Genomic DNA, 113,383 nt, shown 5'->3' on the forward strand with positions numbered 1-113,383 from the left:
AGTTCCTTGGTGCGGCGGTCGAAGAGGGCGGACTCCGCGCCGCGCATCCGGTCGACGCGGGCGGACAGGGCCGCGTCCAGCTTCTTGGTGCTGACGTCGAGGTCGTCACCGGAGAGCTTCGGCTGGTCGGTGAGGTCCGCGAGGTACTTCTCGGCGGAGTTCACCTCGGGTCCGGTGACCGTCGAGTCGTACGAGTCGACGGCGGAGGCGGGCGCGGTGTCACGGAAGCCCGCGAGGGCGGCGTCGGAGCGCAGCCGGGCCTGCTGGGCGGCGGCGCTGAGGGCGGCGCGCTGCCTGCGGTCGTCGGCGGAGCCCCCGTCGGTGGTGGTGGATCGGCCGGTGTCCGGGTCGATGCCCGTCTCGGTGCCGCCCGGTACGTCGAGGGCGGCGAGGAGCAGTCCACGGGCCGCCGCGGACTGCTGGACGGCGGTGTCGAGTTCGGCGAGGGCGTGGGCGCCGGTACCGGCCCGTGCGGGCATCCGGTCGGCGAGGTCCTCGGTCAGCCGGTGCAGTTCGGCGATCGCGCCGGAGTAGGCCTGGTGCACCTGGAGCGCCGTACTTCCGCCGGTGAGCGCGGACCTGCGCACGGTCGCGATGCCGTCGAGGTCCTCGCGCAGCCAGCCGGGCGTCTCCTCGTCCGCGCGCAGGTCCTGGACCTGCCGGTCGACGCGGGCGCCGCGCTGCTCGGAGGGCGCCTTGGACTTGGGGCGGCCGGCCGCGACGTAGGCGGTGACCTCGTCGCGCTCGTCGGCGAGGGCATGGGCGAGGGAGAGCGCGTTCTGGGTGCGCCCGGCCAGGGTGACCAGGTCCTGCGAGTCGCTGAGCTGGGAAGAGGAGGCGAGGACGGAGGGGGCTCCGGCGGCCGCGACGGCTGCGGCGACCACGGCCACCGCGACGATCAGCCGGTTGCGCACGTGGGCCGGGCGGCCGGTGCCGACGGGGGCGCCCTCGGCGCCGCGCGCGGAGGCCGTCTGCCTGGCTGTGTCCCGAGGCCGCTTCTTCTGCACCGATGCTCGCATTCCTGAACTCGTGTACCCATGGGCCCGGGTGGCACCCCGTCATTTCGATGCCGAGCGGTGCGTGCACCCGCCCCCGCGCCCGGTTCCGGACTTGCGCGGAGGTACCCCCATTGGTCCCCGACCCTCCCAGCGCTGGTGGGCACTGGCCGCGCATCACCTGCCCGGCCACCCGAAGGAGTGAACATCGGAGGGGAGTTGGCGAGCAAGTCTTCCCGGGGCGTGCGGCGGCGGTGCGCGGCCGGCCGGTTGGACGCGGGCGGAAGGCTTTGGCAGTATTCGCCGCCACGTCTTCCCGGACCGCGCCATTCCGTCCCAAACCCGGCGCCTGACCTGCGGCGCCGTGTGATTTCCGGTACGCCCGGCAGCCTTCGGGGAGGCTTGTGAAGGCCTCGTGCAGACTGGCCGGATGCGTACTGAAGTCGTTTCGGAGCCCGGTGTCACGGACCGCCCCAACGAGGACTTCGCCGGAGTCGGAGTACCGGCCTCCGGGCAGGGGGGTTGTGCGATCGTGCTGGACGGGGTGACTCCGCCCGAGGGCGCGACGGGTTGTCTGCATTCGGTCCCCTGGTTCACCGCGCGGCTCGGCGGAGCCCTGACCGAACTGACCGTTTCCAACCTAGATCTGACGCTCCCCGACATTCTTTCGACGGCAATCGCCCGCACAGCAGCGGCACATGCGTCGACCTGTGACCTTTCTCACCCGCGCACTCCACAGGCAACCATCGTTGTCGCCCGCTGGTCGGCGGAGTCGGTGGAACACCTGGTGCTGTCCGACTCCGCCCTGCTGCTGGAGTCCCCCGAGGGCGCGGTCACCGCCGTGCTCGACGACCGGATCTCCCGTCTCCCGCGCGCCTCGCTGGTGAGCGACGCCGTCGCCGACGCGACCGTCCGCAACAGGGAGGGCGGCTTCTTCACGGCCGCCGCCGACCCCTCGGTCGCCGCCCGCGCGGTCACCGGCACCGTCCCACGCCACCGGGTCCGCGCCCTCGCGGCCCTCACCGACGGCGCCGCCCGCTGGGTGGAGAAGTTCCACCAGGGTGACTGGGCGGACTGCTTCACCCTGATGCGCGAGGAGGGCGCGCGGGCCCTGGTCGACCGCGTACGGGCACTGGAGGCGGCGGACCGGGAGGAGCGGGCGTTCCTGCGGCGGAGCAAGACCCACGACGACGCGACGGTGGTGTACGCGGAGCTCTGAGGGGTTGAGGGCGGGACGGCCTCCCCTATCGCTCCATGACCCCGTTCAGTTCGTGCAGCAGCCGGGCCAGTTCCGAGACCTCGTCGCGGTCCCAGTGGGCGAGCTGACGGACGTACCTGGCCCGGCGGGCCTCCCGGACACGACCCACGCGGCGGCGGCCCTCGTCCGTGAGGGCGACCAGCCAGGCGCGGCCGTCGGCGGGGTCCGGCTCGCGGCCGACCAGGCCCAGCTCCTCCAGGGCACGCAGCTGACGGGACATGGTGGCCTTGCCGACGCCGATGTAGGCGGCCAGTTCGGTGGCGCGCTGGCGGCCGTACTCGTCGAGGCGGACCAGCAGGCCGTAGGCGGCGGTCTCCAGGTCGGGGTGGACCTCACGGGCCATCTCGCCCTGGCTGGCGCGGGCGCGCCGCAGCAGCACCGTCAGCTCCCTCTCCAGGGCAAGGAACTCCTGGTCCGCTCCAGTCGGTGTCAACTGGCCGCCGACATGCTGTCCGTCGCCGCTTCCGTCCTCGTGCACGTAGGCACACCCCTGATCGCTTTCACTGTCCTGCATGGTTTCCGCCGGGCGCTGTTGTCGTGGCGGCTCCGTAAGTATTTCGCAGGCGCGGACCGGCGACGGCCGGGAGGACCCCCTTCCAGCCTCCTTGGACACGAGCGGGGCGACACGAGCGGGGGTCATGACCGGAAAGACCCGGGTCTCCCTCACGGGGCCCGGGTCCTCCCTTCATCCGGTCGCGTCCGTCACGCCGCGACCGGAACCTGCGACTCCGCGCCGTTCGCGGCCGGCGCGAGGGCCAGTTCCAGGACCTGGCGGACGTCCGTGACCGTGTGGACCTCGAGCTTGTCCAGCACCTCGGCGGGGACGTCGTCCAGGTCGGCCTCGTTGCGCTTGGGGATGACCACCGTGGTGATGCCCGCCCGGTGCGCGGCGAGGAGCTTCTGTTTCACGCCGCCGATCGGCAGGACCCGGCCGGTCAGCGAGACCTCGCCGGTCATGGCGACGTCCGTGCGGACCAGCCGGCCCGACAGCAGCGACGCCAGGGCGGTCGTCATGGTGACGCCCGCGCTCGGGCCGTCCTTGGGCACGGCGCCCGCCGGGAAGTGGATGTGCACACCCCGGTCCTTGAGACCGGCCACGGGCAGCTCCAGTTCGGCGCCGTGACTGCGCAGGAAACTCAGCGCGATCTGCGCCGACTCCTTCATCACGTCACCGAGCTGACCGGTCAGGGTCAGGCCCGCCGCGCCCGTCTCGGGGTCGGCGAGGGACGCCTCCACGTACAGCACGTCGCCGCCGGCGCCGGTCACCGCGAGGCCCGTGGCCACGCCCGGCACCGACGTGCGGCGCTCCGCCGGGTCCTGGGCGGACTCCGGTACATGGTGCGGGCGGCCGATCAGGGCCCGCAGATCGCCGTCCGTGACGGTGAACGGCAGCTCCCGCTCACCCAGCTCGTGCTGGGCGGCGACCTTGCTCAGCAGCCGGGCGACGGACCGCTCCAGGTTGCGCACGCCCGCCTCGCGCGTGTACTCGCCGGCCAGCTTGCGCAGCGCGCTCTCGTCGAGGGTCACCTCGTCGGCGGCGAGACCGGCCCGCTCCAGCTGGCGCGGGAGCAGGTGGTCACGGGCGATGACGACCTTCTCGTCCTCCGTGTAGCCGTCGAGGCGGACCAGCTCCATACGGTCGAGCAGGGCCTCCGGGATGGCCTCCAGGACGTTGGCGGTGGCGAGGAAGACGACGTCCGACAGATCCAGCTCCACCTCCAGGTAGTGGTCCCGGAAGGTGTGGTTCTGGGCCGGGTCCAGGACCTCCAGGAGGGCGGCGGCCGGGTCGCCCCGGAAGTCGGAGCCCACCTTGTCGATCTCGTCCAGCAGGACCACCGGGTTCATGGAGCCGGCCTCCTTGACCGCGCGCACGATACGGCCGGGCAGCGCGCCGACGTAGGTACGGCGGTGACCGCGGATCTCGGCCTCGTCCCGCACGCCGCCGAGGGCGACCCGGACGAACTTGCGGCCCATGGCGTGGGCGACGCTCTCACCGAGGCTCGTCTTTCCGACGCCCGGCGGCCCGACGAGGGCCAGTACGGCGCCGCCGCGCCGCCCACCGACCACACCGAGGCCGCGCTCACCGCGCCGCTTGCGCACCGCCAGGTACTCGGTGATCCGTTCCTTCACGTCGTCCAGCCCGGCGTGCTCGGCGTCCAGGACGGCCTTCGCGCCCTGGATGTCGTAGGCGTCCTCGGTCCGCTCGTTCCAGGGCAGTTCGAGGACGGTGTCCAGCCAGGTGCGGATCCATGAGCCCTCGGGCGACTGGTCGCTGGACCGCTCCAGCTTGTCGACCTCCTTGAGGGCGGCCTCACGGACCTTCTCGGGCAGGTCGGCGGCCTCGACGCGGGCGCGGTAGTCGTCGGACTCCTCGCCGTCCTTCTCTCCGTTGAGCTCGCGCAGCTCCTTGCGCACCGCCTCCAGCTGACGACGCAGCAGGAACTCGCGCTGCTGCTTGTCGACGCCCTCCTGGACGTCCTTGGCGATGGTCTCGGCGACGTCCTGCTCGGCGAGGTGGTCGCGCAGGTGCTGGGTGGCGAGCTTGAGGCGGGAGACCGGGTCGGTGGTCTCCAGGAGCTCAACCTTCTGCTCGGTGGTCAGGAACGGCGAGTAGCCGGAGTTGTCGGCGAGCGCGGAGACGTCGTCGATGGCCTGGACCCGGTCGACGACCTGCCAGGCGCCACGCTTGCGCAGCCAGGCGGTGGCCAGCGCCTTGTATTCCTTCACCAGTTCGCCGACGTGGCCCGGCAGCGGTTCGGGCACCGTCTCGTCGATGCGGGTGCCCTCGACCCACAGCGCCGCGCCCGGCCCGTTGGTCCCGGCACCGATCCGCACCCGGCCCCGGCCGCGGATCAGCGCGCCGGGATCACCGTCCGCCAGCCGGCCGACCTGCTCGACCGTGCCGAGCACACCGGTGCCCGGGTACGTCCCGTCGATGCGCGGCACCAGAAGCACCCTCGGCTTCCCCGGCTCCGACCGGGCGGCGGCCTGCGCGGCCTCCACCGCGGCGCGCACATCCGCGTCGTTCAGATCCAGCGGTACCACCATCCCGGGCAGCACGACCTCGTCGTCGAGCGGCAGCACAGGCAGAGTGAGCGGTGTGGGCGCCGTGGACTCAGCAGCCATGATCTCCCCTTCGGCAGTCAAGTTGAGCTATGCCGACTCAATGCACGTGAGCGTCCCGTTGTTCCCCAGGGGCTGTTCGCCCTGAGCGATCACGGGATCAGGCGACACCACGCGCCGGGGACACCGGGCCCGTCGGGTCCGGTCCACTCGCCCGACTTATCTGACTTGTCCGGCTCAACCAGCTCGACCGGCCACCCTCCGGGCCGCCCCGCTGCCAGCGCCTGACCAGCGGCCAGGTCGCGACGCCGACGGCCAGGGCGATCAGGTGGCCCCAGTTGGTCACCGGGTCCGCGAGGCCGACCAGATCCCATGCGAGCGTCCCGCCGAGCAGGGCCAGCAGGGGCCGGCGCAGCCACGGGGCGAGCAGCCCGGCGAGGGCGCCGGTGCTGGTGGCGACGCCGAAGCTGACGCCGTAGTCCAGGCGGTGCAGGGAGCTGTCGGGCAGATGTCCCGCCAGGACCGCGAGCCCCACGGGCACTTCGGTGGCGAGGGTGGCGAGCACATGCCCGAGCAGGAAGACAGCGGCGGTCCGCGCGCCGCCTATCCGCCGCTCCAGCGCGGCGAGGACGACCAGGAAGCAGAGCGCGAACGGCGACGCCAGCCCGCCCGCGATCCACAGCGCGCTCGCCACGAGGGCCAGCACCGGGGTCCGCGCGAGGTGGGCCACATCGGTACTGGAGGCCTGATGAAGGGTGTGCACAAGGCCGGGATCGGCGTCACGGGCGACCAGCGAGGTGACCGCGAGCAGTGCGCCGTAGCCGAAGGTGAACGGCGTACCCGTGGGCGTGGGCACCAGCCGCCAGAGGCGGCGGCCGCGCGGCCGGGAAGGCGGGCGGCGCACTTCGTCCGGCCCGTCGGCATCGACAGGGGGTGGCACCACGAGGGCGGCGCCCACGGACGCGGGCGAGGCGGCCGCGGGCACCCGCTGGCGCGGCACCCCGTCCAGCAGGGCCACGGACTCCGGTGCGGCGGACTCCGGTGCCGATGAGCAGGATGGACCGGAAGGAGGTGGGTCCACCGGCGTGGGCGCGGTCGGTTTCACCGTGAGGCGCTCCTTCCGTTTCCGCCCTACCCTTCGCGCCCCGTGATCCGCTGTCTATGACCGACGCCACGCAACGCTCGTTTCAAAGGATTTTCTGAGGGGTCACATGAGTCGCGCCCGACCCACGCACGACTTGCGCACGCGCCGCACGCGAGTCCCACTCGGATCGCACTCGGGCCCCACACGGTTCACACTCGCGTTTCACCCGATCCCGGCCCCTCAAACGGGTGATGCGACGGGCCCCGTCCGCCCTCCGCCACCCATTAATTCGCGTGTCCGTAACACCGCGTTCGGGCACCATGTGTGAATGACCGCCAGCAGCGAAGCGCCCGTCGTCCTGGACCGCCGCGAGGGCCCGTACGGCGAGGTGGCGCTGCGCAGACAGGGCGAGTTGCTCCAGATCATCGCCAACGGCTGCTTCCTGATGGACACCTCCGACGGCCGCTCGGAACGGCTCCTGGTCGACGCCGCATACGGCGCCCTGGACGGCCGGCCCGAGCCGGACGTGCTGATCGGCGGCCTCGGGGTCGGCTTCTCGCTGGCGCACGCGGCAGCCGACTCCCGCTGGGGGCGGATCACCGTCGTGGAGCGCGAACCCGCGGTGATCGACTGGCACCGCGAAGGGCCCCTGTCCGCATTGTCCGCTTCGGCCCTCGCCGACCCCCGCACGGAGATCGTCCGGGCGGATCTTGTGTCCTACCTGCGTGAGACATCCACCACGTACGACGCACTGTGCCTGGACATTGACAACGGGCCCGGCTGGACCGTCGACGAGGACAACGGCACCCTCTACTCGCCGACCGGACTGGCAAGCTGCGCGCGGACGTTGAGACCCGGAGGGGTACTGGCGGTATGGTCGGCGAAACCCTCTCCGGAATTCGAGGGATCCTTGCGGAATGCCGGATTCCGTCGGATCCGTACCGAAGAGATCCCCGTTGCCCGGGGCGTTCCCGACGCAGTGCACCTCGCTGTAAGGCCTGGATAGCGACGGCCCCTCCGGTCCCCGTAATGTGCTGCCCTGACGCGGGTCATTCAAGCGTCAATCGCAAACCATGCGCAGACCGAGGGACCACCCCACTGGTTCCGGAAAGCACACTCAGGGGCGGGCGATGGAGCAGACACACACCTCGCACAACGGCACGGCGGCGGCTGCTGGAGCGCAGCGCCGGGTGCTGGTGATCGAGGACGACACGACGATCGTCGACGCCATCGCGGCCCGGCTCCGCGCCGAGGGGTTCCTCGTGCAAACCGCGTCCGACGGTCCGTCCGCGGTCGACACCGCCGAGGCCTGGCAGCCCGATCTGCTGATCCTCGACATCATGCTGCCCGGCTTCGACGGCCTGGAGGTCTGCCGCCGTGTGCAGGCCCAGCGCCCGGTGCCGGTGCTGATGCTCACCGCGCGCGACGACGAGACCGACATGCTGGTCGGGCTCGGCGTCGGCGCCGACGACTACATGACCAAGCCGTTCTCGATGCGCGAGCTGGCCGCCCGCGTCCATGTGCTGCTTCGGCGGGTGGAGCGGGCCGCGCTGGCCGCCACGACCCCGCGCTCGGGCATCCTGCGGCTCGGCGAGCTGGAGATCGACCACGCGCAGCGCCGGGTGCGGGTGCGCGGCGAGGACGTGCACCTCACGCCCACCGAGTTCGACCTGCTGGTGTGCCTCGCGAACACCCCGCGCGCGGTCCTCTCCCGGGAGCAGCTGCTCGCCGAGGTGTGGGACTGGGCGGACGCCTCCGGCACCCGGACCGTCGACAGCCACATCAAGGCGCTGCGCCGGAAGATCGGCGCGGAGCGGATCCGCACGGTGCACGGTGTCGGCTACGCGCTGGAGACGCCGGCGCCATGAGCGAGGGGCGGGATGCCGCACGGAGGAACCCCGGGGAGGAGCCCTGGGGTGGCGTACGCCCGTTCTCGATCAAGACCAAGCTGACCGCTCTGGTCGTCATCTCGGTGCTGATCACCACCGGGCTGTCGATGATCGCGGTGCACACCAAGACGGAGCTTCGCTTCATCACGGTCTTCTCGATGATCGCCACACTCCTGATAACGCAGTTCGTGGCTCATTCACTCACCGCGCCGCTGGACGAGATGAACGCGGTGGCCCGGTCCATCTCGTACGGCGACTACACCCGCCGGGTGAGCGAGAACCGCCGGGACGAGCTCGGCGACCTGGCCCAGACGATCAACGTCATGGCCGACGAGCTGGAGGCCCAGGACAGCCAGCGCAAAGAGCTGGTGGCGAATGTCTCGCACGAGCTGCGCACGCCCATCGCGGGCCTGCGGGCCGTCCTGGAGAACGTCGTGGACGGCATCGCCGAGCCGGACACCGAGACGATGCGTACGGCGCTCAAGCAGACGGAGCGGCTCGGGCGGCTGGTGGAGACCCTGCTCGACCTCTCGCGCCTGGACAACGGGGTCGTACCGCTGCGCAAGCGGCGTTTCGAGGTGTGGCCGTACCTCTCCGGGGTGCTCAAGGAGGCCAACATGGTCGCCTCCGCGCGCGCGGGCATGACCTCGGGCTCCGGGAACCACACCCGCACGGACGTGCATCTGCACCTCGACGTTTCCCCGCCGGAGCTGACCGCGCACGCGGACCCGGAGCGGATCCACCAGGTCGTGGCCAACCTGATCGACAACGCGGTCAAGCACAGTCCGCCGCACGGCCGGGTCACGGTGAAGGCGCGGCGCGGGAACCGGCCCGAGTCGCTGGACCTGGAAGTGCTGGACGAGGGTCCGGGCATCCCGCGGTCCGAGTGGCACAGGGTCTTCGAGCGGTTCAACCGGGGATCCGTCAGCCGTCCGCACGGTCCGGGCAGTGACGGCGGTACGGGGCTGGGCCTGGCGATCGCCCGCTGGGCGGTGGATCTGCACGGCGGGCGGATCGGTGTGGCCGAATCCGAGCGGGGTTGCCGGATTCTTATCACTCTTCCGGGAGAGCGACCCGCGTCAAGTTGACGTAAAGTCGAACCCGCGAGGACAAGATCCACTCGGATTCGCGCCGGTGGACACGTGTGAGCAGGGACGGCCCGCGCCTGCGGCGCCCACGGGCCGCGAGACACGCGTACCCACTTCCTGCGACCGACATGCGAACCTCGCTTGTTTCCCGCCATATCAAGGCCCGAAACACGGTTTCCGATGTGACTTACGCGACGATGAACGGGCCCGACCTGACCTTCCCCCCCGGGGAGGCGTAGCCTTTATTCCCGCTGTCCATCACCTTGTGAAGCGGAAGAGGGCGGTTGCCGCCGTGTCGCCACAGTCCCCCAGTAACTCGAGCATCTCGACCGACCAAGCCGGGAAGAACCCCGCGGCCGCGTTCGGTCCCAACGAGTGGCTCGTCGACGAGATCTATCAGCAGTACCTCCAGGACCCGAATTCGGTAGACCGAGCCTGGTGGGACTTCTTCGCCGACTACAAGCCGGGCGCGCCTGCCGCCCCGGCTGCGTCGGGTGCTGCGGCCGCGGGGGCCGCAGGCACCAGCGCGACGCCCGCCCCGGCCCAGCCCGCGGCACCGGCTCCGGCCGCGCCCGCCGCCCCGGCTCCCGCGGCCCCGAAGCCCGCCGCTGCCGCCCCCGCCGCGCCCAGGCCCGCGGCCGCTCCGGCGCAGCCCGCGGCCCCGGCCGCGAAGGCGGCGCCCGCCACCGAGGCGCCCGAGGGTCCCGAGTACGTGACGCTGCGCGGTCCGTCCGCCGCGGTCGCCAAGAACATGAACGCCTCCCTGGAGCTGCCGACCGCCACCTCGGTCCGCGCGGTCCCGGTGAAGCTGCTGTTCGACAACCGCATCGTCATCAACAACCACCTGAAGCGCGCCCGGGGCGGGAAGATCTCCTTCACGCACCTGATCGGCTTCGCGATGGTGCAGGCCATCAAGGCCATGCCGTCGATGAACTGGGCGTTCGGCGAGAAGGACGGCAAGCCGACCCTCGTCAAGCCGCCGCACGTCAACCTCGGCCTGGCCATCGACCTGGTCAAGCCGAACGGTGACCGCCAGCTCGTCGTGGCCGCCATCAAGAAGGCCGAGACGCTGAACTTCTTCGAGTTCTGGCAGGCCTACGAGGACATCGTCCGCCGCGCCCGCGACGGCAAGCTGACGATGGACGACTTCTCCGGTGTCACGGTCTCCCTGACCAACCCCGGCGGTCTCGGCACCGTCCACTCCGTGCCGCGCCTGATGCCCGGCCAGTCCGTGATCATGGGCGTCGGCTCCATGGACTACCCGGCGGAGTTCCAGGGCACCAGCCAGGACACCCTGAACAAGCTCGGCATCGCGAAGGTCATGACGCTGACGTCGACCTACGACCACCGGGTGATCCAGGGCGCCGCCTCCGGCGAGTTCCTGCGCCAGGTCTCCAACCTGCTGCTCGGCGAGAACGGCTTCTACGACGCCGTCTTCGAGTCGCTGCGCATCCCCTACGAGCCGGTCCGCTGGCTCAAGGACATCGACGCCTCGCACGACGACGACGTCACCAAGGCCGCGCGGGTCTTCGAGCTGATCCACTCCTACCGGGTCCGCGGCCACGTCATGGCCGACACCGACCCGCTGGAGTACCGTCAGCGCAAGCACCCCGACCTGGACATCACCGAGCACGGGCTCACCCTGTGGGACCTGGAGCGCGAGTTCGCGGTCGGCGGCTTCTCGGGCAAGTCCCTGATGAAGCTGCGCGACATCCTCGGCGTCCTGCGCGACTCGTACTGCCGCACCACCGGTGTCGAGTTCATGCACATCCAGGACCCGAAGCAGCGCAAGTGGATCCAGGACCGCATCGAGCGCCCGCACACCAAGCCGGAGCGCGAGGAGCAGCTGCGCATCCTGCGTCGGCTGAACGCGGCGGAGGCCTTCGAGACCTTCCTGCAGACCAAGTACGTCGGCCAGAAGCGCTTCTCGCTGGAGGGCGGCGAGTCCGTCATCCCGCTGCTCGACGCGGTCATCGACAGCGCCGCCGAGTCCCGCCTGGACGAGGTCGTCATCGGTATGGCCCACCGCGGCCGTCTGAACGTGCTCGCCAACATCGTCGGCAAGTCGTACGCGCAGATCTTCCGCGAGTTCGAGGGCAACCTCGACCCGAAGTCGATGCACGGCTCCGGCGACGTGAAGTACCACCTGGGCGCCGAGGGCACCTTCACCGGCCTGGACGGCGAGCAGATCAAGGTCAGCCTGGTCGCGAACCCCTCCCACCTGGAGGCCGTCGACCCGGTCCTGGAGGGTGTCTCCCGCGCCAAGCAGGACATCATCAACAAGGGCGGCACGGACTTCACCGTCCTGCCGGTGGCCCTGCACGGCGACGCGGCCTTCGCGGGCCAGGGCGTGGTGGCCGAGACCCTGAACATGTCGCAGCTGCGCGGCTACCGCACCGGCGGCACGGTCCACATCGTCATCAACAACCAGGTCGGCTTCACCGCGGCCCCCGAGTCCTCGCGTTCCTCCATGTACGCGACGGACGTGGCCCGCATGATCGAGGCCCCGATCTTCCACGTGAACGGCGACGACCCCGAGGCCGTCGTGCGCGTCGCGCGTCTGGCCTTCGAGTTCCGCCAGGCGTTCAACAAGGACGTGGTGATCGACCTCATCTGCTACCGCCGCCGCGGTCACAACGAGTCCGACAACCCGGCCTTCACCCAGCCGCTGATGTACGACCTGATCGACAAGAAGCGCTCGGTGCGCAAGCTCTACACCGAGTCCCTGATCGGTCGCGGCGACATCACCCTGGAAGAGGCCGAGCAGGCTCTGCAGGACTACCAGGGCCAGCTGGAGAAGGTCTTCACCGAGGTCCGCGAAGCCACCTCGCAGCCGGCCGCCGTGGACGTCGAGGAGCCGCAGGACGGCTTCCCGGTCGCGGTGCCGACCGCGATCTCCTCGGAGGTCGTGAAGCGGATCGCCGAGTCCCAGGTCAACATCCCCGACCACGTCACCATCCACCCGCGTCTGCTGCCGCAGCTGCAGCGCCGGGCGGCCATGGTCGAGGACGGCACCATCGACTGGGGCATGGGCGAGACCCTGGCCATCGGCTCCCTGCTGCTGGAGGGCACCCCGGTCCGCCTGGCGGGCCAGGACTCCCAGCGCGGCACCTTCGGCCAGCGGCACGCGGTGATCATCGACCGCGAGACCGGCGAGGACTTCACCCCGCTGCTCTACCTGTCCGAGGACCAGGCCCGGCTGAACGTCTACAACTCCCTGCTGTCCGAGTACGCGGCGATGGGCTTCGAGTACGGCTACTCGCTGGCCCGCCCCGACGCGCTCGTGATGTGGGAGGCCCAGTTCGGCGACTTCGTCAACGGCGCGCAGACCGTCGTGGACGAGTTCATCTCGTCGGCCGAGCAGAAGTGGGCTCAGACCAGCGGCGTCACGCTGCTCCTGCCGCACGGCTACGAGGGCCAGGGCCCGGACCACTCGTCCGCCCGTCCTGAGCGCTTCCTCCAGATGTGCGCGCAGAACAACATGACGGTCGCGATGCCCACGCTCCCGTCGAACTACTTCCACCTCCTGCGGTGGCAGGTGCACAACCCGCACCACAAGCCGCTGGTCGTCTTCACCCCGAAGTCGATGCTGCGCCTGAAGGCGGCGGCCTCGAAGGCGGAGGAGTTCACGAGCGGGCAGTTCCGCCCGGTCATCGGCGACGCGTCGGTCGACCCGGCCGCGGTCAAGAAGGTCGTGTTCTGCGCGGGCAAGGTCTACTACGACCTGGACGCCGAGCGTCAGAAGCGCGGCGACACGGAGACGGCGATCATCCGCCTCGAGCGTCTGTACCCGCTGCCGGGTGCGGAGATCCAGGCGGAGGTCAACAAGTACCCGAACGCCGAGAAGTACCTGTGGGTCCAGGAGGAGCCGGCGAACCAGGGTGCCTGGCCGTTCATCGCGCTCAACCTGATCGACCACCTGGACCTGGCCGTCGGTGCGGACGTCCCGCACGGCGAGCGTCTGCGCCGTATCTCGCGGCCGCACGGCTCGTCCCCGGCGGTGGGTTCCGCGAAGCGGCACCAGGCCGAGCAGGAGCAGCTGGTCCATGAGGTGTTCGAGGCGTAGTCCTCGGCCGCACGGCGAAGGGCCCGTCCCCGGAGATTTCCGGGGACGGGCCCTTCCCGTCTGCCCGGGCCCTGCGCGCGGGCCCGTTGCCGGGGCGGATCAGACCTGGGGCTCGAAGTCCCAGAACGGCCGGTTGCGGGAGCGGGCCGAGATGGTGTGGACGTGCTGCTTGCCGAGCGTCGCCTCCAGGTCGGACAGCGCCTCCTGCTCCACCTTCTCCGCCCGCTGCACCTCCCGCAGTCCGCGCAGGTCCGCCGCGTGCGCCACCCTGGCCGACAGGGTCAGCGGGTGGGTGCGCCCGAGGAACTCGGTGGCCCGGGTGATGGTGTCCTGGCTGAGCCCGGCCGCGCCCTCGGTGTCACCCACCAGGTTGCGCAGCGCCGAGGCGTTGACGGCGCAGCCCAGCGCGTAGGGGTGGCTCTCCCCCACCGCCGCGGTCATGTCCGCCAGCGCCTGCTCGGCCAGCACATGGGCGTGGTCCCGCTCGCCGACGCTGCGCAGGATCAGGGCGTGGTTGGCGCGTGCTCCGGCGGTGAAGGGATGTCCCTCGGTGAGCGACTGCTCGTAACGGGCCATGATGGACTCGCTGGCCTCGCGGGCCTGGTCGATGTCCCCGTACTCACGGGCGAAGCAGCTCTGGCTGACGGCGGCGGCCAGGGTCTCCGGGTGCCGGTCGCCGACCCTGCGCTCATAGCGCTCCAGCACGCGGGTCAGCAGCGTCCCGGCGCCGGCCCGGTCGCCGCCGCGCAACCGGCACAGCGCCAGGTTGTGCTCGGCGCGCAGGGTCTGCGGATTGTCGGCGCCCATCACCAGCCGGCACTCGCGCACGTTCTTCGCCTGCACGGACTCGGCCTCGGCGTAGCGGCCGAGCAGCCGCAGTCCGATGGCGTAGGAGGCCTCCGAGAGCAGGGCCCAGGGGTGCCGTGCCTTCAGCAGCCGGCGGCGCTGTTCCAGCGTCGTCTTGTCGATGTCGAGGGCCTGCTGGTAGTGACCGAGGTGCCGGTGGGCGAAGCCCAGGTTGCTCAGCGCGTTCAGGGTCCGGGAGTCCTCGTCGCCGAGCAGGTCGCGGTAGACCGGGCACAGCCACTGGTAGAGCTCCAGGGCCTCCGCGTACCGGCCCAGCCCCCACAGGTCGGCGCCCAGGCTGTTGACGGCGCGCAGATGGTCCAGGTCCCGTTCGCCGCGCTCCTCGCGCAGCCGGTCGGCGGCCGCCCGCTCGATGGCCTCGGTGCGTTCGTAGTCACCGGAGGAGCGCAGCAGGTTGGCGTACTGGTAGATCAGGTCGTACACCCTGGGGTGGGAGTCACCGAGCGTGGACCGCCAGGCCTCCAGGGCACGTTCGCCGAGCTTGACGCCCGTGGTGTACTCGCCCGCGAAGTACATGTAGCGCAGGCAGTTGAGGACGAGGTTCTGCACCGCGCGGTCGGTGCTGTACAGGACGTCCGCGTACTTGAGGTGCGGCACGATCTCCGCGTATCTGTCCCACAGGCGGGTGTCCGTGGCGCGGCCCGGGTCGGCCGCGGCGAGGGCGCGCCGTACGACGTCGACGAACTCCTGCCGGTCCGCCTGCGGCATGTCGCCGCGCACGATCTGGTGCACCATCCGGTGCAGGTACAGCGACTCGCCGGAGGAGCCGCCGGGTTCGCCGCCGGTGTCGTGGGACTCCAGGCGTACCACGGAGTACTGGCGGAGCTGGTTGATCGCCCTGTTCCACAGGAGCGGGTCCTCCAGCAGCCCGGTGAGCTGTTCGGGCAGGTCGTCCAGCGGCATCTCCCGCAGCAGGCGTACGGGGATGAATCCGGGGGCGAAGAAGGTGCACAGCCGGAGCAGGTCCACGGACTCGGGCACGGTCTCGCGGAGCTTGTTCAGCAGTATCGACCACGCGGTCTGGAAGGCGACCGGGAAGTCGGCGGACACCTTGACCACGTCCTGGTCGATGCCGCCCTCCAGCAGGGCGATGTAGTCGTCGACCGAGAGGTCGGAGTCGTTGAGCCAGCCGGCCGTCTGGTCCAGCAGCAGCGGCAGGTCCTCCAGGGCGTCGGCGAGCTGGTCGGCGTCCGCCTCGTCCAGCCGTGGCGCGCGGCGCCTGATGAAGGCCACCGACTCCTCACGGGTGTAGACCGGGACCTGGAGCAGGCGGCTGTTGTGCTCGCTCCACTGCGGGTTGCGGGAGGTGATCAGCACATGTCCGGGGCCGGTGGGGACGAGGTCCCAGATCTGGTCGGGTTCGTCGGCGCCGTCGAGGATCAGCAGCCAGCGGGAGAACGGCTCGCCGCGGCGCAGCGCGTCGCGCACCGCGCGCAGCCGCTCGCCGTACTCGGTGCCCGTCGCGAGGCCCAGTTTCGGGGCGAGTTCGGCGAGCAGCCGGCGGTAGGTCACCCGCTTCTCGGCGTTGATCCACCACACGACGTCGTAGTCGGCGCTGAACCGGTACACGTACTCGGCGGCCAGCTGGGTCTTGCCGACGCCCGACATGCCGTGGAAGGTGAGCACGCCCGCGCCGGGCTCGCTGCCGCTCAGCAGATGGTAGGCGTCGTTCAGCAGGGGCTCGCGGCCGGTGAAGCGGGTGTTGCGGCGCGGTACGCCGCCCCACACCTCGGGCATGGCCGACGGGAAGCGCGGCACGGCGCGGGTGTCGGTGCCGACGGACAGCTCGAAGGGCAGGTCGAGCCGCTCGCACAGGCGCCGCTCGGCCTCGTCCGGGCCGGTGTTGACGAGGTCGACGGGCGCGAGGACGGCGGTCGCGGTAGGTACCGGGGCGGTGGTCACCGAGACGCCCGCGAAGCGGGACGGGTCCGGCGCCACGACCTCGCGCAACGCCGCGTTCCACTCGTCGAAGCTGCGCGGGCCGAGTTTGAAGTACCACTCGCTCACGAGGATGAGGACACGGCCCTCGGCCAGGCTCAGGTCGCGCAGCAGGTCGGCCAGCCGGACCTCGGGGGGCGCGTCCCAGCGCAGGTAGACCACGCGCAGACCACGCCGCTCCAGACGGTCGCCGATCCAGGCCGCCCAGGCCCGGTTGAACCCGGCGAAGCTGATCGTGACGGTCTGCTTCGTGGCCCTCCCCCCGGTCGACCCGACCGGCCTACGAGTTCCAGACATGCAGCGGCCTCCCGCAAGCGATTTTAGAAGCTGGACACGGCACCGGGAAGGCGCGTGACAGCGCCCGCTCCGACATCTGTGGATCGCATCCTTTCCCTCCCGTCCAACGATCTCCACCTTCCAACGCAATGTTCCGCGCATGGATCTGATGTTCATTCACACGAGCGGCGCACCTGTGCGGGATGGCGTTGTGTCCACAGCCTGCGGGCGGCCCGTACGTACTCGCGGGCCCGGACCGTGTGTTCCCTGGGGACGGGGTGGTCGTGCATACGGTCGTAGGTGTCGGCCATGACCTCGACGAACCGCCGCCCCGGCGCCGTGAGGTCGTCCGATCCGGCGAGTGCGGGCAGCGCGGCGCCGACCTGCTCGTGGTAGCGCGCGAACAGCGCCCAGTCCCGGTCGCGGCGGACCGGGTCGCCCGCGCCGAGCGCGCGGTGCCCGAAGTGGTCCGCGAGCGCGAGATGCGCGTAGGCGCCCTGGAGGAGTGCGTCGTACGGCCGTGGCTCGGGCCGCCAGGGTGCGAAGTACCGGGGGCGGGAGTCGGAGTGGTGCAGTGTCAGCATCTGGCCGAGCACGGAGAGCTTGGCGTGCTGGAGTTCGTGCACCAGGGTGGTCGCGAAGGCCGTGGCGTCCGGCGGGGTGCTGCTGAGTACGGCCCCGAACGCGTCCTGCCGGGTGGAGCTGCAGGCGCCATGGGCGCGGCCGTCGGCCGAGTCGCCCGGTGGCACGGCGAGCGGCACCAGGCAGCGCAGCAGGGCGGCCGCCTCGGCCGGCCGCTCCCGGCCGCCCTCGCGCAGCGCCGCGGCGGTGCCCGACCACGCCTGGAGCCAGCGCTTGCGTTCGGCGTCGTCGAGGGTGACGGGGCCGCTCAGGCCGTAGTAGTGCGGTCCGCCGCGCACGCTGCGGTAGGGGTCGAGGTCGTCCAGCGGGACCGGGGGCGTGCCGGGCAGCAGGCCGGGCAGCGCGTGGGCGGGGGTCCAGGCGCGGGAGCCGGACCAGGCGCCGACGCCGTCCTGGAGGCGGACGACGACATCGGCGGCGCCCGGCAGGCGCAGGGTGAGACGGCCGTGCCGGTGGACGGCCGCCACCCGGGCCGGGCCCCGGACGCCGGTGCGCAGCGCGCCGAGGGACGGCAGGACGAGCGTGCCGTCGTGCGCGGTGAGCCGTACGGCGAAGGGGAGACCGGCGCGGGCGGCGATCGCCGCGGCCACGGCGCCGAAGTGGTCGAAGTGGGCGGCGAGTTCCGGCTGCCACGCGGAGCCGTCGGCGGATTCCAGGGCGCGCAGGCAGCGCTGGGCCCAGGGTCCGAGGAGGGGCTGGAGCAGTCCGGTGCGGACGGCGGAGCCCGCCGCGGCACCGGTCCCGGCCGCCGTGTCCGCCGTGTCCTCGGCGGATTCCAGCATCGCCCAGTCCTCGCGCAGCCGCCGCCGTACGGAGGGAGGGCATACGGGGGACCGGTCCGCCTGGTCGAGGAGGGTGCGCAGGACGAGGAGGCGACGGGTGTCCTGGTCGCGGACGAGGAGGGCGAGGGTCTCGGAGCTGCCCGCGGTGCGGGCGAGTTCGGTGAGCGCGTGCTCGGGCAGCGGCGGGAGTATCACGGTGTGCCTCCTTCCGCCGGGGCGGCCAGCGGGACTGTCGCGTCCTCGGTGAGCCGTCGCGCCACGTGCCGGATGAAGCGCTGGAGGTCGGCGCAGTACACGGAGGGGTTGGCGAAGCCGTGCCCGGCCCGGTAGCGGTGGGCGTACTGGCCGCCGCCGCACACCCGGAGCAGCGGGCAGGCGCGGCAGCCGTCCGCGAGCGCGTCCGCACCCGCCTGCCGGGCCGTCACCGCCGGGTGGCGCAGCACCTCGTCGAAGGGGTGGCGGAAGACGTCGAGGCCGGTCTCGGCCGCGCCCTCGTAGCAGGACTTGAGGGAGTCGACCTGCTCGATGGTTCCGTCGGTCTCCACCACGACGGACTCGAACGGCGCGAGGCCGAGTGCCTCGGTGGCGGCGGGGATCCCGAGCAGCAGGGCGATGCACGCCTCGAACAGGCGGATCCGGGTCTCCCGCCGTCCCGCGTACCACCAGCGGTCGAAGACGGCGCACAGCCACCGCCCGTGGCGCTCCCCGGCCAGGTGCGGCGGTGGAGCCGACCAGTTGCCGTGCGGCAGCAGCAGGTCCAGGGCCGGCGGGTGCAGGGCGAGCAGCGAGTCGTAGGCCTCGACCGGGTCGGCCGTCGGGTCCACGACGGTGAGGATGCCCGCGTACGACGCGGAGAAGCGTTCCGCCAGCAGCCGCGCCCCGCGGGACGCTGCGGCCCAGGACGGGCGTCCGGCGTGGTCGACACGCCGGGCGTTGTAACCGGGCAGGCCGCCGTCGAGGCTGATGCCGACACGGATTCCGGCGGCGGCGAGGACGTCCAGGCGTCCTGCGGTGAGGAGGGTCGCGTTGGTCTGGATCACCGGGTGTACGGCGGTGCCGGGCGGGACTCGGTCGCGGACCTGGGTGGTGAAGCGGGCCAGCGTCCCGGCTCCGGCCAGCAGCGGTTCGCCGCCGTGCAGGACCAGGGAGAGTTCCGTCAGTCCGTGCGCCTCGGCGTGCTCGGCGATACGGCTCGCGGTGCGGTCGAGTACGGCGGTGGGGGCGGCCGCGGGTCGGTTCCGCCAGGTCCGGTCGGGTCCCTCGTACAGGTAGCAGTAGCGGCAGGCGAGGTTGCAGCGGCCGTGTGCCTTGACGATGAACTGCCGGAAGGGGACGGGGGCCGCGGGTGTCAGGGGGGTTACGGGAGCAACGTCGTACGACACTCCGCCACCCCCCATGCCCACGGCCGTCGATGGCCGCATTCCCGGGCGGGACACCGGCAAACTCGCGGCCGTCGCTTCTGGCCGAAGGGGCGGCCTGCGGGGCCTGAACTCGCCTGTCCGTAAACGGTGTTCGACCGGATCGCACCTCCTTCCCCGGCCCTTGGCAGCGCCCGTCAGCCCTTGTCGGCACCGGTCAGAACGAACTGGAGAACCCCCAGAGCATCTCGCCGGGCCGGGCGGCCAGCTCGCGCAGATCCGCCAGCACCTCCCGCAGCACCGGATGCCGGGCCGTCCGCAACTCGGCCAGGCTCATGGTCAGTACGTCCGGCAACGGCTCGTCCCGCCCCGGCTCGGCGTCCGACACGCTCATCGACTCCCCCTCCTGTGTCCCGTCCGGTCGCGTCCCGGCCGGCATCGTCACTCCAGCTCGGCCAGCCTCCGTGCCGTGTCCTCGGCCGTCGGCTCACGGGTGGCGACGGCGCCCGGTGGCATCCGCTGCCACTGGGTCCGCGCCGCCTGGTAGGCCTCGCGGGCGGCACGCGGTCGCGTGGCCGCCTGATAGGTCATACCCCGCCAGTGGTGTGCCTGAGCACGCAGTTCCACTGCCGCCGTCCGGCGCCGCTCGGTCTCGGCCGCTTCCTCGGCGTCGCCGGCGGCCTCGGCCGCGTCCCGGAACGCGTCCGCCGCCGCGTCCAGCCGAGTGGGCCTGCCGAGGCCGCGGTGCGCCTCGAACCGGGCCCGGCCCAGCGCCAGCAGGCAGCGTGCGGCGGTCAGTGGGTCGGCCGCGTCGGCCGCCGCGAGCCCGAACAGGTGCTCCGCCTCGCGCAGGTCGACCGGGTCGCCCCGGGTGCCGTAGCGGACCATCAGGGCCCGGCCGAGGGTGAGCAGCCGGTGGGCGAGGCGGCGGTCGCCGGACGGTGTCTCGGTACGGCACTCGCGCAGCACGCGGATCGCCTGCGACAGCGGGCCGAGGTCCCGGACGCCGGTCTCCGGGGTGGCCAGCGTGAGCAGCGCCGCGCCCCACTCGGCGAGCGCCTCGGCGTGCGCGGGCAGGTCCCGTGGGGTGCTCTGCGCGGCCTGCTCGAAGCGTTCGGCGGCCGTGCGGAGCTCGTCCGGGTCACCGAACTCGCGGTGCCGTGCCACTCCGACGCGTCCCGCGCGCAGCAGCAGCGCGGCCCGCCGGGGCCGTTCGCGGGCGAGCGCGAGTGCCTCGTCCACCCGGTCCCGCGCCTCGTCCAGGGGGCCGCCCGCGATGAGGAGCGCGTCGACCAGGTCGATCCGGACGCGCACCTCGTCGTGCGGCGCCGGTTCGGTGCCGCTCGCGGTCTCCAGGGCGTCCCGCAGCGAGCGGGCGGCCTGCTCGGCGTGTGCGCGGGCCTGTTCGCGGTCGGTGGTGGCCTCCGCGAGCCGGAGCAGGATCCGGCCGTGGGCGAGCGGCAGTCCGGGCGGCCGCAGCCGGCGGTCGGGCCAGGAGTCGGCGAACGCCTCCAGCATGCCGACGGCACCCTGGAGCAGCGCGCTGTCGCCACCCAGGCGCCACTGTGCCTCCAGCGCGCCGACGCGCTCCAGGGTGAGTTCGAGCGCTTCCTCCTTCGCCAGGTCGGGGGCCGCGCAGGCCACCGCGTACTCGCGGTCCGCGCGGCGCAGCCGGTCGAGCGCGCCGTGCTGGTCGCCGTGCCGTCTGCGGTCGACGGCGGCGGCGTGCAGCACACGCGCGAGGACGGCCCGTTCGCGCAGGGCGTGCGGGTGCGCCACGGCCCGTTCGGCGGCGCGTTCGGCCTCGCTCAACAGGTCGGCGCCGCCCTGCACCTCCCACAGCCGCAGCGTGGCGCGCGCGTACTCCGCCCACAGGTGCGGGTCGGGTGCGGCCTGCCCTTCGTGCGCGGTGGCGCCGCGCAGCAGCTGTACGGCGTCGATGAGGTCCTGCACCATGCCCTCGCCGTCGAACCGCGCGGTCAGGGAACGGGCCCGGGCGACGGCGCCGCGTATCGAGGCGGCCTGGTCCGGGACGGTGGCGTCGGGTTCGGTGGCCTCTGAGCCGGGTGGCCCGCTCTCTCCGTAGGCCGCAAACTCCCCGGGCAGTGGCATGAACCTCTCCAGGACGCGCGCGGCGACCTCCGCGAACGGCTGCGGCACGAGCCTCAGGTCGCCGTCCGCCGCGGTGTCACCGGGGCCGTCGCGGGAACCGGTGAAGCCTCCGACGGGGGCGCCCCGGCCGGTCGTGCCCACGTCCAGTTGGGCCATGGCGAGGGCCGGGAAGTTGGGGCCGCCCTTTCCGTAGCGCTGCTCGATGTACTCCGAGCAGTGCTTGAGCACCAGCAGTGCCTCGTCCCGGCCGAGAACCGACAGCAGGGCCTCGTGCACGTCGGGCCGCATCTCGTACCACTGGGCGCCGTCGTCATGCTGTTCGGGCGCCCGGGTCACCAGCCCGCTGAGCAGCACCTCGGCCAGCTCGGAGGGGCCGGAGTGGGGCAGCATGGTGCGCTGGACGAGCTGCATCACCGGCAGGCACAGCGGAGCGGCCGCCAGGTAGACGGCGAGCCGGGCGGCCGCCGGGGAGGCGGTGGCGCGGAACCGGCCCAGGCGCTGCACCCAGGAGAGCGGGCTCGCGGGGCGCGCGGGCGGGGCGGGCGGCTGGTCGGCGCGCACCCAGCCGACCGCGCCCGCGACCGGCGCGGCGCCGGAGAGCAGCCGCGCCCAGGCGCCGAGGGCGACCGGTTCGGGGGGCAGCACGGGGACCGGAAGTGCGCCCCGGCGCGGGTGCGGGGGTGCGCCGGGCGAGGTACGCACCCGCAGTACGGCGCCGCCCGGGGCGTCGCCGCGGGAGAGCTCTCCGTAGGTCACCGGCAGCCGGGTGCGGTTCCACAGGCGCTGCGGCAGCGGCTGGAGTACGGCGGCCGGTGCGTGCCGGGCGAGCTGGTGCAGCAGCCGTTGGGCGCGGCCGGTGCGCCACAGCGGGCCCGCGCAGTCGCTGACCAGGAGCGTGATGCGACGGCCGGTGGGGTCGCTGAGCCGGTCCGCCCTGTGCAGCGGGGCGGAGTGCGCGTCCGGACCGTGGCTGACCGCGGGCTCGCCGTCCGGTCCTTCGTGCAGATGGCTGACCTGGACGTCCCCGAAGGCGCCCAGTTGGGCGAAGACCTGTTCCAGTTCGGCGAACACGCGGTCCCAGACGCGCATCGACGGCGAGGCGTCCAGCACCAGTTGCAGCCGGGTGTCGCCGCGGGTGACGGCCCGGTGCACGGGCATCACCAACCCACCCGCCCGGGCGCTGAGTTCGGCTGTCGCGATCTCGTCCAGTTCCTTGCGCAGCGGTGGTGCGGCCCCGCGATATCGCTGCAACGGCCTTAAGGCGCGCTGGAGTTCGATCAGCGAAGGCAGGGCCGAGGCCGCCGGAACCCCGATCGGGAGCGCCGTGGCACGGCCCGCCGCAGCACGGGTGCGTCCGGCTCCACCCCGGGCCGGCGGGTAGAGCGGCACGTTTCCGTCGGGGCGGGCGCCGTACGACGGCGGTTCGGGCGGCCGGAGCCGCGACTCGTCCCGCTCGGCCGTGGCCGGGGTCCCGGCGGGCGGCTGCTGTCCGGGGCGGCGGGACCGTCCCGCCCGGCCGTCGGGTGCGGCCGCGTCGGGGTCCGGCGGCTGGGCGGGACGGGTCCAGCGGGCCAGCCAGAGGGCGTCGCTGAGCCCCTCGGCGTCCGGATCGAGCCCGGCCGACCGCAGCCGTGCGACGAGTTCGGTGAGCAGGTCACCGGAGGGGCCGGGCATCTGGGCGCGGTGGTCGGGGTCGGGGGGACCGTGGCGTGCCGCGGCGTCGGGCATCAGCGCCTCACCTCGGGCGGTCGAGCCGCTGAATGAGCTGGTCGGCGAGTCGGTCGCGGCTCGGCGGGGCGGCCGCGTCGGTGAGGTAGATCGCGTTCAGCAGCTGGTCGGCGGCGAGCAGTTCACCACGGGAGCGCTCCAGGAAGCGGGTGATCAGGTCGTCGCCCACGCGGGCCGCCTCGTCGCCCAGATGGGCGCGGACGAAGGTGGCGAGCCGGTTGTGGTCGGGGCGGTCCAGCTCCAGATGGATGCAGCGGCGCATCAGGGGGGCGGGGAAGTCCCGCTCCCCGTTGCTGGTGAGCACCACGAACGGGAAGGCGTGGCAGCGCACCCGGCCGTCGCGGACCCGGGCCTTGGTGCCGTCTGCGGTGAGCACCTCGGCCTCCCCGTCCGGCAGCCGGTCGGCGAGCCGCTGCAGTTCGGGTATCTCGAACTCGCCCTCCTCCAGCACGTTCAGCAGGTCGTTGGGCAGGTCGATGTCGCTCTTGTCGAGTTCGTCGATGAGCAGCACGCGCGGGGTGTCGGAGGGCAGCAGGGCGGTGCCGAGCGGACCGAGGCGGATGTAGCTGCCGATGGCCTCGACGGAACCGGGGCTGCCCGCCGCGGAGCCGTAGCCGCCCTGCGCGGCGATCTGCACGTCCTGGAGCCGGGCGATCGCGTCGTAGTGGTACAGCCCGTCCTGGAGCGTGGAACGGCTGACGACGGACCAGCGCAGGACCTCGCCCAGGCCCAGCTCGTAGGCGACCGAGTGGGCCAGCGTGCTCTTGCCCGCGCCGGGGCTGCCGGTGACGAGCAGCGGGCGGCGCAGATAGAGCGCCGCATTGATCATCTCCAGCTCCTCGGCGCCGGGGCGGTGGAGTTCCGCCAGATGCCGGTGCGCGCCAAGCCTGCGGTCGCGGGAGCCGTCGTCGTCCGCCGTGCCCCGTCCGGCGAAGTCCCGCCAGGGCGGCGGCGGGGGCAGCCGGCTCATTCCGTCGTGGGGTTCCCCGGCGCCTCGGTAGATGAGCCACTCACTGGATTCGGTCATGATCCGGTCCTCGTCGTCCCTCGTCCACCACGGCAGCCGTCGTCATGCGTCACAGCGGGTCGAACGTCCATCACGTTATCGACCCGTGGGAAAGCTGGTAAGAGGCCGAGGGGCGCAGGGAGCACGTGGCATCAGGGGGCCTCCAGGAGATCTCCGGTTCCGGGCAACGGCTCATGCGGGTCGTCGTACAGGAGTGCTATTCCGTCGGCCCAGAAGGCATCCGGGAACCCCGCCCGCAGTCTGACCCGCAGCCGGTGCACCACGTCGGGCAGCAGCGCGGCGCCCTCCCCGTCGTCGACCACCTGCTTGGCGCCCCGGTGGAACTCCCCGCAGACGGCCTCGGGCCGGCCCCGCCAACGGCGCCACAGGACCACTCCGAAACCCGCGCGCACGATCCGGCCGAGCGCGGCCGTGTCGTCCTCGTAGCGCAGGTCGCCGTAGCGGCACAGCACCGGAACCGCGCGGGGTGGCAGTCGGCGCAGCTCCCCGACCGTCGGGACCGGTTCGCGCACGCCGTCGTCGCAGTCGAGCACCTCGGCCTGCGCCTCGCGCACATGCAGCCGCCGCCAGCGGTCCTGGCGCTCCGGGTCGTCCCACTCCTCGGGGTGCGCATTCGGGGGGTGAGTGCTCGGGGCGTGAGTGCTTGAGGTGTCCGTGCCGGTGTACGACGCCGGCTCGGCGTCGCCGGGCAGTTGGTCGCGGTCGGAGCAGCGCACGACGACGGGCCGTTCCGCGCCCAGCGGGGCGCCGTCCGGTCGCAGCCGCCAGTCGTCCACGGCCAGCCCAAGCAACTGGTGCGGCAGGGCGGCGTGCAGGACCACGGGCCGCCCCGGTTCGTCGCCGCGGCGAAAGGCCTCGGCGAGAGGCTCGGCGGCCTGTGCGGCGAGCCCGGCCAGTGGGGTGCGCTCGGCCTCGTGCAGCCGGGTCACGTCGCCATCGGGTGAGGTCAGGCAGACCGACCAGTCGCAGTGGTCCGGCTCCCAGCCCCGCGGCAGCACTTCCAGCAGCACGGCGAGACCGGGCAGGGCTGGCGCCGTGGACACGACCGGGGTGAGTGGGCGGGCCGGGGTGACCGGCGAGGCATGCGGCCGGGGGCGCAGGCCCAGCCACTTGGCGCGCCGCCGGGCGAGAGCGTGGCGATATCCGCTGTCGAGACCGGTCGACGCCTGCTTCACCCACTCCCACAGGGCCTGCTCCGCTTCGAGCACGCTGGGCGTCGCGGGACGTTCGGCCTCCAGGACCAGCATCGCGTAGTCGAGTACGAGCTTCAGCGCCCCGTCCTGCCGGGCGTTCTCGTAGAGCAGACCGAGGCCGTCGCGCCAGCCGCGCGGAGCCGGTACCAGCGTGGGCGGCTGGAAGTTCGGGAGAGAGTCGAGGAGGTCCAGCAGGCCACGGGTGGTGGCGGGCGGCGGAAGGTCGGAGAGCCTGCCGAGCAACTCACCACGCTCGTCGGGGCCGAGCGTCCGGCCGGGGCGTGCGCCCAGTTCCGCCTGTGCGTCGGCCCAGGTGGGGCGCCTGGACTCGGAGGGCTGCTGGCGGTCGCGGTGGTAGCGGTCATGGGCGTGGAAGACCGCTTGGTAGAGGTCGTCGTGCTCGGTCGTCACGGCGTTCGGCGGCACCCGTAACGTGCGCAGACGCTCGATGCCGGTGGAGGTGCCGCCCGTCCCGTGGTCCGCGCGCGACTTCAGTATGCCGATGACCTCACCGCGCACCGGGTCGATCACCGGGCCGCCGGAGACTCCGGGCGGCAGGTCGTTGTGGCCCAGCCGCAGCTGCGCGCCCGCCGACCAGCCGCCGATCGTGCCCTGCACGGACAGGAACCCGTCCAGGACCTGCAACTGACCCCCCGTCACGGTCCAGCCCGCGTAGAACACCCTGCCCTCGCCGTAGTGCGCGGCCGGCCGCTCGGAGACGTACACACAGTCGTGGCCGACGGGCTCGCGGAGCCGGACGAGGGCCAGGTCCGGGGCGGGCCAGCTGCCGGTCACGAGGTGTTCCACCCGCTCGGGGAGGGTGGCCGCCACCTGTCCGGTGACAGCGGCCGGCCCCTGCCCCGGGCCGGTCTCGTAGACGACGGACACCTCGCTCCCCTCCCCTCCGACCACCACATGTGCGCACGTCAGCACCCAGTTCGGAGCGATGAAGAAGCCGCTGCCGAGGAAGGTGCCGGGTTCGTCCGGGACATACCCGACACCTGTGCGATGAATGCGTACGGTTGCCGCGATGACGAGTTCACGCAGAGCATGCTGGGCAGCACGCGAACTCTCCGCTGCGCCCCCGTCGTACCGCTCCGTCATGCGCCCTCCCCACCCACGGCCCCCCGACCGCCCCCATGCCTCGAAACACCGGCGGATGCGCCCGCGCGGGGTGCGCGGCGGACGCCTGCGCCGAGGATGTGGGCGGCTCCGCCGGGGGTGGCTCCGGAGGCGGGGGCCGCGCCACCGCTCCCCGGAGCCGAGCCACCCGGGCCGGGACCGGGGCCCGGACCCGAGACGGAGCCGCCGCCCGGACCCGAACCCGAGCCGCCCGAGGCCGAGCCGTCCGAACCCGGACCGTGGCCCGGGTTCGCCGGGTCCGGCGGCCCGCCGCCGTTCCACGTCAGGGTCACCGTGATGCCCGCCTTGGCCTCGCCGTCGGCGAGCAGCCCCACGATCTTCCCGGCCTTCGCGCTCAGCTCGATCCCGAACTCGACGCTCACCTCGTCCGGCCGCACCGCGCGCAGCGGCCCGGCCAGCGACCGCGCGACCCCCGTGACGAGCGAGTGCAGGCTCTCGACGGTCGCCTCCACCCGCTCGGTGAATCCGGTGTCCGTGTACGAAAGCTCCCCCGACGGCACTGCGAGCTCCTCGGCTCCGGATATCCGGGCCCACACCGGCGTGCCGTCGGGCAGCAGTATCCGCGCCACCCGTGTCGATTCCTGCCCCATGCCGCTCCCCCGATCCCCGCGGCACCGCCGGCCCGTGGGCGCGGTGCTCCCCTGCGCCTATCCTTTTCCTGTCCCTGCCGTGGCGTCCCGGACGGGAAGACGTCGCCTCTGCTTCCCGCAAGGAGAGGGTTCTTCCCGCGCGGGAGCGGCCCAACCCCTGTATCCATCACGGAGCACGATCCATGTACTTCACCGACCGAGGCATCGAGGAACTGGAGAAGCGGCGCGGCGAGGAGGAGATCACCTTCGAGTGGCTCGCCGAGCAGTTCCGCACGTTCGTCGACCTGAACCCCGACTTCGAGGTCCCGGTGGAGCGGCTGGCGACGTGGCTGGCCCGCCTGGACGACGAGGACGACGACGAGTAGCACCGCCGCCCCCGGGCCCACGGCACCGCCTCAGTCGCGGGGCCGCACCAGTTCGTAGGCCACCCCGAGCGTCCCGTAGGCCAGCAGCAGCGCCCCCGCGGCGACCCACCCGCCGCTGCGCCGCCGCAGGCCCCACACCGTCACCGGCAGTCCCGCCGCCAGCTGGGCCAGGGCCAGCGCGCGGGCGCGGGGATCACCCGGCCGGGGCAGCCACGGCGCGAGACGCCCCGTGTCCACGGCGTCGATCTCTGCACGCACCGCCTCCCGCCACCCCGCGAGGATTCCCACCCCCTCGACCTGGCGCACGTCGTTCTGGAGGCGGGCGATCTCGCGGAGCCGGTCGGCGTGTTCGCCGGGGCCGAGCCCGGCGGGCAGCGACACCCCCGCGCGCGCGAGTACGGCGAGCAGCTCGCGCAGCCGGTCGGGCCCGTCGGCCGCCGGGTCGGTCGCGGTGAGCCGGTCCAGGGACTGCGTGTCGAGTACGGGATCCAGCCCGAGGCGCACGACGAAGGCGCGCATCGCCTCGCCCTCCCCCGCCGGGGTGCCGTCGGCCAGCCAGACATAGGCCACGGGACGGCGGAAACCGGAGGCGAGGGTGTATCCGGCGCGGTCGGCGTCCCACCACAGCGCGAGCACGGGCCAGGACGAGCCGACGGCCAGTGCCGTGGCCCAGCCGGTCGCGACACGGTCGACCGGCTCGCCGCCGCGCAGCCAGGGCTTTCCCTCGGGCACGAGCACGCTCCACTCGCCGCCCGCACCGGTGAGCAGCATGCGCTCGCGCAACAGGTCGGCGACGGGGGCGACGGCGTCGGGGTCGGCCCGGCAGAGCAGCAGCGCGCCGGGGGCGGGAGCACCCCGTGAACCGGCCCGAAACCCATCCGTCGACATGGTCAACACGCTAGGCACTTCGCCCACTCTCCGCCCGATATAGGGCATCAACCGGGGCGTCGGCCGGGGTTTCGGTGATCACACGAACGAGCGCCTTGACTTCCATCGTCCACGATATATCGTGTTTCTCGGATGACGCGATATGGCGCGTCGCTTCGCATCGTCGCATCGCCGCATCAAGGAGGTCAGCACCATGTCCGAGTGGTCCGTCGTGGAGCCCACGAAGCTCGCCTTCGACACCCCCGTGACCGAGCTGAACGTGCGCATCGTCAACGGAACGGTCAACGTCGTGGCCACGGACGAGGGTTCCGCCCGTCTGGAGGTCTCGGACATAGAGGGCCCGCCCCTGGTGGTCACCCAACAGGGCGGCACACTGACGGTGGCGTACGAGGACCTGCCCTGGAAGGGCTTCCTCAAGTGGCTCGACCGCAAGGGCTGGCGGCGCAGCGCGGTCGTCTCCCTCGCGGTCCCCGCGAAGACCCGTGTCGAGGTCGGAGTCGTCGGCGCCGGCGCCGTCGTGTCGGGGATCAGCGGCCACGCGGAGGTCAAGGGCGTCACCGGCGACACCACCCTGGTCGCCCTCTCCGGCCCGGTGCGCGCTTCGACGGTGTCCGGGAACCTGGAGGCCCAGGCAGTCACCGGCGACCTGCGCTTCAACTCCGTCTCCGGCGACCTGACCGTCGTCGAGGGCTCGGGTTCCTCCGTGCGCGCCGAATCGGTCAGCGGTTCCATGATCATCGATCTGGACCCGGACGGCCCGACCGACGTCAGACTGACCAGCGTCTCCGGTGAGATCGCCATCCGCCTGCCGCATCCCGCGGACACCGAGGTCGAGGCGAACACGGCGAGCGGCACGATCTCCAACGCCTTCGACGATCTGCGGGTGCACGGCCAGTGGGGCGCCCACAAGATCACCGGACGGCTCGGCGCAGGCACCGGCAAGCTAAGGGCCACCACGGTCTCCGGCTCGATCGCCCTGCTGCGCCGCCCGCCGAGGGAGGACCTGGACGAGCGAGGGGAGACGGAGCCGCCGGCACCGGCGGACGACAAGCCCGTCACCGCCCCGGACGGCAACACGACCGCCGAAGGCGCGACCACCCAGAACTCCCCGGCCGAGTCCGAGGGCACGACCGACAAGAAGGTGCTCTGACATGCCTCCCGTCTTCGCGCACGGACGCCTCCGCCTGTACCTGCTCAAGCTCCTCGACGAGGCCCCGCGCCATGGCTACGAGGTGATCCGCCTGCTCGAGGAGCGCTTCCAGGGGCTGTACGCGCCGTCAGCGGGCACCGTCTACCCGCGGCTGGCCAAGCTGGAGGCTGAGGGCCTGGTCACGCACACCACCGAGGGCGGCCGGAAGGTGTACGCGATCACCGACGCCGGCCGCGCCGAACTGGCCGACCGCAGCGGTGAACTGGCCGATCTGGAGCTGGAGATCCGCGAGTCGGTCGCGGAGCTCGCCGCCGAGATCAGAGCCGATGTGCGCGGCGCGGCGGGAGACCTGCGCCGCGAGATGCGCGCGGCCGCCAGCGAGGCGCGGAACGGCACCGGGCCGGGCGACGGCGGCACGAAGTACGGCGCGGGCGGCGAGAAGGAGGCATGGCAGGCGGCCAAGGAGGAGATGCGCCGCGTCAAGCAGGAGTGGAAGGAGCAGGCTCGGCGCGCCAAGGACGAGAGCCGCCGTGCCCGCGAGGAGGCCCAGCGGGCCCGCCACCAGGCACAGGAGGCGCAGTCCCGGGCGCAGGCTCAGGCCCAGGCGGAGATGCAGCGCATCGCCCGGAAGGTCCAGGAGCAGGTGCAGGACCACTTCGCGCGCGGCGACTGGCCCACCGGAGTCCGTGAGGGCCTGACCGAACTCGCCAAGGAGTTCGGCGAGTTCGGGAAGGGCTTCGGCAAGGACTTCGGCCTCGGCCGCCACGGCACAGGAGCCCGAACCGGCACCAGCAAGGAATCCGAGGCCGGCGGGGCCGCCACGGGGCCCGGATACGCGTACCCCGCCGAGACCTTCCCGGCCGAGTACGAACCGGCCTGGGCCCACGAGGACGGCAGCGGTGACCCGGCCCGCGACCTGGACCGCCTGCTCGACCGCTTCCGCGACGACATCCGCGACGCGTCCCGGGACCACGGTGTCACGCCCGACCAGTTCCGCGACGCACGGCGCCATCTGTCGACGGCGGCGGCGCACATCGGCGCGATACTGCGCGGGCCGAAGGTCTGACACATACTCCTTCGGCCGGCCCGAGGGACCGGGCCGGCCGAAGGACAGGCGGAGGGCAACCGATCAACCGCTGACGACCGATCAGCCGTTGGTGAGCACGATCTTCCCGAACAGGTCACCGGATTCCAGCCGCTCGAAGCCCTCGCGGGCACGGTCGAGCGGGAGGATCTCTTCGATCACGGGGCGTACACCGGTGGCGGCACAGAAGGAGAGCAGGTCCTCCAGCTCGTCCTTGGTGCCCATCGTGGAACCGACGATCTTCAGCTCCAGGAAGAAGATGCGGGTCAGCTCGGCGTGCGAGGGGCGGTCGCCACTCGTGGCACCGGAGATGACGATCGTGCCGCCGGGCCGCAGCGACTTGACCGAGTGGGACCAGGTGGCGGCGCCGACGGTCTCGATGACGGCGTCCACGCGCTGGGGCAGCCGCGCCCCCGGCTCGACCGCCTCCACGGCGCCGAGCTCCATGGCCCGCTTTCGCTTCGACTCGTCGCGGCTGGTGGCGAAGACCCGCAGCCCCGCCGCCTTGCCGAGCGCGATCGCGGCCGTGGCGACACCGCCACCGGCGCCCTGGACGAGGACGGAGTCCCCGGGCCGTACACCCGCGTTGGTGAACAGCATCCGGTAGGCGGTCAGCCAGGCCGTGGGCAGACAGGCGGCCTCCTCGAAGGAGAGCCCCTTGGGCTTGGGCAGCACATTCCAGGTCGGCACGGCGACCTGTTCGGCGAAGGTGCCCGGGTAGCGCTCGGTGAGAATCGAGCGGGGCTCCCTGGGGCCGACGCCGTGACCGGTCTGGCCGATGACGGAGTGCAGGACGACCTCGTTGCCGTCCTCGTCGACGCCGGCGGCGTCACAGCCGAGGATCATCGGCAGCCGGTCCTCCGGCAGGCCGACGCCCCGAAGCGACCAGAGGTCGTGGTGGTTGAGGGAGGCGGCCCTGACATCGACGGTGCTCCAGCCGGGGCGGGCCTCGGGCGCCGGGCGCTCGCCCAGCTCAAGGCCGGAGAGCGGCTGGTCGCGGTCGATTCGGGCGGCGTAGACAGCGAACATGGGCTCGACGATAGGTTCCCGATCACACGGACGGAACCACGGCCCGCTGTGACACACGCCCTCTTGCGCGACGGCATGGTGTCCGGAGGCGGCCATCCCTGGGCGAGCCCTAACAGGACTCCGTTAGGTCTTCCTGTTTGTGCTGATCAAGAGCATGTTGGGGTTGTGGACTTACATGAAGTGAGGCGTGTCCGGGCGACGTTGGCGTTGTTCGTGGCCGATGTGTTGGCTTCGGTGCCGCGGAAGGACCAGCGGGACAAGGGCGACTGCTATCTGCGGGGACTCATGCTGGACGGCCGCCGCAAGTCGATCCAGGCGATGGCTGAGCGGCTGCCGGACGGCAACGAGCAGAACCTGCAGCAGTTCGTGAACCAGTCGACCTGGGATCCGGTGCCCGTGCAGCGGCGGATCAACGAACGTCTGCTGCCGTTGATCGAGCCGCTGGCCTGGGTGATCGATGATGTGTCGATGCCGAAGGACGGCCGGATGTCGGTCGGGGTGGCTCCGCAGTACTGCGGAGCCCTGGGTAAACGCGCGAACTGCCAGGTCGCCGTCAGTGTCCACGCCGCCAGCGACGCTGCCTCGTGCCCGCTGCAGTGGAGGCTGTTCCTGCCCGAGGAGTGGGCTTCGGACAGTCACCGCCGCGTCAGGACCCGCATTCCGCCCGAGGTCACGCACCGGGAGAAGTGGCGGCTGGCTCTGGACATGCTCGACACTCTCGCGGACTGGGGGATGACACCGCCGGCGGTGGTGGCCGACGCCGCCTACGGCACCAACGCACACCTGCGGGCCGCACTGTCGAAGCGAGGACTCACCTATGTCCTGTCCATCCGGTCGGACGTGAGCGCCCACCCGCTCGACGCAGAACCCGAGACCCCACAGCGCAAAGGAAATGTCGGCTGCTGGCCCCAGCCGCGATACCGCCACAAGGCCCCGTCGGTGGCAGTCCTTGCCGCAACTCTGGGGCAGGAGAAGTTTGTTCCTCTCACGTGGCGCCAGGGTTCGAAGGGGGAATTACGTTCCCGCTTCGCGGCCGTGCGCGTGCGTCCGGCTGGCAAAGCCGTCGAACGCCCGATCAAAACAGCGGCCTCGGCCGGGCCGGGCTGGTGGGACGGGGTTCTCCCCGACTGCTGGCTGCTTGCCGAATGGCCCGCCGGCGCCGAAGCTCCAAGCGAGTACTGGCTGTCCAACCTGCCGCCCGACACTCCGATCGCCGATCTGGTCCGCCTGGCCAAGGTCCGCTGGCGCATCGAGCACGACTACCGAGAGCTCAAGCACGGCCTGGGCCTGGACCACTTCGAAGGCCGTTCCTGGCCGGGCTGGCACCACCACGTCACCCTCGCGACCGCCGCACACGCCTTCCTCACCGAACAGCGCCTGGCCCCAAAAGCACCGCAACCAGGCTCACTCTCTTCCAGATCCTCGACGCTCTCCAAAACACCCTGAGGTGCTGGACCGGGATCTGCACCAGCTGCCAACAATCCCTCCCCACCAGAGCCCACACGAGGACAAGACCAAGAACGACCTAACGGAGTCCTACTAAGGGAATGATCCGAAATCACCCGAATGGAAGAACGGACGACCGGGCAGGCAAAACGGCCGCGCCCAACGGAAACGGCCCCGCCCAACGGAATTGGACGGGGCCGTTCGGAGCAACGTCAGCGACGGGCAACGCCCTCGGCGCGCGCGGCGGCCGCGACCGCCGCGGTCACCGCGGGAGCGACCCGCTCGTCGAACGGCGAGGGGATGACGTAGTCGGCGGCGAGATCGTCGCCGACCACCGCGGCCAGCGCCTCCGCCGCCGCGATCTTCATGCCCTCGGTGATCCGGGAGGCCCGCACCTGGAGCGCGCCCGCGAAGATGCCGGGGAACGCGAGCACGTTGTTGATCTGGTTCGGGAAGTCCGAACGCCCGGTCGCGACGACCGCCGCGTACTTGTGCGCGACGTCCGGGTGCACCTCCGGGTTCGGGTTGGCCATCGCGAACACGAAGGCGCCCTCCGCCATGGAGGCCACGGCCTCCTCCGGGACCGTACCGCCGGAGACACCGATGAAGACGTCGGCGCCCGCGAGGGCCTTCTCCAGCGTGCCGGTGATGCCCGCCTTGTTGGTGAAGGAGGCAAGCTCCCGCTTGACCTCCGTGAGGTCGGCGCGATCCGCCGAGACGATGCCCTTGCGGTCCGCCACCGCCACGTCGCCGATGCCGGCCTCGACCAGCATCTTGGCGATGGCGACACCGGCCGCACCGGCGCCCGAGATGACGGCGCGCAGCTGCCCGATCTCACGCATGCTCAGCCGAGCCGCGTTCCGCAGCGCCGCCAGGGTCACGACGGCCGTGCCGTGCTGGTCGTCGTGGAAGATCGGGATGTCCAGCTGCTCCTGGAGCCTGCGCTCGATCTCGAAGCACCGCGGCGCCGAGATGTCCTCCAGGTTGACTCCGCCGAACGAGGGAGCCAGCCGGACGACGGTCTCCACGATCTCGTCGACGCCGGTGCAGTCGAGCGCGATCGGGACGGCGTCCACGCCGCCGAACTGCTTGAAGAGGATCGCCTTCCCCTCCATCACCGGAAGGGAGGCCTCGGGGCCGATGTCCCCGAGTCCGAGGACGGCCGTACCGTCGGTCACCACCGCGACCACGGACGACTTCCATGTGTAGTCGTTGACCAGGTCCGGCTGTTCCGCGATCGCGGTGCACACGCGCGCGACTCCAGGCGTGTACGCGAGGGACAGGTCGTCCTTGTCGCGCAGCGGCACAGTGGCTTGCACAGCCATCTTGCCGCCGCGGTGCAGCGCGAACGCCGGATCGAAGGAGTCGAGGGGCTCGGCCCCGCCGTCCTGGTCCTTTTTGCCGTCGCTGCGAGGATTGACGATCTCCGCTGCCACTTCGTTTTACCCCTTAAGTGTTCATGGTTTGAGGGTGGACCACTCCTGGTGAAGAGTGGGCGGGACCGCGTATGACCCGATTGCCTGATTCGTACGGGCCGTACACGACGGGCGCGCCGCACACGCGCCCTGAGCCCCGGATGAGGGGTGTAAAGAACCTTCTTACCCGACGGACAGGGCCGACGACGAGTCCATTAGGTGCAAGGTCACATCACGGGCCTAGAAGGTCACGACCTGATGACATCGAGGCCACGTCGAGGGAGGACGGAGCGCCCCGGGCACGGCCACGACGGCTGGGCAAGCACCGACCGAGGGGTGAGATACGCCGAAGGAATTACGGCCGGATCGAGGGAATGCCGCAGACCGTCCGGCGGGATGCGCCAACCGACACGCAGCTTCGGGGATCACCCGTTATGCGATTTTGACATAGGGAGTCCCCTGAATCTCGTGAACCGAATGGCAAGATGCCGTAAACCCACGAGGTCGCGACACCCGAAAGTGTGTGTTCTCGTCGACCTAACGGCATCTCCACCCTTTTCGCCGGAGGAACCCACCATGACCGCTCGCTCCACCCGTCGTACGACCGCCCGCTCCCGCTCAGCCGCGGTCGGCGCGATAGCGGTCGCAGGCGCCCTGATCCTCACGGGCTGCGGTGACCAGACGGACTCGGGCAACAACGACGGCGGTTCCGCCTCGTCGAACGCCTCGGCTCCGCTCGCCGACAAGCTCCCCGCCGACGTCAAGAAGGCGGGCGTCATCAAGGTGGGCTCCGACATCGCGTACCCGCCGGTCGAGTACATGGAGGGCGGCAAGGCCGTCGGCATCGACCCGGACATCGCGGACGCCCTCGGCAAGCAGCTCGGTGTGCGCTTCGAGTTCCAGAACGGCAAGTTCGACAACCTGATCGTGGGTCTCCAGGCGAAGCGTTTCGGCGCGGTCATGTCCGCCATGAACGACACCAAGGCCCGTCAGGACGGTGTCGACTCCGACTCCGGCAAGAAGGTCGGCAACGGCGTCGACTTCGTCGACTACTTCACCGCCGGCACCTCGATCCTGGTCCAGAAGGGCAACCCGAAGGGCATCAAGTCCCTCGACGACCTCTGCGGCAAGGTGGTGGCCCTGCAGAAGGGCACCACGTCCGAGGGCATCGCCAAGAAGCAGAGCAAGAAGTGCACCACCGAGGGCAAGAAGGCCATCGACCTCCAGACGTACGACACCGACCCCGAGGCCCTGCTCCGCCTGAAGCAGGGTGCGTCCGTGGCCGACCTGAACGACTTCCCGGTAGCCGCGTACAACGCGAAGACCTCCGGCGGCGGCAAGGACTTCGAGGTCGTCGGCGAGCAGATCGAGGCCGGCCCGTACGGCATCGCCGTCCGCAAGGACAACACCCAGCTGCGTGACGCCCTTCAGGCCGCGCTCGACGCGATCATCAAGAACGGCGACTACGCCAAGATCCTTCAGAAGTGGAACGTCACGGACGGCGCGGTGACCGAAGCCAAGACCAACGGCGGCTCCTGAGTCCCCGCGCAGTGCTGAAAGGCAGTCACCGTGACTGACATAGTCGACAAGACTCCGGCGGCGCCGCCGGAGCAGATCAAAGCCATCCCGGTGCGGCACTACGGCCGTTGGGTGGCCGGTGCCGTGGTCCTCGCCCTCGTGGCGCTGATCGGGGTCGCCTTCTCCAACGCGAAGATCAACTACAGCATCATCCCGGACTACGTGTTCGACCCGGGCATCGTCTCGGGCGCCTGGACCACGCTCTACATCTCCGTGCTGGCCATGGTGCTCGGCGTCGGACTCGGCGTGGTGCTGGCCGTGATGCGCCTGTCGGCCAACCCGGTCACCAGCACCGTGGCCTGGTTCTACGTCTGGTTCTTCCGCGGCACACCCGTCCTGGTCCAGCTCCTGCTCTGGTACAACATCTCGATCGTCTTCCCCGTCCTGAACCTCGGGTTCTACAAGGACGAGATGACCGATGTGATGACTCCCGTCCTCACGGCCCTGCTGGGACTCGGCCTGAACGAGGCCGCGTACATGTCGGAGATCGTCCGGGCCGGCATCCAGTCGGTCGACGAGGGGCAGACGGAGGCGTCGCACGCGCTGGGCATGACCCAGGGCAAGACGCTGCGCCGGGTGGTCCTCCCGCAGGCGATGCGGGTCATCATCCCGCCGACCGGCAACGAGTTCATCAACATGCTGAAGACCTCGTCGCTGGCCTACGCGGTCCAGCTCCCCGAGATCATCAAGAAGGCCACGGACATCTCCAGCACCTCGCTGGCAGTGGTCGAGATGTACTTCGTGGCCTGCATCTGGTACCTGTTCCTCACCACGATCTTCAGCATCGTGCAGTACTACATCGAGCGCCACTACGCCCGCGGTTCGACGCGCAGCCTGCCGCCGACCCCGCTGCAGCGGCTGAAGAAGAACCTCCGACTGTTCGGTTCGTTCCGCCGCCCGGAGGTGGCCCGATGAGCAGGCTTTCCAAGGACATCACCCCGCCGAGCAGCGGCGCGCCCATGGTCAGGGCCGAGGGAGTGCACAAGTCGTTCGGGCTCGCGCACATCCTCAAGGGCATCGACCTGGAGGTGAACCCGCGCGAGGTGTTCTGCCTGATCGGCCCGTCCGGTTCCGGCAAGTCCACCTTCCTGCGGTGCATCAACCACCTGGAGCAGATCTCCGCAGGCCGGCTGTACGTGGACGGCCACCTGGTCGGCTACCGGCAGCGCGGCGACAAGCTGTACGAGCTGAAGGAGAAGGAGGTCGCGGCGCAGCGACGGGACATCGGCATGGTGTTCCAGCGCTTCAACCTGTTCCCTCACATGACGGCCCTGGAGAACGTCATGGAGGCGCCGGTCCAGGTCAAGCGCGAGTCGAAGGCGGTGGCCCGCGAACGCGCGGAGCGTCTGCTCGACCGGGTGGGCCTCGGTCCGCGCAAGGGCCACTACCCGGCGCAGCTCTCCGGCGGTCAGCAGCAGCGTGTCGCCATCGCCCGCGCGCTGGCGATGCAGCCGAAGCTGATGCTCTTCGACGAGCCGACGTCGGCCCTCGACCCGGAGCTGGTCGGCGAGGTCCTGGACGTAATGCGCGACCTGGCCGAGGACGGCATGACGATGATCGTCGTCACGCACGAGATGGGCTTCGCCCGTGAGGTCGGCGACTCGCTGGTGTTCATGGACGACGGCGTGGTGGTCGAGTCCGGCCATCCGCGCGAGGTCCTGACGAACCCCCAGCACGACCGGACGAAGTCGTTCCTGTCGAAGGTGCTCTGAGGCGTCAACGCGGCTTGCCGCGACGAGGGGCGGTACGGGATTCCCGTACCGCCCCTCGTGCTGTCCACCGGCTGCCGGCGTGGTTACTTCAGGGCGAGGAGCAGCGTGTCCGAGGGCGAGCACCACACCGGCCGGGCCTCGGCGAAGCCCCGTTCGCGGAGCACGCTCGCGTGCCAGTGGGCCGAGGGCATCTGCCCGTCGGCGTGCTCGCCGTAGATCTCGAAGCGGCGGGCGGTCGGCCCGGCGAGGGCCGGGTCATCGGCGGCCAGTTGCCACCATTCGGCCCAGTCCGGGGCGCCGTCCCGCTTGGCCTGATCCATGCGGGCGTGGCGCTGGGCGCGTTCGGCCGCGTTGATCCGGGGCGTGGTCTCGTCGATCATGTGGTCCGCGTTCATGAACACACCACCGTCGCGGACGAGCCCCGCGACCTGACCGTAGAGGGCCGCGAGGGGTTCGGTGTGCAGCCAGTGCAGGGCGGTGGCGGTGAGGACCGCGTCGTACGAGTCGTACGGCAGTCTCGTCGTCCAGTCCGGGTCCTTGAGGTCGGCGGTCACCAGGGTGACCCGCCCGTCGCCCGCGAAGGTGCCCTCCGCGATGGTGAGGAGGGCCGGGTCGAGGTCGACGCCGGTGCTGGTGGCGCCGGGGAGCCGGGCCAGCAGCCGGGCGGTGATGGAGCCGGTGCCGCAGGCTAGGTCGAGCACGCGCGGCGTGGCGCCGACGAGCGCCTCGACCATGTCGAGCATGATCCCGAAGCGTTCCTCCCGGTCCGGCATGTACCACTCCTGCTGCCGGTCCCAGCTCTTCTGCCAGGCCGCCCAGTCGGCACCGGCCGCCGTAGTCGTGCGCACGTCCGTCATCGCACCCCTCCAACCCGTAGGTCCGTAATACCCTGTAAGCGCGACCGTCCATTACCCGACCGCAGACATGACCATAGAGCGCCGCCGTAAGGACTACAAGTGGAATTGGCCTATTACTCGGACTACGCCGTGCGCCTCGTCAACAGCGAGGAACCGGCCCGGGGCAAGGACACCCTGACCTCGGTCGAGGCCGTCCGTGATCTGTTCGGCGTCAACCAGTCGGCGGCCCGTCGTGCCACCGACACCGACGTCACCCGCTTCCGCTCCGTACGGGCCCGGCTGCGCGCGGTCTTCGAGGCCGCCGACAACGGAGACGAGACGCTTGCCGTCGACCTGCTGAACTCGCTGCTGCTGGAGTTCCCGGTCAGCCCGCAGATCTCCGGGCACGACCACCGTGACGACGACGGCCGCCCGCTGTGGCACATGCACCTGGCCGACCACCCCTCGAACGCGACCGCGGGATACGCGGCGATCGCGTCGATGGGCCTCGCCTTCCACCTCACCGAGTACGGCGTGGACCGCCTCGGCCTCTGCCAGGCGAACCCCTGCCGCAACGCCTATCTGGACACGTCGACGAACCGCTCCCGGCGCTACTGCTCGGACCGCTGCGCGACGCGCGCCAACGTGGCCGCCTACCGGGCCCGCAAGCGCCAGGAGGCCGACCTGTCCGAGAAGACGGGCCTGGCCGCCGACAGCGCCCAGCGCGCCAGCGCGAGCGGCGAACGCTGACCCACCGGGAACGGCCGCAACCGCAGCCGGACCCGGCCGAGAACCAGATCCTCCGGCACGGTCCCGTAGTCGGTGCTGTCCCCGCCGGCGTAGCTGTTGTCCCCGAGCACCCACCAGCCGCCCTCGCGCCGCTCGGTTGCCCGCTTGACGACCAGCAGGTCCTGCTGGAAGGGATGACGGAGGACGACGACGTCACCGGGCCTGATCCTGGCGCCGTAGTGCACCACGAGGAGATCCCCGTGATGGAGCGTGGGCACCATGGACGGCCCGGTCACCTCGGCCACTCCGAAGGCCTTCGCGGCCCCCGCCCGCCCGTTCTCCTGCGACGGCTCCGGCATCCCCGGCACCTCCCCGGTCCGTTCGTCCACCAGTCCCAGTCTCTCCCCGGACTTTTGTCCTAAGCCCTAGGGGGCACTCGCGAAAACACGCTACCCAGGGAGTAATGTCCCACCTGAGAAGACGATCACGAGGAAGGAATGCTCCATGCTTTCCCGCCTGTTTGCCCCCAAGGTCAAGGTCAGCGCGCACTGCGACCTGCCCTGCGGCGTGTACGACCCGGCCCAGGCCCGCATCGAGGCGGAGTCGGTCAAGGCTGTACAGGAAAAGATGGCCGCGAACGACGACCCGCACTTCCAGGCGCGCGCCACGGTCATCAAGGAGCAGCGCGCCGAGCTCGCCAAGCACCACGTCTCGGTGCTCTGGAGCGACTACTTCAAGCCCCCGCACTTCGAGAAGTACCCGGAGCTGCACCAGCTGGTCAACGACACCCTGAAGGCCCTCTCGGCCGCCAAGGCGTCCACCGACCCGGCGACCGGCCAGAAGGCGCTCGACCACATCGCCCAGATCGACAAGATCTTCTGGGAGACCAAGAAGGCCTGACCTTCACCGGCTCCCCGACCGCACCCGGCCCGCGACTTCCCTGCGGCCGGGTGCGGTCTTCCTCACCGCAGGCGAGCCACGTGAGCATCTGCGGGTCGGGCAGAGGCGGTTGACCCACTTCGCTGACGAGGGAAATGCTGGGCGAGAGGCCTGCGCGCCCCGTCCGGCCCGCAAGTCTGTGCGAAGCTGGACAGGTGACCCTTGAGGACCTGGTACGGCTGCGGCACGCCCGTGACCGCATGGACCGCGAGTACACCGAGCCGCTCGACGTCGCCACGCTCGCCCGGACCGCTCTGATGTCCCCGGGCCACTTCCAGCGCAGCTTCCGCGAGGCGTACGGAGAGACGCCGTACAGCTATCTGATGACCCGCCGCATCGAGCGCGCCAAGGCCCTGCTGAGGCGCGGCGATCTCAGCGTGACGGAGGTCTGCATCGCCGTCGGCTGCACCTCGCTCGGGTCGTTCAGCTCGCGGTTCACGGAGCTGGTCGGGGAGACGCCGAGCGCGTACCGGGCCCGGTCGCACGAGGACGGCGCGGCGATCCCGTCCTGTGTGGCTCGCGCCTTCACCCGGCCCCGACGCGGCCGCGGCTGAGCGGCCTGCGGCGGCGCTGTCCCAGCACTAGCGTGAACGCATGGACCTCAAACTCAAGCAGTGCTTCATCGCCGTGGACGACCACGACAAGGCGCTCGCCTTCTACGTCGACGTACTCGGCCTGGAAGTCCGCAACGACGTGGGCTTCGAGGGAATGCGCTGGGTGACCGTCGGCTCACCGCTCCAGCCGGACGTGGAGGTCGTGCTCGAGCCGCCCGCCGCGAGCCCCGACATCTCCCCCGCCGACAAGCAGGCCATGGCGGAACTGCTCGCCAAGGGTGTACTGCGTGGGGTCATCTTCACCACCGCGGACTGCGACGCCCTGTTCGAGCGGGTCCGGGAGTCCGGCGCCGACGTTCTCCAGGAGCCGACCGACCAGGCGTACGGGGTGCGCGACTGCGCCTTCCGGGACCCGGCCGGCAACATGCTGCGCTTCCTGGAACGGACGGACGGCTGAGCCGAAACCCCCGGAGAGCCCGGCTGACTCCCCTGCCCACCATCACCCCATGACCATCCGCTGGACCTACGCCTTCATCGGTCGGCCGGTCGGCCGACCGACTCGGCGTGGCCCGTGCGTTCTGGACTGCGGTCACCGGCACCGAGCTCTCCGAACTCCGTGGCGACCGGGACGAGTTCACGACTCTCGTGCCGCCTCCCGACGCCGACGCCTCTGTGAAGGTGCAGGGAGTCGACTCCGGCGCGGGCGGCGCACGCCTCGACTTCTCGGTCCGGGCCGAGGACATGGCGACTTCGTGAGGTCGGCCCGGAAGGCGGGAGCGGCGACGGCCGTGTGCCTGGACATCGCACCGTATGTACGAGACCGAGACCGCGTCGGCGGGACGAGGAGCGGCCCACCGGCGCACACCTCGACCTCGCCTGCGCGGAGCCCGAGGCGGTCCGCGCACGTCATGAGGAACTCGGGGCCGCCTTCGTCACCCGCGGCACCCACTGAACAGTGATGCGGGATCCGGCGGGCGGCTCGTACTGCCTGACCGCACGGGATCCGGAGACGGGCCGGTCACGCCCCGCTGCCGCCGGCTGACCCGGTGTCGCCCCAGGGTTCGACGTCCACCACGGCATCGACCGGGACGGGCCCGTAGACGTGCGGGAACTCCTCACCCCCCGGCTCGACTGCCTCGTACTTCACCGGGACGCCGGTCTTCGCCGGGTCCACCACCAGGACCACCAGGTCGTCCGGGCCGTCGTAGGCGCCGTACAGGAACGCCGCCACGCGCGGTAGCTGATCGCGGGTGGAGAAGTGGATGAAACCCTCCTCCTGGAGGGTGCGGCCACGGGTGGACATCTCATAGGTGCCGCGTTCGCGGGCAGCCTCCCACAGAGAGCGTTCGGTGATGTGAAGGATGTACGGCAGTTTCGGCATGCGGCCACGCTACGGCTTCGGGGCCGGCCGACGGACGTCCCCCTCCTGGGGCCTCCCCTCCGGTCGGTCCGCAGGCTGCTCCTCCTCCGGTCGGTCCTCGGCCACCGGATCGACGCACACCTCGCACCCGGGGTTGTGACAGGGGCCCGCCACCCAGCGCGGGACCCAGGCGCCCAGCGTCTTGTACCGCTGAACGACCGATGCGACGGGCTGTCCGCAGACGGGACAGACGTGCCCTTCCCTGTCCATGCCCCCAGCGTAGGACCGCCCGTGCCGGAATGCCTGCCGCGCCGGTTACCGGCAGGAGGGCGGGCCCCGCACGTTGTGGGGACGTGCGGGACCCCCCGGACCGGAGTCCGCGGTGACCGCGCGGGGTCAGGAACCGCGCGGTCCCGAGGGCTCCGGGATCCGTCGGACACCGGCGGGCAGCCGGTGTCAACTACTGCGCCGGGTCACGAACTCGGCCAGCGTGAGCAGGCCGCCCGCGGACTCCGGGTCGGGCACCGCACGGGCCAGCTCCTGCATCGCCCGGCCCATCCGGTCGGCCGCCTGGGTCTGCGCCCAGTCACGCCCGCCCGCCCGCTCCACGGCCAGCGCCGTGCGTTCCAGGTCCTTCTCGTCGTACGCCCGTGCGTACAGCTCGGCCAGCTCGGCCGCCGCCGGTGTACCGGAGGTGAGTGCCGCCACCACCGGCAACGACTTCTTGCGGGCGGCCAGATCCGCGCCGGCCGGCTTGCCGGTGCGGCTCGGGTCGCCCCATATGCCGATGACGTCGTCGATGAGCTGGAAGGCGAGCCCGGCCTGCCGACCGAACGCGTCCAGCGCCGCCACCTCGTCCTCCCCGGCCCCCGCGTAGAGCGCTCCGACGGCGCAGGCGCATCCGATGAGCGCGCCCGTCTTGGCCTCGGCCATGGTGAGCACCTCGTCGAGCGTGACCTCGGCGGGGTCGCGCTTCTCCAGTGCCGTGTCCGCCTGCTGGCCCTCGCACAGCTCGATGACACAGTCGACGAGCCGTGTGGCGGCCGCCCCGGAGGCCGGGTGCGGATCCTCGGCCAGCAACCGGAGAGCCAGGGCCTGGAGGGCGTCGCCGGCCAGGATCGCGTCGGGGACGCCGAACACCGTCCATGCCGTGGGCCGGTGTCTTCGGGATGCGTCCCGGTCCATCACATCGTCGTGCAGCAGCGTGAAGTTGTGCACCAACTCCACAGCCGCGGCCGCCCGTACGGCCCTCTCCCCCGCCGTCGGTCCGCCCAGCGCGGTGGCCGCCGTGAGGACCAGGGCGGGCCGGATGGCCTTGCCCGCGTTGCCCGCCGCCGGAGTGCCGTCCGCGTGCTGCCACCCGAAGTGATAGAGCCCGATCCTGCGCATGGCCCCGGGCAACGACTCCAGAGCGGCACGCAGCTCGGGATCGACGCGGCCCCGAGCCTGCTCCAGAATCACCGGGGCTTCGTGCTCGTCGGTCCCCATGGCGTCGTGGCCGCCGATCACCGAGGCACCGTGCCGATCGCCCGCCGGGGTGCAATGACCGGCGGGCGCCGAGACCCGGTTCCCAGCGATGAGCGGTGGCGCGGTGGGCTGCGGTACCCCGGTGGGGCGGGCTTTCGTTTCCGTCATGAACTCGGCCATGGGTCCCCCTCGCGGCGTCCACGGGCGGTGGCGTTTCCGCTCGGGCCGACCGCGTCCCCCAGGGACCTACCCGCCCCGAGGGGCGGGGACACGGCCACGAAGTGCTGGTACGTCACCTCCAGCGACCGATCTCGACATTTTCCAGCACACCGAGCGCGTCCGGGACCAGCACCGCCGCCGAGTAGTAGGCGGTGACCAGGTAGTTGATGATGGCCTGTTCGTTGATCCCCATGAAGCGGACGGACAGACTCGGCTCGATCTCGTCGGGGATCCCGGCCTGCCGCAGTCCGATGACACCCTGGTCGTCCTCGCCCGTACGCATGGCGATGATGGACGTCGTGCGCTCCGGGGTGACCGGGATCTTGTTGCACGGGTAGAGCGGCACCCCGCGCCAGGTGGGAATGCGGTTGCCGCCGATGTCGACGGTCTCCGGGACGAGCCCCCGCTTGTTGAGCTCACGGCCGAACGCGGCGATCGCGCGCGGGTGGGCCAGGAACAGCTTGGTCCCGCGGCGCCGGCTGAGCAGTTCGTCCATGTCGTCGGGGCTGGGCACGCCGTCGTGCGGCTGAAGCCTCTGGTCGTACTCGCAGTTGTGCAGCAGACCGAAGTCCCGGTTGTTGATCAGCTCGTGCTCCTGGCGCTCCTTCAGCGCCTCGACCGTGAGCCTGAGCTGCTGCTCGGTCTGGTTCATCGGCTGGTTGTAGAGGTCGGCCACGCGCGTGTGGATGCGCAGGACGGTCTGGGCGATGCTCAGCTCGTACTCGCGTGGTTTGGCCTCGTAGTCGACGAAGGTGTGCGGGATCTCCGGCTCGCCGCTGTGTCCGGCCGCGAGTTCGACCGCTTTCTCGCCGTACTTGTTGGTGCGCTGCTCGGGGATCGCACGCAGCTGCCGGACGTGTTCACGCAGCGAGTCGGCACGCTCGCTGACCTGCTCGAAGTCCTGACGGGACAGGATCAGCACCGTGCAGGCGGTGGCCGCGCGGGCCGTGTACTCCCAGATGGCGTCCGGGTCCAGCAGCGCCTGCTCGCCGAAGTACGCCCCGTCGGCGAGGACTCCGAGCACCGCGTCGTCGCCGTACGGGCCCGTGCCGATCTTCTCGACCCTGCCGTGCGCCAGCAGGTACACCTCGTCCGTCTGACTGCCGAACGAGGCGATCACTTCTCCCGCCCCGAAGTCCCGCTGACGGCAGCGCTGGGCCAGTTCCGACAGCACCTCCCCGTCCTCGTACGACCGAAGGGCAGGCAACTCGCCTAGCTCGGCCGGGATGACCTCGACCCGGTCCCCGGTCTTCACGAAGGTGATGCGACCGTCCCCGACCGCGTACGTCAGTCGCCGGTTCACCCGGTACGTGCCGCCCTTCACGTCCACCCATGGCAGCGTCCGCAGCAGCCAGCGGGAGCTGATCTCCTGCATCTGGGGTGCGGACTTGGTGGTGGTGGCCAGGTTCCGCGCTGCCGCCGTGTCCAGAGACTGCTGCGGCTTGCCCTGATCCGTGCGGACCTCTTCGCCTACCGACATAAGGACTTACCCTCCCGGTCATGCGCTGGCGCCGAACTGGCCAGGCATCGGTGTCCCGCCCAGGCTCCCTCACGGAATGTGCTCACACCATTACCCGAAAGAGGGGGAATGGATCATCGTACGACTGGGCAGAAAGAGGGGCTTTGCCCAGGGCGGGCCGGGACCGAGCCGGTGCCGAGGGAGCCACGCCTCCCGGTGAGGTGTCCGGATCGGCTCGCACAAGATCCGAACGGCTTCGCACACAATCCGAACGATCTGGCACGCTACGCCCGGTTCGCGGTAAAAGCGGCATGACGAGACGGTCGCGTTCAGTGGCCGCGGGTACCGCACGAAGGAGGCACTCATGGCCTCACCCATGTCCGCGAGCGGTTTTCTGGACGCCTTGAGACACGAAGGGACAGCCGTCGTCGAGGTCGGCGGCTGGAAGCACCACAACCGCGACCACAAGGGCCCGTGGGGACCCGTTCACGGTGTGATCATCCATCACACGGCGACCAGGGGCGACGAGCGGACGGTGAACCTCTGCCGGAACGGCCGCCCGGACCTGCCGGGCCCCCTCTGCCACGGCGTGATCACCAAGGACGGCACGATCCACCTGGTCGGCTACGGTCGCGCCAACCACGCCGGGTTCGGTGACGACGACGTGCTGCGCGCGGTCGTCGCGGAGCGCGCGCTCCCGCGCGACAACGAGGCGAACACCGACGGCAACCGGCACTTCTACGGCTTCGAGTGCGAGAACCTCGGTGACGGGAAGGACCCCTGGCCCGAGGTCCAGCTGGAGGCGATCGCGCGGGCCGCCGCGGCGGTCTGCCGCCATCACGGGTGGACGGAACGCTCGGTCATCGGGCACCTGGAGTGGCAGCCCGGGAAGACCGACCCCAAGGGGTTCACCATGGACTCGATGCGAACCCGGATCCGGGCGCGGCTGAGCCACCCACCGGGGAGCGGTGTCCTGCCCGGGAGCCGGAAGGCCACCGACCCGGACGCCGGAGGGCTGCCGGTCGGCGGCCCGGAGCCGAGCCCCGACGGCGGCTGAGCCGGGCCTGGAGGAGGACTGAGCCGGGCCCGCAGGGCTGCTGGGCCGATCACCGGCGGCCGGGCGACAATGGCCGGGTGACCAGCGTCGACACTCCCGATCCCGGCGCCCTGCGCCCCCAGCTCCCCTCCCCCCTCCAGGAGATCGAGGACGACCGCTTCACGGGTCGCGGACTGCGTCTCCTGCTCAAGCGCGACGACCTGATCCACCCGGAGCTGGTCGGGAACAAGTGGCGCAAGCTGGTGCCGAACATCGAGGCTGCGGCGGGGCGCGCACTGGTCACCTTCGGCGGGGCGTACTCCAACCATCTGCGAGCCACCGCCGCCGCGGGCCGCCTCCTCGGCATACCCACGGTCGGCGTGGTTCGCGGACAGGAACTGGCCGACCGCCCGCTCAATCCCTCCCTGGCCCGGTGCACGGCCGACGGCATGCGACTGCATTTCATCGACAGAGCGACATATCGGCGAAAGGACGACCCGGAGACACTGGGCGCCGTACTGCGCGCGGCCCGCGCGGAGGACGCGTACGTCGTCCCGGAGGGCGGCAGCAACACCGCGGCCGTGCACGGCTGCCGGGCGCTCGGCACGGAACTGCGGGACCACGCCGATGTCGTCGCCCTGGCCTGCGGCACCGGCGGCACACTGGCCGGACTCACCGCCGGACTCGGCCCACGACAGCGGGCACTGGGCGTGTCCGTGCTGAAGGGCGGCTTCCTGACCTCCGACGTCCAGGCACTCCAGGAGCGTGCCTTCGGCGGCCGCCGTGGCGCCTGGTCCGTCGACGACCGCTTCCACTTCGGCGGTTACGCCCGCACCACCCCGGCACTCGACGCGTTCGCCGAGGACTTCGGGCACCGCCACGGCCTGCCCGTCGAACGCCTCTATGTCGCCAAGTTGCTGTACGGGCTCGTCGCCCTGGCGGACGAGGGCGCCTTCCCGCGCGGGACGACGGTCGCGGCGGTCGTCACCGGGCGACCCTTCCCCGAGGGTAAGGGCAGGTCCTAGGCCGCCTCGCGGTACGCCGCCGCCTCCTCCAGGTCCAGTCGGCGCAGCAGGGTGCGGAGCATCTCGTCGTCGATGTAGCGGTGGTCGCGCAGGTTCACGAACACCTCGCGCTCGGCGCTGATCATGTCCCGGGACAGGCGGCGGTAGGTGTCGTCCACCGTTTCGCCGGTGATCGGGTTGACCTGGCCGAGCCGCTCCCAGACGGCGTTGCGCCGGCGTTCCAGGACCGTGCGGAGGCGCTCGGCGAGTGGGGGTGGCAGGGCGTTGCGCTCGTCGGAGAGGAGTTCGTCGAGGCGCCGTTCGGCGGCCCGGGAGGCCTGTGCCTGGGCGTTGGCCTCGGCGAGCGTCTCGGCCTGCGCGTCACGGCCGGGGAACCTCAGCATCCGGATCAGCGGGGGCAGCGTCAGGCCTTGCAGGACCAGCGTCCCGATGACCGTGGTGAAGGTCAGGAAGAGGATCAGGTTGCGCTGCGGAAAGGGTCGGCCGTCGTGCAGCGTGAGCGGGATGGAGAAGGCGATGGCCAGGGAGACCACGCCGCGCATTCCGGCCCAGGAGGTGACCATCGCACCCCGCCAGGTGACGTCCTCCTCGCGTCCTCTGATCCTCGCCGACAGCAGACGCGGCACGAAGGTCGCCGGATACACCCAGACGAACCTGGCCACGACGACCACCAGGAAGACAGCCACCGCGTACCAGGCGGCGTCGATGCCCTCGTACGCCCCGAGGCCCTTCAGCACGACCGGCAGTTGGAGTCCGATGAGTGCGAAGACGGCCGACTCCAGGACGAAGGCGACCATCTTCCACACCGCCTCCTCCTGGAGGCGGGTGGCGAAGTCGACCTCCCACGCGCGGTGCCCGAGGTAGAGCGCGACGACCACGACCGCGAGGACGCCGGAGGCGTGCAGCTGCTCGGCGACGCCGTACGCGACGAACGGGATCAGCAGGGAGAGCGTGTTCTGGAGGAGGGGTTCCTTCAGATGCGTGCGCAGCCAGTGGAGGGGGGCCATGAGCACCAGGCCGACGCCGACGCCGCCGACCGCGGCGAGCAGGAACTCGCCGAATCCGCCGGTCCAGGTGGCGCCCTCGCCGATGGCCGCGGCCAGGGCCACCTTGTAGGCGGTGATCGCGGTGGCGTCGTTCAGCAGGGACTCGCCCTGGAGGATGGTGGTGATGCGGGAGGGCAGCCCGACCCGGCGGGCGACCGCCGTCGCCGCCACCGCGTCCGGCGGTGCCACCACCGCGCCCAGTACCAGCGCCGCGGTCAGCGGCATGCCCGGCACGATCCGGTAGGCCGCCCAGCCGACGGCGAAGGTCGCGAAGAGCACGTATCCGACCGACAGCAGCGCCACCGGCCGCAGTTGCGCGCGCAGGTCGAGGTACGAGCTGTCGGTGGCCGAGGTGTACAGCAGCGGGGGCAGCAGGAGCGGAAGCACGACCTCGGGGTCGAGGGTGTAGTCGGGCATTCCGGGGACGTACGACACCAGCAGCCCGACCGCGACGAGCATCAGCGGTGCGGGCACCGGCGTGCGCCGCGCCGCACCGGCCACCACCGCACTGCCCGCCACCAGCAACAGCAGTGGCATCACGTCCATGTTCTCGCCGTCCTCTTTTTCCGCGCGGCCACCCGCACACCCGTCGTAACCTGGCAATCATGAAACAGTGCACGCACGCCGACGCGCTGCCGCATCCGGAACCCGAGGCACAGAACGAGACCTGTCCGGAGTGTCTCGCCGACGGCACGCACCCGGTGCAGCTGCGGATGTGTCTGAGCTGCGGCCACGTCGGCTGCTGCGACTCCTCGCCGGGACAGCACGCGACAGAGCACCATCACAAGTCCGGTCACCCCGTGATGCGGACGTTCGAGCCCGGTGAGAGCTGGCGATGGTGCTTCGTCGATCACGTACTCGTGTGACCCTGGTTCCGGACGGTTCGCGGGTCTGACGTCTGGGTACGTCAATCCGGCGCGCGCTCTTCCCATTTGGGCCCACGGAACCCCTAGACACGGAGCGTATACAACGCTTTACTGTGAGTGACGCCAGGGGGTCGGGGTCCCGGGAACACGAAAGTTCGGAGCGCGATAGCGTCACCGCTGAACCATGTACGGCGTTATCCCGGGGGGCAACCCTCGGCCCCGAAAAGCTTGTACCACCATGGAGGTGAGGGTGTCCCAGATCGCAGGCGAGCCCGCGACCCAGGACTTCGTCGAAGTCCGGCTGCCGGCTGCGGGTGCCTACCTGTCGGTGCTGCGGACGGCCACGGCCGGTCTCGCGGCCCGTTTGGACTTCACCCTGGACGAGATCGAGGACCTGCGCATCGCGGTGGACGAGGCCTGCGCGATCCTGCTCCAGCAGGCCGTGCCCGGCTCGGTACTCAGCTGTGTGTTCCGGCTCGTGGACGACTCACTGGAGGTCACGGTGTCGGCCCCGACGACGGACGGTCACGCGCCTTCGCGCGACACGTTCGCCTGGACCGTGCTGTCGGCCCTGGCGGGCAAGGTCTCCTCGGCCGTCGACGAGGACAAGACCGTGTCGATCAGCCTCTACAAACAGCGCGGCGCGGGACCCGGGCCGGCGTGAGGGACGGGGACGGGCCGGTGCGGGACGAAGAGCGCGGCACACGGGGACTGCCGGCCGAGGGCGCGGGCCCCGGGGATGGCACCCGCGGCATGGCCGACGGCATCGACGGCATCCCCGAGCAGGCCAGACCGCACCCGGAGGACGACTCCGCGACGGCGGGCTTCGAAGGTGCCGCGCGGACCGCGCCTCCGGAGGAACGGAACGGGGGCGTGACCCCAATCCGAGCGGAGGCGAGGGCTCGGGCAAGGGCGACGGGCGGGACGATGAGCGAGCACGAACGGGACGATGAGCCTGGCGCGCAGGGCGTGCCGGATCCCCAGGGCACACAGCATGCCCCGCAGGGCACGCAGCATGCCGCCCAGGACCGCAGCGGAGCGCGCGCGATGTTCATCGAGCTGCGCGAGCTGAAGGACGGCAGCGCCGAGTACGCGGAGCTGCGCAACCAACTCGTCCGTATGCACCTGCCGCTCGTCGAGCACCTCGCGCGCCGGTTCCGCAACCGTGGCGAGCCGCTGGACGACCTCACCCAGGTCGCCACCATCGGGCTGATCAAGTCGGTGGACCGCTTCGACCCGGAGCGCGGCGTGGAGTTCTCCACGTATGCCACCCCGACGGTCGTCGGCGAGATCAAGCGGCACTTCCGGGACAAGGGGTGGGCGGTCCGCGTCCCCCGCCGGCTCCAGGAGCTGCGCCTGGCACTCACCACGGCCACGGCCGAGCTCTCCCAGCAGCACGGGCGCTCCCCCACGGTCCACGAGCTCGCCGAGAAGCTCGCCATCTCGGAGGAGGAGGTGCTGGAGGGCCTGGAGTCGGCCAACGCCTACTCCACCCTCTCCCTGGACGTCCCCGACACCGATGACGAGTCCCCGGCGGTCGCCGACACCCTCGGCGCCGAGGACGAGGCCCTGGAGGGCGTCGAGTACCGCGAGTCCCTCAAGCCACTCCTGGAGGGCCTGCCGCCCCGTGAGAAGCGGATCCTCCTGCTGCGCTTCTTCGGGAACATGACCCAGTCGCAGATCGCCCAGGAGGTCGGCATCTCCCAGATGCACGTTTCCCGGCTGCTGGCCCGGACCTTGGCCCAGCTCCGCGAGAAGCTGCTGGTCGAGGAGTAATTCAGGAGTACGCGACAGGAGCAGGGCGAGCTACCGCTCGGAATCCCCCGCGCGCCCAGGACCCCGGATCCCCAGGGCCTGGGTGGTGGCCGGGTTCACCAGCAGCACCAGCGCCGCCACCGCGACGACGGCCAGCGCGATGCCGGCCGGAATGGCCATGCTGTCGGCCTTGAGAAGGTTGTAGGCCACGGGGAGCGCGATGATCTGGGTGATCACGGCCGGCCCACGGCTCCAGCCGCGGCGCAGCAGCAGCCCGCGCGCGGCCAGCAACGGGAGAAGGGCGAGGACCACGAGCGTGATGGCCCCGGTCACAGCCTGTTGCCGGTCGTCCGGGTCCCCACCGAGGCCGAGGACGAGCATCCACACGCCGCCCGCCAGCAGCGCGGCTCCTTCCAGCGCGGCCAGCATCGCCGCGTAGGTCAGGCGACGCGGGCGGGGGCCGACGGCTTCGGCGGTGTCCGGGATGGGGTTCTGCTCGCTGCTCACCCCAGAAGGGTAGCCGTCGACATTCAGGGGTCCGAGTGTCGATCCTCACGGCCTCATCTCTTACCGGATACCTACCTCGGTCTGGGACGAGTACCACCCAGTAGGTACGCTGCACCCCATGCGTGCACTTCTCGTGGTCAACCCGGCGGCAACCACCACAAGCGCACGTAGGCGTGACGTGCTGACCCACGCGCTGGCGAGCGAGATGAAGCTGGAGGCGGTCACCACCGAGTACCGGGGGCACGCGCGCGACCTGGGCCGGCAGGCGGCGGAGAGTGACGACATAGACCTGGTGGTCGCCCTCGGCGGCGACGGCACGGTCAACGAGGTCGTCAACGGGCTGCTGCACGACGGCCCCGACCTCGACCGCCTCCCCGGCCTCGCCGTGGTGCCGGGCGGTTCCACCAATGTCTTCGCCCGCGCCCTGGGTCTGCCCAACGATCCGGTGGAGGCCACCGGCGCCCTGCTGGACGCGCTGCGCGAGAAGCGGGAGCGCGTCGTCGGCCTGGGGCTCACCTCGGGTACGCCCGGCACCGAGGACGAGGCCGTCCCGGACCGCTGGTTCACCTTCAACGCCGGACTCGGCTTCGACGCCGGTGTCGTCGGCCGCGTCGAGCAGCAGCGCGAACTGGGCAAGAAGTCCACACACGCGCTCTACGTCCGTCAGGTCGTGCGCCAGTTCCTGGGCGAGCAGCACCGGCGGCACGGCGCGATCACGCTCGAACAGTCCGGCGCTGATCCGATCACCGATCTCGTCGTGGCCATAGTCTCGAACACGTCTCCATGGACGTATCTCGGCAATCGCCCGATGTACACGTCGCCTAAGTCCTCGTTCGATAAGGGCATCGACGTATTCGGTCTCAGCCGTCTGTCCACGGCGGCGGTTGCCCGGTATGGCACCCAGTTGCTCACTTCGTCCCCCGAGCGGGGCCCGCACGGCAGGCATGTGCTCTCCCTGCACGATCTGGACCGGTTCACCTTGCATTCGAAGGTCCCGCTGCCTCTCCAGATGGACGGAGACCACCTGGGGCTGCGTACGAGCGTGACGTTCACAGGCGTACGCCGCGCACTGCGTGTGATTGTGTGAGTGGAACGCGCGAAAGTCCTTTCACTCGAACGTTTAGGCCAGGATCCACCCCATGGAAGTACGGCTGTGACCCAGTCGACACCGAGGAATCAAAAAAAACTTTCCTGAAGGGGTTGTATCCGCCGCTGAGGTTTGCGAGTCTCTACGTGGCGATCGGGACGGCCCGCAAGACCGGCCTCCACTGATCACCGGAACCCCTCTCCAAACACAGGACCCACGCCGGCGAACCTGGCGGTTGGCCCTTCACTTGTTGAGGGATTCGTGAAAGCGTTCACATTCACAAGCAATCTGCATGTAATACAAGGAGAGGTAGCAGCCATGGACTGGCGTCACAACGCCGTTTGCCGCGAGGAAGACCCCGAGCTCTTCTTCCCCATCGGCAACACTGGTCCTGCGCTGCTGCAGATCGAGGAAGCCAAGGCCGTCTGCCGTCGCTGCCCTGTTATCGAGCAGTGCCTGCAGTGGGCGCTTGAGTCCGGCCAGGACTCCGGCGTCTGGGGTGGTCTCAGCGAGGACGAGCGCCGCGCCATGAAGCGCCGCGCCGCCCGCAACCGGGCCCGTCAGGCCTCCGCCTGACAACAACCCACCCCGCTCTGACAGCCTGAGCTTGGCGGCGCGTACAGCGAGTACGCATCTCCCGCCCCCGAGCCGCAGCGCGCAGTACCCCCGATGCGCTTAGTAGTTGAGAGCAGCAGCGAGCACAGGCCCCGGACCTGACCAAGGTCCGGGGCTCTTTGCTTTTCCTCGGTCGGCACCGGGGATCCCGGTTCCCGCTCGTGAATCCCCGGCGCCCGCCGGGCGCCATCTGCCGCCGGACGCGGCCCACTTCTACTTCTGCGATGCGACCGGGATGTCCAGAATGACCCGGGTCCCGCGCTCCGGCGCCGGCACCATGTCGAACGTGCCGCCCAACTCACCCTCGACCAGGGTCCGTACGATCTGCAGGCCCAGGTTGCCCGCGGTCTTCGGGTCGAATCCCTCGGGCAGCCCCACTCCGTCGTCCTGGACGGTGACGAGCAGCCGGGTCTCCCTGCTGGTTCCGCCACGGACCGCCGAGACCTCGACCGTGCCGGTGTCGCCGTCCCGGAAACCGTGTTCGAGAGCGTTCTGCAGGATCTCGGTCAGCACCATCGAGAGCGGGGTCGCGACCTCGGCGTCGAGTATCCCGAAGGCTCCGCTGCGCCGGCCGACGACCTTGCCGGGCGAGATCTCGGCGACCATCGCGAGCACGCGGTCGGCGATCTCGTCGAACTCCACCCGCTCGTCCAGGTTCTGGGACAGCGTCTCGTGCACGATCGCGATCGAGCCGACCCGTCGTACCGCTTCCTCCAGGGCCTCCCGGCCCCGTTGCGAGTCGATGCGCCGGGCCTGGAGGCGAAGCAGGGCGGCGACCGTCTGGAGGTTGTTCTTCACCCGGTGGTGGATCTCCCGGATGGTCGCGTCCTTGGTGATCAGCTCACGTTCACGACGGCGGAGTTCGGTGACATCCCGGAGCAGGACCAGCGATCCGATACGCGTGCCCTTGGGCTTGAGCGGGATCGCCCGGAACTGGATCACCCCGTCGTGCGCCTCGATCTCGAACTCCCGGGGCGCCCAGCCGCTCGCGACCTTGGCCAGTGCCTCGTCGACCGGTCCCCGGGTCGGGGCGAGTTCGGCGGTGGTCGTGCCCAACTCCTGGCCGACCAGGTCGGAGGCGAGGCCGAGGCGGTGGTAGGCGGACAGGGCGTTCGGGGACGCGTACTGCACGACGCCGTCCACGTCCAGCCGGATCAGGCCGTCGCCGACGCGCGGCGAGGCGTCCATGTCGACCTGCTGGTTCGGGAAGGGGAAGGAGCCGGCGGCGATCATCTGCGCAAGGTCGGACGCACTCTGGAGATAGGTGAGCTCCAGACGGCTCGGCGTCCGGACGGTGAGCAGGTTGGTGTTGCGGGCGATGACGCCGAGGACCCGCCCCTCACGCCGTACGGGGATGGACTCGACCCTGACCGGGACCTCCTCGCGCCACTCGGGGTCGCCCTCCCGCACGATCCGGCCCTCGTCGAGCGCCGCGTCCAGCATGGGACGGCGGCCGCGCGGGACCAGATGGCCGACCATGTCGTCCTGGTAGGAGGTGGGGCCGGTGTTGGGCCGCATCTGGGCGACCGAGACATAGCGGGTGCCGTCGCGGGTGGGGACCCACAGGACCAGGTCGGCGAAGGACAGGTCGGAGAGCAGCTGCCACTCCGAGACCAGCAGGTGGAGCCATTCGAGATCGGAGTCGTCGAGGGCGGTGTGCTGGCGCACGAGTTCGTTCATGGAGGGCACGTGTGCGAGCGTACCCGGGCTGGTGTACGGCCCGAAAAACACCCGCGGGCCGCGGCGCCTGGGCGGGACCCTCAACCCACCCGGCACCGCAGCCCGGAGCAATATCGGCCGCGGGGTGTGCGGTCCCGGTCGGCCGAAGGGTGAGGAGCCGGGGCAGTCAGGGCAGAGAGCACCGGATCCTCGGTCCGTCTTCCTGTGCGGGGAAGGCGGAGGACTGTGGTCGCATCGCGGTCCTACCACACGCGAGTCCTCCGCACATTCTGGACTAGACCAGGGGGTGTGTCCATGTGCGAGGTGTCTGCACGCGTCGGGGCTGTGCACGGATGACCATGGGCAGCCTAGCCCGCCCGGGTCAGCCGCGGGGCCAGATGGACATGGCAATTTCGGCGACTGCTCCGAGTTCCCCGCGGCTCGCCCCGTCACGCGCCCCGGCTGGGACATGCCCGCGGGGGCGTCCTCGCCTCGGACGACGGCCGCTGGGTGACGGGGCACTGGCTGGACGTCACGGGCGGCTCCCTGACCCGAGCCCCCTCGCCCGCCCTCCGGCCGCCCGTCCGGCCGCCCCCGGCGAGGCCTCCTCAGGGTCGGACGCCTCTGCTAGATTGGTCTATACCACACGTGTTCTCCGGGGTTCCGAGTGAGCCTCTCTTCAGAACGGCAGGCCCAGCGTGGAAGTTGTCATCGTGCCGGACGCCGCGGCGGGCGGCGAGCTGATCGCGAACGCCATGGCCCGGCTCCTGCGACGCAAACCGGATGCCCTGCTCGGCGTGGCGACCGGTTCCACCCCGCTGCCCGTATACCAGGCCCTGACGGCCATGGTGCGCTCCGGCGACGCGGACGTGTCGCGGGCCCGGATCGCACAGCTCGACGAGTACGTGGGCCTGCCCGCCGAGCATCCGGAGTCCTACCGGTCGGTGCTGCGACGGCAGGTACTGGAGCCGCTCGGCGTGGGCATGACCGCGTTCATGGGGCCGGACGGCACCGCGCGGGACGTGCGGGAGGCCTGCGAGGCGTACGACAGAGCCCTCGCCGAGGCCGGAGGAGTGGACCTCCAACTGCTCGGCATCGGGACGGACGGACACATCGGCTTCAACGAGCCGTGCTCCTCGCTCGCCTCCCGCACCAGGATCAAGACACTCACCGAGCAGACCCGGATCGACAACGCGCGCTTCTTCGACGGCGACATCGACCAGGTGCCGCACCACGTCATCACCCAGGGAATAGGCACGATCCTGGAGGCACGTCACCTGGTGCTGCTCGCCACCGGCGAGGGCAAGGCGGACGCGGTGGCGGCGACCGTGGAGGGACCGGTGGCGGCGGTCTGCCCGGCCTCCGCCCTCCAGCTCCACCCGCATGCCACGGTGGTCGCCGACGAGGCGGCCGCGGCCAAGCTGAAGCTGGCCCACTACTTCCGGCACACCTACGCCAACAAACCGGACTGGCAGGGGATCTGACCCTGCCCCGCGGCCGTGGGGCCCGTCTCCTCCTACTCCTGGCGGAACCGTCCGACACCCACGACACGCGGAGCGCTCCTGCGGGTCAGACGCCGGCGACGGCCTCCGCCGCCGCCCGGCCGCAGACCCGGGCCGCGCCGTGGGTGGCGATGTGGAGTGCGCCGCGGGGCGGAGCCTGGGGGATGCCCATCTCGACCACGATGGTGTCGGGTCGGGCAGCCAGCAGGGTGTCGAGGGCCGTGGCCATCCAGGGGTGCCGGTGCTCGTCGCGGACGACGGCCACGATCCGGCGGTCGCCCGCCGCCGCGAGTGCCGCCGCCCCCGCGTCCTGCCCGTCGGCATTCTCCGCGAAGGTGCCCGTCTCGGTGCCGGGCAGCAGACGGCACAGTTCGGCGGCCACACCCCAGGGGGTCTCCGCACCGACGGCGATGTTCGCCACGGGGGTGAACGCGGCGACATAGGGGGCCTCGGTCAGGGGCTTGAACCGATCGGCGCCCGTCACGGCGAGCGCGCGCCGGGCGGCGACGAGTCCGATGCCGGCCCGCGCTCCCCCGCCGCCGAGGTCGCCACCAAGGTCGCCACCGAGGTGGTCGCCCCGGCCGCCGGTCACCGTGGCGGCCGGCGCGCCGACCGTGCTGTCGCCCCCGTCGCCGGTCGGGTCGGCGGTGGCCGCGGTCGTCCACCGTGCCAGTGCGCGTACCCGTCGTGCGGCGTCCGCCAGGCGCTCCTCGGCGAGTGCGCCGGAGCGGACCGCCGTGACCAGGGCGTCCCGCAGTCGTCGTACGGTCTCGTCGTCCGCCAGGCCGCCGCCCACGCAGATGGCGTCGGCGCCTGCCGCGATCGCGAGGACGCTGCCGCGTTCGATGCCGTAGGTGGCGGCGACGGCCCGCATCTCCATGCCGTCGGTGATGATCAGGCCGTCATAGCCGAGTTCGCCGCGCAGCAGGTCGCTGAGGACATGGTGTGACAGGGTCGCCGGGCGGTCCGGGTCCAGGGCGGGGACCAGGATGTGGGCGCTCATCACGGCCCGGGTGCCGGCCGCGATCGCGGCGTGGAAAGGAGCGAGTTCGCGGGAGGCCAGCAGTGCGGTGTCCGCGTCGATGCGGGGCAGCGCGTGGTGGGAGTCGACGGCCGTGTCGCCGTGGCCGGGGAAGTGCTTGGTGCAGGCCGCCACTCCGGCCGACTGGAGGCCGGTGACATAGGCAGCCGTGTGGCGGGCGACCAGGTCGGTGTCGGAGCCGAAGGAGCGTACGCCGATGACGGGGTTGGCGGGGTTGGAGTTGACGTCGGCGGACGGTGCCCAGTTGAGGTTCACCCCGCAGACGGCGAGGCGGCGGCCGAGTTCGTGGGCCACCTCTCGGGTCAGCTCCACGTCGTCGACCGTGCCGAGGGCGTGGTTGCCGGGGAAGGAGGAACCGGTGCGTGCTTCCAGCCGGGTGACGTCGCCGCCCTCCTCGTCGATGGCGACGAGGACGTCCTCCCGCTCGGCGCGCAGTCGGCCGGTCAGGGCGGAGAGTTGTTCGGGAGAGAGGATGTTGCGGCCGAACAGTGCGACGGACGTGAGCCCTTCGTCGAGGCGGCGAAGCAGCCAGTCCGGAGGCGTTGTCCCGGTGAAGCCCGGCTGGAGGACGGTGAGCGCGTCGCGCGTCAGGGCGTCGCGGGCACCGGAAGCGGGGGTACCGCTGGCGAATGTCGTCATCGAGTGGCGTTATCCCTTCACGGCGCCCGCGGTCAGACCCGCGGCCATCTTGCGCTGGACAAGGAGGAACAGGACGACGACCGGCACGGCCATCATCGTGGAGCCGGCCATCATCGGGGCATATTCGGTGCCGTGCTTGGTGGTGAAGTTGCCGAGCCACACGGTCGCGGTCTGGTGCTCCTGGCTGAGCAGCATCAGGGCGTACAGGTACTCGTTCCAGGCCTGGATGAAGCCGTAGACCGAGGTGGCGACCATGCCGGGGGCGAGGAGGGGGAAGACGACGCGGATGAAGGCGCCGGTGCGGGAGCAGCCGTCGACCATGGCGGCCTCCTCCAGTTCCTTCGGGATGTTGACGAGGAACCCGCGCAGCGTCCACACCGTGAAGGGGAGGATGAAGGTGAGGTAGGTGAGGATCAGGCCGGAGAGCTTGTCGTACTGGTGCAGGTCGTTCAGCAGCAGGAAGACCGGGATGATCATGGCGACGAGCGGCACCATCTGCACGGCCAGGATGCCCACGATCACGGCCTTGCGGCCGCGGAAGGCGAACCGGGAGATGGCGAGCGCCGCCAGCATGCCGACGACCACGCCGACCACCACCACCGAGAGGGAGACGGCCAGGCTGCGGCCGACCGGGCCCCAGAAGTCGGCGACTTCCGTCGCGCGGCGGAAGTTGGCCAGGGTGAGGCTGGTCGGCAGCAGGCTCGGGTCCGGGTCGATGGCGTCCTTCGCGGGTTTGAACGCTGTGTCGATCATCCAGTAGACGGGGAAGCCCGCGGTGGCGAAGACGAGGAGTCCCAGCAGGTTCCAGCCGAGCCTCGGCCTGCGGCGCGCCCGGTGGGCGAGGGCAGTCATTCGACCTCTCCGATCTTCAGCATCTGGCGCATGTAGACGGCGACCACACCGAGCAGCAGCACCACGGTGATCAGGGCGATCGCCGAGCCCTGCGCGTAGTCGTTGACCACGAAGGCACGGTCGTACGAGTAGGTGGTGAGGAGTTGGAACTCGGCTTCCGGGTGCCCGTTCCGCATGACGAAGACCTGGGGGAAGACGCCCATGTCCCAGATGACGGAGAGGGTGGTGAGCATGACGACGACCGGCTTGAGGACGGGGAGGGTGACGTAGCGGAAGACGCCCCAGGCGCCCGCGCCGTCGAGGCGGGCCGCCTCCTCCAGTTCGGCGGGTACCTGCGTGAGGCCGGCGCCGAGGGTGATGACCACGAAGGGAACCGCGCCCCAGACCACCAGGAGCATGATGACGGCCAGGCCCTCGGGTCCGCTGGCGAACCAGTTGTGGCCGATCAGCTCAACTCCCGGGAGCTTGCTGAGCAGCGCGTTGAGGACGCCGTAATCGGCGTCGAACAGCCACTTGAAGACGGTGGTGGCGACGATGACGGGCATGCCCCAGCTCGCCACGAGGGCGATGTTGACGAGGGTCCGCACCCAGCCGGACACGCGCCGGAGCAGCAGGGCCACCAGCATGCCGAGAACCATCGTGAGGGCGACGGAGCCGGCCGCGAACACCACGGTGCGCACGACGACCTGCCAGAACTCACGGTCGCCGAGCACCTTGGAGAAGTTGGCGAACCCGGCCGGCTCGGCGGGCTTGAAGCCCCACAGCTGGGACTGGCCGAACTTCTGGAAGGAGAGGGTCACCAGACGGACCAGGGGGTAGCCCATGACCAGGGCGAGGATCAGCAGGCACGGGGCGAGCAGCAGCCAGGGGGTGGCCGTCCCGCCCGGCGCCCGCCTTCCGTTCCCCTTTCCCCGTGGCCGTCGCCCGCCGCCCGGTGGTGGCGTCCGTCGCGGTGGCGGCGCCTTGGCGGGGGTGGTCGTGTGTGCGGCAGTCATCGAACGCTCCTCGGCGGTCCCTCGGTCCCTCAGGTGGTACGAGTGCGGGGCCCTGCCGGTGGACAGGGCCCCGCGTTCGGGTCACTTGGTGTTGATGACCTTGTCGATCGCGGCGTCCGCGTCCTTCGCGGCGTCCTCGACCGACTTCTTGCCGGTGCCGATGTTCTGGAGCATGGTCTGCAGGATCTGGGCCTTCTCGACCTGGCCCCAGCCGGGTGCCATCGGGACGAACCAGTTGGACTCGGCGGCGGTGGCCGGGACGACGGTCGCCGGGTCGTTCTTCAGGGTGGCCAGGTCGGTCTTGTTGTTGGGCAGGTTGCCCTTGGCCATCAGGCCCTTCTGGCCGGCGGGGCCGGTGAAGGCGTTGATCCACTCGGCGGCGAGGTCCTGGGCCTTGGACTTCACGGGGACGGCGAGGTCGGAGCCGCCGAGGAAGACCGGCATGTTCTTGCCGGACGGTCCGGGCATCACGAAGTTCTCGAGGTTGTCCTTGAGCTTGCCGGTCTTGTCGTTCTTCGGGTCGGCGGCGGTGGCACCTTCCCAGGCGGCGGCGAAGATCATCGCGGACTTGCCCTGACCGTAGACGATGTAGCGGTCGGACTCGTCCTTGGTCTTGTCGCCGTGCATATAGGTGTCGACGACCTTCTTGAACTCCTTGAGGCCCTCGACGGACTCGGGCGAGGAGAGGTTGGCCTTCCACTCGCCGCCGGACTCGACGGCGATGGAGCCGCCGGCGTCGTAGACGAAGGACATGGCGGCGTACCAGTCACGGGTGGGCTGGTACCAGGCGTTGAACTTGCCGCCCTCCTTCTGCTGGATCTTGTCGAGGTCGGAGGTCAGCTCGGCGTAGGTCTTCGGCGGCGCCTTGACGCCCACCGAACCGGCGACGTCCTTGCGCCAGTTGGCGACGCGGCCACCTGCGTAGTAGGGCACGCCGTAGGTCTTGCCGTCATAGGTGACCGATGCCTTGAGGCCGTCGAGCCAGGCGGAGGAGCTGCTGAACCGGGCGGGGTCGACGGGTGCGAAGGCGCCCTTGACCATGTAGCCCAGCATCTCGGTGTTGCCCATCTCGACCACGTCGGGGGCCTTGTCGGTGGCGAGGACGGCGTCCAGCTTGGTGTTCTTGTCCGGCCAGCCGTAGTACTCGTGCTTGATCGTGACGCCGGGGTGCTTCTTCTGCACGGCCGCGTCGGCGGCCTTCACCAGGTCGGGCCAGTTGTTCTGGGCGTCCACGGTGAGCCAGACGGTCAGCTCCTTGGCGTCCGCCCCCTGCGCCTTGCCGTCGTCCTTGCTCTCGCTGCCGCACGCCGCGATGGAGACGATCATCCCCGCGATACCGATCGCGGCTGTCACCCTGCGCTTCACGCCACCCTCCTCAGGGATGCCACAAACCCCCCTGCCTCCCCGCGGCGAGCGCCCAGCGCTTCGCACCGCCCATGGGGCCGGGACCTGGACCAATGGTGTAGACCAGTAACCGGAGCTTGGACCAGACCAATAGGCGTGTCAAGGGAGTTCAGGCGGGCTCGGAACGTCCGTGATGCGACCGAGATATGCAGGGACCTTTCATTGCGCAAGCGGCAGATCGGACGACCCGCCTCCACTGGACCACCGGCACCGGAGGACTGGATGGACTAGACCAAGCAGGGGCGCAAAGGTATACAGGGGGATCACGGAGCGTGCGGGTGGACTCCCACCGACAGGAAGCCGTGCCACGATGTGAGCCGTGACCGACGGGGGTCGGTCGTTTCGGCATACGGAGCCGGGAAGGCGGAGCATGAGCACCGAGGTCAGCAGTGCGGAGAACGAGGGTGGAGCGACCGTCCGTACCGCGCGCGTGCCCAAGTACTACCGCCTGAAGAAGCATCTGCTGGACATGACGGAGACACTGCCACCGGGCACTCCGGTCCCGCCCGAGCGCACCCTCGCCACGGAGTTCGACACCTCCCGCACCACCGTCCGCCAGGCCCTTCAGGAACTGGTCGTCGAGGGCAGGCTCGAACGCATCCAGGGCAAGGGCACCTTCGTCGCCAAGCCCAAGGTCTCCCAGGCGCTGCAACTGACCTCCTACACCGAGGACATGCGCGCCCAGGGCCTGGAGCCGACCTCGCAGCTGCTGGACATCGGCTACATCACCGCAGACGAGCGCCTCGCCGAACTGCTCGACATAGCGTCCGGCGGCCGGGTGCTGCGCATCGAGCGGTTGCGCATGGCCAACGGCGAGCCGATGGCCATCGAGACCACCCACCTCTCCGCCAAGCGCTTCCCGGCGCTGCGCCGCAGCCTGGTCAAGTACACGTCCCTCTACACCGCGCTCGCCGAGGTGTACGACGTCCATCTCGCGGAGGCCGAGGAGACCATCGAGACCTCGCTGGCCACCCCCCGCGAAGCCGGCCTGCTCGGCACCGACGTGGGCCTGCCGATGCTGATGCTCTCCCGGCATTCGCTGGACAGAGAGGGCAAACCGGTGGAATGGGTGCGGTCGGTGTACCGCGGCGATCGCTACAAGTTCGTGGCGCGCCTCAAGAGGCCACGGGAATAGCGGGAGCAGGCCGGACATACCTCTCCGCCGGGATTGCCGACGCGACATCTGGGCAGGCAGTTACGCGCGCAGTCAGCTGTGGCAGTCAGCTGCGACCGGAGAGGGAACGGAGCCGCGCCATGCCAGATATGTCAGATACGCCCGGTACCAGAGAATCGGCGGTGGTGACGCCCCTGCGCGTCGCCATCGCCCTCTGTCTGGCAGCGCCCTTCGTGGCGATGCTCTGGGTCGGTTCCTACGCCAAGGCCGACCCCGCGTTCATCGGGATCCCGTTCTTCTACTGGTACCAGATGCTGTGGGTGGTCATCTCCACCGCGCTGACCATGACCGCCTACCAGCTGTGGCGGCATGACCAGCGCACCCGCGCGGCGGATCACCGGGACGGGGGTGCGTCGCGATGAAGGACGGCGTGAACGGCGTCGCACTCGGCGTCTTCATCTTCTTCTTCCTGGCCGTCACGGTCATGGGCTTCCTGGCCGCCCGCTGGCGCAAGGCCGAGAACGAGCACAGCCTCGACGAATGGGGCCTGGGCGGACGGTCGTTCGGCACCTGGGTCACCTGGTTCCTGCTTGGCGGCGACCTGTACACGGCGTACACCTTCGTCGCCGTACCCGCGGCGATCTACGCGGCGGGCGCGTCCGGCTTCTTCGCCGTCCCGTACACCATCCTCGTCTACCCGCTGATCTTCACCTTCCTCCCGCGGCTGTGGTCGGTGTCGCACCGGCACGGCTATGTGACCACCTCGGACTTCGTGCGCGGCCGCTTCGGCTCCAAGGGCCTGTCGCTGGCGGTGGCGGTCACCGGGATCCTGGCGACGATGCCGTACATCGCGCTCCAGCTGGTCGGCATCCAGGCGGTCCTCGACGTGATGGGCATCGGCGGCGGCGAGGACACCGGCTGGTTCGTCAAGGACCTGCCGCTGCTCATCGCCTTCGGCGTGCTGGCCGCCTACACCTACTCCTCGGGTCTGCGGGCCCCCGCGCTGATCGCGTTCGTGAAGGACGCGCTGATCTACATCGTGATCGCGGTGGCGATCATCTACATCCCGATCAAACTGGGCGGCTTCGACGACGTCTTCGCGAAGGCGGGCGACGCCTTCGGTCAGGTCAACCCGGCGACCGGCAAGCCACGCGGCACGCTCGTCCCGCCGGAGGCGGGCCAGTGGACCTACGCCACGCTGGCGCTGGGCTCCGCGCTCGCGCTCTTCATGTACCCGCACTCGATCACCGCGACACTCTCCTCCAGGAGCCGTGAGGTGATCCGCCGCAACACCACGATCCTGCCGCTGTACTCCCTCATGCTGGGCCTGCTGGCCCTGCTCGGCTTCATGGCGATCGCGGCGGGCGTCAAGGTGACCAACGGCCAGCTGGCCATCCCGCAGCTGTTCGAGAACATGTTCCCGGACTGGTTCGCGGGGGTTGCCTTCGCGGCGATCGGTATCGGCGCCCTGGTCCCCGCGGCCATCATGTCCATCGCCGCCGCAAACCTTTTCACCCGCAACATCTACAAGGACTTCATCAACCCGGACGCGACACCGCGACAGGAGACCCGGGTCTCCAAGCTGGTCTCCCTGCTGGTGAAGGTGGGCGCCCTGGTCTTCGTGCTGACGATGGACAGGACCGTCGCCATCAACTTCCAGCTGCTCGGCGGCATCTGGATCCTGCAGACCTTCCCGGCACTGGTGGGCGGGCTGTTCACCCGCTGGTTCCACCGCTGGGCGCTGCTCGCCGGCTGGGCGGTCGGCATGCTGTACGGCACGGTCGCCGCGTACGGCGTCGCCTCCCCGACACAGGCCCACTTCGGCGGCTCGGCCAAGGAGATCCCGGGCATCGGGGAGATCGGCTACATCGGATTCACCGCCTTCGTGCTCAACGTGGCGGTCACGGTGGTCCTGACCTTCGCCCTGAAGGCGCTGAAGGCCCCGGAGGGCATCGACGAGACCAGCCCGGAGGACTACACGGCCGACTCGGGCGACCCCGGCGTACAGGTGGAACTGCCGCCGGCCACGGCGGGAACGAGCCACTGACGGGCGGCCGCAAACAGACCACGGACGAGTCGGCGACGAGCCGCTGAGGTCCAGCAACCGACGTGCCGCCGGAGCAAAACCGGCGGCACGTCGCCGCGTCGGTCCGGCACACTCGGCGGCATGGACTTCGCGATCAGGCGGGCGGCACCGGACGAGTACGGCACCCTGGGCGAGATCACCGCACAGGCCTATCTCCAGGACGGCCTCCTCGACTTCGGGGAGAGCGACGGGTATCTCCGGGTGCTGCGGGACGTGAGCGGACGCGCCGCCGTCGCGGAGGTACTGGTCGCCGTGGCGCAGGGCGAGGTCCTGGGCGGTGTCACCTTCGTGCCGGACGGCGGCGCCATGGCCGACATCGCCGGGCCCGGGGAGGCCGAGATCCGGATGCTCGCGGTCTCCCACACCGCCCGCGGCCGCGGGGTCGGGGAAGCCCTCGTCCGCGCCTGTGTCGACCGCGCACGGGCCACCCGGGGCCGCGCACGGATCGTCCTGTCCACCCAGCGGTCCATGCACACCGCCCACCGCATCTACGAACGCCTGGGTTTCACCCGCAGCCCGGGGCGCGACTGGAACCCCCGCCCCGACCTCGACGACATCACTCTTCTCACCTACGAGTTGACGCTCTGACACCGCCACGACACAACATCTGGGGGTGACACGCCAGCCCGGCACTAGATGTATGCTCATGCTCGCTGTCGCCGCAGGGGAATCCGGTGCGAATCCGGAACTGTCCCGCAACGGTGTACTTGCGCGTTTCCGCCCCTGAAGTGGTGCGCGCTCGCGTCAGTCCGAGGACCTGTCGACAGCGTGCCCGGCCGCCCGGTCCGGGTGCTTTGACGTCCGGGCCTCGTGGAGTGGGCCGGTGGACGCGACGTTGCGTGCGCTCGCGAGCTGCCCCCTGCCCTCCGCCAGGCCCCCTGCCGAGCGAGGGAGAGCCCCACGTGACCATCGCGCCAGCCGAACCGGCTTCAGCGACCGGCCTGGAGACCGACGGTCCCGGAGCCGCGCTGCTGCGGAACCTGACCGAGCTGACCGCCGACCTCCCCGACGCCGACCCCGGCCGGGTCGCCGCCGCCGCGCTGCGCGGCCGGTCCGCCCGTGCCGACGAGGCGGAGTTGCGTGAGCTGGCCACGGAGGCGGCCGCGGGCCTCATCTCCGAGGACCCCGCCTACTCGAAGCTGGCTGCCCGGCTGCTGGCGATCAGCATCCGTGCCGAGGCCGCCTCTCAGGGCGTCGTCACCTTCACCGAGTCCGTCGTCGTGGGGCACCGCGAGGGACTGATCGCCGACCGCACGGCCGAGTTCGTCCGGCTGCACGGCGCACGGCTCGACGCGCTGATCGACCCGGCGGGCGACGACCGGTTCGGCTACTTCGGCCTGCGCACGCTGTACAGCCGCTACCTGCTGCGTCACCCGATCACCCGCAAGGTGGTCGAGACGCCCCAGCACTTCATGCTGCGCGTCGCCGCCGGCCTCGCCGAGGACGACACCAGCCGGTCGGTGGACGAGGTCTCGGCGCTCTACGGGCTCATGAGCCGCCTCGACTACCTGCCCTCCTCCCCCACGCTGTTCAACTCCGGCACCCGGCACCCCCAGATGTCGTCCTGCTACCTGCTGGACTCCCCGCTGGACGAGCTGGACTCCATCTACGACCGCTACCACCAGGTGGCCCGGCTCTCCAAGCACGCCGGTGGCATCGGGCTGTCGTACTCCCGCATCCGCAGCCGCGGTTCCCTGATCCGCGGCACCAACGGGCACTCCAACGGCATCGTCCCGTTCCTGAAGACCCTGGACGCCTCCGTCGCCGCCGTGAACCAGGGCGGCCGGCGCAAGGGCGCGGCCGCGGTCTACCTGGAGACCTGGCACTCCGACATCGAGGAGTTCCTGGAGCTGCGCGACAACACCGGTGAGGACGCGCGCCGTACGCACAACCTCAACCTCGCGCACTGGATCCCGGACGAGTTCATGCGCCGGGTCAACGCCGACGGCCAGTGGTCGCTGTTCTCCCCGGCGGACGTGCCGGAGCTGGTCGACCTGTGGGGTGAGGAGTTCGACGCCGCGTACCGCAAGGCGGAGGCGGCCGGCCTGGCGAAGAAGACCATCCCGGCCCGCGACCTGTACGGCCGCATGATGCGCACGCTCGCGCAGACCGGCAACGGCTGGATGACCTTCAAGGACGCCGCCAACCGCACCGCCAACCAGACGGCGGAGCCCGGCCATGTCGTGCACTCCTCCAACCTCTGCACGGAGATCCTGGAGGTCACGGACGACGGTGAGACGGCCGTCTGCAACCTGGGCTCGGTCAACCTCGGCGCGTTCGTCACGGACGGCGACCTCGACTGGGAGCGCCTCGACGAGACGGTCCGCACCGCGGTGGCCTTCCTGGACCGTGTCGTGGACATCAACTTCTACCCGACCGAGCAGGCGGGCCGGTCCAACGCGCGCTGGCGTCCCGTCGGCCTCGGCGCGATGGGCCTCCAGGACGTCTTCTTCAAGCTGCGGCTGCCGTTCGACTCGCCCGAGGCGCGCGCCCTGTCCACCCGGATCGCCGAGCGCATCATGCTCGCCGCGTACGAGGCCTCCGCCGACCTCGCCGAGCGCAACGGCCCGCTTCCCGCCTGGGAGAAGACCCGTACCGCTCGCGGTGTCCTGCACCCGGACCACTACGACGTCGAGCTCAACTGGCCTGAGCGCTGGGCGGCGCTGCGCGAGCGGATCGCCACCGTCGGCATGCGCAACTCGCTGCTGCTGGCGATCGCGCCGACCGCCACCATCGCCTCGATCGCGGGCGTGTACGAGTGCATCGAGCCGCAGGTCTCCAACCTGTTCAAGCGCGAGACGCTGTCCGGCGAGTTCCTCCAGGTCAACTCGTACCTGGTGAACGAACTCAAGGAGCTCGGCGTCTGGGACGCCCGCACCCGGGAGGCGCTGCGCGAGGCGAGCGGTTCGGTGCAGGACTTCGCGTGGATCCCGGCCGAGGTGCGGGCGCTGTACCGCACGGCGTGGGAGATCCCGCAGCGCGGACTGATCGACATGGCCGCGGACCGGACGCCGTTCCTGGACCAGTCGCAGTCGCTGAACCTGTTCCTGGAGACGCCGACCATCGGCAAGCTCTCCTCGATGTACTCCTATGCCTGGAAGCAGGGTCTGAAGACGACGTACTACCTGCGTTCGCGCCCGGCGACCCGGATCGCCCGCGCGGCCCAGGCCCAAGCCACCATTCCCGTGCAGCAGGCCGCCGACCCCGACGCGGTCGCCTGCTCCCTTGAGAACCCCGAGTCCTGCGAGGCCTGCCAGTAATGTCCAGCACCACCCGAAACACCAACCTCCTCGACCCGGGTTTCGAACTGACCCTGCGCCCGATGCGCTACCCGGACTTCTACGAGCGGTACCGGGACGCCATCAAGAACACCTGGACCGTGGAGGAGGTCGACCTCCACTCGGACGTCGCCGACCTCGCCAAGCTGAGCCCGGCCGAGCAGCACCTGATCGGCCGTCTGGTGGCCTTCTTCGCGACGGGCGACTCGATCGTCGCGAACAACCTCGTGCTGACGCTGTACAAGCACATCAACTCCCCGGAGGCGCGCCTGTACCTGTCGCGCCAGCTGTTCGAGGAGGCCGTGCACGTCCAGTTCTATCTGACCCTCCTGGACACGTACCTCCCCGACCCGGAGGACCGCACCGCGGCCTTCGCGGCCGTGGAGAACATCCCCTCCATCCGCGAGAAGGCAGAGTTCTGCTTCAAGTGGATGGACTCGGTGGAGAAGCTGGACCGGCTGGAGTCCAGGGCGGACCGGCGCCGGTTCCTGCTGAACCTGATCTGCTTCGCCGCGTGCATCGAGGGCCTGTTCTTCTACGGCGCCTTCGCGTACGTGTACTGGCTGCGCAGCCGGGGTCTGCTGCACGGCCTGGCCACCGGCACCAACTGGGTGTTCCGCGACGAGACGATGCACATGTCCTTCGCGTTCGAGGTCGTGGACACCGTACGCAAGGAGGAGCCGGACCTCTTCGACGACGAGCTCGAGCAGCAGGTCACCGACATGCTGCGGGAGGCCGTCGCGGCCGAGCTGCAGTTCGCGCGCGACCTGTGCGGCGACGGTCTGCCGGGTATGAACACCGAGTCGATGCGGGAGTACCTGGAGTGCGTCGCCGACCAGCGCCTCACGCGCCTCGGTTTCGCCCCGGTGTACGGCTCGGAGAACCCCTTCTCCTTCATGGAGCTCCAGGGCGTCCAGGAGCTGACCAACTTCTTCGAACGGCGCCCGTCGGCGTACCAGGTGGCGGTGGAGGGCACGGTCGATCTGGACGAGGACTTCTAGGAAGTCCGGCAGGACTTCCAGGACTTCGGGGAAGTCCACCAGCACCGACCGCCGGCCGGCGTGCGTTCCGGAGCCCAGCAGGGTGTCCGGGCGCACGCCGGCCGGTGGGGTCTCACCACGGCATCGGCCGCACCAGCAGTCGGTGCGGACGCAGCGTGATGCCCACGCGGGGTGTGTCGTTCGAGCCGCTGACCTGTTCGAAGCGGTATTTCGCCGTCAGCGCCGCCGTGACCAGGGTCAGTTGGGCCATGGAGAAGTGGTCGCTCGGGCACTTGCGATTGCCGACGCCGAACGGGCTCATCGCGTATTTCGGCACGTCCTTGGCGCGTTCCGGCAGCCAGCGGTCGGGGTCGAACTCGAGGTTGCGGTCGTACGACCGAACGTCGCGCTGGATGGCGTACGGGCTGTAGACGATGTCCGCCCCGGCCGGAATGTGATGGCCGCCGAGCGTGGTGGCGGTCACCGCACGCCGCGTCAATATCCAGACCGCGGGATGCAAACGCATCGACTCGACGACGACATTGTTGGTGTGGCCGAGCCGTCGGACGTCATCGAATCCGACGGGCCGTCCGCCGGTCAGGGATTCGACCTCGTCGCGCACCTTCTCGGCGTGTTCCGGTTGTTCCGCGAGTGCCTGGAGCAGCCACATGACCGCGGAGGCAACCGTTTCACTTCCCGGCGTGAGTATGGCGATCACCTGGTCATGGATCTCCTGTTCCCCGATGGGATCGCCATTCCCGTCCTCCGCCTCCAGCAATGCCGTCAGCAAATCGTCCGGCTTTCGACCAGAGGCCCGGCGCTCGGCGATGATCTCGTCGACGAGGAGATGCAAATCGGCCAGCGCGCGGTTGAATTTCAGGTTGGCCGGCAGTGGCAGCCGGTAGAGCGGTCCCAGCGGGAGGACCATCCGGCGGTACATGCCGAGGAAGACGGTCGTGAGCGCGGTGCACAGCCGCTCGGCCCGCTCGTCCATGTAGTCGCCGCGCAGCAGGCAGCGGGCCGCGACGCGCACGGCGAACCGGAAGGACTCGAAGGTGCAGTCGACGGTCTCGCCGGGCCGCCAGCGCTCGGTCAGCGCGTGTGCCTCCTCCTCCATGACCGGCCCGTAGCCGGGGATGGCGTCGAGCCTGAAGGCGGGCTGGATGGTGCGGCGCTGGCGCCGGTGGCGTGGGCCGTTGGCGGTGGCCACGCCCTCCTTGCCGAGCAGGCCCTCCAGGGATTCCCAGAGCGGCCCCGCGATCTCGAAGGCGGGGTCCAGCGCCAGCGCGCCGGTGAGCGCGGGGGAGGTGACGGCGTACACCGTCTTCGGTCCCAGGCGCAGTCGTACGACGTCGCCGTGGTCGCGCAGCCGGGACATGAAGGCCAGTGGGTCACGGACGAGTCGCCAGCCGTGGCCGAGGCCGGGGACACGGCCGCCGGCGAGGGGCGGCTCGCTCGGCGCGGGCGCCTCGGGCGCCGCGGGCTTCACGGACTCGATGGTCATTTCTCACCTGCCGCTTCGTTGTTGACGTACGGGGGCGTGGACCGGTCGTCCCAGCTGTCGACCATGTAACGGCCGGACTCGTGGTGGAACCAGTAGACGGAACCGAACCAGTTCCGCATATTGCCGAGGCAGGCTCGTACGGCGGCCGCGAGTTCCTTTCCGCGTACCGTGCCGTCGTCGAGCCGGACCGCGAGCCGCAGGGCGTCCCGTTCGGCATCCAGGAATTCTGCGATGCATTTCTCGACACGCCGCCGCACTTCCGCGACCGCGTCTTCAAGGGTGAGTCCCTCATGAGTGATGAGACTGATTCCGAGGTTGTGAACCTCGTCGCCCGCTATTTCCTTCGGCAGGGAACAGAGGTCGTTGTACCAAGCGGCGAACTCCTGACTCAGGAGCGCCGGTCGACGGTATGCCGGATCTTTCCGGACGGCGTCCGGGAGTTCCATTCCGGCGCTCGGTTCCAGGAGATCCGTCCATATCCAGTGGGCGAAGGTCAGGCGCCGCAGGGCGAGGTATTCCTCGACCTCGGGCACATGTCCGCGCACCCGGTTGTGGAACTCCCGGTCGTACGCCTCGATCACCTCGTGGAAGTGCCGGGCGAAGCGGGCGTTCCAGGTCCGGGGCAGGAACGAGTACAGCCGCAACACGCTGTCCGCGAAGCCCGCGACCACCGGATCCGGATGGGTCAGGTGGTGCCGGGGCGCGTCGAGCGCCGTGTGCAGCCGGAGCCTGAGCCGGCGCCAGCCCGCCGCGCGGCCGTGGACGATGTCACGGTCGTGCCGGTCGTCCCAGACGAAGAACCACGCGCTGTAGTCGGCTATGGCCTGGAGGACGTCCTCCGGGGCGCCGATGTAGTAGCCCGCCATGAGGTCGGTGTAGCAAAGGCCGTCGGCATATTCGGTCACCTTGTCCGCCGGCATGAGCCGCTTTTCCCGCAGCCAGGCACGGGTGTTCTCCTGGAGCCGCGGCCAATACGGATGCACATGCCGGGGAAACTCGGCCTCGATCACCGGCAGGGCCAGGGATGGCGGGACCGGAACCGCCGTCGGCGTGGATGTGGTGCTGTGTGGGAAAGCATGCACGAACAAACCCCTCTCAGCCGCCAGGAGCACACACCCCTCCTGTTGTGCCGGGCGTGCGCCGTTGCGTATCCCCGCCTTCCCATTCAGCCCTACAAACGACCGTTCTGGGAACGGATTTGCTCCACTCACTACCCCTCAGTGCCGACTTTCCCCCCTTGCGTGACTGATCAGGGATCGCTACCGGCCCATATGAGATTGAATGTGCTACGCACTGGTGAGCGAATACGACCGGAATCGCATCCGGAACGCCGTGACGCCCGGTCGGGGGCAGGCCCTGACCAGGCGTCACAGGAGGAGTCGGGTGTCTCAGTCGTTCGCGACCACGGGGTAGCGCGGCTCGTTCTCGGCCATCTGCCGCAGGGCGTCCTTGCGGTCCCGCTTGGAGAGCCTGTCGATGTAGAGGTAGCCGTACAGGTGGTCGGTCTCGTGCTGCAAACACCGGGCGAAGTAGCCGGTGCCCCGCACCTTGATCGGGTTGCCCTTCTCGTCCTGCCCGGTCACCTCGGCGTAGTCGGGGCGGGCGAGCTCCGCGTAGGCGGTCGGCACGGACAGGCAGCCCTCGCTGCTGTCGTCCAGACGGCGCAGGTCCGCGGGCAGGTCGACCAGCTTCGGGTTGCACACCACGCCGACGTGCCGCACGCCCTCGTCGTCCATGCAGTCGTACACGAAGACCTTGAGGTCCACACCGATCTGGTTGGCGGCCAGGCCCACGCCCTCCGCGGTGCGCTGGCTGGCGAACATGTCCGCCACGAGCCGGTCGAGCTCCTCGCCGAACTCGGTGACGTCCGCGCACTCCTTGTGCAGCACCGGGTTGCCGACCACCGTGATCGGCCGCGAGGTGCCACGCTCACGCCAGGCGTTCTCGCGCTCCTCGGACTCCTCCGTGTCGATGACGAAGCCCTCGTCGTCCACGGGGAGCACGCCCCCGTGCTGCTGATCGGTGTCCTGCTGCGCCATGACCGACGTACGCCTTCCTGAAAGCCTGCGAAAAATCTGCGAGTACAGCCTAAGGGGGTTGCCCGGGGGACATGGCTCAGCAGACTTCTTCGAGGTCCCGCCAGTCCCTGGAGTCCGGGCTGTCCGCGACCCACCCGTCGAGCAGCCCCCGTACCAGCGCGGCCGGCGCGGCCACCCCGCACTCGCGCTCCGGCACCCACAGCTGCCCGTCCGTGCGATGGCCGAGCGGGCCCGGATGCCCCGGTTCGCTGTGGTCGTGCGGGTCGAGGTGCACACCGTCGCCCTCGTCGGACGGCATGCGCGACTCCGAGCACATCCGGCACAGCAGCCGCACGGACGACGACCAGTCCTCGGCGGCGAAGCCCGCGTCGGCGGCCAGCTGCTCCAGCGCGTCCCGGTCCGACTCGCTCGCGGCCTCCAGCAGCACCACCCAGGTGGGCACCGGCGACGGCGCCCACAGCTCGATCTCGTCGAAGACCGGGTACGCGTGCCCGGCGGCCGTGGTCCGCTCCCCGTGGGGCACTCCGTCGTGCAGCACGACCTCGCCCCAGCGCCGTCCGGACGAGGGAAGCGGGATCGACAGCACCTCGATCCGCGCCGGATCGAGCCTGCGCCCCCACACGACCTCGGCCTCGCCCTCGGGCGACAGCCGTACGGCCGCGCTGCCCAGCTCCATGCCGAGCGGCTCGCCGGTGGTGGTGGCACCGCCCGGCACCCGCAGCCCGTAGGCCTGCCAGGCCCGCCGGGCCAGCGGCCAGTCCTGGAGGGCGGTGGCGGCGATGCCGACGTTCCACCAGTCCGGCGCCCCGGTCTCCCGGTCGAGGAGCGCGACGGCCCTGAGGCCGGCGGCCCGCGCCTGCTCCCAGTCGTGGCGGAACTTGTGCAGCAGCGCGAGGTTGAACCAGGACTCGGACAGCCAGGGCTCCAGGTCGGCGGCGCGTGTCAGCAGCTCGCCCGCGTCCTCGTACCGGCCGTCGCCGATCAGCGTGAACGCCCGGTCGGTGGCCTGCCGCCAGGAGGCGGAGGGCCGGTGCCGTCCCTTGCCGAAGATCCTCACGATTCCCGCCTGCCAGTTCCAGTTCCCACAGTGGGCTGGCTTGTGCCCCCGGACACCCTCTCCCTCGCATCCAACCACGTACGGCGGGAAGGGCGCTCATTACCCATGGGTTACCCAGCCGACGGCAAGGTAAGACAGTCCCGGCACAGCACGCGGGCGAGCGACTCCACCACCTCGGGCGCGTAGTCCCCGGCCGTCGCGAGGCGCAGTTCCTCCAGTGCCTTCAGCGGCGCGCCGGGCCCCGCGTCCCGGGACTTCTCCTCGTAGGCGTTCACCGCGCGCACGATCCGCGCGGCCACCGGCTGCTCCCGGTAGGGGTCCGCCTGCCGTTCCACGACCACGGCGACCACCGCGTCCACCCCGGTCTGACGTACGACGGCCCCGCCGAGCAGCGCTATGCGCCGCTGCTCCTCCGCCGGCAGTCCGGCGGTGGCCCCGGCCGGCACCGGGTCGACCAGGCTGAGCTGTCCGATGTCATGCATCAGGGCGGCGTACTCCAGCACGGTCAGCTCGGTCCGGGACAGCCCCAGGTCCCGTCCGACGGCCCGGCTGAGCGCGGCGACCCGGCGGGCGTGCCCGGCGGGGGTGTATCCGGCGACCTCGGTGGCCCGCGCGAGGGAGGCGATGGTCTGCCGGTAGGTGGCGCGCACGGCGGCATAGCGGCGCAACGACAGCTGGGTGAGCAGCAGCGGCAGGCAGAACACGGGCAGCGCCCACAGTCCGGCGACCGCCACCGCCAGCGCCATCACCGCGCCCGTCGCGCAGACCGCCGACCCGATGCCGAGCAGCCCGCGCAACTCGTCCCGCAGCAGCGGACCGAAGGGCCAGCGGGTGCGGGAATGAGCGAGCGTGGCCGCGAGGACGGCGTCGCACAGCTTGGTGAGCACGAGCAGGCCGAGCACCAGCAGGGCGTGCGCGGGGCCGTCCCACGCCCCGAACAGGCCCCGGTCGCAGAGTGGTTGGAAACAGACCGCGGCGAAGGCGACCGTCAGGACGCGGCGTGTGAGGTGGTCGGAGGCGGCGCCCCGGCCGTGCCAGATGTGCGGGACACCGCCGAGCAGGGTGGCGGCCAGGACGACGCTGACGGCCTGGGCCGCGCCGTGCTGGGCGGAGCGCCCGGCGACCTCGCCGAGCAGGGCGTACGACAGCGCGCCGGCGGCACCGACGGGCGCGGCCTCCCGCGCGCGGGCGCCGGGCGCGGCGGTTTCCCCCGCGGCTCCCGGGTCCCTCGTCCCGTCCGTCTGGCTGACGCCCGCGGGGCCGGGCGGCTGGGGGCGGATGAGTTCGCCGACGGCTATGAGGACGCCGAAGGCGAGCGCGACCGACTGCCGGCCGACGCCGGTCCACAGGGTGACGGCCAGGCAGCCGAGCGCGAGCGCGGCGGCGAGGCCGCCGAACACGCGCGGTGCCGTCATCGTCGTGCTCCGGACGGGCTGGGCTCGGGTGGCCGGGCGCTGTCCGGCGGCTCGTCGGCGGTGACGGCGGGATGCCAGCCGTGCCGGGCCAGTGCCCGGCCGAGGGCGCCGACCATCGCGGGGTCGAACTGGGCCCCGGCGCACCGCTCCAGCTCCGCGAGGGCCGTCGGGACGGGCCGGGCCCTGCGGTAGGAGCGGGTGGACGTCATCGCGTCGAAGGCGTCGGCGACGGCGACCACGCGTGCGCACTCGGGGATCTGGTCACCGACCAGGCCGTAGGGGTAGCCGCTGCCGTCCAGTCGCTCGTGGTGGTGCAGGATCGCGGCGCGGGCCTCGCCGAGGAAGGAGATGCCCCGCACCATCTCGTGCCCGTACTCGGGGTGCAGTTCGATGATCCGCCGTTCCTCGGGGGTGAGCGGTCCGTCCTTGCGCAGCAGCCGGGTCGGTACGCCCAGTTTGCCCACGTCGTGCAGGATCCCGGCGAAGCGGAGCACCTCGACGCGCTCGTCGTCCATGCCCAGTTCGCGGGCGATCAGTACGGAGGCCTGGCCGACCCGTTCGCTGTGTCCGCGGGTGTATCCGTCCTTGATGTCGACGGCCTGCACCAGGGCGCGGATGGTGGCCTGGTGGGCGGCCCGCTCCCGGTGGTACTGGGCGGAGGCCCACCAGGACACGCACATCGGCAGCAGTACGAGCAGCGCGGCGGCGGGGCCGTAGGGGCTGCGCCAGAGGACGGCCATCATCAGCCCGGCCAGTCCGTGGGCCGCGATCGGCGCGAGCGAGCGCGACAGCAGTCCGCGCCAGGCCCGCCGGGGCGGCACCCGCTCGGCGAGGGTGAGGATCCCGCCGTCCAGCGCGGCGAGGATCAGGCAGAAGGCCAGTACGGCGGCCCCGGCGGGCAGGAGGGCGTACGGGAAGTCGGCGGCGGCGACCGCTTCCCGGCCGCCCAGCGCCCAGTGCACCCGGGACGCGCCCCACACGGCGAGGGCCGGCCGGACGGCCCGCCAGACGCGCCGCAGCGGTGTGGGCGGCCGTCCGTCGTGGCCGAGCAGGGCGCCGGGCAGCGCCACGAGCAGGGCGGCGGGTGGCGGCAGCAGAAAGGCCCCGGCCAGCAGGACGGGATGGAAGGTTCCTCCGAACCGGCGCCGGAGCAGGTGTTCGCAGCCCGCGTAGACCACGGCGAGCAGGACGACGGGCCACCAGGGCGACCGGTTGTGGTGCAGTTGCAGCAGACAGAGCAGGGTGAGTACGGCGGCACAGGCCACGTACACGCGCGCCCGTGCCGGAACAGCCTCCATGTACGCCCCTCCCCCGACCATGCCTGTCCAGGCTCCGGAGCCTAGGGCGGTGGTCGGGGGGTTCGTGCGGGTATGCCCTCCGGATTAGCACGTTCGGGTGATGAATCCGGGGTCAGTGAAGCTGGTCAGGGAAGGGGGTGGTCCGCAGCGACGGTCAGGACTCCTGCGAGGTGACCGGCGCCGCCGCCGTCACGTCGTGCTCGGGCACCGCCTGTCCGGAGCGGATCAGGTCGAGCCGACCCATGACCTTGGCGCGCAGGTCGGAGGGCACGTCGTCATGGCCGCAGCACCGCTTGACCAGCTTCTTGACCGCCTGCTCCAGGCCGTACTTCTCCAGGCACGGCGAGCACTCGTCGAAGTGCTGCCGGAACTTCTCACGGTCGAGGTCCGGCATCTCGCTGTCGAGGAACTCGTAGAGATGGTCCAGGACCTCACTGCAGTCCGTCTCGTGCGGCTCTCCGCAGCTCATGAGCCCGAGCCTTTCGCTTCGTCCGAGTCTCCGGCACCGGCCGGAACCAGTCCGCGCTCGCGGGCGTAGTCCTCGAGCATGCCGCGCAGCTGGCGGCGGCCCCGGTGCAGCCGGGACATCACCGTGCCGATGGGAGTCCCCATGATGTCCGCGATCTCCTTGTACGCAAAGCCCTCTACGTCCGCGAGGTAGACGGCGATGCGGAACTCCTCGGGGATCGCCTGCAGCGCTGCCTTGACGTCCGAGTCGGGCAGGTGGTCGAGCGCCTGCGACTCGGCGGAGCGCAGACCGGTCGACATGTGCGACTCGGCGCGCGCGAGCTGCCAGTCCTCGATCTCCTCGGCCGCGCTGCGCTGGGGCTCGCGCTGCTTCTTGCGGTACGAGTTGATGAACGTGTTGGTGAGGATCCGGTACAGCCACGCCTTGAGGTTGGTGCCCTCGCGGAACTGATGGAACGACGCGTACGCCTTGGCGTAGGTCTCCTGCACCAGGTCCTCGGCGTCGGCCGGGTTGCGCGTCATGCGCAGCGCGGCCGAATACATCTGGTCGAGGTATTCGAGCGCGTCCCGCTCGAAGCGCGCGCTGCGCTCCGCGCTCGACTCCGCGCTCACGCCCCGGCCCTCGGGCTGCTCCGCCTGGCCGTTGTCGGTCCCTGCGTCGGTCCCAGTGACCGGACCCACCTCCTCAAGATCCCGGGCGGGACCGAAACCGGCCCCACTCGTTTCGGAGGATAGAACACGACCCGTGCCTGCCGCCGCTCGAATAGGAGCGGTCTTGGCCGCGTGCAGCACCGTCCAGTCCAGGTCAGAGCTGCTGCTACGGCTCGGGCAGATGGTCGAACCCATGCGGCGGACTTCCTCTCCTACGACTTCCGTGCTGCCGTCGAGCACTTCTGTGCGTGACAACAGTGGTCAGTCGCGCAACATTCCCGAGCCTCAGCGCAGTGACGCGGTCCACCGGGCGACGCCGTCCGTGATGATCTCCAGGGCTCGCTCCTGGGTGGTCTCCGCGCGCTTGGGCACCGCGAAGCCGTGATCGCCGTACGCCACCTCGACCAGGTCGTACGCCCCCTCGGGGAACTCGTCCGGCCGTCCGAAGGGGTCGTTGCCGCCCTGCACGACGAGCGTGGGGACTCCGGCGGCGAGCAGTTCGTCGGCGCGGGACTTCTCCGGCCTGCCGGGCGGGTGCAGCGGGAAGCTGAGCGCGAGGACCGCGTGTGCGCCCAGTTCGGCCGCCGTACGGCAGGCGACGCGGGCTCCGGCGCTCCGCCCGCCCGAGATCACCGGCAGGCCGGGCTTCGTGAGCGCCGGCCACACGCCCCGCCAGCCGGTGTCCAGGGTCTTCGGCGCGGGCGCGACCTTCTTCCCGGCGACCCGCCAGGGCTGCTCCACGAGGGCGACCGTCACACCGTGCGCGGGGAGGGTGTGCGCGAGCGCCTGGAGGTCGCGGACCTCGACGCCGCCGCCCGCGCCGTGGCTCACGGCCAGGACGAGGCGGGGCCGCTTCGCCCGGTGCCAGGTGACGCGGGCGTCTCCCGCGTCGGTGCCGATGATCTCGGTCGTCACGTCTGACTGGGTCGTCGCGTTCGGCTGGGTCGTCACGTCAGAAGAGTGTGCCTTCTTCCGGCCCGTCGAGCTCCTTCAGCAGCTCCGGGCCGTTGTTGCGGACGTTGCTGACGGCCGTGGAGACCGGGTAGGCGCGCATCAGGCCGGCCGGGGGCGGCACCAGCAGCGAACGCAGGTCCTCGGGGTCCGTGCGGGAGGGGTCCAGCCAGGCGTCCCAGCGGTCGGGCGTGAGCATCAGCGGCATCCGGGGGTGGATCTCGGCAAGCGAGTACGGCCCGTCGGCAGGGGCGACTGCCAGCGGGGTCGTCTCCGCCTCCGTGGTGATCACGGAGCAGGTCACCCACCAGGCCTGCGGATGGTCGTCGGGCAGGGTGCGGTCGCGCCAGAACTCGTACAGCCCCGCCATGGCGAACACGGACCCGTCGGCGGGCAGCACGAAGTACGGCTGCTTGCGCGGGCGCTTCTTCTTCCCCTCGACCTCCAGCTCCCGCTCCTGCGTGCCGGTGACCCACTCGTAGTAGCCGTCGGCGGGGATGACACAGCGCCGGGCGGCGAAGGCGCGGCGGTACGCCGGCTTCTCGTGCACGGTCTCGGCGCGCGCGTTGATCATCCGGGCGCCGCTCTCGGGGGTCTTGGCCCAGGACGGGACGAGCCCCCACCGGAGCTTGCGCAGCTGCCGAACCGGGCGCGGGTCGGCGGCGTCTTTCACCGGACGGTCGAGGACGGCGTGGACCTCCTTGGTGGGAGCCACGTTGTAGTCGGGCTCCAAGGTCTCTTCGGGCTGCCACTTCTCGATCTCAAAGACTCCGGCGAGATCCTCGGGCCTACGACTCGATGCATACCGTCCGCACATACGTGCCACACTGCCAGACTCCGCACCGCGCAGAGGGAGCGATCAGCACACATGGACAGCAGCACCGCCGCCACCGCGCTGCCCGACCTCTGGGACCGGCTCCTCGGCACCCAGCCCGATCCCGATCTGTGGGTGGTCCTCGCCACGCTCGGCGCCGCCCTCGCCGTGGTGGTCCCGCCCGGCCTGTGGCGGGTCTCGCGCAACGCCATCACCATCGCCCACGAGGGCGGCCACGGGCTGGTCGCGCTGCTCACCGGACGGCAGCTCACGGGCATACGCCTGCACTCGGACACCAGCGGGCTCACCGTCAGCCGGGGCAAGCCGCACGGCATCGGCATGATCCTGACCGCGGCCGCCGGCTACACCGCCCCCCCTCTCCTGGGGCTCGGCGGAGCCGCACTGCTGGCCGCCGGGCACATCACCCTGCTGCTGTGGCTGGCGACGGCACTGCTCGTGGCCATGCTGGTGATGATCCGCAACGCGTACGGAGTGCTGACCGTGGTGCTCACGGGCGGCGCCTTCCTGCTGGTGTCCTGGCTGGCCGGGCCGCAGGTGCAGGCGGCGTTCGCGTACGCGGTGGTGTGGTTCCTGCTGCTCGGCGGGGTGCGCCCGGCCTTCGAACTCCAGGTCAAGCGGGTGCGTGGCGGCGCCGGTGACTCGGACGCGGACCAGCTGGCCCGGCTCACCAACGTGCCGGCCGGGCTGTGGCTGTTCCTGTTCCACGTGGTGTCGCTCAGCTCGCTGATCGGCGGCGGCCGCTGGCTCCTGGAGGTGTGACGGCGGGCGAGGCCGACGGTTCACGCGGCGGGGCGCGACCAGCGACAACAGCGACGCACCCGAACGTCGGCCGACCATTAAAGTGGGTCCATGGCCCCGAACCCCGCACACACCGCCCTCTGGCCCGCCCCGCACGCGAGCGGAGCCGTCGACGCGACGGTCCACGTGCCGGGGTCCAAGTCGGTCACCAACCGAGCGCTGGTGCTCGCCGCCCTCGCCTCCGAGCCCGGCTGGCTGCGCCGCCCGCTGCGCTCCCGGGACACCCTGCTGATGGCGGGCGCCCTGCGCGCCATGGGCGTCGGCATCGAGGAGACGGTGTCCTCCAGTTCCTCGGGTCCGGCCGGCTCCGGCGAGGCGTGGCGGGTACTCCCCAACGGCCTGCACGGCCCGGCCACGGTCGACGTCGGCAACGCGGGCACGGTCATGCGTTTCCTGCCGCCGGTCGCCGCGCTGGCCGACGGCCCCGTCCGCTTCGACGGCGACCCGCGGTCGTACGAGCGTCCCCTGAACGGTGTGATCGACGCGCTGCGCGTACTCGGCGCGCGGATCGACGACGACAGCCGGGGCGCGCTGCCGCTGACCGTGCACGGTGGCGGCGCCCTGGAGGGCGGCCCGGTGTCGATCGACGCCTCCTCGTCCTCCCAGTTCGTGTCTGCGCTGCTGCTTTCCGGCCCGCGCTTCAACCAGGGCGTGGAGGTCCGTCACGTCGGCGCCTCGCTGCCGTCCCTGCCGCACATCCGGATGACCGTCGACATGCTCCGCGCGGTCGGCGCCCAGGTCGACACCCCGGAGTCGGGCGGCGAGCCGAACGTCTGGCGGGTCACCCCGGGCGCGCTGCTCGGCCGCGACCTGACCATCGAGCCGGACCTGTCGAACGCCCAGCCGTTCCTGGCGGCGGCCCTGGTGACGGGCGGCAAGGTGCTGATCCCGGACTGGCCGTCCCGGACCACCCAGCCGGGTGACCGGCTGCGCGAGATCTTCACCGAGATGGGCGGCTCCTGCGAGCTGACCGAGTACGGCCTGGAGTTCACCGGATCCGGCCGGATCCACGGCATCGACGTGGACCTCGGCGATGTCGGCGAGCTGACCCCGGGCATCGCGGCGGTCGCCGCTCTCGCGGACTCCCCCTCCACTCTGCGGGGCGTGGCGCATCTGCGGCTGCACGAGACGGACCGGCTGGCCGCGCTCACCAAGGAGATCAACGAGCTCGGCGGCGATGTCACCGAGACCGCCGACGGCCTGCACATCCGCCCCCGGCGTCTGCACGGCGGTGTCTTCCACACCTACGAGGACCACCGCATGGCGACGGCCGGTGCGATCATCGGCCTGGCGGTCGAGGGTGTGCAGATCGAGAACGTGGCGACCACGGCGAAGACCCTCCCCGACTTCCCGGAGATGTGGGCCGCCATGCTCGGAACCGTCGGGCGCGGCGGGAGCGACAGGGCGTAGGGGACACACCGCCATGCGCCGCTACGGCAAGCACACCGACGAGGACGACATCCGCCAGCGCCCGAACCGCAAGGGCAACCGGCCGCGTTCGAACATCCGACCGAAACACGAGGACGCGGCCTCGGGTCTGGTCCTCACGGTGGACCGCGGCCGGCTGACCTGTCTGGTCGACGACCGCCCGATCATGGCGATGAAGGCCCGCGAGCTCGGCCGCAAGGCGGCGGTCGTGGGCGACCGGGTGGCCCTCGTCGGTGATCTGTCCGGCAAGAAGGACACACTCGCCCGGATCGTCCGGATCGAGGAACGGACCTCGGTCCTGCGCCGGACGGCGGACGACGACGACCCCTTCGAGCGCGTGGTCGTCGCCAACGCCGACCAGTTGGCCATCGTCACGGCCCTGGCCGACCCGGAGCCCCGGCCCCGTCTGATCGACCGCTGTCTGGTCGCGGCGTACGACGGCGGCCTCACACCGCTCCTGATCATGACCAAGTCGGATCTGGCGCCGTCGGACAAGCTGCTGGAGCTCTACGGCGACCTGGACATCCCCTATGTCGTGACCAGCCGCGAGGAGCTGGAGAGCGGCGGTGCGGCCGACCGGGTCCGCGCACATCTCAAGGGCAAGGTGACGGCCTTCGTGGGCCACTCGGGCGTCGGCAAGACGACCCTGGTCAACGCGCTGGTCCCGGAGGAGCGACGCCGTATCACCGGGCATGTGAACGCGGTGACCGGCCGCGGCCGGCACACCACGACCTCGGCGCTCGCCCTGCCGCTCAGCGCGGCGGACGGCTGGGTCGTCGACACACCCGGAGTTCGGTCCTTCGGCCTGGCGCACATCGACCCGTCCCGTGTCATCCACGCCTTTCCCGACCTGGCGCCGGGCACCGAGGGCTGCCCGCGCGCGTGCAGCCACGACGAGCAGGACTGCGGGCTGGACGGCTGGGTGGCCGAGGGCCACGCGGACCCCGCCCGGCTGTACTCGCTGCGCCGGCTGCTCGCGACGCGGGAGCGCACGGAAGGCGACTGAGCGGGCGTGACCACCGCGTTGTTTGGCTGGACACGAGTCCGGCATGTGCATAATCGCACCGGCCGGACATTTGCCGAGCCGGACTTTCAGGAGGAGACCACATGGCGTGGCTGCTGGTCATCGTGGCCGGAGTTCTGGAGACCGGCTTCGCCGTGTGCCTCAAGCTCTCCCATGGTTTCACCCGGCTGTGGCCGACCATCGCGTTCGCCGCGTTCGCCCTCGGCAGCTTCGGACTGCTCACCATCTCCCTGAGGAAACTCGACGTCGGCCCGGCCTACGCGGTGTGGACCGGAATCGGCGCGGCGGGCACGGCCATCTACGGCATGATCTTCCTCGGCGACCTGGTCTCGACGCTCAAGATCGTGTCGATCAGCCTGGTCATCCTCGGGGTGATCGGACTCCAGCTGTCGGGCTCGTCGCACTGACAACCCGGCCGGACGTCGCTCAGCCGGGCCCGTCAGGCGCACTCGCTTCAGCCGGGTCCGACGGGCTGAGCGTGGAGCACGCCGCGCACCAGTTCGGCGACCCCGCCCTCGCCCGGCGGGGCGGCGACGCAGGACAGGGCGAGGCGTACGGCGAGTTCGCAGGACCTGGCCAGCTCGCCGCCGTCCGCGCGGGCAGCGCCGTCGCCGACGAGCACGGCCACCGCCCGGTCCCGAACGATCTGCACGAGTTCGCCCGGCGACGGCAGCGGGCCGTCGGCCCGGCGCTGGGCCGGTACGGCCGAGGAGGAAGGCACGGCGGAGAGCGTCGGCGAGGGCAGACGCTCGCTCCAGCATCCGGTGAGCACGGCGCGCACCAGGGCGTTGTCCCGGGCGGCCACGGTGGTCCACTCGGCGGCGGCGGTGAGCCGGTCGCGTGCCTCGGCGCCGTGGGTGAGGGCGTGGTCCACCCCGGCGAGATATCCGTCGGCCGCTCTGCGCACCAGCGCCCGGGCCAGCCCTTCCTTGCTCCCGAACTCGTTGTACAGGGTCTGCCGGGACACCCCGGCCGCCGCGGCCACGTCCACCATCCGCACGGTGGACCACGGCCGGTGCGCGAGCGCCGTATGGGCGGCGTCCAGTAGGGATTCCCGCGCTGCAGGCATATCGCCTCCCTGGGGCGAGCGGCTCTGCGCCCAGATTTGACGCGCGCGAATGCACTGTCAAGGGTTCGCGAGGGCATCGGGGGGCGCCCCTCGGCCGCCGCGCGCGGGCCGTCGGTCTCCCGCCGGACGCGGACGGGTCCCCCGGTAGCCGCACGGCAACCGCGCCGGATACCGTTCGGGGCATGCCGGAGTACCTTGATGACCTGCGTCTCGCCCATGTCCTCGCGGACGCGGCCGACGCCGCGACGACCGCCCGTTTCAAGGCACTCGATCTGAAGGTCGAGACCAAACCGGACATGACGCCGGTGAGCGAGGCGGACAAGGCAGCCGAGGAACTCGTCCGCGGACAGCTCCAGCGCGCCCGCCCCAGGGACGCGGTGCTGGGCGAGGAGTACGGCATCGAGGGCACCGGCCCGCGACGCTGGGTGATCGACCCGATCGACGGCACCAAGAACTACGTGCGCGGGGTCCCCGTCTGGGCCACCCTGATCTCCCTGATGGAGGCCGGTGAGGGCGGCTTCCAGCCTGTCGTCGGCGTCGTCTCCGCGCCGGCGCTCGGCCGCCGCTGGTGGGCGGCGAAGGGGCACGGCGCCTTCACCGGACGCAGCCTGTCCGCCGCGTCCAGGATCCATGTCTCGGGCGTGAACAGGCTGGCGGACGCCTCGTTCGCGTACTCGTCGCTCTCCGGCTGGGAGGAGCAGGGCCGACTGAACGGCTTCCTGGACCTTACCCGCGAGGTCTGGCGCACGCGCGCATACGGCGACTTCTGGCCCTACATGATGGTCGCCGAGGGTTCGGTGGACATCTGCGCCGAGCCCGAACTGTCACTCTGGGACATGGCCGCGAACGCGATCATCGTCACCGAGGCCGGCGGCACCTTCACCGGCCTCGACGGCCGCCCCGGCCCGCACGGCGGCAACGCGGCCGCGTCGAACGGAGCGCTGCACGACGAGTTGCTGGGGTATCTCAACCAGCGCTACTGAGCGCCCTCAGGGGTCTGAAGGCTCTGAGGGAGGCTCTGAGGGCTCTGACCTGCGCGACCCCACGCCAATGGCCTCTCAGCCCTTGAAGGAGCTCTTGGCCCGCTCCTTCGCGCCCCGCATCATGCCCCTTGCCTCCAGCGCCGCGCCTTTCGCCTCCAGGGTCTGTTTGTGCACCGCGTGGGCCGCCTTCCGCACGGTCCTTCCGACGACCTGTTCGGCCTTTGCCTTGGCTCTTTCTCCAGCACTCATTTCGGTACCTCCACGGAAACTCACCGACCGTGTCCCCTGGAGGCGGGGGGCAAAACTGGTGCGCCGGTTCAATACCGGCGCCAGTGAGCCGGACGGGACGCACGCGCACGCCCTCGTTGGGCCGCGCGCGCCCTCTTGTTGACCCCCGCTTTACCTGCCACTCTGAAGGGACCCCCACTTGTGAACTTGTGAATCGCTGAACTAGCGCAGCGGTTCCCTAGGAGGTGGCTCCAGACCATGCTCGTCCGCGACGCCATGAGCCCGATGGTCCTCACCATCGGCCCAGCACACACCCTCCGCCAAGCCGCAGCCCTGATGTCCGCCCGCCGCGTGGGCGCCGCCATAGTCCACGACCCCGACGCCGGTGGCATCGGGATCCTCACCGAGCGGGACATTCTCAACGCCGTGGGGCTCGGCCAGAACCCGGACGCGGAGCGCACCGACGCCCACACCACCAACAACGTCGTGTTCGCCGCACCGACGTGGACACTGGAGGAGGCGGCCCGCGCCATGGCGCACGGCGGCTTCCGCCACCTCATCGTCCTCGACCGCGGCGAGCCCGCCGGGATCGTCTCGGTACGCGACATCATCCGCTGCTGGGCACCGGCTCCACAGCCAGTGGAATCAGTCTAAAATCAGAGGAAGTCTAAACTCACACCCATTCGGGACTTGGCCTGCTCTGCTGTTAGGCTGGTTTCCATGAGTGACCTTCTGGAACGGCTGCGCGGACGCGGATGGCGGATGACCGCGCAGCGGCGTGTCGTGGCCGAGGTTCTCGACGGCGAGCATGTCCACCTGACGGCCGACGAGGTCCACTCACGCGCCGTGGCCAAGCTGCCCGAGATCTCCAGGGCGACCGTCTACAACACACTGGGTGAGCTGGTCTCCCTGGGCGAGGTCCTCGAGGTCAGCACGGACAGACGGGCCAAGCGGTACGACCCGAACGCGCACCAGCCGCACCACCACCTGGTGTGCTCCCAGTGCGGCGCGATCCGCGACGTCCACCCGTCCGGCAACCCCCTCGCCGACCTCCCGGACACGGAACGCTTCGGCTTCACGGTCTCGGACGTCGAGGTGACGTACCGCGGCACCTGCCCGAACTGCGCCTCCGCCTGACCGAACAAGGCACGAACCACGAACCACAAGGCACGAACCACGAAGGGCCCGGATCCTGTGAGGATCCGGGCCCTTCGTCTTCAGTAGCGGGGACAGGATTTGAACCTGCGACCTCTGGGTTATGAGCCCAGCGAGCTACCGAGCTGCTCCACCCCGCGTCGATGAATGCAACATTACGTCAAGGATGCGGGCAGAGGCAAATCACTTGTCTGGAGCAGCCTCGGGTCACGCGGTGAGCTCGGAACGCAGGGCCTCTCCCAGCCTGGCGGCCCGTTCCCCGACCTCCGCCGGGCCGAGAGCCGCCGCTCGCTCCGCCCACCGCTGGCCTTCCGCCAGCTCACCGCGACGCGCGTAGACCAGGGCCAGCCGCAACGCCGCCCGCCCATGACCGGCGTCGGCGGCGCGGGTCCACCACACCGCGGCCTCCGGCTCGCTGCCCTCACGGGCCAGCAGGAGTCCGAGGTTGAACGCCCCGTTGCGGGAGCCGGCCTCCGCGGCCTCCCGGTACCACCGCGCCGCCTCCACGACGTCACCGCGCGCGGCGGCCATCATCCCCACCCGCACCTGGGCGCGCCGGTGCCCCTGGGAAGCCGCGCGCTCGTACCACTCCTCGCACTCGGTCTTCTCGTGCACCGACTCGCCGAGTTCATGGGCGGGCGCGGGCGGCCGTCGCGCATCCAGCAAGGCGGCCAGCCGGTAGGCGGCCTCGGCGCTTCCGCCGCCCGCCGCGCACCGCAGATGCCGCTCGGCCTCCTGCTCGTCACCCTCCCCCAGCCGCGCCATGCCGACCTGGAGCGCGGCCTCCGTGTGACCGGCGGCAGCGGCCCGCTCGTACCAGCGCAGCGCGGCCTCGGCGTCCTCCCGGGTGTCACGTCCGGCGTGCAGGATGCCGAGGTTGAACGCGGCGTCCACGCTCCCGGCCTCCGCCGCCTTGGAGAACCACGGCTCCGCCCCGGCCGTGTCCCCACCCTGGAGCAGCAGGATCGCCAGCGCGTTCGCCGCCTCCCGGTGTCCGGCGTAGGCGGCCCGCCGGTACCACTGCTCGGCCTGACCGGTGCGTCCCTGCTCGGCGCAGAGCAGCCCCAGGTTGTACGCCCCGTTGTCGTCCCCGGCCTCCATGGCCTCCCGGTACCAGCGCTCGGCGGTCTGAGTCTCACCCCGTTCGGCGTGCAGCGCGCCCAGCGCGTTGGCCGCGTTGCCGTCGCCGTCCTGCGCGGCGCGCAGCCACCACACGGCCGCGCTCTCGGTGTCCCCCGCGTCGCGCAACAGGAAGCCGAGCGCGCACGCGGCACGCGCCTCGCCGTCCTTGGCGGAGGTCAGATACCAGCGTCCGGCCTCCTTGAGCTCGCCCCGCCGCTCCAGGATCGCCCCGAGGTGCAGCGCGGCCCGCCGGTGCCCGCGCGCGGCGGCCTGCCGGTACCACTGCTCGGCCTCCGCCGACGGGCCGGACGCGACACCGTTGTCAGCGTCGCCGTCCCCTTCGGTCCCGGCCTTGCGGTCGAACGCACGCGCCAGTCGGTACGCCGCCTCGCGGTGCCCCCGCTCCGCGGCGGCCCGCATCCACTGCTCGGCCCCGGCGGCTCCGCGGTGCTCCAGCAGGTCGGCGAGCGCGTACGCGCCCAGCGCGTGACCCTGTTCGGCGGACTGGCGCAGCCAGTACTCGGCAGCGGGCTCGTCCCCGCGCTCCCGGTGGTGCCGTCCCAGTGCGTGCGCGGCGGCCGCGGAGCCGGCCACGGCGGCGATCCGCCACCATCCGGCGGCCTCCTCGGGGTAGCCGCGCTGGTGCAGCAGGACGCCGAGGTTGTTGGCGGCGGCCCGGTCACCGGCCGCGGTGGCCGCACGCAGATGAGGCTCGGCTCCGTCGAGGTCGCCGCGGCGCAGCAGCATGGCGCCGAGGACACTCATCGCCTCGACGTCGCCGGCCTCCACGGCGAGCAGCTGACGCGCCTCCTCCGCGGCCTCGCCTGCCCCGTCCCGCTCGGAGGGCTGCACGAGGCCGGAAGGCAGCACACGGTCGGAAGTCCGCACAAAACGCCCTGTCTCCAACAGAGTTGCCTTGTCCCCCATAACGTCCATCGTCGCACCACCTGCAACCTCGGTACACCCGGTATACCGCAGCCCGGGAGGTCACTTCAGCGTTTTGTCGACATGCCCACAGAGAGACAAGTCAAACACAGCTGCGCCAACTCCCCACGGCGGCGCGCTGTACAAGTGACCGCAATATGCGTTCCCACACCACGAAGGCCCGGATCCTCTGAGGATCCGGGCCTTCGATCGCAGTAGCGGGGACAGGATTTGAACCTGCGACCTCTGGGTTATGAGCCCAGCGAGCTACCGAGCTGCTCCACCCCGCGCCGTTGTGTGCCAACCGTATCACGGCGCGGGACGGTCTTGATCAGCCATTAACCGCCGGAGGCGGGCTTGCCTGCCTTGTCGCCCTCGGACTGGGCCTCCGCGGCCCGCTGCAGCGCGTCCTGAAGATCCTTCTGCGCCTGGCCGTACGCCTGCCAGTCACCCTTCTTCAGGGCGTCCTGTCCGGCGTCGAACGCCTTCTGGGCGTCGCCCAGTGCCTTCTGGACGGTGGCGTTGCCCGCCGCCGGTGGCTTGCCCGTGCCGGTGTCCGGTGGCGTCGGGGTCGAGGCCTGTGCCCCGAACACCTTGTTGAGCGCCTGGTCGAGGGTGTCCTCGAAGGCATAGCTGTTGCCGTAGCTCACCAGCACCTTGCGCAGCAGCGGGTACTTGAGGCCGCCGCCGCGTACGTAGACGGGTTCCACGTACAGCAGTCCGCCGTCGAGCGGTACCGCGAGCAGGTTGCCGTACTCCACGTCCGAGTGTCCCCGGCTGAGCAGGCTGATGACCGAGGCGATGTCCTGTTCGGAGTTGAACTGGCTCTGAACCTGCTTCGGCCCGTTGACCGTTGTGCTCGTCGGTAGCTTCAGGATTCTGATCTTGCCGTATTCGGGCGAGCCCGCCTCGGCGTCGATCGACATGAAGGCGCTGAGGTTGTCACGCCCGTTGGGTGTGAACGTGGTGGAGAGCGAGAACGCCTGCGAGGACTGGCCGGGCATCTTCATGCTCAGGTAGTACGGCGGCACCGCGTTGCCCGACTTGTTGGTCGGGTCGTCCGGCACCTGCCACACCTCGCTGCCGGTCAGGAACGTCTGCGCGTCCGTCACGTGGTAGCGGGTGAGCAGCTCGCGCTGCACCTTGAACAGGTCCTGCGGATAGCGCAGATGGGCCATCAGCTCGTTGGAGATGTCGGTCTTCGGCTGCACCGTGTCCGGGAACGCCTTCATCCAGGTCTTGAGCACCGGGTCCTTGGTGTCCCACTGGTAGAGCTTGACGTCGCCGGTGTACGCGTCGACCGTCGCCTTCACCGAGTTGCGGATGTAGTTGACCTGGTTCTGCTGGGCCACCACCGCGCGCGAGTTGTTGGTCGCGGTCAGCGAGTCGGCCGTCGTGTCGCCGAGGGTCGTGCGGGAGGCGTACGGGTAGCCGTTGGAGGTCGTGTACGCGTCGACGATCCACTGGATCCGGTGGTTGACGACCGCTGGATAGGCGTCGCCGTCGATGGTGAGCCAGGGGGCGACCGCCTCGACGCGCTCCTTGGGCGTGCGGTTGTACAGGATCCGCGAGCCCTCGCCGATAGCTCCGGAGTAGAGGATCTGCGGCTCGTTGAACGCCACGGCGTAGGCGGCCCGGTTGAGCGGGTTGGCGAGGTTGACCCCGCTCTTCGCCCGGTAGCTGGTGGTCTTCTCGCCGCTGTCGTCGGAGTAGTCGATCTCCTTCTGGGGACCGCCGACGATCGAGTACGTCGAGGTCTTCTCGCCGTAGTAGACCCGCTGCTCGTACGTCCCGAGGTCGCCGCGGGACGGCAGGTCGTACTCCGTGAAGACCGGGCGGCCCTCGGAGTCCGCCTCGGTTCCCTTGGCGGCGACCACGCCGTATCCGTGGGTGTACCGGAAGTGGTCGTTGATCCAGTTGTTCTTCGGGATGCCGGCCAGGTTGAGCTCACGCAGACCGACGACGGTGTCCTGCTCCTTGCCGTCCTTGGTGGCATACCGGTCGACGTCGAGGTTGGTCGGGAACCCGTAGTAGTTCCGCATCTGCTGGAGCTGCTGGAACGTGGGCGAGACGATGTTCGGGTCCATGATCCGGATGCTCGCCGTGGCGGCCGCGTCGTTGCGGAGCCTGGTCTTGTCCTCGGTGTTGCTCTTGCCCTCGTAATCGGTGACCTGGGCGTCGTCGATGCCGTATGCCTCGCGGGTCGCCGTCAGGTTCTTCTGGACGTACGGGGCTTCCTTGGCCTGCTCGTTGGGCTGGACCTGGAATTTCTGCACGATGGCCGGGTACAGGCCGCCGATGAGGATCGCGGAGAGCACCATCAGGCCGAAGCCGATGACCGGCAGCTGCCAGGTGCGCCGCCAGAGGGTGGCGAAGAACAGCAGCGCGCAGATGACGGCGATGCAGAACAGGATGGTCTTGGCGGGCAGATAGGCGTGCGCGTCGACGTACCTGAGGCCCGTCCAGTTGTCGGTCGCCTTGAAGTCACTGGACTTGACGGCGAGTCCGTACCGGTCGAGCCAGTAGGCGACCGCCTTCAGGGCGACGAAGACGCCGAGGAGCACCGAGAGGTGTCCGGTCGCCGCGGCCGTGGCGCGCGCGCCCGGGCTGGTCACGCGCAGCCCGCCGTACAGGTAGTGGGTGAGCGCGGCGGCGATCAGCGACAGGATGACGGTGGCGAAGCCGAAGCCCAGCAGGAAGCGGTACCAGGGCAGGTCGAAGGCGTAGAACGAGACGTCGAGGTGGAACTGCGGGTCCTTCTGGTGGAAGGGCACGCCGTTGACCCACATCAGCCAGGTACGCCACTGCCCGGCCGCGGAGGCTCCCGCGATCAGGCCCACCAGCGCGGTGACGCCGAGCAGCAGCCACGTCTTGTACGGTGCGATGCCCAGCCGGTAGCGGTCGAGACTCTGCTGCTCCATGGACATGGCGCTCAGCGGCGGCCGCAGCCGGTGCGCGAGCCAGATGTTGAAGCCGACCGCGCCCGCCATCAGCAGACCGAAGACGAAGAAAAGCCCGATCTTCGTCCACAGCATGGTGGTGAACACGGACGAGTAGTGCACCGAGCGGTACCACAGCCAGTCCGTCCAGAAGCCCGCGAACATGGTGAACGCCATGCCGAGGACGGCCAGGACGCCCAGTGTCATGAGCAGGGTCCGGGCCCGCCGGGACGGTCGGCCCACTCTGATCCGCCGCGGCCCCGTCGGGCCCCCGCCGCGGTCCGGCATCTGGAAAGCCAAGGTGCGCACCTCGAATATCGCTGTTGATCCGTCAGGCCCTCGTGTTCGTGGACCCACCATGGCCCGCCGTGATCGCGGGCCCACACCTATGCAACTTACTCACGGTTTACTCGGTTCCCGATTCCGGGTGGGAACGAGGCAGGATTGTGACCATGTCCAACACTCCCATGGCAGCGAACCCGCTCACCCGGGCCGTACTCGAAATCGACGAGTACGCCTCCGGCCTCGGCTGGGACCAGCCCGCTCGCCTCTTCGCCCTCGTAGACACCACGCAGCTGCGGACCCAGGAACCCGCCCTCGCGGCCCAGCTCGGCCTGGAGGACGAGTCCGTGACCACCGGTCTCACCCCGATCGAGCAGGATGAGGTTCCAACGTCCAAGGCGCTCGACGAGTTCCTCGGCACGATCGCCTGGCCCGATGCCGTGACTGGCTGTGCGCTGACGGTCGAGCGTCTGATGCTTCCCCCGTCCGCGGAGGCGCAGGTCCCGCAGGGCCTGAGCGAGGCAAAGCTGGCCAAGTGGGTGGCGAGCCACCCCGAGCGCCAGGAGGTCCGTATGACGGTCGCCGTGCTGCGCGACGGCACCCGTGAGGCGGCGGTGCGGCTGCGCGAGAAGGACACGCCCACCGAGGTCCTCACCGGCCCGGACCTGGTGCCGGGTCTGGCGGACGCGCTGTCGGCGACCTTCGCGGACTGAGAACTCCGGTCGGTTCTCCGTTCCCTGGACGGTACGAGGCCGGGGGCGCCCCCGAACAAGGGGCGCCCCCGGCCTCGTACCGTCACACCGGATTCTCGCGAGGGTCAGCCCTGGTCAGCCCTTGCCCGTGCACTCAGCCCTTGTCGGTGCACTTCGGGAGGGCGGCGGTGTCGCCGTCGCGGATGTCCTGGAGGGCGCCGAGGGCGTCGTCCATGGTCTTCACCTTGACGAGGGTGAGGCCGCCCGGGGTGTCCTTCGCGGCCTCCGCGCAGTTCTCGGCGGGCGTGAGGAAGTACTGGGCGCCCTTGTCGCGTGCGCCGACGGTCTTCATCGCGATACCGCCGATCGGTCCGACCGTGCCCTCGTCGTCGATGGTGCCGGTGCCCGCGACGAACTTGCCGCCGGTGAGGTTGCCCGGGGTGAGCTTGTCGTAGATGCCGAGCGCGAACATCAGGCCGGCGCTCGGGCCGCCGACATCGGCGAGCTTGATGTCGATGGTGAACGGGAAGGTGTGGTCCGTACCGGCGGAGATCCCGACGATCGCCCGCTTGGCGCCGGTGTCGTGGGACGGCGCCGTGGTGATCGCGACCTTCTCGGTGGCGGTCGCCGCGCGGTGGGCCTTCTCGGCGGCGGCCTGCTCCTTGGCCGGGACGACGGTGAAGACGACGTTCTCGCCGGGCTTGTGCCGGGTCACCAGCTTGGCCACGTCGGACGGCTGCTTGACCACCGTGCCGTCCACGGCGTTGATCACGTCCCCGGCGTGCAGCCTGCCCTCGGCCGGTGAGTCCTTGACGACCGTCGAGACGATCACCCAGGACTTGACCGGGATGCCGAGCTCCTTGAGCGCCACGACCTTGGCGCTCTCCTGGGACTGGCTGAACTCCTCGGCGTTCTCCTGGGTGGACTGCTCCTCGGTCTGACCGTCCGGGTACAGCGTGTCGTGCGGCACGACCTTGCTGTCGTGTGCCAGCCATCCGTAGACGGCCTCGATCAGGTTCATCTTGTAGTTGGCACCGGTGACCCGGACGGTGGTCATGTTGAGGTTTCCGGAGCTCGGGTAGGTCTGGTGTCCGGAAATCTGCAGCACCGGCTCGCCCCCGTGCTCGCCGAGGGTGTTCACGGTCGGGCCCGGGGACATCTCCGAGTACGGCGTGGGGATGAGCAGCCCCGCGCACAGGAGCACGATCAGCATCAGGGTGGAGGCGAGCATCGTCGCAGTGCGGCGTGGCATGCCTCGACAGTACGGGACGTGTCTGTCAGCACACCGTCAGGGCACCCCGTGCGGGATCTCAGGTGCTGGAGTGGGACCGCTCCATGGCCTCCCGGAACCGGGCGTACCCGTCGAGTTCCGGGCCGTCGCTGCGGGTCCGACGAGTCCGATTTGCCCAACTTCCCCACAGGCCGGCGCCTATCGCCGCAACAAGCGGAATAAGCAACCAGGCGAGCGCCGCCATGCCGTGCCTCCCGACCCCTCAAAGCGTCCGCGACTGACTGATCAGCAGATTAACCATTCGCACTGACAACGCTCATGCCCGGGGTTCGGTTACGCAACCGGAGTCACTGGGACGGGTCAACAGGCGCCGACCCACTCCTCGGTGCCGTCGGAGAACCGCTGGTGCTTCCAGATGGGCACCTCGTGCTTGAGATCGTCGATCAGCCGTCGGCAGGCGTCGAAGGCGTCGCCCCGGTGCGGACAGGCGACCGCGACGACGACGGCGATGTCACCGACCCCGAGCTCCCCCACCCGGTGCACGGCGGCCAGGGCCCGGACCGGATGGTCCGCGACCACCTTCTCGGCGATCCGCCGCATCTCGGCCTCGGCGCTCGGGTGGCACGAGTACCCGAGACCGTCCACGTCGGCCCCGCCGTCGTGGTTGCGCACGGTTCCCACGAAGAGCGCGATCCCACCCGCCGCGTCGTCCCCGACGGCCCGGAACACCTCGTCCACGGAGAGCGCCGCCTCGCGGACGGCGATCAGCTTGATGGGGTCCTGTGCCGCGTGCTCGCCCGGGTGATCGTTCGTGGCTGCCATGTCTCCATCGTGCCGCACGCCACCGCCATCACGGAATGCGACGTTCATCAGGTAACCCCGGGCACGCGCGCGGGACGCTTCGGAGTGTCCTACAACACCTGGACAACACCCCGCTCCGGGCCGGCCCCCGGTCTCACAGACGCCGCCGCGCCTTCCGGGCCCGCCGTACGACGGCCGCCGCGCCCAGCAGCGCGACCGTCGCGCCCGCCGCGCCCGCCGCGGTCGCGTCCTTGCGGCCCAGCCGCCGCCCGGCGACCGTGTGCCTCCCGGAGACCTCCTCGAGGAGCTCCGCGAGCACCTCCTCGTTGGTCCACCCCGGACGCCACCCGGCGTCGTGCAGCCGGCTGCCGCTGACCACCCACGGATACATCGTGTAGGCCAGGTCCCCGGCCGGGGACGGAGTCAGCCCGATCCGGTGCAGCCTGGCCGCCGCACCCAGCGCGACCGCCGAGGGCAGCTCCATCCGCCGGATGCCGCTGAGCTCCTCGACCTCCTCCTGCTCCAGCCAACCGTCGCACCCGACGGCCAGCTCACCGTCGACCTTCTCCACGACCGCGTACTCCAGCGCGCTGCACAGGTCCTCGACGTGACAGAACTGCCAGGCGGGCCGGGAACCGGCGACCACGAGCAGCCGGGGCGACTCGAAGTAGCGGGTCAGCGCGGTGTCGGTGCCTCCGACCAGCACGGCGGGCCGCACCACGGTGACATTGAGCCCGGGGTGCGCGCGGGGCGCACGCCGCGCGAGCCGCTCGATCTCCAGCAGGTCGCCCACGCCGGTGGCCTCTGCGGTCGCCCGCAGCTCCGCGTCCTCCGACAGCGGCAGCTCGTTGTCCGGCAGCGCCCCGTAGACCATGGCCGACGTGCACAGCACGACCCGGTGCACCCCGGCGGCGGCCGCTGCCGTCAGCACGGTCTGCGTGCCGCGCACGTTGTACGCCGTACGGGCGGCTGCGTCACTCCCGAGGTCGAGGTCGAGAGCCAGATGCACCACCACGTCCGCGCCCCGCAGCTTGTCCGCGATGGCCGGGTCCCGCACGTCGAGGATGTGCCACTGCGCCGCCGCGCACTCTCCGCGCCGCTCGTCGATGGCGACGACCTGCTTGATCGCCTCGGACGCGGCGAGCCGCTCGGTGAGCAGCGCGCCGACCCCGGTGGCGGCGCCGGTGACCGCGACGACGGGCCCGCGCACCGCGGCGGGCGTTGAATGGTTTCGCGCTCCGCGAACCTGCGGATCTGGGGAACTCACCGGGCGTCTCCAGCGGTTGTCTTCAGTACGGGCGCGAGTGACGCGTACGTACCAGTTGGCATCCATCCTGCCGCAGGCCAAGAGTCGGCGAAGCACCGAGCCCCGATCGCGCCGCAGGTGTCTACGCTGGGTGGTGTTGTCGGGCAGCCGCGCCGCCGGAGAGAACCGGTGGCCTTACCAGCCGAGGAATCCCGTGAGTGACACCCCATTCGGATTCGGCCTTCCGCCGGAGGAGCCGGAAGACGGCGACGAGGGCAAGGAGAAGGACCAGCAGAGCGGTGGTGGGCAGGGACCGGCCAACCCGTTCGGTTTCGCGTTCCCCGGGGCCGGTGGCTTCGGCGGCCAGGGCGCGGACAATCCGCTCGCCGCCATGTTCGGTTCGCTGAACCCCACCGACCTCGGCGCCGCGTTCCAGCAGCTCGGCCAGATGCTCTCCTACGAGGGCGGCCCGGTGAACTGGGACATGGCCAAGCAGATCGCGCGCCAGACGGTGTCCCAGGGCACTCAGGACGGCGTCAAGGACGCGAGCGTCGGCCCCTCCGAGCGCTCCGCCGTCGAGGAGGCCGTGCGGCTCGCGGACCTGTGGCTCGACGACGCGACGTCCCTGCCGTCCGGTGCGGGCTCCGCGGTGGCCTGGTCCCGCGCGGAGTGGGTCGAGGCGACGCTGCCCGCCTGGAAGGAGCTCGTCGACCCGGTCGCCGAGCGGGTCGGCGCGGCCATGGGCGACGTCCTGCCGGAGGAGATGCAGGCCATGGCGGGCCCGCTGATCGGCATGATGCGCTCGATGGGTGGCGCCATGTTCGGCACACAGATCGGGCAGGCCGTGGGCGTGCTCGCGGGCGAGGTCGTCGGCTCGACCGACATCGGCCTCCCGCTCGGCCCGGCCGGTCGGGCCGCGCTGCTGCCGGTGAACATGGAGGCGTTCGGCAAGGACCTGGGCGTCCCGCAGGACGAGGTGCGGCTCTACCTGGCCCTGCGCGAGGCCGCCCACCAGCGGCTCTTCGCACACGTGCCGTGGCTGCGCGCGCACCTGTTCGGCGCGGTCGAGGGGTATGCGCGCGGGATCAAGGTGGACACGGCCAAGCTGGAGGACGTGGTCGGCCAGTTCGACCCGCAGAACCCCGAGCAGTTGCAGGACGCGCTCCAGCAGGGCATGTTCCAGCCGGAGGACACGCCGGCGCAGAAGGCCGCCCTGGCCCGTCTGGAGACGGCCCTGGCGCTCGTGGAGGGCTGGGTGGACGCGGTGGTGCACGCCGCCGCGAAGCCGCGTCTGTCGTCCGCCGACGCCCTGCGCGAGACGCTGCGCCGTCGCCGCGCCACGGGGGGTCCCGCGGAGCAGACCTTCGCCACGCTGATCGGCCTGGAGCTGCGGCCGCGCCGGCTGCGGGACGCCTCGCGGCTGTGGGCCTCGCTCACCGACGCGCGCGGTGTCGACGGCCGGGACGCCCTGTGGGCTCACCCGGACATGCTGCCGACCGCCACCGACCTGGACGACCCGGACGGTTTCGTGCACCGGGAGCACCTGGACTTCTCCGAGCTGGACAAGATGCTCGGCGAGGCGGCGGGCGGCTCCGGCGGGAAGCCGGACCTGGAGAAGAACGACTCCGGGAAGGCCGAGGACAGCGGCAAGGGCGGAGCCAAGAGCAAGGACGAGGACGAGGACGAGGACTCCGAGTGACGCTGCACGGCGACGCGGTCCAGGTCCTGAAGGAGTACGAGGACCAGCACGATCTCCGTCAGGTCTACCTGAACCATCTGGACGGGCATCCCGACGGGATGTGGAAGGCGTGCGGGGACGGGCACATCACGGCGAGCGCCCTGGTGATCGACCCCGAGGGCGAGCGTGTCCTGCTCACGCTGCACAAGAAGTTGCGTATGTGGCTCCAGATGGGCGGCCACTGCGAGCCGAGCGACCGCACACTCGCGGCTGCAGCGCTCCGCGAGGCCACGGAGGAGTCCGGCATCTCCTCGCTGCGGCTGTTGGGGAGTGTCCCGGTCCGCCTGGACCGGCACCACACCCCGTGCGCCTGGCACCTGGACGTGCAGTACGCCGCCGTCGCCCCGCGCGGAGCCGTGGAGGCGATCAGCGACGAGTCGCTCGACCTGTGCTGGTTCGCCTATGCCGAGGTGGCGGATGTGGCGGACAACTCCGTCGTCCGACTGCTGGAGGCGACCCGCGCCAGGCTCTGAGGGGTGACGGGTGACCTGAGGGGTGACGGGTGACCGTCCTCGCGGTCACCCGTCACCCGGACTCAGCTCCAGACGTTCCCCTGGTTCTGTGCCCGTGCCCCGTGCTGGCCCATGCCGAACTGCGCGGCAAGGCCCTGTCCGATCGCCGCGTTCTGCGGCGGCAGCAGCTCGCTCGGCTGCACCAGTGCGAAGCCGCTGCCCATGAAGCTCAGCTCCCAGCCCTCACCGGTGTTGCCGCGGCGCCGCCACACCCCGGAGGAGTGCGTCTGGGCCTGCATCTGCACCCGCAGCCCGGTGGACCAGGCGACGATGGCGTCCGCGTCGCAGTTCACGTACTTGTCCGGTGTGACCTGCATCATCAGCGGCGCGCCCGAGGTCATCAGGGCGACCTTGCCGCGTCCGGTGATGTTGAGCTGGTACTTGCCCGACCCCGTGATGCCGTACAGGCTGTCGACGGCGATCACGTCGTGGTGCAGCGAGGAGTCCATGGCCAGGACGTAGCTGCTGTCGACGGTCAGCCCGTCCTGCTCCACGTCCACCACGTGGATGTGCTGGGCGAGGTTGGCGAGGTAGACCGTGCCCTGCCCGTGGCAGCGCATCAGGTTGAGTCCCTCACCGGTGTAGGCACGCGCGCGGGCCTGCTGGTTGTTCTGGTACTCGGCGTCGAACTCGACCAGGCCCTGGTAGGCGACCATGGTGCCCTTGCGGGCGAGGATGTCGTCGTGCCCCTCCATGACGACGCGCAGCATCTGCTTGTTCTGGAGGCTGTAGCGGTCCTGGGACTGCGAGTCGTTGAACGCGAAAAGCGGGCTCTGCATGGTTCTCTCGTTCCCCCTCAGCCCCGGATCCGGAGGCGGTCGGTGCTGTCCTCGCTGGGCTGTACGACGACGATGCCCTGGCCGGAGAAGGCCATCTGGTAGGCCTCCCCACTGCCCCTGCCGATCAGCGACTGCGCCTTGAAGCTGCGCTTGCCCTTCACCTTGAGGTTCGGGGACCAGGCGACCAGCGCGTCCGGGTCGACGTACGTCTCGTCCTCACCGCCGCCGCAGTCGACGACGATCGGCTTGCCTCGGGAGGTGAGGGCCACCCAGCCCTGCCCGGAGATCCTGGTGTTCCACAGGCCCTGGCCGGCGAACTTCGCCAGTCCCTTGACACGCTCCACACCCCAGGTGAGGTGCGCGTCGAAGGCCAGCAGGTTGGTGGCGTTGACGGAGATGCCGTCGCCGTTGAGGTTGATCACGACGACGTTCGCCCCGTAGTCCGCGAGGTAGAGCAGTCCGTCGCCGGAGCACTTCATCAGCGGGGCGCCCTCGCCGGTGATCCAGTCGCGGGCGATCTGCCGGACGGCCGGCGGGTTGGGTTCGTACTGGACGAAGCCCTCGTAGGCGACCATCGACCCCACGCGCGCGAGGAGGTCGTTGCCGGTCTGCATGGCGACCTTCAGCATGTGCTCGCCGTGGTTTTCCATACGGGCGGTGACGGGTGCGGGGGCGTAGCCCGCGAGTGGCTGGTTCATGACGGGCTCCCTCAGACCTCGTACGGCTGGACGACGATGAAGTTGCCGGGTGCTCCCCGGAACTGGAGGTTGACGCTCTCCCCGGTGTCGCCCGGGTAGGCGTTGCGGCGCATCCGGACCTGGCTGGAGACGATCACCTGGGAGGCGGCCGACCAGGCGACCACGGCGTTGCAGTCGGCGAAGGTCGTCGGTGTCACGGGCAGTACGACGGGCGTGCCGTGCGTCTTGACGACGATCGTGCCGGTGCCCTGGAACTGCATCGTGAACAGGGCGCCGCCGGGGATGCCGTGACCCTCGATGCGGCGGACCTCGTGCTGGAGGCTCTCGTCGAAGGCGAGGACGTTCTCGGCGGAGACACAGATCGCGTCGCCCTGGAGTTCGACGGGGTGCAAGTGGGTGGAGTTCTCGGCGAGGAACACCTGGCCCTGGCCGGTGCAGCGCATGAGCTGCATCTCCTGGCCGGTCGCGTTGCCGACGACCCGGCCGGCGAAGCCTGCGCCCTTGTAGCTGAAGTCGACCTTGCCCTGGTAGAGCACCATGCTGCCCTGGCGGGCGAGGACGGGCTGGCCACCGATGCCGAGGTCGACGCGGATCAGCTTCTTGTTCTGCTGGGTCCAGCGCTGGCCGGTGGGCGTCTCCTTGAACTGCTGGAGCGCTGCGGTCACCCCGGCGCCGCCCTGGGGGGCGCCCTGCGGCACGCCGTAGGAGGCGGTCGGCTGGCCGGGGACCTGGCCGAACGGCGGCTGCTGGCCGTAGCCCGGCGGCTGGGGCGGCTGGCCGTAACCGGGAGGCGGAGTGGGCTGGCCGTAGCCGGGGGCGTGCGGGGCCGGGGGCTGTGCGTAACCCGGTGGCATGGGTGCGCTCGGGGGCTGCTGGCCGTATCCCGGATGGGGCTGGCCGTAGGGCGCCGGAGCCGGGGCCGGAGGGGGCACCGTGCCGCCGGGCGGCGGGGCCAGCGGGGCGATGACGGTCGGCGCGGCGTGCACGTCGGGCGCGGGGGGCGGCGTGAAGCCCTGTGGGGCAGGAGCGGGAGCTGGAGCCGGGGCGGGCACGGCGGCCGGGGCGGGTACGGGAGCCGGGGCGGCCAGGGCGCCGAACGCGGGCGGGGCGAAGCTCGGGCTCGCTCCGGTCTGCGGCTGCTGCGGAGCGGCCGGTGCCTGCTCCTCCTCCATCACCTCGCCGCCGAAGTTCCTCAGCAGCGCTTCCAGGCCGCCGTCGAAGCCCTGGCCGACCGCGGCGAACCGCCATACGTCCTTCAGGTAGAGGTCGGCGAGCATCACGGCGCGCTCGGTGGAGAACTCCGAGCCGCTGAAGGAGTACCGGGCCACCTCCTCGCCACCGGCCACGATCCGGATGTACCCGGGGTTGATCTGGGACATCTGCCCGGCGCCGTCGACGGTCGCCGTGAACGACAGCTTCTGGATCCGCGACGGGATCCTGTCCAGCGTGATCCGGAACGACTCCGTGTCGCCCGCCTGGGCGCCCAGCAGCTGAATGGCCTCCTCGGGAGACTTCGGCTGGTTGAAGAAGACGAAGTACGCGTCGTCCGAGAGGCGTTCGTCGGCGTCGAGGCCGAAGCAACTGATGTCGAAGGTCAGTCCGGGGGCGGAAATCTGCACGCCTACGTACAGATCCGTGCCCGCCGTGAGGTCACTGATCCTGGCCTTGTGGCCGCGTTGGAATTCCCTGGCCATGCGTTACGACCGTCCCCATCCCGAATGTGAGTGCGTCGCGCCAGGCTAACGGCAAACCCGGACACCGGACGCGGCCGGTACAGACCCGGTACACAACCGTCTCCGGCGGCGCCCGGAATCCGGCCCGCGGACGGGTCACTCGTCGCGCACACCGCCGGGCGCATGGGGCAGACGTCCCGCGGCCGCCACGCCTTCGAGGTAGCCACGGGCCCGCTCGGTGCGCGGATAGGCCTCCAGCAGCCGCCAGAACCGCGGTCCGTGCCCCGGCACGAGCAGATGGGCGAGTTCGTGGCAGAGCACGTAGTCGATCACGTACTCGGGCATGCCCTGCAACCGGTGCGACAGCCGGATGCTGCCCTCGGCCGGGGTGCACGAACCCCAGCGCGTGTTCTGGTTGGTGACCCAGCGCACGGAGACCGGCCGCGCCCGGCCGCCGAAGTGCTGGTCCGACAGCCGTTGGGCACGTTCGGCGAGCTCGGTGTCGCCGGGCACCCGCTTGCTCTCCTGGGCGGCCAGCTTGTCGAGCATGACGGTCACCCAGCGTTGTTCCTCCGCCTCGGACATCCGGGCGGGGATGAGCACGACAGTGCGATCGCCCTCGCGGTACGCGGAGACGGTCCGGCGTCGCCGGGCGCTCCTGCGGACCTCGATCGCGCTGGCCCCCGAGCCACTCGGCGGCTGGCTCGTCGTGCTGCGCTGTGGCTTTCCGGCGCGGTGCAGTGGGTCGGCGGGCACGCCCCGACGTTACCCGTTGCACACGGGAGAAGTCCCGGGTCCGGGACGGTTCGCTGCCGATCCCCCACCATGCGTCTGATTCGTACGAAGAATCCACCCCGCCTGTGGACAACTTCCGGCACCGGCCCGCGGCACCGGGCATGCTGGCAGTCGTCGGCGGAACGCGACCGCTTCCCCGACGAACAGGGGTGTTCCGGACTATTCCGAGGCTACGGGGGCCTGTCATGCATCCGATGGTGAAACCCGCGCTCAGGCGCGGCTGGCGCGACCTCAACACGGTGCAGTTCGGGATGACCCCGGCGCACGCGATGACTCTCGGTCCGATGGACACGGCGACGGTCAGCTTCCTGGACCTGCTCAACGGCACCCGCGGGCTGCCGCTGCTGCGCGACGAGGGAGCCCGCATGGACCTGCCCGGCGGGCGTGTCGACGCGTTGGTGGAGAGGTTGTCGCGGGCGGGCCTGCTCGACGATGCGCTGGGCGGCGGACAGGCGGCCGACGCCCTGCGGAAGAAGAAGGACGTGTTCGACCGGCTGCGTCCCGATCTCGCGTCACTGTCCCTGCTCACCTCCGATCCGGGCGGAGCGATCGGCCGGCTGACGGCCCGCCGGAGTCTGCGTGTCCAGGTGCGCGGGGCCGGACGGGTCGGTGTGACACTGGCCGCGCTGCTGTCGGGCGCGGGCGTGGGTGAGGTCGACGTCCGCGACATCGGCCAAGTCGAGCCGTGGGACGTCGCACCGGGCGGGCTGGACGCGGAGTCGGTCGGCAGAGCGAGGACCGAGGCCGCGCGCCAGGCGGTGCGCCGGGCCGCGCCCGACCGCCCGCCGCGCCGAGGCCACCGCACGAGGACAGAGACCGCGGAACCCGGCCTCTCGCTGGTGATCCTCGCCCCTCGGGACGACGTCGCCGTCCACGCGCCCGATCCCTTCTCGGCCGAGCCGCTCATGACCACCGGAACACCCCATCTCCACGCGGGTGTCGTGGAGGGAACCGGCGTGGTCGGTCCCCTCGTTCTGCCGGGCGGCACCGGCTGCGCCGGCTGCCTGCACCAGGACCGCACGGATCAGGACCCGACCTGGCCCCGTCTGGTCGCGCAGTGGCGCTCCGGCCGGGCCCGGCAAGTGGCCGCGTGCGACCTGACGCTGGCGACGGCCGTCGCCGGGCTGGCCGCCGCCCACACGCTCGCCTTCCTGGACGGCGAGTCGCCGTCGAGCGCGGGCGTCCGCTGGGAGACCTCCCTGCCGGGCCTGCACTGGCAGGCACGGCCGGTGCGGCCGCATCCGGCATGTCCCTGCGGAGCGGCGGAGAGAGGTGAGGGAGAACACCCCTCAACGAACGCGGGGACACACGAGACAATGGCAGGGCAACGGCCGTTGACGGATCGAGCACGCAGGGCAGACGCGGCACGGCCGGCTGGGACTTGGAGGGCGCATGTCTGATCTTCCCCGGAAGGCGGTCACCCGGACCGCCAAGCTCGCCGCGCTCCCGCTCGGCTTCGCAGGCCGGGCGACCTGGGGCCTGGGCAAGCGGATCGTGGGCGAGTCCGCGGAGATCGTCGGCCGCGAGTTGCAACAGCGCACCGCGGAACAGCTGTTCAAGGTCCTCGGCGAGCTGAAGGGCGGTGCGATGAAGTTCGGGCAGGCTCTGTCCGTCTTCGAGTCGGCGCTGCCCGAGGAGGTCGCGGGTCCCTACCGCGCGGCTCTCACCAAACTCCAGGACGCGGCCCCGCCGATGCCCACCCGCACCGTGCACGCGGTGCTCGTGGAGCGGCTGGGGGCGAACTGGCGGGACCTGTTCGAGGAGTTCGACGACAAGCCGGCCGCGGCCGCCTCGATCGGGCAGGTGCACCGGGCCGTGTGGCACGACGGCCGTGATGTGGCGGTGAAGGTGCAGTATCCCGGGGCAGGTGAGGCGCTTCTGTCCGACCTGACCCAACTGAGCCGCTTCGCCCGCCTGCTGGGTCCGCTCATTCCCGGCATGGACATCAAACCGCTGATCACCGAGCTGCGGGACCGGGTCTCCGAGGAACTGGACTACGGCCTGGAGGCCCAGGCCCAGCGGGCGCACGCCGAGGAGTTCGCCGACGACCCCGATGTGGTGGTCCCCGGGGTGGTCCACCAGTGCGACCAGGTTCTGGTCACCGAGTGGATCGACGGGATCCCCCTCTCGGAGATCATCGCGGACGGCACGACCCAGCAGCGCGACCGGGCGGGCCAGCTCCTCGCCCGGTTCCTGTTCTCGGGTCCGGCCCGTACCGGCCTGCTGCACGCCGACCCGCACCCGGGCAACTTCCGGCTGCTCCCGGGCGACCCGGACCGCCCTGACGACTGGCGACTCGGTGTACTGGACTTCGGTACCGTCGACCGTCTCCCCGGTGGTCTGCCGACGCCGATCGGCGACTCCCTGCGGATGGCTCTGGAGGGCGAGGCCGGGGCGGTCTACGAGTTGCTGTGCGCCGAGGGCTTCGTCAAGGAGTCGATAGACCTCGCCCCTCAGGCGGTCCTCGACTACCTGCTGCCGATCATCGAACCGGCGCTGGTGGAGGAGTTCACGTTCACGCGCGCCTGGATGCGCGGCCAGGCCGCCCGCGTGGCCGACCCCCGCTCCCCCGCCTACCAGCTGGGCAAGCGGCTCAACCTGCCGCCCGCCTATCTCCTGATCCACCGGGTGACCCTGAGCACCATCGGCGTCCTGTGCCAGCTGGGCGCGACGGTACGGCTTCGTGCGGAGTTGGAGGACTGGCTGCCTGGGCTCGTCCCCGAGGAGGACCTGGACGAGGCGGAACCGGCGGAGGCCTGAGGTCCCGGACGAGGGGCCTCACCACCAGGCCGAGTCCAGCCGCCCCTCGATGGCCCTGAGGTTCTCCCGGGCGCAGGTGTCGCAGAAGTAGCGACGAGCGCCGTTCTCGACCGAGCAGGTCCAGGTGGGCCGAGGCGCCTCGGCCCGGGTGCCGCAGCGGGCACACACGACGGCGTGGGACTCCGTGGGGAGGCCCTCGTGGTCACTGTCTCCGGGAAGACTCGTCACCCGGCGACCATAACGCCGCGAGCGGCCGACCGGCGGGTACAACGCACCGCGGGGGCCGGTCCGTTCGCTCGGACCGGCCCCCGCGGGGAGCTGTTGCCTCCCGAGACCGGGAGGCCACCGCTTTCAGATGTGCTGGATCACTGCATGACGGCCATGGCGAGCGCGCGCCGGGCGCGCAGCGAGGCGCGCTCGGCCCGGCGCTGCATCCGGCGAGCGGTCGCCAGGCTCACGGCCCGGCGCTGTCGCTCCGCCTCGTGCAGTCGGTCGTGCATATGCGCACGAGCCAGGGCTTCTGGGATGAGTTGCATTTCTCGGGTCCTGTTCTGGCACGAAACGGTCGTGCCGCTGGTGGTGCTGAAGTCTGTGATCGCGGAGCCAACGGGCTCGCTGGTGGACGGCTTCATCGGGGCCTGCTTCTTGGGGTCGAGCGTGAGGGGGCGGTCGATCGTTCCTGCGGTGTTCATGCCGCAACCGGGTTCTTGCGCGGGCGGCCACGCGGCCGCTTCCGGGCGACAACGACGCCCTGGACGAACAGCTCGCCACCCCAGACGCCCCAGGGCTCACGCCGCTCCTTGGCCCCGGCGAGGCAGGCCTCGATCAGCGGGCAGGTGCGGCAGAGGGCCTTGGCGTACTCGACATCGGCCGGCGACTCGGCGAAGAAGACCTCCGGGTCGTTGGAGCGGCAGGGGACGGGTACGCCGAGGTTCTCGATGGCGTCGTCGAGCGCGGTGAGCGCAGTGAGCGGGGTCAAGGGAGAGTCCTCCGTGAGGCCGGGCGGGGGGATCGTTTCGGAAGGCGGTACGGACGGGGCGTGCGCTTCGAGTTGCACGGTTCGTCTTCCTCGTCTGGTCGTTCCGGTCGGGTGGACCGGGTGGCGGCTGGTACCGGGTTCTTGTCTTGTCCCGAGGCCCCTTCGCTCCGTCGTCCCCGTTCGGGGCAAACAGAAGGGCCGCGGATCCCGGGTGGGGTTCCGCGGCCCTGAAGGCGCCGGCCTGATCGACGATCAGGCTGGATCACTCCAGGGTTCTGGCCCACGGAAGGCCCACATCAGGTGGTGCTGCTTGCTCTGCTTCCGGTCTCCGGCACCGGCCGCAAAGGCATAGGCCTGCGCCTGTGCCGTTACTGCTTCCAGTGCCTTGATCGGTCGCTCATTGCGCTCACGGCCGGTAAGACCAGCCAGAACAGGGGAGGACGCCGGACGCTCGGCACGAATGCCGGACATACCGGTGGCCGGGTTCGAGGCGCCGAGAATGCACAGGGAGACGGTCGAGCGATCGGTCATCTTGGCCGTGCTCAGGATGCTGAAGCTGGGGTTGATGATGGTCACCGGACTCGCCTCCTCTCGGCGTCTCAGGGGCCGGGTGAACCAGCCCACTTGGATATGCAAGTACAACACGGTGCCGGCGTCTTCGAGAAGAGCGCCGTTTCCGTGCTTAGAACCTATGGGGATTGCTGGGGCATGCGCAAACTATTTTTTCGACGAGTTCGTATCAGTCGTGCCCGGCGCTTCCGCCTGGCTCGCGGCCTGCGCAGATCGCCAGGACATCGGCCCCGTACCGGTTGAGTTTGCGCACCGTCACGCCGGGGATACGGGCCAGCGCTCCGGTGTCGTCGGGCACGCTCTCCGCGATGACGACGAGCGTCTTGTCCGTGAAGACGCAGAACGCCGGCTGCCCGCTGCGCCGGGCCTGCTCCTCGCGCCACTCGCGCAGCCGCTCGTAGACGCCTTCGTTCATGTCCGAGGGGCAGTCCTCGCAGCGCATCAGCTTCATCTCGCCCGCGTCGGTGAGCGTGCGGCCGCAGACGCGACAGCGGGCCGGGCTGCGCTGGGCACGCCGGGGAGCGGCGACGGCACCGGCGACGGCGAAGCCCCGCTCGACCCCGCCCGAGGCGCCGCCTGCCGGGCGCCCCGCGGTGACGGTGCCCGGGCGCAGGCCGTCGAGGAAGCGGCTGGGGCGGCGGTTGGGCCGGCCGCCGGGCGATCTGGTCAGGGACCAGGAGACATACAGCCGCTCTCTGGCACGGGTCACACCGACATAGAGGAGTCGGCGTTCCTCCTCGATCTGTTCGTCGGTCTTTGCGTAGGTGATCGGCATCATGCCCTCGCCGACCCCCACCAGGAAGACGACGTCCCACTCCAGGCCCTTGGCCGAGTGCAACGAGGCAAGGGTGACGCCCTGGACGGTGGGGGCGTGCTGCGCGGTGGCCCGCTCGTCGAGTTCGGTGACGAAGTCGCTCAGGGTGGCCTCGGGTCTGGCGGCCGCGAAGTCATGGGCGAGGTTGGCCAGCGCGGCCAGCGACTCCCAGCGTTCCCTCACGGCCCCGGAACCGGCCGGCGGCTCCGAGGTCCAGCCCTTGCCCGAGAGGACGGCACGCACCTGCGAGGGCAGGCTCACGACGTCGTCGAGGAGCGGGTCGTTGCCGCCGAAGCGTGCCGCGCCGCGCAGTGCGACGGTCGCCGTGCGCACCTCGGGCCGGTCGAAGAACCGCTCCGCGCCGCGCAGCTGGTAGGGGACCGCGACGTCGGCGAGGGCCTGCTCATAGGTCTCGGACTGGGAGTTCGTACGGAACAGGACGGCGATCCGGGCGGCAGGGACGCCGGAGTCGATCAGCTCGCGGATGCGGCGGGCGGCTCCCTCCGCCTCGGCGGGCTCGTCGGCGTACTCGGTGTGGACGGGATCGGGGCCCTGGTCGCGCTGTGAGATCAGTTCGAGCCGGTGGTCGGCGGCGCGGCCGCGGGCCTGGGCGAGCAGGCCGTTGGCGAGGCGGACGATCTGGGGGGTGGAGCGGTAGTCACGGACCAGCTTGACGACGGTGGCTCCGGGGTGGTGGAGCCGGAAGTCCAGGAGGTGGTCGGGACTTGCTCCTGTGAACGAGTAGATGGTCTGGCTGGCGTCCCCGACCACGCACAGGCTGTCCCGGTCGCCGAGCCACAGCTCCAGCAGGCGCTGCTGGAGGGGGCTGACGTCCTGGTACTCGTCGACCACGAAGTGCTGGTACTGGGAACGGACCTGTTCGGCGATGTCATGGCGGTCCTGGAGGACGGCGACGGTCAGCAGCAGGACGTCCTCGAAGTCGATGACGCCCCGGTCCCGCTTGAGGTCCTCGTAGACCGAGTAGAGCTGGGCGATCTCTGCCGGGTCGCGCGGGGCCTCGCGGCCGGCCTTCGCGACTGCGAGCGGATAGTCGGCGGGGACCGTCTGGGTGGCCTTGGACCACTCGATCTCCGCGGTGACGTCGCGCAGCTCACCTCGGTCGAGGCGGATGCGGCAGGCGGCCGCCGCGTCCGCGACGAACTGGATCTTGCGGTCGACCAGCCGGGGCATGGCGCCACCGATCGCTTTCGGCCAGAAGTACTGGAGCTGTCGCAGCGCGGCGGAGTGGAAGGTGCGGGCCTGGACGCCCTGGGCGCCGAGCTGGCGCAGTCGGCCGCGCATCTCCCCGGCGGCACGGTTGGTGAAGGTGACGGCGAGCACACTGGCGGGCTGGAGGATCCCGGCGCGCACTCCGTAGGCGATGCGGTGGGTGATCGCCCGCGTCTTGCCGGTGCCGGCTCCGGCCAGCACGCACACCGGCCCGTGCAGGGCGGTGGCCACTTCGCGCTGCTCGGGGTCGAGCCCTTCGAGCACCGCGTCCGCCCCGCTCGGCACGGCCGAGTACTGGGAGACGCCGTGGCCCTGTGGGAAGAGGGTGGAGTGCGTTGCTGGTGTCACACCGCCATGCTGCCAGGTCGCCGGAGACTGCTGTGGCGGTTGTCCACAGGGAGCCCGGTGAAGTCGTACTGTCATACGTTCCGTGCGGACGCTCCGGTGCGGGCGGACGTTCCGGTGCGGCGGGAGTCACGTCGCACGAGTGCCCCGGCCGGGAATGGCGGCCGCCTCGCGTACGTTCCTGTGCTGGATGACTTCCCCGAGCCACCAGAGGAGCGCGAGCGAGATGCAGGGCACTGTGACGATGTACAGCACGACGTGGTGCGGTTACTGCCGTCGGCTGAAGAGCCAGATGGACCGCGAGGGCATCGCGTACACCGAGATCAACATCGAGCAGGACCCGGAGTCGGCGGCATTCGTGGAGAAGGCGAATGGCGGAAACCAGACGGTTCCGACCGTGCGCTTCGCAGACGGTTCGACGCTGACCAACCCGTCGCTGGCCCAGGTGAAGCAGAAGGTCGGCGTCTGACGACCTCGCCGTCCGACGGCCTCGGCGGCCGACGCCGTCGGCTGCGAGAACCGCGAAGGTGCGGGTCGGCAGTGGCTTGCCGTACCACATCTCGATCAGGCGGGCCGCGATCGAGATGCCGTACGGGGGCAGCACCTCGCCGGACTCGAAGGCGGCGCCCAGTTCCTCACGGGAGAACCAGCGGGCCTCGTGTATCTCGTCGCCGTCCACCTGTACCTCGGTCGACGTGGCACGGGCCAGGAAGCCCAGCATCAGGCTGGACGGGAACGGCCAGGGCTGGCTGGCGACGTACTCGACCTGCCCGACCGTGACGCCGACCTCCTCCCAGACCTCGCGGCGCACCGCCTGTTCGATGGACTCTCCGGGCTCCACGAATCCGGCGAGCGTCGAGAAGCGGCCCTCGGGCCAGTGCACCTGGCGGCCGAGCAGCACGCGGTCGTCGTCGTCGGTCACTGCCATGATCACGGCGGGGTCCGTGCGCGGATAGTGCTCGGCGCCGCATGCCTGGCAGCGGCGGATGTGGCCTGCCGCGGCGATGACGGTGCGCTCGCCGCAGCGGGAGCAGAAGCGGTGGGTGCGCTGCCAGTTCTCCAGGCCCACCGCGTGCACCATGAGGCCGACGTCCCGCGACGAGAGCAGCAGACCGGCCTCGCGCAGGCCCGCCGGCCGTGCCGACTGGTCGATACGGCCGGGCAGGGAGTCCTTCTGCAGCGCGAAGTAGCTGACGCCGTCCGTGTCCGTGCCCAGGAAGTAGCGGTGCGCCTCGGTGAGCGGGGCCTCGAAGGACGGGGTCATCACGAGTTCGGTACGGCCGTCCGCCGTCTCGTCGATGAGCACCTGACCGCCGGAGACCACGAAGCAGCGAGTCGTGGGGTGGCTCCACGCGGCCGCGAGCCAGGCCTCGTCGAGCCGGTGGTGGGCCGCGCGGTCGATGCCGCTCGGGGCGGTGAGCGAGATGGGTCGGTCGGCGGTGTGGTCGGTCCAGGTGGTCACGGGTGCTTGCAACTCCCCCAGTGGAACGGGCTGTTTCGGTGGGCGGTTCAGCGGGATGTAGGGCAGGGGGCGACCGGGCCGGGCTCGGGCGGGGCGTGCCGGGCGATTCTTCCAGTGTGCCCGGCGCGCGGTGCCGGTCCGGGGGGCACGGGTCGGTCAGGGGGCATGGCGCCAGTTCTCCGCGAGGTCGTCCCAAAGGTAGGCGGAGGTCTCGACGCCCTTGAGGAGCAGGTCCAGCTCGACCTTCTCGTTGGGGGCGTGCCAGCCGTCGGAGGGGACGGAGATGCCCAGGAACAGGACCGGTGCGCCGAGAACCTCCTGGAGGTCGGCGGCCGGGCCGGAGCCACCCTCGCGGGTGAAGCGGACGGGTCCCTCGAAGGCCCGGCCCATGGCGCGGGCGACGGACTGGAGGGCGGGGTGGTCGAGCGGGGTCAGACAGGGGCGGGTGGCCGGACCGAAGGTGACCTCGCACCGGATGCCGGCGGGTATCTGCCCGTCGGCCCAGGCGCGGACGGCCTTCGCGATGTGGTCCGGGTCCTGTCCCGCGACCAGCCGGAAGGACAGCTTCACCATGGCCGAGGACGGGATGATCGTCTTGCTGCCGGGGCCCTGGTAGCCGCCGCCGATGCCGTTGACCTCTGCGGTGGGACGTGCCCAGATGCGTTCGAGGGTGGTGTGTCCGGCCTCGCCGTGGGTGGCGTGGGACTTGGCGGTGCGCAGCCACGTCGACTCGTCGAAGGGCAGCTCGGCGAAGAGCTCGCGCTCACGGTCGGTGAGTTCGACGACTCCGTCGTAGAAGCCGGGCACCGCCACGCGCGCGTGCTCGTCGTGCAGGGCGGCGACCAGTCGGGCGGCCGCGGTCGCCGGGTTGGGCACGGCGCCGCCGAAAGAGCCGGAGTGGATGTCCTGCTCGGGTCCGTGCAGGACGATCTCGCACTCGGCGAGGCCGCGCATGCCGGTGCAGACGGTCGGGGTGTCCTCGGACCACATACCGGTGTCGGAGACGATCACGGCGTCGGCGGCGAGCCGGTCGGCGTGGTCCTCGACGAGAGCCCGGAAGTGCGGTGAGCCGGACTCCTCCTCCCCCTCGATCAAGAGCTTCAGGCTGACGGCCGGGGCGGTGCGGCCGGTGGCGGCGAGGTGGGCGCGGACGCCGAGTGTGTGGAAGAACACCTGGCCCTTGTCGTCGGCGGCACCGCGCGCGTAGAGACGGTTTTCGCGGACGACGGGCTCGAAGGGGTCGCTGTCCCAGCCGTCCTCGCGCGCGGCGGGCTGCACGTCGTGGTGGCCGTAGACGAGGACCGTGGGGGCTTCGGGGTCGCCGGAGAGCCACTCGGCGTAGACGGCCGGGGCGCCTTGCGTCTCCCAGATCTCGGCCACCGGGAAGCCGGCCTCCCGGAGCTTGGCGGCGAGCCAGTCGGCGCTGCGCCGTACATCGGCGGCGTGGTCGGGCTGGGCCGACACGGAGGGGATGCGCAGCCATGCGGCGAGGTCGTCGAGGAACGCAGCGCGGTGCTGCTCGATGTACGTACGGACGACGCTGTCCGGGGTCTGGCTCATGTCCACGACCCTATAGGCCCGCACGGACATCATCGGCGGGCATATGTCACACCCGGGGTTCTCCGACATCCGGCTCCGGGACCGGAGCCGGGGCGGGTTCGGGAGCGGGTTCCGACTCCGGGTCGGGCTCCGGGTCGGGCTCCGGTTCGGGCTCTCCGAGGAGCAGCCGTTCGAGGGCGGCCCGGTCCGGCAGTCCGTCCGGGCGTACGACCTCGCCGCTGCGGACGTGGAGGAAGGCGGCGGTGACCGACTCCGGCGGCACGCCCTGCTGCTCGGCCCAGCCGAGGCGGTAGACCGCGAGTTGCAGCGGGTCGGCGGTCTGGGTCCGGCCGGTTTTCCAGTCGACGATCTCGTACGTCGCACTGTCCCCGTCGCCGTTCTTGTAGACGGCGTCGATGCGGCCCCTCACGACGCGGCCCGCCAGCGCGAGCTGGAAGGGGGCCTCGACACGGTGGGGTGTGCGGCGGGCGTACTCGGTGCGCTCGAAGGCTTCCTTGAGTGCTTCCAGGTCGCGTTCGTCCGCGATCTCGGCGTCGGCGCCGGGCAGCTCTTCGGGCTCCAGCAGGGGCAGCGTCAGTGCCTCGAACCGGGCTTCGACCCAGGCATGGAACCGGGTGCCTCGGCGCGCGGCGGGCTGCGGGGGGCGCGGCATGGGGCGCGCGAGTTCCCGCGCGAGCCCGTCCGGGTCCTCGGCCAGACGCATCAGTTGGGACGCGGTGAGTGCCGTCGGCAGCAATACGTCGGTGACGCTCTGCCGGGCGCGCAGCAGCTCCCCGCTGAGCGCGTCCAGGTCGCGGTCCCAGGAGTCGACGGTCCGCGCCTCCTCGGGGGTGAGGGGCGTGCGCTCGGGCCCGGCGGGGTGGTGGGGCCGGACCTCGGACCGCGCGGCGGGGCGGGTGGCCTGGTGCGGGACCGTGGGGCGCTCCGTGCTCCAGGACTCCCAGTCGTCCGGATCATCCGGATCATCCGGATCGTCCGGATCGTCCCAGTCACCCAGGTCATCCGGGGCATCCGCGTGGTCCGGGTGGGCCGCGTCCTCGGGGTGGTCCGTCGTGTCGGTCGCGTCGCCCGAGGCGGGCTCGTCGTCCGGTGGCGTCGGCCAGTCCGGGTCGTCGTGGCCCGCGGGGTCGTGGCCGGCCGCCGGGTGGTGGGCGTCCTCGGCAGAGGTGAGGGCGTCCAGGTGGGCGAGGACGGTCTCGGCGGCCGCGCGGCGGCGGGCCAGGGCGTCGGCGTCCAGGGGCAGCGGCCAGGCCTGGTCGGCCGTCTCCCGGTGCAGGGCCGGGTTCTCCTCGTCCTCCTCGGGCTCGTCGGCCCAGGCCTCGATCTCGCCGTACCCGGCGGCGCAGTGTTCGTACAGGTTCCGCAGGAACGCGGAGGGTCCGCGGGGTTTCTTCTGGGTGGGGCCCCACCAGTGGCCGGAGCCGAGGAGCAGCGAGCGGGGGCGGGTGAAGGTGACGTAGCCGAGGCGCAGTTCCTCGGTGTGCTGGTGCTCCTTCATGGCCTCCTGGAAGGCCTTCATGCTTCGGGAGTCCCAGGTGTCGATGTCGGGCAGGGTGTCGGCGTCTCCGCGCAGGGCATGCGGCAGCACCCTGGCCTGGGAGGTCCACTTCTCGCGACCCTGGGTGCTGGGGAAGGCGCCCTTGACCAGGCCGGGCACGGCGACGACGTCCCATTCCAGGCCCTTGGACTTGTGCGCGGTGAGCACCTTCACGGTGTTCTCGCCGCCGGGGAGGGCGTTGTCCAGGCCCTTCTCGTACTGGGCGGCGGTGCGCAGGAAGCCGAGGAAGGCCAGCAGGGTCGCCTCGCCGTCGTGCGATGCGAAGGAGGCGGCGGTGTCCAGGAAGTTCGACAGGGTCTCGCGGCGGCGGGCGGCCAGCGCATGCGGGGACGCCGACAGCTCCACCTCCAGGCCGGTGACGGCGAGGACCCGGTGCAGGACATCCATCAGCGGGTCGGCCAGCGAGCGGCGCAGCTCGCGCAGTTCGGTGGCCAGGCGGGCGAAGCGCACGCGCGCGTCCGGGGAGAACGGCAGCCCGTCGTCGTCCCGCTCGCCGTCGGTGCGGGTGGCGCCGGTGGAGGCGGTGAAGGGGTTCTCCAGGAACGTGTCGAGGGCGTCCGCGAGCGATATCACCTCGGACGGGTCGACGCCTTCGACGGCCCCGGCGAGCCGGCGGTCCGGGTCCTCGTCGGCGTCCGCGCGCGCGTGGGCCACGAGCAGCCGGGCGCGCCGCCCGAGCAGGGCGAGGTCGCGCGGCCCGATGCGCCAGCGCGGGCCGGTCAGGAGGCGGACCAGGGAGGCATTGGCGCCGGGGTCCTGGAGCACCTCGCAGACGGCGACCAGGTCGGCGACCTCGGGCAGGTGCAGCAGCCCGGACAGCCCCACCACCTCGACCGGGACGTCACGGGCGACGAGGGCGCCCTGGATCTCGGCGAAGTCACCGGCGGTGCGGCACAGGACGGCGATCTCGCCGGGTGCCTTCCCGGTGCGCACGAGGTGCGCGACGGAGTCCG

General features: G+C 70.9%; 97 protein-coding genes, 2 tRNA genes, 3 pseudogenes and 1 riboswitch (2 of these 103 running past the window's edge). Of the genes and pseudogenes, 44 read left to right on the forward strand and 58 right to left on the reverse strand.

All coding sequences use genetic code 11. The features are described 5' to 3' along the window. Positions 1–1,007, reverse strand: partial view of a nitrate- and nitrite sensing domain-containing protein gene (locus ACIPK3_RS17010; protein WP_402570391.1) — the start only. Its footprint begins 1,732 nt before the window's first position; 1,007 of the gene's 2,739 nt are visible here — the first part of the coding sequence; its start codon is at positions 1,005–1,007; its stop codon lies beyond the left edge, outside the window. 418 nt (positions 1,008–1,425) lie between these two features. Here ACIPK3_RS17010 and ACIPK3_RS17015 point away from each other — a divergent pair, with 418 nt between their 5' ends. Further along, a complete protein-coding gene (locus ACIPK3_RS17015) occupies positions 1,426–2,214 on the forward strand; it encodes a protein phosphatase 2C domain-containing protein (RefSeq protein WP_402570393.1) in 789 nt (262 codons plus the stop codon). Between the two features lie 25 nt (positions 2,215–2,239). Here the strand turns inward: ACIPK3_RS17015 and ACIPK3_RS17020 are convergent, their stop codons facing one another. From ACIPK3_RS17020 to ACIPK3_RS17030, 3 genes are all read right to left on the reverse strand, one after another. Beyond that, positions 2,240–2,731 (reverse strand): MarR family winged helix-turn-helix transcriptional regulator, encoded by a 492-nt coding sequence (locus ACIPK3_RS17020; protein ID WP_402570791.1) that lies wholly within the window; start codon positions 2,729–2,731, stop codon positions 2,240–2,242. Between the two features lie 224 nt (positions 2,732–2,955). Continuing rightward, positions 2,956–5,379 carry an endopeptidase La gene (lon, locus tag ACIPK3_RS17025; protein WP_402570395.1) on the reverse strand — a complete coding sequence of 808 codons (2,424 nt, stop codon included), beginning with the start codon at positions 5,377–5,379 and terminating at the stop codon, positions 2,956–2,958. 97 nt (positions 5,380–5,476) lie between these two features. Beyond that, positions 5,477–6,334 carry a rhomboid-like protein gene (locus tag ACIPK3_RS17030; protein ID WP_402570397.1) on the reverse strand — a complete coding sequence of 286 codons (858 nt, stop codon included), beginning with the start codon at positions 6,332–6,334 and terminating at the stop codon, positions 5,477–5,479. A gap of 394 nt (positions 6,335–6,728) precedes the next feature. On the opposite strand from ACIPK3_RS17030, the gene ACIPK3_RS17035 reads away from it, so the two are divergent. The 4 genes from ACIPK3_RS17035 (at position 6,729) to ACIPK3_RS17050 (ending at position 13,443) form a co-directional block, all read left to right on the forward strand. Beyond that, on the forward strand, positions 6,729–7,406 hold the full coding sequence (locus tag ACIPK3_RS17035; protein WP_402570399.1) for a spermidine synthase: 678 nt from the start codon (positions 6,729–6,731) through the stop codon (positions 7,404–7,406). A gap of 124 nt (positions 7,407–7,530) precedes the next feature. Next, the gene (locus tag ACIPK3_RS17040) at positions 7,531–8,268 is read left to right on the forward strand and encodes a response regulator transcription factor (protein WP_402570401.1); all 738 of its coding nucleotides are present in this window, start codon (positions 7,531–7,533) and stop codon (positions 8,266–8,268) included. Beyond that, entirely contained in the window at positions 8,265–9,377 is a 1,113-nt protein-coding gene (locus tag ACIPK3_RS17045; RefSeq protein ID WP_402570403.1) for a sensor histidine kinase, read from the forward strand. The genes ACIPK3_RS17040 and ACIPK3_RS17045 overlap by 4 nt, the downstream gene beginning before the upstream one ends. Positions 9,378–9,669: 292 nt before the next feature. Then, positions 9,670–13,443, forward strand: a complete 3,774-nt coding sequence (locus ACIPK3_RS17050; RefSeq protein ID WP_402570405.1) for a multifunctional oxoglutarate decarboxylase/oxoglutarate dehydrogenase thiamine pyrophosphate-binding subunit/dihydrolipoyllysine-residue succinyltransferase subunit — start codon at positions 9,670–9,672, stop codon at positions 13,441–13,443. Between the two features lie 99 nt (positions 13,444–13,542). Here ACIPK3_RS17050 and fxsT read toward each other — a convergent pair whose 3' ends face one another. The 8 genes and pseudogenes from fxsT to ACIPK3_RS17090 form a co-directional block, all read right to left on the reverse strand. Beyond that, entirely contained in the window at positions 13,543–16,545 is a 3,003-nt protein-coding gene (gene fxsT, locus ACIPK3_RS17055) for an FxSxx-COOH system tetratricopeptide repeat protein (protein WP_402570407.1), read from the reverse strand. Between the two features lie 152 nt (positions 16,546–16,697). Next, complete coding sequence (locus tag ACIPK3_RS17060; protein ID WP_402570793.1) at positions 16,698–18,140, reverse strand: aKG-HExxH-type peptide beta-hydroxylase; 1,443 nt, start codon at positions 18,138–18,140, stop codon at positions 16,698–16,700. After that, positions 18,140–19,345 (reverse strand): FxsB family cyclophane-forming radical SAM/SPASM peptide maturase, encoded by a 1,206-nt coding sequence (locus tag ACIPK3_RS17065; RefSeq protein ID WP_402570409.1) that lies wholly within the window; start codon positions 19,343–19,345, stop codon positions 18,140–18,142. The genes ACIPK3_RS17060 and ACIPK3_RS17065 overlap by 1 nt, the downstream gene beginning before the upstream one ends. Positions 19,346–19,523: 178 nt before the next feature. Beyond that, positions 19,524–19,700 carry an FxSxx-COOH cyclophane-containing RiPP peptide gene (gene fxsA, locus ACIPK3_RS17070; protein ID WP_402570411.1) on the reverse strand — a complete coding sequence of 59 codons (177 nt, stop codon included), beginning with the start codon at positions 19,698–19,700 and terminating at the stop codon, positions 19,524–19,526. Positions 19,701–19,747: 47 nt separating this feature from the next. Then, entirely contained in the window at positions 19,748–23,146 is a 3,399-nt protein-coding gene (locus tag ACIPK3_RS17075) for an SAV_2336 N-terminal domain-related protein (RefSeq protein ID WP_402570413.1), read from the reverse strand. Between the two features lie 7 nt (positions 23,147–23,153). After that, positions 23,154–24,173 (reverse strand): AAA family ATPase, encoded by a 1,020-nt coding sequence (locus ACIPK3_RS17080; RefSeq protein WP_402570414.1) that lies wholly within the window; start codon positions 24,171–24,173, stop codon positions 23,154–23,156. Between the two features lie 131 nt (positions 24,174–24,304). Continuing rightward, entirely contained in the window at positions 24,305–26,470 is a 2,166-nt protein-coding gene (locus tag ACIPK3_RS17085; protein WP_402570415.1) for a trypsin-like peptidase domain-containing protein, read from the reverse strand. Between the two features lie 131 nt (positions 26,471–26,601). Then, a pseudogene (locus ACIPK3_RS17090) lies at positions 26,602–27,099 on the reverse strand (CU044_2847 family protein); the annotation flags it as partial. Positions 27,100–27,281: 182 nt separating this feature from the next. Between ACIPK3_RS17090 and ACIPK3_RS17095 the strand changes: the two are divergent. Beyond that, positions 27,282–27,464 carry a DUF6104 family protein gene (locus ACIPK3_RS17095; protein WP_402570417.1) on the forward strand — a complete coding sequence of 61 codons (183 nt, stop codon included), beginning with the start codon at positions 27,282–27,284 and terminating at the stop codon, positions 27,462–27,464. 30 nt (positions 27,465–27,494) lie between these two features. Here the strand turns inward: ACIPK3_RS17095 and ACIPK3_RS17100 are convergent, their stop codons facing one another. Beyond that, positions 27,495–28,352, reverse strand: coding sequence for a hypothetical protein (locus ACIPK3_RS17100; protein ID WP_402570418.1), 858 nt, complete (start codon positions 28,350–28,352; stop codon positions 27,495–27,497). Between the two features lie 193 nt (positions 28,353–28,545). Between ACIPK3_RS17100 and ACIPK3_RS17105 the strand changes: the two genes are divergently transcribed. Continuing rightward, positions 28,546–29,502: a DUF4097 family beta strand repeat-containing protein gene (locus ACIPK3_RS17105; RefSeq protein WP_402570420.1), complete on the forward strand. Its 957-nt coding sequence runs from the start codon at positions 28,546–28,548 to the stop codon at positions 29,500–29,502. Between the two features lies 1 nt (position 29,503). Then, the gene (locus tag ACIPK3_RS17110) at positions 29,504–30,568 is read left to right on the forward strand and encodes a PadR family transcriptional regulator (RefSeq protein WP_402570421.1); all 1,065 of its coding nucleotides are present in this window, start codon (positions 29,504–29,506) and stop codon (positions 30,566–30,568) included. A gap of 81 nt (positions 30,569–30,649) precedes the next feature. On the opposite strand, the gene ACIPK3_RS17115 is transcribed toward ACIPK3_RS17110, so the two are convergent. Continuing rightward, positions 30,650–31,615: a zinc-binding dehydrogenase gene (locus ACIPK3_RS17115; protein WP_402570423.1), complete on the reverse strand. Its 966-nt coding sequence runs from the start codon at positions 31,613–31,615 to the stop codon at positions 30,650–30,652. Between the two features lie 165 nt (positions 31,616–31,780). Here ACIPK3_RS17115 and ACIPK3_RS17120 point away from each other — a divergent pair, with 165 nt between their 5' ends. Beyond that, positions 31,781–33,061: an IS701 family transposase gene (locus ACIPK3_RS17120; RefSeq protein ID WP_402570424.1), complete on the forward strand. Its 1,281-nt coding sequence runs from the start codon at positions 31,781–31,783 to the stop codon at positions 33,059–33,061. A gap of 212 nt (positions 33,062–33,273) precedes the next feature. Here the strand turns inward: ACIPK3_RS17120 and ACIPK3_RS17125 are convergent, their stop codons facing one another. Further along, positions 33,274–34,497: an NADP-dependent malic enzyme gene (locus ACIPK3_RS17125; protein ID WP_402570425.1), complete on the reverse strand. Its 1,224-nt coding sequence runs from the start codon at positions 34,495–34,497 to the stop codon at positions 33,274–33,276. 555 nt (positions 34,498–35,052) lie between these two features. Here ACIPK3_RS17125 and ACIPK3_RS17130 point away from each other — a divergent pair. Genes ACIPK3_RS17130 through ACIPK3_RS17140 form a run of 3 tightly spaced genes read left to right on the forward strand, consistent with a single transcriptional unit; the run spans position 35,053 to position 37,766 of the window. Continuing rightward, entirely contained in the window at positions 35,053–36,015 is a 963-nt protein-coding gene (locus ACIPK3_RS17130; protein ID WP_402570427.1) for an ABC transporter substrate-binding protein, read from the forward strand. Between the two features lie 30 nt (positions 36,016–36,045). Further along, a complete protein-coding gene (locus ACIPK3_RS17135) occupies positions 36,046–36,969 on the forward strand; it encodes an amino acid ABC transporter permease (protein WP_402570429.1) in 924 nt (307 codons plus the stop codon). After that, positions 36,966–37,766 carry an amino acid ABC transporter ATP-binding protein gene (locus ACIPK3_RS17140; protein WP_402570431.1) on the forward strand — a complete coding sequence of 267 codons (801 nt, stop codon included), beginning with the start codon at positions 36,966–36,968 and terminating at the stop codon, positions 37,764–37,766. Before ACIPK3_RS17135 ends, ACIPK3_RS17140 begins: the two co-directional genes overlap by 4 nt. 83 nt (positions 37,767–37,849) lie before the next feature. Here ACIPK3_RS17140 and ACIPK3_RS17145 read toward each other — a convergent pair whose 3' ends face one another. Further along, complete coding sequence (locus ACIPK3_RS17145) at positions 37,850–38,623, reverse strand: class I SAM-dependent methyltransferase (protein WP_402570433.1); 774 nt, start codon at positions 38,621–38,623, stop codon at positions 37,850–37,852. 99 nt (positions 38,624–38,722) lie between these two features. Here ACIPK3_RS17145 and ACIPK3_RS17150 point away from each other — a divergent pair, with 99 nt between their 5' ends. After that, positions 38,723–39,352, forward strand: a complete 630-nt coding sequence (locus tag ACIPK3_RS17150) for a CGNR zinc finger domain-containing protein (protein WP_402570435.1) — start codon at positions 38,723–38,725, stop codon at positions 39,350–39,352. On the opposite strand, the gene sodX is transcribed toward ACIPK3_RS17150, so the two are convergent. Then, positions 39,256–39,690 (reverse strand): nickel-type superoxide dismutase maturation protease, encoded by a 435-nt coding sequence (sodX, locus tag ACIPK3_RS17155; protein WP_402570794.1) that lies wholly within the window; start codon positions 39,688–39,690, stop codon positions 39,256–39,258. The genes ACIPK3_RS17150 and sodX overlap by 97 nt on opposite strands. 145 nt (positions 39,691–39,835) lie before the next feature. Between sodX and sodN the strand changes: the two genes are divergently transcribed. The 4 genes from sodN (at position 39,836) to ACIPK3_RS17175 (ending at position 41,580) form a co-directional block, all read left to right on the forward strand. Further along, positions 39,836–40,231 carry a superoxide dismutase, Ni gene (sodN, locus tag ACIPK3_RS17160; protein ID WP_151785818.1) on the forward strand — a complete coding sequence of 132 codons (396 nt, stop codon included), beginning with the start codon at positions 39,836–39,838 and terminating at the stop codon, positions 40,229–40,231. A gap of 194 nt (positions 40,232–40,425) precedes the next feature. Then, positions 40,426–40,824 carry a helix-turn-helix transcriptional regulator gene (locus tag ACIPK3_RS17165; protein ID WP_402570437.1) on the forward strand — a complete coding sequence of 133 codons (399 nt, stop codon included), beginning with the start codon at positions 40,426–40,428 and terminating at the stop codon, positions 40,822–40,824. 40 nt (positions 40,825–40,864) lie between these two features. Beyond that, positions 40,865–41,281, forward strand: coding sequence for a VOC family protein (locus tag ACIPK3_RS17170; protein ID WP_402570438.1), 417 nt, complete (start codon positions 40,865–40,867; stop codon positions 41,279–41,281). Between the two features lie 107 nt (positions 41,282–41,388). After that, positions 41,389–41,580: a hypothetical protein gene (locus tag ACIPK3_RS17175; protein WP_402570440.1), complete on the forward strand. Its 192-nt coding sequence runs from the start codon at positions 41,389–41,391 to the stop codon at positions 41,578–41,580. A 262-nt stretch (positions 41,581–41,842) separates the two neighbouring features. Here ACIPK3_RS17175 and ACIPK3_RS17180 read toward each other — a convergent pair whose 3' ends face one another. The 3 genes from ACIPK3_RS17180 to ACIPK3_RS17190 all read right to left on the reverse strand — a co-directional run bounded on the left by ACIPK3_RS17180 (position 41,843) and on the right by ACIPK3_RS17190 (position 45,350). After that, positions 41,843–42,205 (reverse strand): DUF952 domain-containing protein, encoded by a 363-nt coding sequence (locus tag ACIPK3_RS17180; protein WP_402570441.1) that lies wholly within the window; start codon positions 42,203–42,205, stop codon positions 41,843–41,845. A 435-nt stretch (positions 42,206–42,640) separates the two neighbouring features. Continuing rightward, complete coding sequence (locus ACIPK3_RS17185; protein WP_402570442.1) at positions 42,641–43,819, reverse strand: family 2 encapsulin nanocompartment cargo protein polyprenyl transferase; 1,179 nt, start codon at positions 43,817–43,819, stop codon at positions 42,641–42,643. 124 nt (positions 43,820–43,943) lie between these two features. After that, positions 43,944–45,350 carry a family 2B encapsulin nanocompartment shell protein gene (locus ACIPK3_RS17190; RefSeq protein ID WP_402570443.1) on the reverse strand — a complete coding sequence of 469 codons (1,407 nt, stop codon included), beginning with the start codon at positions 45,348–45,350 and terminating at the stop codon, positions 43,944–43,946. 343 nt (positions 45,351–45,693) lie between these two features. On the opposite strand from ACIPK3_RS17190, the pseudogene ACIPK3_RS17195 reads away from it, so the two are divergent. Together ACIPK3_RS17195 and ACIPK3_RS17200 are read left to right on the forward strand one after the other, a co-directional pair. Continuing rightward, positions 45,694–46,278: pseudogene (locus ACIPK3_RS17195) on the forward strand (N-acetylmuramoyl-L-alanine amidase); the annotation flags it as partial. A gap of 185 nt (positions 46,279–46,463) precedes the next feature. Continuing rightward, positions 46,464–47,390 carry a 1-aminocyclopropane-1-carboxylate deaminase/D-cysteine desulfhydrase gene (locus tag ACIPK3_RS17200; RefSeq protein WP_402570445.1) on the forward strand — a complete coding sequence of 309 codons (927 nt, stop codon included), beginning with the start codon at positions 46,464–46,466 and terminating at the stop codon, positions 47,388–47,390. Here ACIPK3_RS17200 and ACIPK3_RS17205 read toward each other — a convergent pair. Further along, positions 47,387–48,982 (reverse strand): Na+/H+ antiporter, encoded by a 1,596-nt coding sequence (locus ACIPK3_RS17205; protein WP_402570446.1) that lies wholly within the window; start codon positions 48,980–48,982, stop codon positions 47,387–47,389. The genes ACIPK3_RS17200 and ACIPK3_RS17205 overlap by 4 nt on opposite strands. A gap of 59 nt (positions 48,983–49,041) precedes the next feature. Between ACIPK3_RS17205 and ACIPK3_RS17210 the strand changes: the two genes are divergently transcribed. The 3 genes from ACIPK3_RS17210 to ACIPK3_RS17220 all read left to right on the forward strand — a co-directional run bounded on the left by ACIPK3_RS17210 (position 49,042) and on the right by ACIPK3_RS17220 (position 51,078). Continuing rightward, positions 49,042–49,302 carry a UBP-type zinc finger domain-containing protein gene (locus ACIPK3_RS17210; protein WP_402570448.1) on the forward strand — a complete coding sequence of 87 codons (261 nt, stop codon included), beginning with the start codon at positions 49,042–49,044 and terminating at the stop codon, positions 49,300–49,302. A gap of 250 nt (positions 49,303–49,552) precedes the next feature. Continuing rightward, positions 49,553–49,966, forward strand: coding sequence for an anti-sigma regulatory factor (locus tag ACIPK3_RS17215; protein WP_004925829.1), 414 nt, complete (start codon positions 49,553–49,555; stop codon positions 49,964–49,966). Continuing rightward, the gene (locus ACIPK3_RS17220) at positions 49,963–51,078 is read left to right on the forward strand and encodes an RNA polymerase sigma factor SigF (protein WP_402570450.1); all 1,116 of its coding nucleotides are present in this window, start codon (positions 49,963–49,965) and stop codon (positions 51,076–51,078) included. Before ACIPK3_RS17215 ends, ACIPK3_RS17220 begins: the two co-directional genes overlap by 4 nt. A gap of 30 nt (positions 51,079–51,108) precedes the next feature. Here the strand turns inward: ACIPK3_RS17220 and ACIPK3_RS17225 are convergent, their stop codons facing one another. Then, the gene (locus ACIPK3_RS17225; protein WP_402570452.1) at positions 51,109–51,564 is read right to left on the reverse strand and encodes a hypothetical protein; all 456 of its coding nucleotides are present in this window, start codon (positions 51,562–51,564) and stop codon (positions 51,109–51,111) included. Positions 51,565–51,682: 118 nt separating this feature from the next. Here ACIPK3_RS17225 and ACIPK3_RS17230 point away from each other — a divergent pair, with 118 nt between their 5' ends. Next, positions 51,683–52,651, forward strand: coding sequence for a diacylglycerol/lipid kinase family protein (locus ACIPK3_RS17230; protein WP_402570454.1), 969 nt, complete (start codon positions 51,683–51,685; stop codon positions 52,649–52,651). 318 nt (positions 52,652–52,969) lie between these two features. After that, positions 52,970–53,227: a WhiB family transcriptional regulator gene (locus ACIPK3_RS17235; protein WP_003992873.1), complete on the forward strand. Its 258-nt coding sequence runs from the start codon at positions 52,970–52,972 to the stop codon at positions 53,225–53,227. Positions 53,228–53,479: 252 nt separating this feature from the next. Here ACIPK3_RS17235 and ACIPK3_RS17240 read toward each other — a convergent pair whose 3' ends face one another. Then, a complete protein-coding gene (locus tag ACIPK3_RS17240; protein WP_402570456.1) occupies positions 53,480–54,955 on the reverse strand; it encodes a sensor histidine kinase in 1,476 nt (491 codons plus the stop codon). A 668-nt stretch (positions 54,956–55,623) separates the two neighbouring features. Between ACIPK3_RS17240 and nagB the strand changes: the two genes are divergently transcribed. Further along, positions 55,624–56,409 carry a glucosamine-6-phosphate deaminase gene (gene nagB / locus ACIPK3_RS17245; RefSeq protein WP_402570458.1) on the forward strand — a complete coding sequence of 262 codons (786 nt, stop codon included), beginning with the start codon at positions 55,624–55,626 and terminating at the stop codon, positions 56,407–56,409. 85 nt (positions 56,410–56,494) lie between these two features. Here nagB and ACIPK3_RS17250 read toward each other — a convergent pair whose 3' ends face one another. The 4 genes from ACIPK3_RS17250 to ACIPK3_RS17265 form a co-directional block, all read right to left on the reverse strand. Next, a complete protein-coding gene (locus tag ACIPK3_RS17250) occupies positions 56,495–58,108 on the reverse strand; it encodes a glycoside hydrolase family 3 protein (protein ID WP_402570459.1) in 1,614 nt (537 codons plus the stop codon). Between the two features lie 9 nt (positions 58,109–58,117). Further along, positions 58,118–58,960 (reverse strand): carbohydrate ABC transporter permease, encoded by an 843-nt coding sequence (locus ACIPK3_RS17255; RefSeq protein ID WP_402570460.1) that lies wholly within the window; start codon positions 58,958–58,960, stop codon positions 58,118–58,120. Continuing rightward, positions 58,957–59,955, reverse strand: a complete 999-nt coding sequence (locus ACIPK3_RS17260; RefSeq protein ID WP_402570462.1) for a carbohydrate ABC transporter permease — start codon at positions 59,953–59,955, stop codon at positions 58,957–58,959. Before ACIPK3_RS17260 ends, ACIPK3_RS17255 begins: the two co-directional genes overlap by 4 nt. Positions 59,956–60,036: 81 nt before the next feature. Further along, positions 60,037–61,320 carry an extracellular solute-binding protein gene (locus ACIPK3_RS17265; RefSeq protein ID WP_402570464.1) on the reverse strand — a complete coding sequence of 428 codons (1,284 nt, stop codon included), beginning with the start codon at positions 61,318–61,320 and terminating at the stop codon, positions 60,037–60,039. A gap of 409 nt (positions 61,321–61,729) precedes the next feature. Here ACIPK3_RS17265 and ACIPK3_RS17270 point away from each other — a divergent pair, with 409 nt between their 5' ends. From ACIPK3_RS17270 to ACIPK3_RS17295, 6 genes are all read left to right on the forward strand, one after another. Beyond that, positions 61,730–62,494, forward strand: coding sequence for a GntR family transcriptional regulator (locus ACIPK3_RS17270; RefSeq protein ID WP_402570466.1), 765 nt, complete (start codon positions 61,730–61,732; stop codon positions 62,492–62,494). Between the two features lie 128 nt (positions 62,495–62,622). Further along, positions 62,623–62,895 carry a DUF3311 domain-containing protein gene (locus ACIPK3_RS17275; protein ID WP_402570796.1) on the forward strand — a complete coding sequence of 91 codons (273 nt, stop codon included), beginning with the start codon at positions 62,623–62,625 and terminating at the stop codon, positions 62,893–62,895. Beyond that, a complete protein-coding gene (gene mctP, locus ACIPK3_RS17280) occupies positions 62,892–64,520 on the forward strand; it encodes a monocarboxylate uptake permease MctP (RefSeq protein ID WP_402570468.1) in 1,629 nt (542 codons plus the stop codon). The genes ACIPK3_RS17275 and mctP overlap by 4 nt, the downstream gene beginning before the upstream one ends. Positions 64,521–64,640: 120 nt before the next feature. After that, positions 64,641–65,147, forward strand: a complete 507-nt coding sequence (locus ACIPK3_RS17285) for a GNAT family N-acetyltransferase (protein WP_402570470.1) — start codon at positions 64,641–64,643, stop codon at positions 65,145–65,147. A 77-nt stretch (positions 65,148–65,224) separates the two neighbouring features. Continuing rightward, positions 65,225–65,317: riboswitch (cobalamin riboswitch) on the forward strand. Positions 65,318–65,461: 144 nt separating this feature from the next. Continuing rightward, positions 65,462–67,819, forward strand: coding sequence for a ribonucleoside-diphosphate reductase subunit alpha (locus ACIPK3_RS17290; RefSeq protein WP_402570472.1), 2,358 nt, complete (start codon positions 65,462–65,464; stop codon positions 67,817–67,819). Continuing rightward, positions 67,819–68,838 (forward strand): ribonucleotide-diphosphate reductase subunit beta, encoded by a 1,020-nt coding sequence (locus tag ACIPK3_RS17295; protein ID WP_402570474.1) that lies wholly within the window; start codon positions 67,819–67,821, stop codon positions 68,836–68,838. The genes ACIPK3_RS17290 and ACIPK3_RS17295 overlap by 1 nt, the downstream gene beginning before the upstream one ends. 112 nt (positions 68,839–68,950) lie before the next feature. Here the strand turns inward: ACIPK3_RS17295 and ACIPK3_RS17300 are convergent, their stop codons facing one another. The 10 genes from ACIPK3_RS17300 to ACIPK3_RS17345 all read right to left on the reverse strand — a co-directional run bounded on the left by ACIPK3_RS17300 (position 68,951) and on the right by ACIPK3_RS17345 (position 79,017). After that, on the reverse strand, positions 68,951–70,321 hold the full coding sequence (locus ACIPK3_RS17300; protein ID WP_402570476.1) for a cytochrome P450: 1,371 nt from the start codon (positions 70,319–70,321) through the stop codon (positions 68,951–68,953). Beyond that, on the reverse strand, positions 70,318–71,403 hold the full coding sequence (gene cyc1, locus ACIPK3_RS17305) for an epi-isozizaene synthase (protein ID WP_402570477.1): 1,086 nt from the start codon (positions 71,401–71,403) through the stop codon (positions 70,318–70,320). The genes ACIPK3_RS17300 and cyc1 overlap by 4 nt, the downstream gene beginning before the upstream one ends. Positions 71,404–71,709: 306 nt before the next feature. Further along, complete coding sequence (def, locus tag ACIPK3_RS17310; RefSeq protein WP_402570479.1) at positions 71,710–72,360, reverse strand: peptide deformylase; 651 nt, start codon at positions 72,358–72,360, stop codon at positions 71,710–71,712. Positions 72,361–72,436: 76 nt separating this feature from the next. After that, positions 72,437–73,417, reverse strand: a complete 981-nt coding sequence (locus ACIPK3_RS17315) for a tetratricopeptide repeat protein (RefSeq protein ID WP_402570481.1) — start codon at positions 73,415–73,417, stop codon at positions 72,437–72,439. Positions 73,418–73,527: 110 nt separating this feature from the next. Continuing rightward, the gene (locus ACIPK3_RS17320; protein WP_402570482.1) at positions 73,528–74,832 is read right to left on the reverse strand and encodes an HD-GYP domain-containing protein; all 1,305 of its coding nucleotides are present in this window, start codon (positions 74,830–74,832) and stop codon (positions 73,528–73,530) included. Continuing rightward, complete coding sequence (locus tag ACIPK3_RS17325) at positions 74,829–76,130, reverse strand: HD-GYP domain-containing protein (RefSeq protein WP_402570484.1); 1,302 nt, start codon at positions 76,128–76,130, stop codon at positions 74,829–74,831. The genes ACIPK3_RS17320 and ACIPK3_RS17325 overlap by 4 nt, the downstream gene beginning before the upstream one ends. Before the next feature lie 154 nt (positions 76,131–76,284). Continuing rightward, on the reverse strand, positions 76,285–76,599 hold the full coding sequence (rsrA, locus tag ACIPK3_RS17330) for a mycothiol system anti-sigma-R factor (RefSeq protein ID WP_402570486.1): 315 nt from the start codon (positions 76,597–76,599) through the stop codon (positions 76,285–76,287). After that, positions 76,596–77,279 (reverse strand): RNA polymerase sigma factor SigR, encoded by a 684-nt coding sequence (gene sigR, locus ACIPK3_RS17335; protein ID WP_402570487.1) that lies wholly within the window; start codon positions 77,277–77,279, stop codon positions 76,596–76,598. The genes rsrA and sigR overlap by 4 nt, the downstream gene beginning before the upstream one ends. A gap of 255 nt (positions 77,280–77,534) precedes the next feature. Beyond that, the gene (locus ACIPK3_RS17340) at positions 77,535–78,200 is read right to left on the reverse strand and encodes an alpha/beta family hydrolase (RefSeq protein WP_402570489.1); all 666 of its coding nucleotides are present in this window, start codon (positions 78,198–78,200) and stop codon (positions 77,535–77,537) included. A gap of 1 nt (position 78,201) precedes the next feature. Continuing rightward, complete coding sequence (locus ACIPK3_RS17345; RefSeq protein ID WP_402570491.1) at positions 78,202–79,017, reverse strand: SOS response-associated peptidase; 816 nt, start codon at positions 79,015–79,017, stop codon at positions 78,202–78,204. Positions 79,018–79,068: 51 nt separating this feature from the next. Between ACIPK3_RS17345 and ACIPK3_RS17350 the strand changes: the two genes are divergently transcribed. The 4 genes from ACIPK3_RS17350 (at position 79,069) to ACIPK3_RS17365 (ending at position 82,692) form a co-directional block, all read left to right on the forward strand. Further along, the gene (locus ACIPK3_RS17350; protein WP_402570492.1) at positions 79,069–79,794 is read left to right on the forward strand and encodes a M50 family metallopeptidase; all 726 of its coding nucleotides are present in this window, start codon (positions 79,069–79,071) and stop codon (positions 79,792–79,794) included. 90 nt (positions 79,795–79,884) lie between these two features. Then, positions 79,885–81,243: a 3-phosphoshikimate 1-carboxyvinyltransferase gene (aroA, locus tag ACIPK3_RS17355; RefSeq protein ID WP_402570494.1), complete on the forward strand. Its 1,359-nt coding sequence runs from the start codon at positions 79,885–79,887 to the stop codon at positions 81,241–81,243. A 13-nt stretch (positions 81,244–81,256) separates the two neighbouring features. Continuing rightward, on the forward strand, positions 81,257–82,267 hold the full coding sequence (gene rsgA, locus ACIPK3_RS17360; RefSeq protein ID WP_402570496.1) for a ribosome small subunit-dependent GTPase A: 1,011 nt from the start codon (positions 81,257–81,259) through the stop codon (positions 82,265–82,267). Between the two features lie 101 nt (positions 82,268–82,368). Then, entirely contained in the window at positions 82,369–82,692 is a 324-nt protein-coding gene (locus tag ACIPK3_RS17365; protein WP_402570498.1) for a DMT family transporter, read from the forward strand. Between the two features lie 47 nt (positions 82,693–82,739). Here the strand turns inward: ACIPK3_RS17365 and ACIPK3_RS17370 are convergent, their stop codons facing one another. Next, the gene (locus tag ACIPK3_RS17370; RefSeq protein WP_402570500.1) at positions 82,740–83,354 is read right to left on the reverse strand and encodes a TetR/AcrR family transcriptional regulator; all 615 of its coding nucleotides are present in this window, start codon (positions 83,352–83,354) and stop codon (positions 82,740–82,742) included. Positions 83,355–83,536: 182 nt separating this feature from the next. Between ACIPK3_RS17370 and hisN the strand changes: the two genes are divergently transcribed. Next, positions 83,537–84,337: a histidinol-phosphatase gene (gene hisN / locus ACIPK3_RS17375; protein ID WP_402570501.1), complete on the forward strand. Its 801-nt coding sequence runs from the start codon at positions 83,537–83,539 to the stop codon at positions 84,335–84,337. Between the two features lie 75 nt (positions 84,338–84,412). Here the strand turns inward: hisN and ACIPK3_RS17380 are convergent, their stop codons facing one another. Next, a complete protein-coding gene (locus tag ACIPK3_RS17380) occupies positions 84,413–84,586 on the reverse strand; it encodes a hypothetical protein (RefSeq protein ID WP_402570503.1) in 174 nt (57 codons plus the stop codon). A 237-nt stretch (positions 84,587–84,823) separates the two neighbouring features. Here ACIPK3_RS17380 and ACIPK3_RS17385 point away from each other — a divergent pair, with 237 nt between their 5' ends. Both ACIPK3_RS17385 and ACIPK3_RS17390 read left to right on the forward strand, forming a co-directional pair. Further along, positions 84,824–85,219, forward strand: a complete 396-nt coding sequence (locus ACIPK3_RS17385) for a cyclic nucleotide-binding/CBS domain-containing protein (RefSeq protein WP_402570505.1) — start codon at positions 84,824–84,826, stop codon at positions 85,217–85,219. 66 nt (positions 85,220–85,285) lie between these two features. Further along, positions 85,286–85,702: a Fur family transcriptional regulator gene (locus ACIPK3_RS17390; protein WP_402570506.1), complete on the forward strand. Its 417-nt coding sequence runs from the start codon at positions 85,286–85,288 to the stop codon at positions 85,700–85,702. Positions 85,703–85,786: 84 nt separating this feature from the next. Here the strand turns inward: ACIPK3_RS17390 and ACIPK3_RS17395 are convergent. From ACIPK3_RS17395 to ACIPK3_RS17410, 4 genes are all read right to left on the reverse strand, one after another. Next, a tRNA-Met gene (locus ACIPK3_RS17395) sits at positions 85,787–85,860 on the reverse strand. Between the two features lie 67 nt (positions 85,861–85,927). Next, positions 85,928–87,778: a tetratricopeptide repeat protein gene (locus ACIPK3_RS17400; RefSeq protein WP_402570508.1), complete on the reverse strand. Its 1,851-nt coding sequence runs from the start codon at positions 87,776–87,778 to the stop codon at positions 85,928–85,930. Positions 87,779–87,982: 204 nt separating this feature from the next. Further along, positions 87,983–88,056 (reverse strand) — tRNA-Met (locus ACIPK3_RS17405). Positions 88,057–88,104: 48 nt separating this feature from the next. Then, on the reverse strand, positions 88,105–90,993 hold the full coding sequence (locus tag ACIPK3_RS17410; RefSeq protein ID WP_402570798.1) for a UPF0182 family protein: 2,889 nt from the start codon (positions 90,991–90,993) through the stop codon (positions 88,105–88,107). Positions 90,994–91,157: 164 nt separating this feature from the next. Here ACIPK3_RS17410 and ACIPK3_RS17415 point away from each other — a divergent pair, with 164 nt between their 5' ends. After that, the gene (locus tag ACIPK3_RS17415) at positions 91,158–91,700 is read left to right on the forward strand and encodes a PPA1309 family protein (protein ID WP_402570509.1); all 543 of its coding nucleotides are present in this window, start codon (positions 91,158–91,160) and stop codon (positions 91,698–91,700) included. Between the two features lie 133 nt (positions 91,701–91,833). Here the strand turns inward: ACIPK3_RS17415 and ACIPK3_RS17420 are convergent, their stop codons facing one another. The 3 genes from ACIPK3_RS17420 to ACIPK3_RS17430 form a co-directional block, all read right to left on the reverse strand. Beyond that, positions 91,834–92,931: a PDZ domain-containing protein gene (locus ACIPK3_RS17420; protein WP_402570510.1), complete on the reverse strand. Its 1,098-nt coding sequence runs from the start codon at positions 92,929–92,931 to the stop codon at positions 91,834–91,836. A gap of 339 nt (positions 92,932–93,270) precedes the next feature. Continuing rightward, positions 93,271–93,732 (reverse strand): molybdenum cofactor biosynthesis protein MoaE, encoded by a 462-nt coding sequence (locus ACIPK3_RS17425; protein ID WP_402570512.1) that lies wholly within the window; start codon positions 93,730–93,732, stop codon positions 93,271–93,273. 133 nt (positions 93,733–93,865) lie between these two features. Beyond that, on the reverse strand, positions 93,866–94,978 hold the full coding sequence (locus ACIPK3_RS17430) for an SDR family oxidoreductase (RefSeq protein WP_402570514.1): 1,113 nt from the start codon (positions 94,976–94,978) through the stop codon (positions 93,866–93,868). A 193-nt stretch (positions 94,979–95,171) separates the two neighbouring features. Here ACIPK3_RS17430 and ACIPK3_RS17435 point away from each other — a divergent pair, with 193 nt between their 5' ends. Together ACIPK3_RS17435 and ACIPK3_RS17440 are read left to right on the forward strand one after the other, a co-directional pair. Further along, positions 95,172–96,656 carry a zinc-dependent metalloprotease gene (locus ACIPK3_RS17435; RefSeq protein ID WP_402570515.1) on the forward strand — a complete coding sequence of 495 codons (1,485 nt, stop codon included), beginning with the start codon at positions 95,172–95,174 and terminating at the stop codon, positions 96,654–96,656. Further along, positions 96,653–97,168 (forward strand): NUDIX hydrolase, encoded by a 516-nt coding sequence (locus tag ACIPK3_RS17440; RefSeq protein ID WP_402570517.1) that lies wholly within the window; start codon positions 96,653–96,655, stop codon positions 97,166–97,168. Before ACIPK3_RS17435 ends, ACIPK3_RS17440 begins: the two co-directional genes overlap by 4 nt. A 62-nt stretch (positions 97,169–97,230) precedes the next feature. Here the strand turns inward: ACIPK3_RS17440 and ACIPK3_RS17445 are convergent, their stop codons facing one another. The 4 genes from ACIPK3_RS17445 to ACIPK3_RS17460 form a co-directional block, all read right to left on the reverse strand. Next, positions 97,231–97,986, reverse strand: coding sequence for an AIM24 family protein (locus ACIPK3_RS17445; RefSeq protein ID WP_402570519.1), 756 nt, complete (start codon positions 97,984–97,986; stop codon positions 97,231–97,233). 17 nt (positions 97,987–98,003) lie between these two features. Then, positions 98,004–98,684 carry an AIM24 family protein gene (locus tag ACIPK3_RS17450; protein WP_402570521.1) on the reverse strand — a complete coding sequence of 227 codons (681 nt, stop codon included), beginning with the start codon at positions 98,682–98,684 and terminating at the stop codon, positions 98,004–98,006. Between the two features lie 11 nt (positions 98,685–98,695). Then, positions 98,696–100,378, reverse strand: coding sequence for a TerD family protein (locus ACIPK3_RS17455; protein WP_402570523.1), 1,683 nt, complete (start codon positions 100,376–100,378; stop codon positions 98,696–98,698). 135 nt (positions 100,379–100,513) lie between these two features. After that, positions 100,514–101,113 carry a M48 family metallopeptidase gene (locus ACIPK3_RS17460; protein WP_402570524.1) on the reverse strand — a complete coding sequence of 200 codons (600 nt, stop codon included), beginning with the start codon at positions 101,111–101,113 and terminating at the stop codon, positions 100,514–100,516. 224 nt (positions 101,114–101,337) lie between these two features. Here ACIPK3_RS17460 and ACIPK3_RS17465 point away from each other — a divergent pair, with 224 nt between their 5' ends. After that, positions 101,338–102,552: a TOMM precursor leader peptide-binding protein gene (locus ACIPK3_RS17465; RefSeq protein WP_402570525.1), complete on the forward strand. Its 1,215-nt coding sequence runs from the start codon at positions 101,338–101,340 to the stop codon at positions 102,550–102,552. Next, a complete protein-coding gene (locus ACIPK3_RS17470; protein WP_402570527.1) occupies positions 102,545–103,912 on the forward strand; it encodes an ABC1 kinase family protein in 1,368 nt (455 codons plus the stop codon). The genes ACIPK3_RS17465 and ACIPK3_RS17470 overlap by 8 nt, the downstream gene beginning before the upstream one ends. Before the next feature lie 18 nt (positions 103,913–103,930). Here the strand turns inward: ACIPK3_RS17470 and ACIPK3_RS17475 are convergent, their stop codons facing one another. The 5 genes from ACIPK3_RS17475 to ACIPK3_RS17495 all read right to left on the reverse strand — a co-directional run bounded on the left by ACIPK3_RS17475 (position 103,931) and on the right by ACIPK3_RS17495 (position 107,853). Then, entirely contained in the window at positions 103,931–104,140 is a 210-nt protein-coding gene (locus ACIPK3_RS17475; RefSeq protein ID WP_402570529.1) for a hypothetical protein, read from the reverse strand. 137 nt (positions 104,141–104,277) lie between these two features. Next, complete coding sequence (locus ACIPK3_RS17480; protein ID WP_402570530.1) at positions 104,278–104,604, reverse strand: hypothetical protein; 327 nt, start codon at positions 104,602–104,604, stop codon at positions 104,278–104,280. Further along, positions 104,601–104,969 (reverse strand): WhiB family transcriptional regulator, encoded by a 369-nt coding sequence (locus ACIPK3_RS17485; protein WP_402570532.1) that lies wholly within the window; start codon positions 104,967–104,969, stop codon positions 104,601–104,603. Before ACIPK3_RS17485 ends, ACIPK3_RS17480 begins: the two co-directional genes overlap by 4 nt. A gap of 174 nt (positions 104,970–105,143) precedes the next feature. Beyond that, entirely contained in the window at positions 105,144–105,422 is a 279-nt protein-coding gene (locus ACIPK3_RS17490; protein ID WP_402570800.1) for a hypothetical protein, read from the reverse strand. Between the two features lie 208 nt (positions 105,423–105,630). After that, positions 105,631–107,853: an ATP-dependent DNA helicase UvrD2 gene (locus ACIPK3_RS17495; protein ID WP_402570533.1), complete on the reverse strand. Its 2,223-nt coding sequence runs from the start codon at positions 107,851–107,853 to the stop codon at positions 105,631–105,633. Positions 107,854–108,076: 223 nt separating this feature from the next. Between ACIPK3_RS17495 and ACIPK3_RS17500 the strand changes: the two genes are divergently transcribed. Next, a complete protein-coding gene (locus ACIPK3_RS17500; protein WP_402570534.1) occupies positions 108,077–108,319 on the forward strand; it encodes a mycoredoxin in 243 nt (80 codons plus the stop codon). Positions 108,320–108,373: 54 nt separating this feature from the next. On the opposite strand, the pseudogene nudC reads toward ACIPK3_RS17500, so the two are convergent. The 3 genes and pseudogenes from nudC to ACIPK3_RS17515 all read right to left on the reverse strand — a co-directional run. Next, positions 108,374–109,312: pseudogene (gene nudC / locus ACIPK3_RS17505) on the reverse strand (NAD(+) diphosphatase); the annotation flags it as partial. A gap of 156 nt (positions 109,313–109,468) precedes the next feature. Next, positions 109,469–110,872: a dipeptidase gene (locus tag ACIPK3_RS17510; RefSeq protein WP_402570536.1), complete on the reverse strand. Its 1,404-nt coding sequence runs from the start codon at positions 110,870–110,872 to the stop codon at positions 109,469–109,471. Positions 110,873–110,918: 46 nt separating this feature from the next. Continuing rightward, a protein-coding gene (locus ACIPK3_RS17515) for an ATP-dependent helicase (RefSeq protein ID WP_402570537.1) crosses the window boundary here: on the reverse strand, positions 110,919–113,383 show its 3' portion. 1,183 nt of this gene lie beyond the right edge of the window; only the last 2,465 of its 3,648 coding nucleotides appear in the window; its start codon lies off the right edge, out of view; its stop codon occupies positions 110,919–110,921.

The sequence above is a fragment of the Streptomyces sp. NPDC086787 genome, from assembly GCF_044745865.1.
Lineage (GTDB): Bacteria > Actinomycetota > Actinomycetes > Streptomycetales > Streptomycetaceae > Streptomyces.

Bases quoted from the DNA above. Each gene is read 5' to 3' on its own strand.
- ACIPK3_RS17100 (WP_402570418.1), bottom strand. From the start codon at position 28,352: ATGTCGACGGATGGGTTTCGGGCCGGTTCACGGGGTGCTCCCGCCCCC.
- fxsT (WP_402570407.1), bottom strand. From the start codon at position 16,545: ATGTCTGGAACTCGTAGGCCGGTCGGGTCGACCGGGGGGAGGGCCACG.
- ACIPK3_RS17080 (WP_402570414.1), bottom strand. From the start codon at position 24,173: ATGACCGAATCCAGTGAGTGGCTCATCTACCGAGGCGCCGGGGAACCC.
- ACIPK3_RS17180 (WP_402570441.1), bottom strand. From the start codon at position 42,205: ATGCCGAAACTGCCGTACATCCTTCACATCACCGAACGCTCTCTGTGG.
- ACIPK3_RS17320 (WP_402570482.1), bottom strand. From the start codon at position 74,832: ATGACGGCACCGCGCGTGTTCGGCGGCCTCGCCGCCGCGCTCGCGCTC.
- ACIPK3_RS17445 (WP_402570519.1), bottom strand. From the start codon at position 97,986: ATGCAGAGCCCGCTTTTCGCGTTCAACGACTCGCAGTCCCAGGACCGC.
- ACIPK3_RS17425 (WP_402570512.1), bottom strand. From the start codon at position 93,732: ATGGCAGCCACGAACGATCACCCGGGCGAGCACGCGGCACAGGACCCC.
- ACIPK3_RS17450 (WP_402570521.1), bottom strand. From the start codon at position 98,684: ATGAACCAGCCACTCGCGGGCTACGCCCCCGCACCCGTCACCGCCCGT.
- ACIPK3_RS17115 (WP_402570423.1), bottom strand. From the start codon at position 31,615: ATGTTCGCTGTCTACGCCGCCCGAATCGACCGCGACCAGCCGCTCTCC.
- ACIPK3_RS17410 (WP_402570798.1), bottom strand. From the start codon at position 90,993: ATGCCGGACCGCGGCGGGGGCCCGACGGGGCCGCGGCGGATCAGAGTG.
- ACIPK3_RS17205 (WP_402570446.1), bottom strand. From the start codon at position 48,982: ATGGACGTGATGCCACTGCTGTTGCTGGTGGCGGGCAGTGCGGTGGTG.
- ACIPK3_RS17400 (WP_402570508.1), bottom strand. From the start codon at position 87,778: ATGGACGTTATGGGGGACAAGGCAACTCTGTTGGAGACAGGGCGTTTT.
- rsgA (WP_402570496.1), top strand. From the start codon at position 81,257: ATGCGCCGCTACGGCAAGCACACCGACGAGGACGACATCCGCCAGCGC.
- ACIPK3_RS17385 (WP_402570505.1), top strand. From the start codon at position 84,824: ATGCTCGTCCGCGACGCCATGAGCCCGATGGTCCTCACCATCGGCCCA.
- ACIPK3_RS17380 (WP_402570503.1), bottom strand. From the start codon at position 84,586: ATGAGTGCTGGAGAAAGAGCCAAGGCAAAGGCCGAACAGGTCGTCGGA.
- ACIPK3_RS17470 (WP_402570527.1), top strand. From the start codon at position 102,545: ATGTCTGATCTTCCCCGGAAGGCGGTCACCCGGACCGCCAAGCTCGCC.
- ACIPK3_RS17075 (WP_402570413.1), bottom strand. From the start codon at position 23,146: ATGCCCGACGCCGCGGCACGCCACGGTCCCCCCGACCCCGACCACCGC.
- ACIPK3_RS17415 (WP_402570509.1), top strand. From the start codon at position 91,158: ATGTCCAACACTCCCATGGCAGCGAACCCGCTCACCCGGGCCGTACTC.
- ACIPK3_RS17465 (WP_402570525.1), top strand. From the start codon at position 101,338: ATGCATCCGATGGTGAAACCCGCGCTCAGGCGCGGCTGGCGCGACCTC.
- ACIPK3_RS17420 (WP_402570510.1), bottom strand. From the start codon at position 92,931: ATGCCACGCCGCACTGCGACGATGCTCGCCTCCACCCTGATGCTGATC.
- ACIPK3_RS17040 (WP_402570401.1), top strand. From the start codon at position 7,531: ATGGAGCAGACACACACCTCGCACAACGGCACGGCGGCGGCTGCTGGA.
- ACIPK3_RS17295 (WP_402570474.1), top strand. From the start codon at position 67,819: ATGTCCAGCACCACCCGAAACACCAACCTCCTCGACCCGGGTTTCGAA.
- ACIPK3_RS17285 (WP_402570470.1), top strand. From the start codon at position 64,641: ATGGACTTCGCGATCAGGCGGGCGGCACCGGACGAGTACGGCACCCTG.
- ACIPK3_RS17300 (WP_402570476.1), bottom strand. From the start codon at position 70,321: ATGACCATCGAGTCCGTGAAGCCCGCGGCGCCCGAGGCGCCCGCGCCG.
- ACIPK3_RS17455 (WP_402570523.1), bottom strand. From the start codon at position 100,378: ATGGCCAGGGAATTCCAACGCGGCCACAAGGCCAGGATCAGTGACCTC.
- ACIPK3_RS17170 (WP_402570438.1), top strand. From the start codon at position 40,865: ATGGACCTCAAACTCAAGCAGTGCTTCATCGCCGTGGACGACCACGAC.
- def (WP_402570479.1), bottom strand. From the start codon at position 72,360: ATGGCGCAGCAGGACACCGATCAGCAGCACGGGGGCGTGCTCCCCGTG.
- ACIPK3_RS17085 (WP_402570415.1), bottom strand. From the start codon at position 26,470: ATGACGGAGCGGTACGACGGGGGCGCAGCGGAGAGTTCGCGTGCTGCC.
- ACIPK3_RS17255 (WP_402570460.1), bottom strand. From the start codon at position 58,960: ATGACTGCCCTCGCCCACCGGGCGCGCCGCAGGCCGAGGCTCGGCTGG.
- ACIPK3_RS17345 (WP_402570491.1), bottom strand. From the start codon at position 79,017: ATGTGCGGACGGTATGCATCGAGTCGTAGGCCCGAGGATCTCGCCGGA.
- ACIPK3_RS17145 (WP_402570433.1), bottom strand. From the start codon at position 38,623: ATGACGGACGTGCGCACGACTACGGCGGCCGGTGCCGACTGGGCGGCC.
- ACIPK3_RS17325 (WP_402570484.1), bottom strand. From the start codon at position 76,130: ATGGAGGCTGTTCCGGCACGGGCGCGCGTGTACGTGGCCTGTGCCGCC.
- ACIPK3_RS17275 (WP_402570796.1), top strand. From the start codon at position 62,623: ATGTCAGATACGCCCGGTACCAGAGAATCGGCGGTGGTGACGCCCCTG.
- ACIPK3_RS17510 (WP_402570536.1), bottom strand. From the start codon at position 110,872: ATGAGCCAGACCCCGGACAGCGTCGTCCGTACGTACATCGAGCAGCAC.
- ACIPK3_RS17390 (WP_402570506.1), top strand. From the start codon at position 85,286: ATGAGTGACCTTCTGGAACGGCTGCGCGGACGCGGATGGCGGATGACC.
- ACIPK3_RS17015 (WP_402570393.1), top strand. From the start codon at position 1,426: ATGCGTACTGAAGTCGTTTCGGAGCCCGGTGTCACGGACCGCCCCAAC.
- ACIPK3_RS17350 (WP_402570492.1), top strand. From the start codon at position 79,069: ATGGACAGCAGCACCGCCGCCACCGCGCTGCCCGACCTCTGGGACCGG.
- ACIPK3_RS17260 (WP_402570462.1), bottom strand. From the start codon at position 59,955: ATGACTGCCGCACACACGACCACCCCCGCCAAGGCGCCGCCACCGCGA.
- ACIPK3_RS17480 (WP_402570530.1), bottom strand. From the start codon at position 104,604: ATGAACACCGCAGGAACGATCGACCGCCCCCTCACGCTCGACCCCAAG.
- ACIPK3_RS17270 (WP_402570466.1), top strand. From the start codon at position 61,730: ATGAGCACCGAGGTCAGCAGTGCGGAGAACGAGGGTGGAGCGACCGTC.
- sodX (WP_402570794.1), bottom strand. From the start codon at position 39,690: ATGCCGGAGCCGTCGCAGGAGAACGGGCGGGCGGGGGCCGCGAAGGCC.
- aroA (WP_402570494.1), top strand. From the start codon at position 79,885: ATGGCCCCGAACCCCGCACACACCGCCCTCTGGCCCGCCCCGCACGCG.
- ACIPK3_RS17065 (WP_402570409.1), bottom strand. From the start codon at position 19,345: ATGGGGGGTGGCGGAGTGTCGTACGACGTTGCTCCCGTAACCCCCCTG.
- ACIPK3_RS17140 (WP_402570431.1), top strand. From the start codon at position 36,966: ATGAGCAGGCTTTCCAAGGACATCACCCCGCCGAGCAGCGGCGCGCCC.
- ACIPK3_RS17190 (WP_402570443.1), bottom strand. From the start codon at position 45,350: ATGTCGGTAGGCGAAGAGGTCCGCACGGATCAGGGCAAGCCGCAGCAG.
- hisN (WP_402570501.1), top strand. From the start codon at position 83,537: ATGCCGGAGTACCTTGATGACCTGCGTCTCGCCCATGTCCTCGCGGAC.
- rsrA (WP_402570486.1), bottom strand. From the start codon at position 76,599: ATGAGCTGCGGAGAGCCGCACGAGACGGACTGCAGTGAGGTCCTGGAC.
- fxsA (WP_402570411.1), bottom strand. From the start codon at position 19,700: ATGAGCGTGTCGGACGCCGAGCCGGGGCGGGACGAGCCGTTGCCGGAC.
- ACIPK3_RS17230 (WP_402570454.1), top strand. From the start codon at position 51,683: ATGCGTGCACTTCTCGTGGTCAACCCGGCGGCAACCACCACAAGCGCA.
- ACIPK3_RS17185 (WP_402570442.1), bottom strand. From the start codon at position 43,819: ATGACGGAAACGAAAGCCCGCCCCACCGGGGTACCGCAGCCCACCGCG.
- mctP (WP_402570468.1), top strand. From the start codon at position 62,892: ATGAAGGACGGCGTGAACGGCGTCGCACTCGGCGTCTTCATCTTCTTC.
- ACIPK3_RS17035 (WP_402570399.1), top strand. From the start codon at position 6,729: ATGACCGCCAGCAGCGAAGCGCCCGTCGTCCTGGACCGCCGCGAGGGC.
- ACIPK3_RS17045 (WP_402570403.1), top strand. From the start codon at position 8,265: ATGAGCGAGGGGCGGGATGCCGCACGGAGGAACCCCGGGGAGGAGCCC.
- ACIPK3_RS17490 (WP_402570800.1), bottom strand. From the start codon at position 105,422: ATGACCGATCGCTCGACCGTCTCCCTGTGCATTCTCGGCGCCTCGAAC.
- ACIPK3_RS17500 (WP_402570534.1), top strand. From the start codon at position 108,077: ATGCAGGGCACTGTGACGATGTACAGCACGACGTGGTGCGGTTACTGC.
- ACIPK3_RS17110 (WP_402570421.1), top strand. From the start codon at position 29,504: ATGCCTCCCGTCTTCGCGCACGGACGCCTCCGCCTGTACCTGCTCAAG.
- sodN (WP_151785818.1), top strand. From the start codon at position 39,836: ATGCTTTCCCGCCTGTTTGCCCCCAAGGTCAAGGTCAGCGCGCACTGC.
- ACIPK3_RS17095 (WP_402570417.1), top strand. From the start codon at position 27,282: ATGTACTTCACCGACCGAGGCATCGAGGAACTGGAGAAGCGGCGCGGC.
- ACIPK3_RS17370 (WP_402570500.1), bottom strand. From the start codon at position 83,354: ATGCCTGCAGCGCGGGAATCCCTACTGGACGCCGCCCATACGGCGCTC.
- ACIPK3_RS17250 (WP_402570459.1), bottom strand. From the start codon at position 58,108: ATGACGACATTCGCCAGCGGTACCCCCGCTTCCGGTGCCCGCGACGCC.
- lon (WP_402570395.1), bottom strand. From the start codon at position 5,379: ATGGCTGCTGAGTCCACGGCGCCCACACCGCTCACTCTGCCTGTGCTG.
- ACIPK3_RS17235 (WP_003992873.1), top strand. From the start codon at position 52,970: ATGGACTGGCGTCACAACGCCGTTTGCCGCGAGGAAGACCCCGAGCTC.
- ACIPK3_RS17105 (WP_402570420.1), top strand. From the start codon at position 28,546: ATGTCCGAGTGGTCCGTCGTGGAGCCCACGAAGCTCGCCTTCGACACC.
- ACIPK3_RS17130 (WP_402570427.1), top strand. From the start codon at position 35,053: ATGACCGCTCGCTCCACCCGTCGTACGACCGCCCGCTCCCGCTCAGCC.
- ACIPK3_RS17365 (WP_402570498.1), top strand. From the start codon at position 82,369: ATGGCGTGGCTGCTGGTCATCGTGGCCGGAGTTCTGGAGACCGGCTTC.
- ACIPK3_RS17210 (WP_402570448.1), top strand. From the start codon at position 49,042: ATGAAACAGTGCACGCACGCCGACGCGCTGCCGCATCCGGAACCCGAG.